Below are 115343 nucleotides of genomic sequence, written 5' to 3' on the forward strand. Positions count from 1 at the left end.
CGACAACTGCGATCTGGTTGCCAACCCCGGTCAGGAGGATGGCGACAGCGACGGCGTGGGCGACGCCTGCGATAACTGCGTGGCGATTGCCAACCCCGGCCAGGAGAACGGCGACGGCGATGCGTTCGGCGACGCCTGCGATAACTGTGACGACATTACCAATCCCGGTCAGGAGGACTGCGACTCCGACGGAATCGGCGACGCCTGCGAGCCGGATTGCGATACCGACGGCATCCCGGACGACTGTGAGGACAACCAGTCCGACTGCGACAGCGACGGGACGCTCGATGAATGTGAGCAGGACTCCGACACCGACGGCATCCCGGATGACTGCGATGACTGTCCGAACGATCCCAACAAACAGACTGCCGGCGCGTGCGGCTGCGGCGTCTCCGACATGGATACTGACAGCGACGGGACACCCGACTGCAACGACCTTTGTCCGGACGATCCCAACAAACAGATTGCCGGCGATTGCGGATGCGGCGTCGCGGATGTCGATGCCGACTCCGACGGAGTCCTGGATTGCGAAGACAACTGTCCGGTGGATTCAAACCCCGGCCAGGAAGACTGCGATACCGACGGCGAGGGCGATGCCTGCGAATCCGACAGCGACTCGGACGGCGTTCCCGATGCCTGCGATATCTGTCAGGGCTTCGACGATGCCCAGGACGCCGACACCGACGGGATTCCGGACGGATGCGAGACCGGGGCCTGCTGCGGCGACTTCCAGAACAGTTGCGCGATCCTGTCCGAGGCGAACTGCCTTAAGTCCAATGGTAACTACCTGGGCGACGGCACGACCTGCGCGCAGGACGGCGACGGCGACGGCATTCCGGATTGTCGGGATTGCTGCCCGAATACACCGCCCGGCGCCATCGTCGACGAGAGCGGCTGCCAAGACCTCAGCGCCGCAGCCGGCGGACCGTACCGGAGACGTTGTCCGGACACGCCCGTGATCGTGACCATCCCGCTGAATGGCAGCCGCACCGGCCAGATCTCGACGTGCGATTGCCCGAACGGCGCCGTGACGGTGGAGTGGACCATCGATTGCCCGGGCATCACGATTCTGAACGCGAACCAGGAAGACGCCGTGCTCCAGATCGATACGAGCATTACGGGATGTCCGCTGGATTGCGACGTGACGTTGACGGCCACACTGGAATGTGCGCCCGAGGGCGAGGCATCGCCCACGGGGGTCGTCGTTCAGCAGGTCTCGGCGACGGCTCAGGTCGCACTCTTTGACGACTGCAATAACAACGACATCGATGACGCCAGCGAGGTCGATTCGGACGGCGACGGCATCATCGACGATTGCGACCAGGAAGAACCCGTGCCGCAACCGCTGCCCGGCGCCTGCTGTTTCCCCGACTCGACATGCGCGAGTGCGGCGGATGCGGCGGCCTGCTCCGCGGCGGGCGGCGTCTTCGCCGGTGCGGGCACCGACTGCTCGACCACAAGCTGCGAGTGCGGCCAGCCGGGCGGCGTCAGCCTGCTCTTCAGTACGCTCTCCTTCGCGCCGGTGTGCGGCGGGGGCTGCCTGATGATGATCCCGGCAACCGTTCTTGGATTCCTGACATTGCGGAGTACGCGGCGAACTCACAAGAAGCGGATGCGACGTGGTCGCAGCGATTCCAAGTCTGGAGGGCTGTAAAGCTGAGAATCGAGGTTGGGGAAGAAGCCTGGGGGCGCATCGCGCCCCAGGCAGGGCGGAGGCGATGGCAGCCTCCCCCCATGGCTCACTGCCTGATTGGCGAGGAGCCGTCCCAACCTGAGTTTCGCTGCGGCCAAGAGCGGTGCCGGGGGAACCGACTTCCAACGACGCTTGACTGTTAACGCACAGGAGGCCCGACTCGGTGGAATCGTCGGGAAACGCGGGCCCTTCGATAGCACCAACGTCCGGGCCGCTTATCGCCCCCGCAATGCCCCTTTTCGGGCACATCTAAGTCCCAATAAGCTGTTTTGATAAATTTGGTTATTTGCCGGTCCTTTTCTGTTTGACAGCCTTTTGGGTTAGGGTACAATTCTCAGGAAGCGTAACGGAGGAGGAAAGCCCATCGACGGGCTTCCGATCCAATTCTCACCTCGCAGGGGACGGGATCCACAAAACTCAGGCGTTTGATCGCAGTCGACGGCTCGACAGGCGGCGACGACCGGCTTATTGTCGCGGTTCTCATTGAGATTCGCACTCGGATGAAAGTTCCGTACGGAGGATTTATGTTTGGCTTCGGTAAAAATTGTCAGCGGACCATTTCCAAGGGCTGTAAGAAGTCATCCAAGGGCAACGGGGTCCTAATCCTCGCCGCCGCCTTGACGTTGGGCTTGTCGTCGTCGGCCAGTGCACAATGCTCAACGACGTGCGGCCCAGGCGACACAGTGGCGGTGTTTGGATTCAGCACCATGAACAGCAATGCCCCGGCCAACGGACTGACGCTGTCGGTGACCGACACGGGCATGACGACGCCCGGGGGCAATGTGCTCGTCGACTTTACATTCCGTGCATTATCCAATACGGATTTGCAAGGGATGTCCGCCGTGTGGTTCGACGACCGCTGCACTCCCACGCCTCCCCTCCTGACCCTCGCTGACATCATTGGCGATAATTCCAACGGCCATGTCGTTACGTTTTCGCCGGGCGCGTCGCCAGGCGATCCACCGAACAGCTCAAACGTCTGTCCGGACTTTGTTACGACGGATTCATTCTCGGCCGACGCCGACAGCGGCAGCGGTTGCGGCGGCGGCGTGTGCAGAGTTGACCCCGGCGAGTTTCTGACGGTTCGTTTTTCGTTGCAGACCGGCAAGACATATTGCGACGTGATTAACTGCATGCAACAGGCCCGGGAACTCCCCGCAGCCCGCCCAGGATGCGTTGATGCCCAGTCGATTGCAGGGTTGCGCGTAGCCGTGAACCTCGATTTCCCGGGACAGGGCTCTTCGGCGATGAACGGGCCGTGTGCCTTTATCGGCGGTGACTGCGATGAGGATGGAACGCCGGACGAATGCGAGCTGAGCTGCTCCGGGGCAGGCGGTTTCTGCGATATCTTTCCGGATTGCGGCGGGTCAACGGATTGCAATACCAACGATGTTCCGGATGAATGCGAAATGGATGTTTGCGACGACGGAGATCCCTGCACCGCCGACAGTTGCAACAGTGGCGCCTGCGTCCATACACCCATTCCCGGCTGCTGCAACGATTCCACGGACTGCGACGACGGGCTCTTCTGCAACGGCGAGGAGACCTGCGTGGGCGGCGTGTGCGTGGATGGGCCTGACCCTTGTCCGCCCGGCACGACTTGTAACGAGGAGTCTGACACCTGCGACCCGACCGGGGCCTGCTGCGGCGACTTCCAGAACAGTTGCGCCATTCTATCCGAGGTGAACTGCAACGATGCCAATGGTGAATATCTGGGCGACGGCACCACCTGCGATCAGGACGGTGACAGCGACGGCGTCTCCGACTGTATCGATTGCTGCCCAAGTTCACCGCCTGGCGCCATCGTCGACGAGACCGGCTGCCAGGATGTCGGCGCCAACGCCGGCGGACCGTACCGGAGGGCCTGTCCGGATTCGCCCGTGATCGTGGCGGTTCCGCTGAATGGCAGCCGCTCCGGCCAGATCTCGACGTGCGATTGCCCGGAAGGCACCTTGACGGTGGAGTGGACGATTGATTGCCCGGGCATCACGATCCTGAACGCGAACCAGGATAACGCCATGCTCCAGATCGATACGAGCATTACGGGCTGTCCGCTGGATTGCGACGTGACGTTGACGGCCACACTGGAATGTGCGCCCGCGGGCGAGGCAACGCCCACGGGGGTCGTTGTCCAGCAGGCGTCGGCGACGGCTCAGGTCGCGCTTTTTGACGACTGCAATGGCAACGCCATCGATGACGCCAGCGAGGTCGATTCGGACGGCGACGGCATCATCGACGATTGCGAAGAAGAGCCGGTGCCGCAGCCGACGCCACCCGGCGCCTGCTGCTTCCCGGATGCGACATGCGCGAGTGCGGCGGATGCGACGGCCTGCTCCGCGGCGGGCGGCGTCTTCGCCGGTGCGGGCACCGACTGCTCGACCACGAGCTGCGAGTGCGGCCAGCCCGGCGGCGTCAGCCTGCTCTTCACCACGCTTTCCTACGCACCCGTGTGCGGCGGGGGTTGTCTGATGATGATTCCGGTAACGTACATTGGATTTTTGACGCTACGCGGCCGGCGGCGGCATCGACATAAGTCAAGGCCCCGCTGTCGCTAACCGAATACTCTCGCTGGAGGATACTTTTATGGACCAGACTCTGGAACCGATCACCCAATTGTTCTTGAACATCTTTCCGCAGCCGTTCTTCTTGACGATGTTGGATGTCATCGCCGTGGTGTTTGAAGCCATTTTCGGCTTTTTCGGATTGAATGTCGGCTTTGTAGCGGTTTAGTTCGCGGCCGATAAGGAGTTCAAAATGCGTAATCGCTCGACTGTTCGCCGTCGAATGGGTCGCTGGATCAGCACCGTCGTCTGTGTTGTGATGATCGCGCCCTTGACGGGGTGCGCCTTCACCATCCCCGGCATCGTGGGATTCACGGCGGTGAGTTCGGTCTTTGGCGCCTTTCTCGGACTCATGCCGCTCCGATCGCAGGTCGGTACGGTGATCCGCGACGGCTTTGTCAGCATCTTCTAGGACGGCTCTTGCTCGCACACTGGCAGGGCATGGATGGTCCGTCTACGCGCCCCCTTTATAAAGTGGGGGCCGGGATCGTCTCGCACATCATTTCGCTACGAAACAACTCTCCGGGTTCGCAAGGCATCATCGTTTCCACAAGAGTCGTTTGACCGCCGTATGTGCTTGCGCTAGAATAGTTTGAGAAGCGATACGGAGGAAGTCAGTCCAATTCCGGAGCGGTCGATCCCATTTTCAACTCGCCGAGAATGGAACTTTTACAAACAGTCGCTCACCTGCGTTGACCACGCCGATCGCCGCAACTACAGACCTCAAGTGTCGTTTCTCCTTGCGCTTTTTCGAACTCGGTGAGCCCATTGGTAGCGGGAGGTCCTATGTTCGGTTTCGGCAAAATCATGAGTGGTTGTCACAGCAGATGTAAAGCCGCGTCACGAGCCAGGGCGATCCTGATCCTCGTCCCCGCGCTGTTGCTGGGCCACAACGGGTCGGCGAAGGCCGAAATTTTTCCGTTTCGAACGGTGCAGGGAAACCCTCCGATCATCCTGCCGGGCGTGACGGTCAACGTCCACCAGGGCGCTGGTGACACCGTCGAGTTTACCTTCGTCAACATCTGCAGTTCGAGCACCACCGCCCAGATCAAGGAGATCGCCTTTGCCGATCCTTGCACGCCCGGCGTTATCGTGCTCAACAGCGCCGCAATCGGGCCCGAGAATACTCCCGGCTGTACTCAGACGCAGACTCACAATGCCTGTCCGCCGACGAGCAATCCCCCTTGCGTCAACTATACGGTTGGCGGAAACCTTTCCCTGAATTTCGAGTGTCCGTTTGGGCCGAACATCGTGGTCCAGCCGGCAAATAACGATGGATCCATCGATAAAGGTGAATCCCTGACCGTCATATTCACCTTGAACCTCCAAGTCGGTGAAACGGCGGCTCAAGCGTTCGACCGGCTTCTGGCCTGTATGACGGGAGCGAGTTTTGATCCTTGCGTCCCCGGTTTGCGCGTGGGGTTCAAGTTTCAGGGTGGCGATCAAGGCGGCGGCGGGGCAAATGCCATCAATATTCCCTTTGCGTTTCCGCCCGAGGATTGCAACGAAAACGGCATTCCAGACGTCTGCGACATCAGTTGCAACGGTTTCAACGGCTTTTGCCAGGTTTTTAACCCGCTCTGCGGGCAATTTCCCGGCGGCTTCGGCGTACCGACACCGACCAATGTTCTCGCCACGCCGGCGCAACTTTGCCCGGGCGGCACCTCTTCGCTTTCCGCTGAAACCGTCGCGGGCAACACGCTCGAATGGTTCGTCGGATCCTGCGGCGGACAGATTGACCCCTTCGCCACTGGCTCCCCGGTGAGCACCGACGTGTTAACCCAGACCACGACGTTTTTCGTTCGCGCCAAATCGTCCACTGACTGTTTCAGCAGTTGCGCGCAGGTCACCGTCACCGTCGACGATACGACTCCGCCGGATGTCACGTGCCCGGCAGGTACAAGTGCGTCGGCCGATGCCACTTGCATGGCCGCGGTCCCCAACTACGTTCCCGACGTAACTGCCGGCGACAATTGTTCCCTCGCCGGAAACCTGGTGATTACGCAGAGCCCGACGGCCGGCACGCTGGTAGGCCTCGGCGCGACTCTGGTTACCGTGACCGTCACGGACGAGGCCGACAACTCGTCGATGTGCCAGGTCTCATTCACCGTCAACGACACGACCACGCCTGTTATCACGTCGTGCGGTCCGAACCAAAGCGCGTCGGCCAATGCGTCGTGCATGGCGCCGGTTCCGGACTTTATCGCCGGCGTGGTCGCTTCCGACAATTGCGCGACGATTGATCGCTCCCTGGGAACCATCTCACAGAACCCGGCGGCCGGAACCCTGGTCGGAATCGGGCCGCACACGATCACCGTCACGGTGAGCGACAATGCGACGCCGCCCAATACGGCCACGTGCACCGCGACGTTTACGGTCAATGACACGACCGGACCAACGATCACGACCTGTCCCACTGCGGTGACGGTGTTTGCAGATGCGAATTGCAATGCCCTCGTGCCGGATCTGACGCCGATGGTCGTGGCGACCGACAACTGTACGCTGGCAGGCGACCTCATCGTTGACCAGACCCCGGTGGCCGGTTCACCGCTGATGGGACTGGGATTGACGCCGATTCATATCACGGTCACCGACCCGGGCAGCGCCCTTATCGCGGAATGCGATACTAGCGTGACGGTCGTGGACAATATGCCCCCGGCGATCGACACGTGCGCCGGCCCGCAGAACATTCCGGCCAACCAGCCGTTGTGCACGGCCTTGATCCCCGACTTGAGAAACGGCGTCGCGGCGACGGACAACTGCGATTTCACGGTCTCGCAAGTTCCGGCCCCCGGAACATCCGTCGCCCTGGGACCCCATGACGTCACGCTGACGGTCACCGACCCCGCGAACCAGACGGACAGCTGCCTCACGACGGTCACGGTTGTCGACGTGACTCCACCGGCGATTGGGCAGTGCGCGCCTTCGCAAATGGCGGTGGCCGACTCGAGTTGTGAAGCGACGGTGCCGGACTTCACAGGCGGCGTGAGCGCCACCGACGATTGTTCGGCGGTCCCGAATTTGACAGTCACGCAGGTTCCTGTCGCCGGGACGGTCGTCGGCGTCGGTATGCATACCGTTACTATCACCGTCAGCGACGAGGCGATGCCTCCGAATACCAACATGTGTACGACGACGTTCACGGTCAACGACACGACGGCGCCCAACTTCGTTCAGTGTGCGGACGATCAAATGGCCACTGCGGACGGGGACTGTCAGGCGGCCGTGCCCGACTTTACTGGCGGCAACCTGGTCGTTGGCGATAACTGCAGCAGCACGGGTGAGGGCACGCTGACGATCACCCAGAGTCCATTGGCAGGTTCGCTGGTCGGTACGGGCGTTACCGTCGTGACGATTACGGCCGAGGACGATGCCGGCAACACGGAGACTTGCACGGCGACGTTTACCGTCAACGACACGACGCCGCCGGTTATCATATGCCCTGCATCGATCGACCAACCCTCTGATCCGGAAATGTGCGGCGCGAGCATTAACTATCCGCCGCCCGGAGTCAGCGACAACTGCGCCAATCGCGGCGATTGCGGCCCCGTGATGGTGAATTGCGAACTTCCTCCGGGATCGTTCTTCCCCGTGGGCACGACGACGGTCACCTGTACGGCAACCGACTGCACGGGCAACACGGCGTCTTGTAGCTTTACCATCACTGTCAATGACACCGATTCGGATAGTGACGGCGTCCCCAACTGTATGGACGATTGTCCCGCCACGCCGCCCGATCAACGGCCGATCGACTCGGCCGGTTGCTCCTGTCTCCAGGCACAGCAACAACTAGACCCCCTGGATGTCGACGACGACGGAGTTCCCGATGCCTGCGACAACTGTGTGGACGTATTTAATCCCGGCCAGGAAGACTGCGACAGCGACGGCATGGGCGACGCCTGCGAGCCCGACGGCGACTCGGACGGTATCCCGGATGATTGTGACGTGGGCGCGTGCTGTGGCGACTTCGCAAGTAGTTGCGCCATTCTATCCGAAGCGAACTGCATCAATTCCAATGGCACCTATCTGGGGGACGGCACGATCTGCGCGCAAGACAGTGACAGCGACGGCGTCTCCGATTGTCTCGACTGCTGCCCGGATACACCGCCCGGCGGGAACATCGACGCGTCCGGCTGTCAGGGGATCGACGCCAATGCCGGCGGACCCTATCAGAGGCAGTGTCCGGACCCGCCCGGCATCGTGAGCGTGCCGCTGCTGGGCATCCCGTCCGGTCAGATTTCGACGTGCACGTGCGCGGAGGGCGTTGTGTCGTCCCTGTGGACGACGAATTGCCCGGGAGCGACGATTCTGAATCCGACGCAGGCCAATGCCACGCTCCAGGTCGATACGCGAGTATCGGGCTGCCCGCTAGCCTGCGAGGTGACATTGACCGTTACGCTGGGCTGTTTGGACGAAGGACCCACCGGGGCCGCTGTACTCACGGCGTCGGCGACGGCCCAAGTCTCCCTTTTTGACGACTGCAATAATAACGGCATCCCGGACACCGACGAAGTTGATTCAGACGGCGACGGCTTGATCGACGATTGCGATCCGGACGGACCGGCCGGGCAGGCGATCGGTGCCTGTTGTTTTATGGACTCCACTTGCCAGCCTGTGCAGGGAGCGACTCCAGATGCGGCAGCAGCCCTCTGCACGTCCTTGGGAGGCAATTTCGCGGGTGATGGCACTGACTGCCTAACGACGAGCTGCCAGTGCGGGCAGCCGGGCGAAATCAGCCTGTTGTTCACTACGCTGTCCTTCGCGCCGGTGTGCGGCGGGGGTTGTCTGATGATGATCCCGCTTACCGTCCTTGGATTCCTGAAACTTCGCAGCCAGCGGAAGGCGAGGTCCAGTTGAAATTGACTGCGTACCTCGCTTGAAGTCCCTGGAGCCGATCAGGCCATCCCCCGAATCGTGGAATTCGTGGCGGTAAGTGCGGACTCCCTGACCTTTTGCGGACTCATGCGCTCCGGTCGCAGGTCGGCTCGTTGATCCGCGACACCATTGTCCGCATTTTCCAAGATCGACTCCGCGCGCTTATGGGAACCCTCGGCAATTGCTGAGCCGTGCGCCTTTTTCGAGACGCTGCGATCGTCGCGCACCGCGCCAATTGCTTCACATTGGAGCCTCCGAGGCTACGCCGGTCGTTACGATTCGATTGACTGTCTGTATATACTTGCGTTAAAATGATTTGAGAGCGTGACGGGGGATGTCTGCCCGAATCGGGGAAAGATTCGTTTTTCACCTCGCGGAGGACAGGTTTTTTGATTAATGCTGGTGAATCGTGCTGGTTGTGCGAGACGCCAAAAGTTCGGACTCACTGTATCAACCGCCATTCCGCTTTTCGAAATCGAGTGTGGCATCAAAAGAGGGGAGTCGTATGTTCGGCCTCGGAAACGTCACAGGGCCCACTCGTCCCCCCACTAGCGAACGCGAACGGCTTTCCGACCATTCAGGAATTCCGGGAATGGCGTCATGAAACCGGCCGCGAGGACTCGAAAGCTCGTGTCGTCGGCCGTGCTCGCGGCGGCGCTGGTCGTACACCTTGCCTGTGACACTATTCCGACGGAACCCGAGCTGCTCTCGTGCGGGCCTGCTCAGGTCGACGCTATTCCTCGTCCCCCCGCTGGCCTCCGTACCGGGGAAGCTACGACCGAACGCTCCATCCTCGTGGACTATCGCGACAGGCTGCGTTTTCGCGACTGGACGGGCACCAATTGGGGGCCGCTCCAGGCCATGCCTGGCATCCCGTCGGAGGCACGATGGGTCGTGACACGCAACTGCCCGACTGTGAGTTGCGGACAGATTGCCTGCGGGGTCATCGATCAGGACAGAGACGCCTTTGTGCTTTTATTCAACGGCTCGACGTGGGGCGAGCCCCTGCCGATTGCGCAAAACGTCACATCGAACGAAACCATCCGCGCGCTGGATATGGCCTATCTCAGTTCGAGTAGATTGTTGGTCGTCTACGGGACGCGCAACCGGGGTCAGCTTGGCTATCGCCTGGGTACTGGCAGCGGCAGTGTTACGACTGAGCAGATTCTGGACATTCCCGGGGCAGGCAACCTCGGCTTCGTCGCGTTGTATGTAAGCCCTCGGAGCGATCAAGCGATTCTGCTGGTCCTTGACAGCAACAAAGATCTCTTCCTCGTCCCCTGGACAGGAATCGGTTGGGGGACCGTTACGACCCTGACCACCAACGCGGCCGCTGACAACACCGAGTGTTTTGCGGCGGCCTTCGAGGGAGAGACGGGACGCGCACTCGTCGTCTACGGCGAAGACGGAGCGTCGTCCGCGTCATCAGTCATAGTGGAATGCGGCAGCGCTTCGTCCGCCGTTTCTGTCCCGTTGGCCCCTGCCAGCGACAACAATCTGGCCTGGTGTCGCCTGGCCGCGGACCCGTTCAGCAACACCATCCTGTTCGCAGCAACCAAGCGGAGTGGTGTGCTGATGGCCAACGAATGGAACGGATCCGTGTGGGGCGCATCGCAGGAATTTGCGACCACTCCCTTCTCGGACCGCCGCACGTTTGACATTGCGTTCCAAGTGGGGGCCCCGCAAGCGGTGATCGCCTATGGCATCGACGGCACCAACACCTGGGCCCTCCGGACGTGGAACTTCCAAGGGTGGTCGGAACAGTTCAACGCCGGACGCAACGTCGGTTCCAGGCCCGGCCTGATCTCGCTTGTTCCGGGGCAGAGCGTCGGGGAGATATTCACGTTTGTTTCGAATGAGGAAGGCGTCCTCGGTCACAGCCTCTGGACGGGCAACAACTTCATCCATGGCATCAGAGTGAACGGCGCCTTGCCGGACGACGGTCGTACGCAGGCGTTTATGGCCACCGGCCGCGCGCCGATAGCGGTGACTGAACCGCCTGACGTACTTGTGACGATACCTGGCGGCGCGCTCAACCTCGCCGAGGGCGGCGACGCGGTGGCCATCAGCCTGGCGCTCAACCCGGCGCCGTCCGCAGATGTTCACGTTTCCGTGTTTCCCGGCGCTCAGTTGGATATCGGCAGCGGTCCGGGCGTGTCCAGACAATTGACGTTCCCGGCGTGCAGCGCCAATGTGCCGCAAGTCTTCTCGGTCATCGCCTTCGATGACGAAATGGCCGAGGGCACGCACATGAGCCAGCTAAGTTACACGCTGAACAGCATCGATCAGAACTACAACGCATTCGACGTCCCGCCAACGCCGGCCACCATCGCCGACAATGACGTGGCCGCCATCATTTTTTCGGCGCTGACAGGGACCCAGGTTCGCGAGGGCACCGGCGACGCGGTCTCCTACACGTGCAAGCTGGGGTCGCAGCCGATGGCCAACGTACTCGTCACGATCACGCCACCGACCGGCTTGAATGTGGGACCGGGCTTGGGAACGGGCCCGGGAGTGCCCATTGTTCTGACATTTACGCCATCTAACTTCAAGACGCCGCAAACCATCACGGTGCGATCGATCGACGACCAGGTCGCCAACGGGACGCGCGTGCTGCAAGTGACGCACACGTCCTCCAGCAGCGACGCGGCCTACAACGCCCAGCCGATCGCCAACGTGAGCGTGACCGTGCTGGACGACGACGTCGCGGGCGTACAAATCAATCCGCCGGGCGGCGGGCTCAACGTATCGGAGGGCAGTGCGGTCCCGGACACCTACAGCCTGGTGCTCACATCGGAGCCGGTGGCGGACGTGGTCATCACCGTACAGCCTGATGGGCAGCTCAACCTCGGGGCCGGGCCGGGCATCGGCGTTCCCCTGACCTTCACGCCGGCCAATTGGAACGCGCCGCAGGTGGTCTCCGTGCTGGCCAACGACGACCCGGTAGCGGAAGGCAATCACTCCGGCGGCATCACCCACAACGTGGCCAGCGCCGACCCCGCATACGCTGCCCTCTCCGTGCCAAACGTGGCGGTGCAGATCACCGACAATGAAGTGGCTGGCGTTACTGTGACCCAATCGGGGGGCACGACGCAGGTCTCCGAGGGCGGCGCGACCGACACCTTCACGGTCGTGCTGAACTCTCAGCCCAGCGCCACCGTGACGATCAACGTGACGCCCGACAACCAAGTCGATCTCGGCAGCGGCGCGGGCATTGCCATTCCGCTGCTGTTCACGGCAGCCAATTGGAACCTCAATCAAACGATGACCGTGGCTGCCGTGGACGACGCCGTCGCCGAGGGAGTCCACGTCGGGACGATTGCGCTTACCTCGGCCAGCGCGGATCCGGCATACAGTGGATTGCCGATCCCGGGCTTCAATGTACAGATTTTTGATAATGACAGTGCCGCCGTGCTCATCGTTGAATCGGAGAATTCGACGGCGGTGACTGAGGGCGGGGCCACCGACAGCTTGACGGTCCGACTGGCGTCCCAGCCGACCGCCGACGTGACGATCACTCTCTCGCCCGATCCCCAGTTGGATGTCGGAAGCGGCGGGGGCCTGCCTTTGAATCTGCTGTTCACGTCGGTGAACTGGCAGACGCCACAGCCGGTGAACGTGGTGGCGGTGGATGACGCCGTCGCCGAAGGTCCGCACATCGGGGCGATTGGCATCACCACCGGCAGCGCCGACCTGCTTTACAACGGCCTGGTCGTCCCCGATGTGGTCGTGCAGATCACCGACAACGACGCGGCCGGTGTCCGCGTGACCGAGACGGACGGAACCACGCAGGTGACCGAGGCCGGCATCGGCGACAGCTTCGATGTGCAGTTGAATTCCCAGCCCACGAGTGACGTGACCATCACAGTGACGCCCGACGGCCAGCTCGATCTCGGTGCAGGCGCCGGTATGGCTGTTCTGCTGATGTTTACGACGGCCACGTGGGACACACCGCAGACCGTTGCGGTGGCAGCCATGGACGACTTTATCGCCGAGGGGACCCATTCGGGCTCGATTACGTTCAATGTCGCGAGCCTGGATGGGGCCTACCACGGGACGGCCGTCCCCGATGTCAGCGTGCAGATCACCGACAACGACCTCGCCGGCGTCCTTGTGACCCAGTCCGGCGGCTCGACGAGTGTCGTCGAGGGGGGATCGGCGGACAGCTTCACCTTCGCGCTCAGCTCCCAGCCCGGCGCCGATGTCACGATTACGGTAACGCCGGGTATCCAGCTCACCCTGGGAGCCGGACCGGGCGTGGCCATTGCCCGGACATTCACCCCGCTCAACTGGCAGACGCCGCAGCAGGTCAATGTGTTGGCGGCGCAGGACGACATCGCGGAGGGCACGGATACGGCCCAGATCGCCTTTTCGGTGGCCAGCGTGGACACGGCCTACGACGGGCTCGCTGTGCCGGATATATCCGTTCAGATCACCGACAATATCACGGCCGCCGTGTTCATCATCGAATCGGGTGGAATGACGCTGGCCGTCGAGGGCGGCCCGTCGGACGATTTCCTCGTGCTGCTGGGCTCGCAGCCGGTGGCGGATGTGACCATCACGGTGACGCCGGACGCCCAGCTCGATCTGGGCAGCGGCGCGGGCCTGCCCATCAATATTGTGTTTACATCGCTCACTTGGGACATCCAGCGGCAGGTCAGTGTGTCGGCGGTGGATGACGCGGCGGCCGAAGGCCAGCACAGCGGAAGCATTTCATTCGCCACGGCGAGCGCGGACCCGAACTACGACCTCGTTGTAATTCCCGATGTGGTCGCGCAGATCTTCGACAATGACGTGGCCGGTGTGTCGTTGGTGGAGTCCGACAATGTCACAGAAGTCGCCGAGGGCGGAGCGACCGACAGCTTCACGATCGGACTCAGCTCTCAGCCCGTCGCTGACGTGACGATCAACGTGTCCCCCGACAGCCAGCTCGATCTCGGCAGCGGTCCCGGTGTGGCCGTCACGCTGACGTTCACGACGGCCAACTGGGACCTCGCGCAGGCGGTGACGGCGCTCGCCGTTGATGATGCGATCGCGGAGGGTCCGCATACCGGCGCCGTCGCTATTCAAGTTGCGAGCGCGGATGGAGCTTACGATGAACTGGTCGTGCCCGGTGTATCCGTCCAAATCCTCGACAACGACTCGACCGGCGTCGTGATTTCCGAATCAGGCAACGACACCAGTGTTAACGAGACCGGTCCCACGTCGGACGATTTCTCGGTGCAACTCTCGTCGGAGCCGACTGCCGATGTCAACGTCACTTTGGCGACGACGGCGCGGCTCGACCTGGGCGCCGGACCCGGGCTGCCGTTGATACTGACCTTTACGTCCGCCAACTGGAATATTCCGCAGACCGTCAATGTCACCGCGGTCGACGACGTGTTCGCCGACGGTTCGGGCATCATCGATATCGCCTTCGCCGTGGGAAGTTTCGACACAAGCTACGCGGGGATGCTTGTGCCTCCGGTCCATGTGAACCTCATCGACAACGATGCTGCCGGGTTGACGAATTCGACCGGCGGCCAGGCGCTGCAGGTTTCGGAAGAAGGCCCGACGAGCGAAAACTTCAGCGTCGTGCTGGATTCTGAGCCGCACGCCGATGTCGTCGTGCAGGTGAACCACAGCGACCAAATGGATCTGGGCGCCGGGCCGGGCGTCGCTGTCTCGCTGACGTTCACGCCGGCCGCATGGAATGTGCCGCAGTTGGTGACAGTGACCGCCGTGGACGATTTCGTTGCAGAGGGCCCGCATGCCGCAAATATCAATTTCACGCTCGTGAGCGCCGATCCCGTCTATGACGGCCTGGCCGCCGCATTCGTGGCGGTCGCGATTGCGGACAATGACCAGGCGGGCCTCACTTTTCCGGATGGCACGGGCTGGCTGCACGTCGCCGAGGGTGGCGGGAGCGCGGCTTATTCGATCGTGTTGACGTCCCAACCCCGCGCCACGGTTACGGTAGCCATACAGCCGGATGCGCAGCTCAACTTGGGCACCGGGCAGGCTGTCGCGGTCGGATTGACTTTCACGGCGGGAAACTGGAACGTGCCGCAGCAAATCGACGTGATGGCGGTGGACGATGCCGATGCCGAGGGTCTTCACAGCGGCCTCATTCAGTGCCAGACAGCCAGCGCCGATCCGAACTACGACAGTCCGGCCATTCCGGACGTCATCGTGGTCATTGACGACAACGATGCGGGTGATGTGGAAGGCGGAGGAGGAGATGGCAGCGACGAATGCCCGATTCCTCCGGAGGGCGCTGGCGAGATTCCCCCGGACGACCATGGCGTGTGCTGGCTTTCCAGTTTCCTCTTCTTTGCGCCCGTATGCGGTACGGGGTGCATGGTCCCGCTCATCATGACCTTTGCATGTTTGGTTACGGCCCGGGCTCGCAAGAGAATTCAACGGACTTGCCGCCAGGGGTGACCGCCTCGCTTGGAGGGTCATGCCATGGCCAAGCCCCCCTGAAAACGATCACGCAGGTTCTTCTGAATCTCTTCCCGCCGCCGGCGTTCTAGTTCATGCTGGGGGGCCTGGCAGGTATATTGAGGCCCCTTTTCGGCTTTTTGGGCTTGAATGTCGGCTTCGTCGCGGTTTAATACGCGGACAAGAAGGGAGATTCGTTATATGGTTAATCGCTCGTTGGTCCGCCGCCGCGTTGGGCGCTGGATCTCCACCGTCGTCTGCGTCGTCCTGATTGCCCCGCTAACGGGATGCAGTATCACTATCCCGGGGCTGGTGGGATTCACGGGCGTCAGTTCGGTCTTTACGGCCTTTTTCGCACTCATGCCGCTCCGATCGCAGGTCGGCACGGTGATCCGCGACGGCTTTGTGGGCGTCTTCTAGGATCTCGCCAACAAATCGACAAGGTGGGGAGGTATCGGTCTGCCCTCACATTTTTGAACGGGTCAAGTTGCTCGTTCGCATCAACGTCACACCACCGAGCGTAACGCCCGGCCGGCCGATAAATACGGCGTGCAACCGCCATAACCCCGATAAACCAATCTAAACCCGCTTCCGCGCTGGCTTTTCGGCGATGAGGGGCGATGCCCTATCTTGACTCTCCCTCTCGGCGTGAATAACGTTTATTGATTCGACTCGCACGAAGGGGGAACTCCAACTGCATTCGTCCCAGGGGGGACACCCGTCTGCCGGGGTGGTTATGCTCCGTTCGAAAAGGACGGGCGAGCCATTGGGCGAACAGGGGGAAGCTATGCGATTCGTCCGACCACATAACAGTTTTTGTCTCTGGGCGGCGCTGACGGCGGCCGTATCTTCGCCCGCCGTCGCCGCGGATTTATTGGTGAGCGCCTCTCACCCTACCCTGCCGCTTTCCGCTTCAATCAGTTTTCACGCCACCGGGAACGACCTGGTCATCACGCTGACCAACTCCGCGCAGACCGACGTGATGCTGCCCCTGGAGATTTTGACGGCGGTTTATTACGACGTAAGCGGGCCGGCCCTCGGCCTCGGTCGAACCAGCGCCGTAATAGGACCGGAATCGAGCCTGCTCTTTCCACCCGCGACGCCCTTTGACCCGGCACCGAAGGGAGTGGGCGGCGAGTGGGAGTACAACGAAGGTGTCACGAATGCGCCGTTTGGACAGGCCTATGCGATTCGCTCGGCCGGTCTCGGCATCCTCTTTACCGGCGTCGGAGGCCGCTTTCCGGGCGCCAATCTTCAAGGACCGTCAAACGTCAACGGCGTGCAATACGGAATCACCTCGGCGCTGGACAATTCGGCGACGGGCAACTCACCGGTCACGGGCGGCGCCGGCGCGTTGATCAAGAACCAGGTCATCTTCACGTTGTCCGGGCTGCCCGCGGGCTTCGATCCCCTGGCGATGATCTCCAGCGTTCAGTTTCAGTACGGCACGACCCGTTGCGATGTGGAGGGAACCGTCGATCGCTGTGTACCGGACGTACCCGAGCCCTCCACTCTCATACTCATCGCCCTGGGTGTTTTGGCACATTTCGGCTGCAATTGGGGCCGACGCGTCGGCAGATAAGCACGCGGCGTACTTGTTAACCCTAAAGCCGCCTGCTCGTATGACCACGGCGCTGCGATTTCAGGGCGCGCCGCATACACGACCAATAACGTCCTCAATCCGTCCCTTCCAAACCGAGCAATTCGAGCCCCTGCGTGGTATCATGGTACGTGAGGGAGATCACGAGCGGCTTTCGCTCCGTAAGTGCGGGGGATCCTTGGCGGCATCGAACTCCAACCGGGTGATGGGGATGTTTCGCAGGCGTTTGGCGACGACAGTTGCCATCCTCTTGGCGTCGGCCGCCTTTCGCGCCGAACCCGCCAGGGCGGTGGTGGTTCACCAGGCGTCGGGGATGTCGGTCTCCGGCGTGCCCGTGAGCTGCGAAGCGCACCTGATGATCGTCGGCGACGTATTGACCGTCGTGTTCTACAACACCTCGCCGGTGCACACTCAAAACCCCAGCGATCTTTGCACGAGCTATTACTTCGACATCTACAACGGGGTCAATGTGCGACCCGTCCTGGTCTATCAAAGTGCGACCGGCGACGTCTGGCGGGCCCATCGATTTACGACGGATACGCTGGAGGCGATGGACGCCGACCTGAAGGCGACAGAGCCCTTTGATCGGACCTGGCAATTCAAGGACATGGACCCTGCCTTCACGCCTTTTCTGGGGTTTGGCGTGGGGACCGTCGGAAACAGCGACCTGAAGCCCAACAACTTTAACGGCAACATCGTGGACGGCATGGACTACGCACTCTATTCCGGCGACGTGACGACTGCCAACATGGACGGCCGGCTACTGGTTAAGGACCACATCACCTTCACCTTCACCGGCGTGATGGGCTTCACAGAGAACGACATCCGCCCCAATTTCGCGATCGGCCTGGGCACCGGTCCGGATAGTTTCCTGGTCCCTGAACCTGCCACCCTCGCCCCGCTCCTGGCGTTCGGCCTCTTCGCGCTGCCCCGCCAACGACGACATCGTCTCCGGTGATTTTGATTCTCCTACGACGACCTAAACGAGAGTTGCCGACGCGCCGATGTCCGCGACGATGACGCGTCCGGTGTACGCCTTCGCGCCAGGGGAATCGAACCCGATCTTTCGGGCTACGAAAGTGACGGTGTGATGCGCGCGAACCGTCGGGGTGGCGGGAGTTCCGGTGTCGCAGTCCAGGCCGGACGGGACATCGACCGCGACGATCGTGGCGCGGGGGGCATTGTTGATGGCTTCGATGGCGAGATTAGTCGGCGGACGCACGGAGCCGGAGAAACCTGTTCCCAGAATGGCGTCGACGATGACGTCGGATTGATGCAGGGCGGGGCTGGCCGCATGGACCTGCTCGGGAGAATCAAACGGATAGGAGCGGAGTTTCATCTTTTCGACAATCCCGTAGTTTACGGCGGCATCGCCCTTAAGTCGGGCGGGATCGCAGGCGAGAAAGAGGACGATTTCAAGACCGGCGTTGGCCAGGTGGCGGGCGATGACGAAGCCGTCGCCGCCGTTGTTGCCGCCGCCGCAGACAATCCCGATCGGACCGGCAGGGCGGAGCGTTCGCATGATGAACTCCGCGGTTCCGCGACCGGCGTTCTCCATCAGGACGATGCCCGGTATGCCGAATTCCTCGATGGCCCGGCGATCGATCTCACGGACTTGGGCTCGCGTCAAAGAAACTGAGTCGCCCGGTTTCATGGGTGCGCGGCCCCCCCGGCTGGTTGACTTGCCGCGCGCCGCCGCAGGCGCTCCACGGCCTGCCGCACGGCGTCCGGGACCTCGCGGCCTTGTTCGCCGCTGAGGCGCAGGGCTTCTTCACACTCGCGCAGCGATTCGGCGTACCGCCCCAGGGTCTCTAGGGCCGCCGCCCGCTTCCAGCGATAGTACGGATCGTCGGGCGCCGCATCGACCGCTCGATGAAACATCCGCTCAGCCAATGCGGCGTTCCGGGCGAATTGATAAGCGGCGTCGCCGAATTCGCCGTAGGCCTTCTCGACCGCGTATCCGAGGGCGGCGGCGTCCTTCGCGGCGGAGAGCGCGCCGTTCTCGTCGCCGAGGCAAATCCTCGCCTCGCCCAGCGCGACCAGACCCGCCGCCTGATTCGGGCCCAGCCCTTGGTCCAGCGCCCTTTCGATCAGCGGCAGGGCCTTGTCAAACTGCCGTTGCCGCACATACGCGCGGCCCAACACATGCAGATTCGCGGAGTTTTCCGGATCGTATGCGCGCGCCCTTTCGGCGTGATCCAGCGCCGTGGCGTAGTCCGCCTCCTCCAGCGCGAGGAGCGCGAGATTGGCGTGCGCCTTGGCCAACTTCGGATCGGCCAGGGCGACGTGTGTCCACAGCGTCTTAGAATCCTGCCACACGCCCTGTTGCGCGCGCGTCAGTATCCAAAGCGGCAAAGCCATCAACACGAGGGGGAGCACGAACGCGGCCGGTCGCGTGAAATGGCGCCCTGCCAGAAACAGCCCGTAGGCCATCGGCAGCAGGAGAAAGAACATCGGCAGGTAAAGAAAGCGATCCGCAACACAGGAGCCCATGAAGCGAATCGCTCCCATCGTCGGCGCGAGCATCAGACCGAACGCGGTCAATCCGGTGAATAACGGCGACGAGTATCGCCACGATGCGATCCACACGATGACCACCGCCGCCGTCGCCATGACGGAAAGCAGAATCGCCGGATTGGAAAGGGACAGATCGTCCGGCACGCCGCGGTAGGGCGACAAATGGAGGGGCCACAACAAATTACCCAAGTAGAGTACGGTGTTGTAACTCAGCAACCCGATCCAGCGGCCGACGGCGTTCGCGGCCGACAAGTTCGGCAGGCCGACCCCTGCGCCTGCCGCGGCCTGCGACGCCCACGCGATATAGCCCATGATCAGCAGCACCGGGACAAAGGGCCATTTTTCGCGCAGCGCGGCCAGTGGACGGCGCCCCAGCGGCCAAAGATCGATGAGCGGCAGCACCAGCGGCAGGAGCACCGTCGTGGGCTTGGCCAATGTCGCCAGGAAATACAGAACAACCGACGTCGCCAACCATCCTCGCCCGCGATGCCGAACGCATTCCACGTAAGCCACCAATGCGGCGATGGCGAGAAACGTCGCCAGCAGGGTTTTTCGCTGCGACACCCAGGCGACCGATTCGACGTGCGCCGGATGCAGTGCGAAATACAGCGCGACCAGGAACGGCAAAAACAGTCCGCCCAGAAACGTACGAATCCATACCAGCACCAGCACGCTCGTCGCCGCATGCAGCAGCACGTTGGTCAAATGGAAGATAAAGGGATGGACCGACCGGGACGTCGTTCCCGAGAGCTTGGCATCCACCATGAGCGAGACCATCGTGAGCGGCTGGTAGTAGCCATCGACAGTCGAAGGGTGCAGCACCTCCGCGAAAACGCGATAGACGCCCGCGAGGCTGGGCTGCCGAACGAGTTCGTTGTCGACGACATATTGAAAGTCGTCCAGATGAACGAACTCCGCGTTGAATGACGGCCGATAGGCCAGGACGACGATCAAGACCAATAGCACCGCCGCCGAGATGACCTCGCGGCCGGCGATGGAGCCGGCGCGATCGTCGAATTCGGTCGGGCGTGTGCGGCGGTGAAGCGAATCGTCATCCATTCGTTTGTATCGGAAGGGCGCTCGTCAGGAGCCGCGCGTGTTCCGTGCGGCGGGCATTTCCACTTCGCCCGGCGGCAGTTCGCCGGGGTCCGCCGTCGAATCGAACAGGTTCTCGAAGCCGGGCTCATCGCGGAACCGCAGCAGTTCCTCGCTGACCGCGGCCCGGGCGGCCATGCGCGGGTCCTTGGCGATGGCCGCCTCCAGATGCCGCCGGGCCCGGTCCGGCGCATCGTTGGCCGCCCACGCCATTGCGAGGGATAAGTGCGTCACCGAATCGTTATTCAGGCGCAGCGCTTCCTGAAGCTCGCGCCGCGCGGACGAGGCCCTCCGTACCTTGAGATAGGCGTTTCCCAGCCCCAGGCGGATTCCCGCCGAATTCGGCTGCGCATCGCGGGCGCGTTCCAGGTATTCAATCGCCTTGTCGTACTGACCACTCCGCGCCAGCGCGACGCCCAGGTTTTGCAGGCACTCGATCCACTGCGGATTGGACTCCAGCGCCTTGCGGAGCGGAATAATCGCCTCTGCCGCCCGGCCGCCGGTTTGCAGCAGGAGGGCGGTACCCAGGTAAAATTGTGTCGAAGGATTATTCGGCGCGATCGCGACCGCCTTTTTCGCGTACGCCACCGCCTCGTCCAGCTCGTTGTCCTCTACGAGCGATTCAATGAGTCCGATGTAGCCGGGGGCCCATTGCGGGTGTTTCTTCACAATCTCGTAATGCAACTCTCGCCCGTCTTGCCACTGAAACGTCTGGGAATAGGTGGTGACGGCCAGGATCCCCAAAAGCGCCGTCAATCCCAGCGCCGCGCATCGGGGGATTGGGGCTCGAAGTCCGGCGCGCGGCCCGGCCAGGCACACGGCGGCCACCAGGAGACCCGGAATCAGAACGGGATAAAGGTGATGATCTCCCAGGCGCTGCTCCGAGAACGGCGCGTCGAGGAAAGCGGGGCAGACGAACAAGAGCCCGCCTACAACTGCAACAAAAAGTCCGCGGCTGCGAAAAAACGCCCAGATTGGAAGCACGATCAACAGCGACGACATCGCCAGGTCGCGCCAAATGACAACATGCGACGTCGAGCCCCATGCATCAAACGGGTTCATCGGAAGCAGGCCGACCGGCCAGATCATCCGCTGAATAAAAGACGCCATCGTCGTGCAGAACAGCTCCATCGGCGGCGGGATATCGGCAGCCGCCGTCGGCGTCTTCGAGAAGATCGCGAATTGAATCCCGGCGGTTATCGCCAGGATCAGGAAAAACGGCAATCCGGTCAGCAGGGGCCTGCGCGGGCGCCGTCCGGGCAGCCAAAGGTCCAGAACCAGGAGAAACACCGGGAGCCCCAGGAACGTGGGCTTGGACAAAACGGCGGCCATGCACACCGCGCTCGTATAAACGAGCCATGCGACCCTACCCGTCGTGCGATACCGAACGTACGCCAGAATCGCCAGGAGCGAAAAGAACGTCGCCAGGACCGTCATGCGCTGCGCCAGCCACGCGACGGATTCAACCTGCAGTGGATGCAGGGCGAAGATCAACGCGAGCAGCGCCGGCCAGACCCATGTTGCGGCCTGCTGCCGGTCATCGACGCCCCTTCCTTCCCCCCTCCATAGCAAGGTCAGTCGCCGCAGTAATGTGAACAAAAGCGCCGCGTTGATTACGTGCAGAAGAAGGTTGGTGAGGTGCGATTGAAAAACGCCGGCCACGGGGTCCCGCGCCAATCGCGCATCGCTTGCAAACGAAAGGGCGGTCAGCGGGCGATAGTATCCTCCCGTCCCCTCCGGTCTCTCAAACCGTGCAAACACCCGCCCGGCCGCGCGCCACGACCGTGAGTCGGCGCGGCCTGCCCGCAGCGCGTCCGCATCGCCCGGCGTGACCAGTCCGGCGGTCAGGACCGGGCTGAACGCCAGTGCGGTGAAGAGGGCGAGGCCGAGCGAGGCGCACGCGGCGGCCATTTCGGGAGACACGCGGCTGCCGCGCGCCCGGCCCGGCACCGGATCGCTCTGTGTATTGAAAAAACCCATGGCAGTATCGCGGATGGAGGCTCGCGTCGGCGGCCTCAACAGCGCCGACGGATGCGTACCGTTGAATTGTAGGGCCGTGGCGCGGGCCGTACAATTCGACAAATGAGAATCCTACTTTCCAACGATGACGGAATCTTCGCGCCGGGTTTGATGGCGATGTACCGCGCGCTCGCCGAGGATGCCGACGTCGACGTCGTCGCGCCCGAGGCGGTCCAGTCCGGCGGGTCACACTCCATTACGATACGCCGCCCGGTCATGTGGCGGCGCGTCCACGTCGCGGAAGTCTTCCACGGCACCAGCGTCGATGGCACGCCGGCCGACTGCGTGAAACTGGCAGTCGGCGCGCTGCTCCCCCAGCGGCCCGACCTCGTCGTCTCCGGCATCAACGCCGGTCTCAATACCGGCATCCACGCGATTTATTCAGGAACCGTCGCCGCCGCGGTCGAAGGCGCGATCCAGGGCCTGCCCGCGATCGCCGTTTCCCTCAAGCTCTACCGCGACATGGACTTCGCCGCCGCGGCCAAGATCGCCAAGAGCGTGATCGACCAGATCGTCGCCAAAGGACTTTCTCCCGGTCAGGTGTGCAACATCAATATCCCCGAACTCAAGCCCGACTGGCCGCGCGGCATCCACGTCGTGCCGCAATCGATCCAGATCCCCGAGGATCGTATCGAGAAACGCACCGACCCCAACGGCGGAGAATACTATTGGCTCGCCGGGGATTTCGGTGAGACCGACGATCGGATGGAGACGGATCTGCACGCGGTGCGGGAAGGCTACGTAAGCATCACGCCGATTCAGTTCAATTTGACGGACATCCCTCTGCTTGCGCAGATGCAGAGTTGGACGTTTTCAGATGCGTGGTAGATGGGCGGCTTCACGCAGAGGAAGACCGCCGAATGCGGGGACGAACTATGGATTGCAGGTGGTAACGCTCGCGACCTGATTGCCGTACACGTCGAGATCGTATCCACCGCAAGCACCATTTTGCCAACGCACTTCGATTAAGATGTTCCCGGTATCTTCGTGCCCCCAGTCATCGGCCCATGCAATCTCGACCCTGTCGAGCACGCCGGTACCGTTCGTGGAACTCCCGGCAAATGACCCGCCACATGAGATGCAATAAATATAGAGGTCGTAGTTATTATTCGGGCCCGATTGAAGGTCAACCCAGGCGCTTATATACACAGGAGTATCACTATCTTCGCGTATCTGTACGCGATACCAACTTTCCGTCCCCGGACTAGAAACTCCGGTGCTCTGGGCGCCGGTGTCGCCGCTGAGCGAGCCAAGGTCGGTGAAACTATTGCAAAGCGGATTAGTATTCCGATTGATGCACGGATTCGGTGCACAGGTGGTTCCCGTTCCCCCAAAACAACCACCTTGCGCAACGCAATCGGCCTCCATTTGGATCGCGCACGTCCCGTTGCCGAAACAGCAGCGGGCCCCGCAGGGATTGGGGCTGCACGTTCCGCCGAGCGTCCACGTTCCTGCGCACCCCGCCTGCGTCGTTCCCGTGCACGTGCCGTCCCCAGCGCAACAGGAACCGCAGGGCGGGCAATTGCCGGTAAGGAGGCAATCGACGAACGGGGCGATGTCGAGCCCATCCGCCACACCGTCGCAGTTCATGTCGCCCGGCGAGAGCTGGGCCTGCACAGACCCAACCAACGCGATTGCTACGGCCCATCCCAGGATGACGCAGCGCGGTACCATGTTGGCCCCTACTGAAAAGATATCTGTTTCCCGGCCCTGCGAACGATCCCATCATAACACTAATCGTCCCCTCGATGCAATCGTCGCGATCCTATGGCACGGGCGCTCAGGGGATGACGCCTCGCAATCCCTTCATCCCCGAAATCTCCTGTGTATCGAGCATGATCGGACGTATCGCGACGATCCGCCACGTGCCCCCTTCACGAAGCCAGTCGATCCGCCAACTTCCCCAGTGCATCTCGCCGACGCCGCCCTCGACGCTGACCGTTGCCCGCGCGGCGACGATCATCTCCGCGGGCTCGTCCTGCACGGTCACATCTCGCCGGTGAAAGCGGGTGTCATAAATCTTCAACCGACTGAGGGTCCGCTCGATGAAGGCGACAATGTCCTGCTTGACCATTGCCTCACTGGAATAATCATCGCTGATCGCCGCGTCGATACGGGCCGAATCGTTCGCCTCAATGGCCGCAACGAACTCCTCCAATGCCTTTTCGATTTCCTCGCGGTCCGTCACAACCAGGTACTGAATCGCGAAAAGCGCTGCCAGCAAAACGGCCGCCGCCGGAAGAATGTGTTTGCCGAAGGTCTCCATGTAGCGCCGTCGGGCGTAGAGCGCAGCGGCCAGGACGATCAGGGTCAAAACCCCGAGACGAATCGGACTTTCGAGAAAGAGATTCTGGAAAAAGTCCATGCGTTACGCGGATGCCGCCTGACAATCCCACGCCGCCCCGGCCGCGATGAGCGCCTCGGGCCGTTCACGGCGGAGGACGGGCGGGTAAAGACGCTCCTCGCCATACCAGCGATCAAGCATCGCCTGCCAATCTGCCGGCGTTTTGACGGCGAGGAAGGTCATCTTCACGTCGCGGGCGCAGGGGTGCAGTTCGCTATACCGGACGCCGAACTTTCGCAGCAGCGGCCCGGCCATCGCCTCGCCGTGCAGTTCCGCCATCAGTGAATAATGGCGCTCTAATGCCGTTCTCTGGTCGCCGATGGATGGCGCGGGCGGAAGCGGCTCACCGGCCAGTAGCGCCCGCACCTCCCGAAAGATGAACGGGTTCCCGATCGCCCCACGCGCGATCGAGCATCCGTCGACGCCAGTTTCTCCGAGCATCCGCACACAATCCTCGGCACTGAAAAGATCACCGCTGCCAAGGATCGTCCGATCTCCGGCATATCGTTTGACTGCCGCGAGAAAATCCCAATTGCTCGGCCCGACATAGCGCTGCTGCACCGTCCGCCCATGAACCGTCACGGCGGCCACACCCAATTCAGACGCCGCATCGAGAACCGAGTAAAAGTTTCGCTCGCTCTCCGCCGAGTCGTCCATCCCGCGGCGCATCTTGAGGGTGACCGGCACGTGGCCGCCGACCGCATCGATCACCGCGCGGATAATTTCCCGCGCCTGCTCCGGTACGGAGAGCAGAAAGCCCCCGCGACATCGCCCCAGCACCTTTCGCACCGGACAGCCGAAGTTGATGTCGACGACGTCGTAACCCGTCTCGACCATCATCCCCGCCGCCTCGGCGAATTGCGCGGGCTCGCTGCCCATGAGCTGCCCGCCGACTGGGTGATCGCCCGGCGGAATGGCCAGCATCCGCTTCATTCGCTTTCCCCCGACGGACACGAGCTTGTCGAGCACGACCTCGTTGATCGTGTAGGGACAGCCGTACTCGCGAGCGAGCAGGCGCATGGCGGCGTCGCTATAGCCGGACAGCGCGGCTTGGACGAACGGTGCGTCGAGTTGGATGGGGCCGATTTGGAGCATGGTCAGGTTTCGAGACCGGTCAAACCCGATTCAGGGGAGCACTTCGAAGGTTTGCCGTCCCGGCAAACGGTAGATATCAAAGTCTTTGTCCAACGTAAAGACCCGCCTCAATTTCATCTGTTCGGCAATCACGACCAGGGTGGCGTCCGCCAGGTCCATGGGCACGTTGCGATATCGCTTCATCAACTCCGCGGCGCGTTCCAGCGAATCTCCCTCAACGGGCGCCAACTGAAGGTCGCCTCGATGAACGATCTGCCACAATCTCCGTTGGGCGTCCCAGCCCGACCGATCTCCCAGGAGGTACATGGCTTCGGTGAACGCGGCCCAGGTCGTGATCATCGGTGCGCTCAATCCCGCCAGCGCCGATACGCACCGAACATGATCGCGATCCCGGCGATCAATAATCGCAACGAGCGGCCCGGCATCCACCAGGATCATCGGCGTCGCGCTCGCTTCCGTCGAATGACCTTCGTAAACGCGCGCCCGCTCTTCCTGGAATCCCCGCCGGCTTTAACCGACCCGACCACGTCGCTTAATCGTCTCTCCAACGATTGGCCGAGAAGATCGCTGCACCGGCGATGGACGGCATCGCGGATAATCTCTGAGGCGGACTGACCGGTCAGGGACGTGGCCTTTTCAAGTTTGACTTCCAGCTCGGGATCGAGCCGTACGCTATGCATCATGGACGATTCCTCGCTGTATTACATCTTAGCCATGGATGTATGACAACTCAAGCTCCCCCAAGGAGCTACCAGAACCCCCTTTGGGCCCACGGGCAGGCGGTCGTCTCCTGCTGCCCTTCCTCCGTAGGATGATCGCCTTCGTGCCGCCCAGGGCCCATCGTGTCACAAAATAAACTTGCTCAGATCCTCATCCATGATGATCTCGGCCAAGGCCTTGTTAACGTACCCGGCGTCGATCGTCACCTCGCTCCCGGAAACCTCCGGCGCCTTGAACGACAGGTCCTCCATCACCTTCTCCATGATCGTGTTCAATCGCCGCGCCCCGATGTTCTCTGTCTTCTGATTCACCTGGCTCGCCAGGCCCGCCATCGTCTCGACGGCGTCCGGCGTAAAGCGTATCTGCACGCCCTCCGTCCCCAGCAGCGCGACTTGCTGCTTGGTCAGGGCATTCTCCGGCTCCGTCAGGATGCGGACGAAATCCGCCTTCGTCAGGTCGTCCAACTCCACGCGGATCGGCAGCCGTCCCTGCAACTCCGGCATCAGATCGCTCGGCTTGGCCGAGTGAAACGCCCCGGCGGCCACGAACAAAATATGATCCGTCCTCACCACGCCGTGCCGCGTGTTGACGGTCGAACCTTCGATGATCGGCAGCAGGTCCCGCTGCACGCCTTGGCGGCTGACCTCGGGCCCGTGCCCGCCGCGACCGCCACAGAGCTTGTCCATCTCGTCGATGAAGATGATCCCCGTGTTCTCCGTCCGGCGGATGGACATCTCCACGACCTTCTCCCGGTCAATCAACTTGTCGCACTCCTGCTCGAAGATCACGTTTCGCGCCTCGCGGATCGTCACCTTGCGGTCCTTCTGCCGGTTGGGGACCAGCCGCTCCATCAAGTCCTGAATCTCCGGTCCCAACTGATCCGGTCCCAGCGTCGTCGCGAACATCCCCATTGGTGGTACCTTGTGCTCGATCCGCAGCTCGATCATGCGGTCTTCCAGCTCGCCCGCCCGCAATCGCGCGCGGAGCTTCTCCCGCGTTCGCTGCCGCCGGGCCTCCGCGTCGGTCTCAGTTTCCTCCGATGGCCCGCTCGCCGTCGCAGGGAGAAGTTCGTCGAGCAGACGCTCCTCCACCTGTTCCTGCGCCTTCTCGCGGACGACTTCCGTCTGCTCCTTTTCCACCATCTGGATGGCCAGCTCCAACAGATCTCGGATCATCGAGTCCACGTCGCGGCCGACGTAGCCCACCTCGGTAAACTTCGTCGCCTCCACCTTGAGAAACGGCGCGTTGACCAGGTGCGCCATCCGCCGGGCGATCTCCGTCTTGCCCACGCCGGTCGGTCCCATCATGAGGATGTTTTTGGGCCCGACCTCCTCGCGCATGGCGTCGGGCAGTTGCAGCCGCCGCCAGCGATTGCGGATGGCAATTGCCACGGACCGCTTGGCCGCCGTCTGCCCGATGATGTACTTATCGAGCGCGGCGACAATCTCGCGTGGGGTCAGTTCAGCCATGAGTTCCCTACCGATTCAAGTCCCCGGACTGGTGCCCGGAAGATTGGACATGATAGCCGACACCGGGCCTGTGTGGCACCGGTTCTTAGCCGGTGCTATCCCCCGCCAGAAGGGTCGCAACTCTGCCACCTAATCGGAGTTTCAACTGGAAGAACGATGATCGAAGGTGCTTTACGACTTCGGCTTTCCGTCGCACTGCGCCCGTTCGATATCGTAGATCTTCTCGACGCGGGTCTGGTGCCGGCCGCCCTCAAACGGCGTCTTGAGCCACACCTCAACGATGCGGCGCATGAGCGCGTTGCCCACCAGGTCGGCGGGCAGGCAGAGGATGTTCGCGTCGTTGTGTCGGCGGGCCATCTCGGCGGTCAGTTCGTCATGGCACAGCGCCGCGCGGATGCCGTGCAGCTTGTTCGCGGTGATGGACATGCCGATCCCGGTCCCGCAGAAGAGCACGCCCCGCTCACATTCGCCGGATTGCACCGCCCGAGCCGCCGCGCCCGCCGGGTCGGGGTAGTCCGTGGGCTTGGTGGAATCGGTGCCGTAATCCGTGATCTCCACGCCCAGTTCCTGGAGCACGACCTTGATGTGGGCCTTGGCGTTGAATCCGCGATGATCGGCTCCCAATGCGATCTTCATAGCGCCACCTCTTCCAGCCGCTTGCGCAGGGCGGCCTCGATCTTTTCCGCCGCACGCTCGTAATCGTCAATCGTGCCGCCGATGGGGTCGGCGATGTCCTCTTCGGGGTCCAGGGCGACGGCCTTGGCGACATCCGCCGGGGCGATGGAGCGCACGACTTCCACGTGATGCGCCCCCATCGTGTAAATGTAGTCGGCCGGGTGAATTAAGTCCATCGCCAGCCCCCGCGCCCGGTGACCCGAAATGTCGATTCCGCGGCGGCGGCACACCTCGATCGCCTCCCGCGCCGCCGGGCCACCGCCCAGGGCCATCGTCCCCGCCGACTGCACCTGGATGCCGCGCTCGGGGAGGTCGGAATCCTGGCAGCCCAGCCGTTCCGCGACCATTTGCCTGAAGATGCCTTCCGCCATCGGCGACCGGCAGGTGTTCCCCGTGCACACGAAGAGGAAGTTGAGCGTGGCAAAGCGGCGAATCGTCCGCGCGTCCCAGACGCCTTCGCGCAGAAGCCGGTAGCCCGACCCATCGACCGCCACGATCGTGGAGCCCTTCTTGTACCGGCTCTGGCCCGCGTCCAGCAGCAAGTCGATGTCGTCCCCCAGCGCGCTGCGAACCGCGTCGGCGTCGTGCGGCGGGTCCTGACCGGCGCGATTGGCGCTCGACGCGATGATCGGGGCATCAATCGCCGTGAGCAGCGCCACCGCGATCGGATGGTCGGGGAATCGCAAGCCCACGGTGCCGTCCGCATAGACCGCCTCACGGCCCGGCGCGCTGAGAGTCGGGTGTACCGGGGCTTTTGACGGATCATCAACAGGCAGAACGAGCGTCAGCGGCCCCGGCCAGCCCTTGCGGATAAATCGCTGCGCTAGCGGCGACAACTGCGGCACGAACTTGGCGCTGTCTTCGCGCCGGCCGATGTGCACCGTGAACGGTTGCTGTGCTGCGCGGCCCTTCACCTCGCGCAGCCGCTCGACGCTCTTGGCGTTCGCCGCGTTGGCCGCCAGCCCATAGACCGTCTCCGTGGGGAAGGCGACGAGCGCGCCCGCGGCGAGGGCCTCGGCGGCGCGCTGGATGTCCGTCTTGCTGTCGGCGGCGGATCGGACCGCGATGTGTTCGAGGGCCATAATGCGGAGGGTGCTCCCGATGAATACTCGTTGCCCGGCATTGTAGCGTCAATTGATCGATGGAGAGCATCCGCCCGCGGCTGCTCTCCCTCGGTTGAGCCGAGCCCGGCGTCTACAGCGGGTGGCACGGTCTCGCAGCAGCGAGGCCGTGACTGCATTCGGCTATAATTCCGCTAGTGACGCCCATCTATCTCGACAACAACTCGACCACGCGCGTCGCGGACGAAGTCGCGGCGGCGATGACGCCCTATTGGCAGGAGCAGTACGGCAACGCCTCGAGCCTGCACCGCATGGGCCAGGCCGCGCGCCACGCGATCGAGACCGCGCGCGGTGAGGTCGCCTCGCTGATCGGCGCGGAGCCCCGGCAGATCGTCTTCACCAGCGGCGGGACTGAGGCCGACAACCTCGCGATCCTGGGGACGCTCGCCGCCTACCCGACGAAGCGCCACGTCGTCACGACCGCCGTCGAGCACGTCGCGGTGCACAGCTTGTGCGAACGGCTGGCCAACGAGGGCCATCGCGTCACCTTCGTCGGCGTCGACACCGCCGGTCACCTCGACCTGTCGGCCCTCGCCGCCGCCCTCGACGACGACACCGCCATCGTCAGCGTCATGCACGCCAACAACGAAACCGGCGTGATCTTTCCGGTCGAGGAGGTCGCCAAACTCACCGCCTCCAGGGGCATTCCCCTGCACGTCGACGCCGTGCAAACGACCGGCAAGCTGCCGCTAGATGTCGCTGCGCTCGGCGCGCAGCTCGTCAGCCTCTCGGCCCACAAGATCCACGGCCCCAAGGGCGCCGGGGCCCTCTACGTCGCCAAGCGCGTCCGCCTCCGCAACCAGCTCGTCGGCGGTCATCAGGAGCGGGACATCCGCCCCGGCACGGAAAACGTCGCCGCCATCGTCGGCTTCGGCGCGGCCGCGAAGCTCGCCCGCGAACGCCTCGCCTCCGGCGGCATGGACAAGGTGGCCGCCTTGCGCGACCGGCTCGAACGCGGCATTCAGGACAGGGTGGATTTCGCAAAAGTAATCGGCGACCCCGAGCGGCGGACGCCCAACACGACCAACATCGGCTTCGAAGCGTTGGAGGCCGAGGCAATCCTGATCGCCCTGAGCGAAGAGGGCGTCTGCGCCTCCAGCGGCTCGGCCTGCAGCAGCGGCTCCCTCGAACCCTCCCACGTCCTCAAGGCCATGGGCATCGACGAACGCACCGCCCACGGGGCGATCCGCTTCAGCCTGTCGCACGAGACGACGGACGACGAAATCGACCGCGCGCTGGAGATTGTGCCGAAGGTCGTGAACCGATTGGCGTCACTAAGGTAAGTTAAGGGACCTTCCCGCCATGCGTGGCCATATACACATAACCGGCGCCAGCCCAAATAACGATTGAGATATCGACATCGCTTTCGGCGCTGATACGCACGCATTTCCCGTCAGGCGAGTGCAATCGCCAAATGGTCTTTTCGAGGGCTGGAAAAATCCGAGATTCTCGCACCTGCTCGTAACGCAGGTTCTTGTCGATCACTTTGTGCTGCTCTCTCAATACGCGAACTATCTCCTCGGGAGGAATCTGCCCCTGATTAGAGTGCCATACCGAATCTGTGACATACAATTCCCGACACTCGGCTGCTATTGCGTCGAACTCATCGGACGCTCTGCTTTCATTAGGGCTGGTCGTAGCGATCGATGTCCGATCAAGATCGAGTTCCCACAGGTCCTTCTCACGACGAATAAACCAGAGGGGCAACCAAACGAACTCCTCCTGGCGGCACCAGTAGTATTTAGCTGTAACCAGTCCTGCATCATTTACGCGAAGATTGATCCCGTCCATTCCCTGTACCGTTGACTGTTTCGGCTCGTGTTTTACGCGCCAGACGGAGTCGATCTTTTGCCAGGCAACATCATCAGGCAATCTTAGATCCCCGGGAACTGCCTTTCCAATCTCGATACTTGAATACGCGGACCTCAGTCGTTGTGACGCGCAGCCGGTCCAGACAACTGTCGCGCTCACGAGCACAAATGTGTAAAGTGACCTTACCATGGTTCAGCGGATTTTCAGTACCTTAACCGCTCCTGCATGATGCTTGCTACGCTTTTTCGCCCATTTTGCCATCGTCGACATAATGACGCGGAACCTACTGTTTCCATTCGACTGGACACCCGCCCCTCTTTGCCCTATGATGTCCCTTAATTCAACATGGCTGGAAGCCGTTGGATGATCGCCTGGTTCTGATGGCTTGATGAGGACGTGTCTTACGTCCGGGACATTCGACGGCACCTTCCACTTCTCCCCCAGCTCCACAGGAAACGAAATGAAATTCGATGAACTCGGGCTCGCCGAGCCCCTCCTTCGCGCCGTCGGCGCCGAAGGCTACACCACCCCCACCCCCATCCAGATCATGGCCATCCCCCAGGTCCTCACGGGCCGCGACCTGCTCGGCTGCGCCCAGACCGGCACCGGCAAGACGGCGGCCTTTGCCCTGCCGATCCTGCACCGCCTGCACCACACCAACGGCGCGCATGCCCGCGTCCGGCCGATCCGCGCCCTCGTCCTCTCGCCGACGCGCGAGCTGGCCTCGCAGATCGGCGAAAGCTTTGAGGCCTACGGTCGCCACACGCACCTGCGCGGCTTCGTGATCTATGGCGGCGTCGGTCAGAAACGGCAGACCAACGCCCTTCACGCCGGTGTCGACATCCTCGTGGCCACGCCCGGCCGGCTGCTCGACCTGATGAACCAGGGCCACGTCGATCTCCGCGCGGTCGAGGTCTTCGTCCTGGACGAGGCCGATCGCATGTTGGACATGGGCTTCATCCACGACATCCGCAAGATCGTCGCCAAGGTGCCCAAGGCGCGGCAGACGCTCTTCTTCTCCGCCACCATGCCGAGCGACATCCGCAAGCTCGCCGACAGCATTCTCAACAACCCCATCAGCGTGCAGGTCGCCCCGGAATCCGCCGCGGCCGACAACGTCGAGCAGACCGTCTATCACGTGAAGAAGAGCAACAAGCCCGTGCTCCTGGCGCACCTGCTGCGGAGCCAGCGATTCACGCGCTCGCTGGTCTTTACCCGCACGAAGAGCGGGGCCAATCGCGTCGTCCGCGACCTCGACCGGGCCGGGATCACCAGCGAGGCGATCCACGGCAATAAGAGCCAGAGCGCCCGCGAGCGGGCCATCGACAATTTCAAGACGGCCCGAACCCGCGTCCTCGTCGCGACCGACATCGCCGCCCGCGGCCTGGACATCGACGATATCTCGCACGTGGTGAACTACGACCTGCCCAACGTACCGGAGACCTATGTGCACCGCATCGGCCGCACGGCCCGCGCGGGCGCGTCAGGCATCGCCGTTTCGTTCTGCGACCCGGAAGAGCGCTCGCACCTCAAGTCGATTGAGCGGCTGATCCGCCAGACGCTCGCGGTCAGCGATGGTCATCCGGAGTATCCGAAGGTGACAGCTCCGCACCACGTGTCTGACCGACCGCAGCACGCGCCGCGCCATCAGCCGCGCCGACCGCAACCGGTTCACGCCGCATCGCACGGCCAATCCGGATCGCGAAGTGACAACGGATCTGCACCTCGACAAGACCGCGCTACACACGGGAAGCCGGGCGCTCGGCAGGGGCAATCGAATCGCGGCGGCACGGCCCGACAGGGTCGCCACGATCAACCATCGCGCCCCGGCAGTTCGAACGGTCACGGACCCGCACCCAAGCACGGCGCGGCCAAGGGAGTGCGCAGGCGTCGGCGAAACAGACGCGGACGCAGTACGGTCTCCCGCTGGTAAGGTCGTTCGCCCTCCGCGATCGGCTTGAAGGCGGCCTCACCCCATTTTCACTGTCGTTCATCCATTGCGCAGCAATTTCATGATTTCGTCTAAGGTCATTACCCGGGAAGCATTTCTTGGTTCCACGCCCATCTCAACAACTTGATCGGGTTTGAAAAATACAAAACGGCGTTTGCGCCCCTCTGACATTTTGATGGTTAGCTTCGCTTGAAGGTCGGACTCCTTCCAGTGCCCCCGTGCGTGTCTCGGTGCGGAGTCTAATAGAGAGATAATCTTGCCGATTTGGTTCGGGTCCGCCGTTCGTTCTCGCACTATTCCATTTGAATCAGTTAATATGAGCTCGCTGTCATTTGCGGCTCTCGTGGTCGGTTGCGTTGAATCCCGGCATGCCCATATCCCCGTCATGAAAACGACAACCGTCAGGTACATCATGAAACAGGTGCAACAGAATCGGGGTTTATCTAAAAGGCATTTAGTCACGATTCTTTTCCTTCGCGTGTGCCCGCAACGCCTCCGATCCGATAGCGAGCGTGGCGTTTCTGATTTTCGCGCAGGGTAATATTTGATAGGGCGATCTTCTTCACATGGATAGTAAAAGAGATTCTTACGCGAAGAGCCGTTGATTGACGAGATACAGAATCGCCGCGACGGCCAGCGCGACCGCCAGCATGCAAAGCGAGATGCGAAGGTCCGACACAGTTCCCATCCAGCGGGCCAGCCGCTCGGACGGCGTCAGAAATTCAGGGGCATGACCTGCCAAAACGCGGCCTCCCACAGGGCCAGACCACTTCTTAGTACTGCTATCGGCATCGACAAGGCGACGTGGCAAGAGGAAAACCCGTCCGACCCGCTTTTCGGGAATTTCCCGTATCGCTGCTCATCTCCATCCAGCGGGCGACGAGCTTTGTTTGCTTCCCCCAAACGGCGGACGGATAATACCCCGCCATGCCCCCTACCCAACGGAATCAGCGTTTTCGAGCCCTCGTCGCCAATAGCACCGTCCAAATCCCCGGGGCCTTCAACGCCCTCGCCGCCCGGGCCGTTGAGCAGGCCGGTTTTGAGGCCGTCTACCTTTCCGGGGCCGGTCTGGCCAACGCCGTCTTCGGTCTGCCCGACGTCGGCCTGACGACCCTAACCGAAGCCGCCGAACACGCCCGCCGGATCGTCGCCGCCGTGACGATCCCTGTCGTCGCCGATGCCGACACCGGCTTCGGCGACACGATTAACGCCGCCCGGACGGTCGAGCAGATGGAAGCCGCCGGCGTCTCGGCGATCCATTTGGAAGATCAGGTACTGCCCAAGAAGTGCGGCCACCTCGATGGCAAGGAACTCGTCAGCCCCGAGGCGATGACCGAAAAAATCCGCGCGGCCTGCGCGGCGCGGCGCGACAAGGACTTCATGATCATCGCCCGCACCGATGCCCGCGGCGTGACGAGCTTCGACGATGCGGTCGACCGCGCGAAGCGCTACTTGGACGCCGGCGCCGACGCGATCTTCCCCGAGGCGATGCAAAGCGCGGAGGAGCTGGCCAAGTTCGCCGAGCGCGTGAAGGCTCCTCTCATGGCGAACATGACGGAGTTCGGCAAGACGCCGCTGCTTCCGCTCGCGGAGCTTTCGCGGCTGGGCTACCGCATGGTGATCTACCCGCAGACGGCGCTGCGCGTCGCCTTCAAATCGATTACCGACATGCTCGCCGACCTCAAGCGCACCGGCGACCAGACGGCGTGGCTGCCCAAAATGCAAACCCGCCAGGAACTCTACGACCTGCTGGATTACGATGGATTGCAAGCGATCGACCGCGCGGCAACGAAGGGTTCAAGCTGAAATGTTGAGCATGGCGTCAAAATAACTCGGTAACTTAAGCACAAGATGAACAACGGGCACCTGCTTGCGGTTGCCGACTGGTCGCCTAAAATCGAGTGAGGGCCGCCCGTAAAGAGAGACGCAGCATGCCCGAAGAGAAATTCAAACCCGGCCTCGAAGGCATCTATGCCGGTCAGACCACCGTCGCCGAGGTCACGCAGACGGGTCTGCGCTATCGCGGGTACGACATCGCCGATCTGGCGCAAAACACGTGCTTCGAGGAAGTGGCCCACGCCCTGCTGCACGGTGACCTGCCGACGAAGGCGCAGCTTGCCGAGTTTCGTAAGCGCGTCCAGGCCGCGATGAGGCTCCCGGATAGCGTCGCATCCGTTTTGCTCAAGCTGCCCAAGTCCACGCCGCCGATGGATGCCCTTCGCTCGGCCGTGTCGCTTCTGGGGCATATCGACCCTGAGGCGCAGGACAATTCGCCTGCCGCCAATCTTCGCAAGAGCGAACGGCTCCTCGGCCAGCTCGCTGCCGCGCTCGGAATCTGGTGCCAGCACGTCTCCGGCGTCGCCGCCGTTGCCCCTGATGCCGATCGGTCACACGGCGCCAATCTCCTCGCAATGATGACCGGCAACCACGGCAGCGAACTGGCCGGCCGCGTCATGGATGGCACACTCATCCTTTACGCCGAGCACGAGTTCAACGCCTCGACCTTCACAGCCCGGACCATCGCCTCCACGCTCGCCGACATGCACTCCGCCGTGACCGGCGCGATCGGCGCGCTAAAGGGCCCGCTGCACGGCGGCGCCAACGAGGCGGCGATGCGGCAGTTTCTTGAGATTGGCAAACCCGAGAACGTGGAGAAGTGGTTCCGCGATATCGATGTTCACAACAAGGCCCATCCCGACAAGAAAAAGCTCATCATGGGCTTCGGCCATCGCGTCTATAAACACGGCGACCACCGCGCCGGCATCCTCCGCGAATGGTCGCTCCAGCTCTCCAAGGAGACCGGTCAGGGCCACTGGATCGCCATGGCCGACAAGCTCCAGGAGCTGATGCTCAAGGAAAAGAACATCCACCCCAACACCGACTACCCCGCCGCCCACGCCTATTACCAGATGGGTATCCCGATCGACCTCTTCACCCCGATCTTCGTCTGCGCCCGCATCACCGGCTGGTGCGCCCACATCATGGAGCAGCACCAGAACAACCGCATCATCCGCCCGCTCTCCGAATATCTCGGCCCGGCGCTCCGCAAGGTCGTCCCCATCGATAAACGCGGTTAATCGTTGCTATGTGGCACCGGCTATCAGCCGGTGTAATCACCGATGATCCCTCAATTCAACGAATCAGGTTTTCTCCCGCCGGGCATTCATCCCGCCACGCTGGACGAGATCGAGGAGCGCTTCGGCCGCGGGTCCGAGATTCGCCGTGTGCAAATGGAATCAGTGCGGTGGATGGTGGACTTGGCAATTCGCGCCGGCGTCCAACGTATCGTGTTGAATGGCAGCTTTGTCACGGATATAATGGAACCGAACGACGTCGACTGTGTTCTGTTGGCGGCAAAGGGCCGACCAAAGGATCGAGCGGCCGACCGAGAGCTTCGCAAGCGAGGACTTCCGTTCCTTGAAGTTCTTATGGCGCGGCCAAGGGAATTCAACAGATTCGTCGATATTTACTTTGCCACGGATCGATTCGGCGCTACGAAGGGGATGGTCGAGGTGATCTATGGAACTCAAGAGTGAGCGAGAACTAGTAAACACTCGTAAAAAGCTCTGCATGTTAGAGGAGGACTACGAGCGAGTACGCCGCGATGAAACGGAGGATGAGTACTTGCGAGAAGTCACGATGACTTCCTTGAAACGCCTGATCAACCAACTTAAAGAAGAAATCGCCCGCTACGAGGCCCATCATCTTGTGCGCCGCTAGGCATTCTGCTGCGGCACGGGCCTGATAACTTAGAATCATTTTCGTACACATTTACGACCGCCATCCGTACAATCCCCGCCCATGCGGCTCAAGCTCCACCACTGGATCCTCCTATCGATGGTCCTCGCCGCGCTCGCCGGCCTCATCGCCAACGAATTCTGCACCCCCCAGCCGGACGGGTCGCCCAATGCGAAGCTGGCCTGGTTCGTGTACGCCATCGCCGAGCCGGCCGGCCAGATTTTTCTCCGCCTCATCTTCATGATCGCCCTGCCGCTTGTTTTCGCGGCGTTGGCCCTCGGCGTCGCCGCGATGGGGGACGTCCGCAAGCTCGGACGCATCGGACTCCGCACGCTCGCCTTCACCGTGCTGCTCTCGTCGATCTCCGTCGTCCTCGGCGTAACGCTCGCCAAAACCATTCGCCCCGGCATGGGCCTGGACGATGAAAAACGGTCGACGCTCCTGGCCCGCTATTCCAGCCAAACCGAAAAAACCCTCGCCAACGCCAAAGCCGCCAAGAGCGTCCGTGACACCATCCTCGACATCATCCCGCGCAATCCGCTTCAGGAAATGGTCGGCGCCCTCGACGGCAGCTCCCCCGGCGGCGGCATGCTCGCCGTCATGTTCTTCTCTCTGATCGTCGGCATCGCCATCACCCTCGTCGGCGAAAAGGCCGCGCCCCTCGTCGCGCTCCTGGAAAGCGTCTTTGACGTCGTCATGGCCGTCATCGGCATGGCCATGCGCCTCGCCCCCATCGGCGTCGCCGGTCTCGTCTTTTCCCTCACCGCCCTCCTGGGCTTTGACATCCTCAAGACCCTCGGCTGGTACGTCGTCGCCGTCATGGGCGGCCTGACCTTCCACATGGTCGTCGTTTATTCGCTCGTGGTTTTCCTCTTGGCCGGCATGCGCCCGTGGCGGTTTTTTGCACGGATCAGCGAGGCCATGATGACCGCCTTTGCCACGAGTTCGTCCAACGCGACGCTGCCGACCGCCCTGCGCGTCACCGAGCAGCAACTCGGCGTCCGACCGGATATTACCCGCTTCGTCCTCACCGTCGGCTCGACCGCCAACCAGAACGGCACCGCCCTTTACGAGGGCATCACCGTCCTCTTCCTCGCCCAGGTATTCGGCGTCGATCTGACGCTCCAACAGCAGGTCACAGTCGTCCTCATGTCCGTCCTTGCGGGTATCGGTACGGCAGGCATCCCCGGCGGCTCACTCCCACTCATCGTCCTCGTCCTGCAATCCGTCGGCGTCCCCGGCGAAGGCATCGGCATCATCCTCGGCATCGACCGGCTGCTCGACATGTCTCGGACCGTCGTCAACGTCACCGGCGACATCGCCATCGCCGCCTGCGTTCACAAGTCGGAGGGAGGGAACTGGCGGATCGCGAATCGAGACGACCTCACCGCCAAAACGGCCTCCTAAACACGCCTCTACCCCCCGCCCGGCGGCGAAAAAATGCCTATTTTGGCGGCTTGGTCGATTGCGAGTAACGCCAGTTTGCTCGTTGACACGATATTAAGGGGTGGGCATGATCCTTGCGGTTTTGGCGCGGATTCTGCCCCCCTCGAACGATCAGTAATCCGCTTGCAATACAGGAGCACGCATTATGCGAAAGTACGGGTCTAGTCGATACGCCATCTTCGCTTGTTCGCTCGGCCTCATGGCGATGGTCGCTTCCGGATGCGACGCCGCACTCGGTCTGCAGGACTGGCAGCGCGATCTTTTGCCGGGCCTGCCCCTCATCCTTCCCCTTCCGCTTCCCGGCGGCGCCGGCCCGGCCGGTCCCCCTGGCGCTCCGGGCGCACCGGGCGTCGACGGTCCGAACATCATCATCGCCCGCGCCGTGATTAACGGCGACGGGACGCTGCAGGATTCAGAAGATATCACCGCCGTCCGCACCGCGCCGGGCGTGTATGAACTCACCATCGACACCACGGGCGATACGCTGCCGGGCGGAACGACGGAAGATGATTTTGAGATTTTCCTCACCCTGAAGGAAGGTACCGATCAAACCGATCTCACCCCCTTCTATTCTCCCATCAGCTTGGTGGGAACGACTTTGCGGGTCGACGTGCGTATCTCCTTCGGCGATGGGTTTCAGGACAGCGCGTTCAGCGTGACGGTCATCCTCCCGGCGGGTTGATGGACTCAATGCAGCGGAAAAGAACCCGCTTTCGTGCTGGAGAACGTGACATGCCAACATATGGGTATTGCAATATGCGAGATCGGCTTGGAATTCTGACATCGACACTCGCCCTTGCGGCGATGACCGGTTGCGGGACAACGGACTGGCAACGAGACCTGTTGTCGGCCCTCCCGGGTACCCCGGTCATCGTTCCCATTACGCTCCCCGGTGGACCCGGCCCGGCCGGTCCCGCGGGGCCCGCGGGTGCCCCCGGCGCGCCGGGCCCGGCCATCATTATCGCCCGGGCTGTGGTCAATGCCGACGGGACACTGGAAAACTCGGATGACATTACGGCCGTTCGCACGGCGGCGGGTAATTACCAACTCACCATCGATCTGACGGGCGACACCCTGCCCGCGGGGACGACGGAAGACGATTTTGAGGTCTTTCTGACATTGAAGGAAGGGACGGATCTAAGCGACTTTTCGCCCCTCTACATACCGATCAGCCTGGCGGGAACGACCCTGAGAGTTGACGTGATTATCGCTGCGGGGCAGACCGGTGCGGACAACGCCTTCAGCGTGATGGTCCTGCTCCCGGCAGGATGATTCTCGCAATCGAACCTTCGTGCCAGCTGCTCTAACGTAATGGACTTCAATCCGCCGGCGTACCGGACGAGGGGAGCGGCATTACCCTTGTCAGCAGTGGCGATAGTACCATAGCCGCTTGTGTCTGGCGTTCCGAATGCGCGCAATTCAAACCCACGAGCAGATAACAATCTGAAAACGCGAGGTGTACCCTAAGAAGTCGTTCGGGTAGAATGTCGGCGATCCGTTGGAGTCTTATGACGACAATACCCAACGAGCCCTATCAGAAGCCCGCCGGTTCAGGCAACTCTGCACACGGCATCTGCTGGTGTAGCCTCTCGGCAATTCTTAGTTTGGCAACGCCGACCTTCGCCCAATCCTGTGCGAATTGGGTTGATCACACCCCTCCTCCGGGCGGTCGCCTGAGTCCGGCGATGGCCTATGACAGCATCCGCGGAAAAACGCTGATGTTTGGGGGATATGCTACCGCTACCCGATTTCCATTAACCACGCTCGAATGGGATGGAGTCGAGTGGGCCGTCGTCTCAAGTCACGGACCGAGTCCGCAGGCGTACAACCCGATGGTATTTGATAGCGCTCGCGGAGTGGCGGTCCTTCTGCAGAGCGACGGTGGCGATCCATCGCTCGGACTGACCTGGGAATGGGATGGAAATGCCTGGGAGCTACGGTGCAGTTCTGGACCACCCGGATTGAGCGGCGCGAGTATGGCATACGACGAGACCCGTGGCGTTGCGGTTCTCTTCGGAGGAATCACCTACTCCGAAGGTGGTGTGTGGCACGGCGAAACTTGGGAGTGGAACGGATATGATTGGTTCCTTCGTTCGTCGGCCGGTCCTTCTCCTCGCATCTATACAGCGATGGCCTACGATTCCAGCCGGAAAGTGACGGTCCTGTATGGCGGCGGCGGCTTTTTCGATGGCGCTGCCGAGACGTGGGAATGGGATGGGATGTCTTGGTCGCTACGATCGACATTGGGCCCTGGACCAAGAAGTAGCCATGCGATGGCGTATGATCGTAAGCGCGGCGTGACAGTTCTCTTCGGCGGAATCCTCAACAACTTTAGTGACGGACAGACCTGGGAGTGGGACGGGACTTCTTGGGTGTTGGCATCGACCAGCGGACCCTCCGCGCGCCGGGGTCATGCGATGGCATACGACAACAATCGTACTGTGACAGTCCTTTCGGGGGGCGATGACAATGGTGAAACCTGGGAATGGGATGGAGCAACTTGGACGTTCCTCGCCAGTAGTTCTCCGTCGCCTCGCTGGGGCCACGCAATGGCCTACGACAGTGATCGAAAACTGAGCGTCCTGCTCGGCGGAGTTCTCAGTCGTGGGCAGACCAGCGAAACGTGGGAATGGAATGGTGCTGCCTGGAGCCTGCGCTCGATTGCGGGACCGCCACTGCGTTACACGCATGTCATGACTTACGATAGCGCGCGGGGCTTCACGGTGCTATTTGGCGGCTATGGTTCTAACAGCATCTTGCTCAGAGATACCTGGGAATACGATGGTATCTCCTGGATGCAACGACCGACGGGAAACGTGCCCGAGGGTGTATCCGCTATGATATTCGATTCCGCGCGCAAGGTCTGCGTGCTGTATGGGACAGCGGGTTCGGATCCTGTTGGTCAGACGTGGCAATGGGATGGGGCTGCATGGACTCTTGTGACGACGTCAGGGCCATCCGCACGCCGTTACTGCGTAATGGCTTACGACGAGGCGCGGGCCATCACCGTCTTATACGGCGGACAGTCTAATTCCAATCACTACACCGAAACGTGGGAGTGGAACGGCCAAACCTGGGCGTTCCGTTCGACCGACGGGCCCCCTTTATTCACGGGCTACCAGATGACGTATGATTCGGCTGCGCACAAGTGCATCCTTTTCGGCTCGTTCTGGGATGGGCATTATCATGGCCAGACTTGGGAGTGGAATGGCAAATCATGGTCCCTGAGCCCGGCATGTGGCCCACCCCCTCTGCGATTTCACGCGTTGGCCTATGACCGCTCACGGGAGCAAACGGTTCTCTTTGGTGGTCTCAATGATTCTTATGAGGAGACGGAACAAACGTGGGAACTTCAGGCGAATCAGCAGCCTCCCATTCTGCGCCAGCCGATAAGCCGGGCTGCTCCGGTGGGCGGCTACACAACTTTCAATGTGGAAGGAGGATGCGACCCAACGTCGACGTATCAATGGCGAAAAGATGGCGTGCCGATCATGGACGGCGGGGAATTCTCGGGCGCAAGCACCTCGCAACTCACTATTTACCCTATTTCTCTCATGGATAGCGGACCCTACAGCGTTGTGATCACGAGTGCGTGCGGTACCAGCATCAGCGCTGACGCCGAGCTGTCACTCGTATGTTGTGCGCCAACCGGCGATTTGACCTTCGATGGAATGACCGATGGCAGAGATATTCAGTCGTATGTGAACATTTTCTTGAACGGCTTTCCGGCCGCCGCCGAACTCTGCCGAGCGGATTTCAACGGCAACGGCGTATTTGACGGCGCCGATCTACCACTTTTCATCCAGTCACTCCTTGCTTCATAGATTCCTCATCCTGCGAACCGCTCTCTTGCGGTCTAACGGTAGTTCTCCTCCAGAAGTCGCTCGATTTCTATCCGCAATTCAGCGGCATTTGATCGAACCTGATCGGCCCGTCGGCGAAGTTCCGAGTGGCGGGCCCCTTCGCGAATCCCCGGCAAATTGATCATCACATTCAGCCGCGCCGATTCCACCGCCGCGTGAGCACACAGTCCCGCCACGCCCGCGTCGGACAGGCAGTTTTTCTTCGACTTCTCCAACCCCGCCGCCGCCAGCCGCATGACCTCGACGCATCGCTCCATGATCTCCAGCGGCTTTTCCGTCGCCGCGATGACTGCCGCCGCCTTGCGCGCCTGATGCGCCGGATCGTCCGGCAGTTTCCACGTCGCCGCCAGCTCGTTGAACGCCGCGATGTCCTCATCCATCAGCCCTAGCAGCCGCGCTCGCAGCGTGTCGGCCGGAACGATTGAATCGTGCAACGGCCCCGGCGCGCCGTCCTTCTTGTCGTTGAGCCGCCCGACCATTCCGGCCAGCGCCGCCGCCACCGCCCCCACCAGCGCGCTCGCGCTCCCCCCGCCCGGCGTCGCCGCCCGCGAAGACAAATCGCTCAGAAACGCTTCGATTGACCGGCTCGCTTGTGACTCAGCGTTTTTCATTCCGAATTCCGAATTCCGAATTCCCTACGCCGTCTGCTTGCGAATGATCATATCGAAATTCCGCACCATCGAGCGGTGCAGGATCACCCCAATGAACCCGTAGATCGCCGCCGAGCAGATACAGGCCACGATGGCGACAATCCGGCAGGACCTGAGATCAGACGCCGAAACCGTTGAACCCGGATCCGTCAGAGCCCCCAAGGGATCGACGACAACGTACATCGCCGTGTACGGAGTCAGCGGCATGATCGCCGCCGAGAGCTGCGGATTGTCCGTGCTGTGGATCGTCGTCGCGCAGCTCCCCGTGATGAAGAACACCAGCAGGACGACGGCCATGCTCGAAAATACCGCCCCCATCGTTCGCTTGCTCTTGATCGACGATTGCAGGCCGATCATGCAGGCGAACGCCGTAAACGCGATGAACAGCACGGGCAAGCCCAGCAGCGCCTCCCAGTTCACCGTCCGCCGCGTCGGATCGCCCATCCGCCCGCTGACCAGATCGTAGAAGATGAAAAGAAACACCGTGGCATAAGGGACCAGCAGCATCGGTCCGGCCGCTGAGACGAGCCCGCGAATCTTCCCGCTGATGATGTGCCCGCTGGTCAGCGGCGTCGCCAGCAGCAGCTCCATCGTGTTCGCCTCTTTTTCGCGCGTCATGCTGGTGGCGGCCGAGGCCGTCGAAATAAAGAGCGTGATTGCCAGTTCCACGAACACGACCATGAACAGCAGATACCGATCGTCCGCGATCGTCATCATCCCCTTGCCGTGAACGATGAGCAGAATGATCGCGAGCGTCAGGCCGAGTCCGAGCACCGAATAGCGAAGGATGAATCCGCCGCCCGCCGACGCGCTGGTGACCGACTCGCGCCAGGCAATGGGATTGTGCCAGACGTGTCGCGGGGCCCGGGCCTCCGCGCCGGCACTCCGCGTCAGGTGAAGCCGATCGCCGATTCGCGACCAAATCGTAACTTCCCCTTCGCGGGCGCCGCGTCGCACGAACGACAGGCTCGCCAGGACGAGCAAGGCCGAGCCGCCAAAAGTCAACACGAGATAACTGTATTGCGGGTACGCCAGCAGATGGCGCACGATAAACCCATGGTCGGGCACGTTGCCGATCGGCGGCGCCGGCGTCGTCCCCAGGACTACCGAAAGCGACAGAAAAGGATGAAACGCCGCCAGCCAGCTCATGCGCGCGTCGGACCCCGGCGCCGGTTGCGATTCCGCCGGAATGAATGCCGAAAGCGTGCTCATCGCATAAACGACAATGAGGTACAACGCGATGGCCAGATAGAAATAGAAGATCGTCCGGCCCGTCCCGATCTTGATCACACTGATGGCGATGGCCAGTGAACCCGTAATCGCCGCCGTCCCCGCCGCCAGGGCGATGGACAGCGCGATCTCGTCGCCCGTTACGCCGCCGTACACCATCATGATGCAAAACAGCGGAATGCCCGCGATGAGCAGCATGAACACAAAGAACAGCCGCGACAGCAGCGAGCCGAGAACGATCTGCCCGTTCGTCAGCGGCGTGCTCAGCAGAATGTTGTAGGTCTGCGAATCTTTCTCCTGCGTAATGGCGCTGGCGGTGAAGATGGGGGCGAGGATGCAGACCATCGCCAGTTGCACCACGGAGACGACCTGAAACACCTGCGTCGCGTTCTTGGCCAGGTCGGCCAGCGAAGTGACGCCGGACTGCTTCACGAGCACGCCGATCACCACGACCGCCGCGAGGATGGACAAATACCCGATGCGAATCCAGAGGTGCCGCACGCGCCGTCCACCGGCGTAAACCACGCGCACGAGGATCGGGTTCGCCGGCGCCAGCCGCCAGAACCACAGGCCGAGATCCTTGAAAACCGTCGACATTAGATCGGTAGTTGTTTGACGCCCTTCTTCGCCAGCGTCTTGCGCACCGCCTCCCGCGCCGTGGCCCGCTGCGTCGAGTCGGGAAGGTCGTTCAATCGCCGGCGGAATTCGTCGTTGAGGTCTCGCATCGGCTTCATCAATCGCTCAAAGGCCTCTTCAATCGCGACCATCCAGGGCCCCCCGGATACTTCCTCCGCTGTCCCCATGGTCAGCCGGCGAATGATTCGGTTCTCCTTGACGGCGGCCTGCCATTCGGGCGTCTTGATCGCCTTCGCTCGCTCGCGGCACTCCTTGAGGATCGCCGCCGCCGAGGTCTTCTGGGTTTCAGTAAAACCGTAGTAGACCGTCGTATGGTCGAGATACTCCTGCCAGCGCTCGTCCGGGTTCATCTGCCCGCCGAGCCACGCCTCCACTTCCTTACGGGCCTTGCGATGCTCCTCAGACTCGTTGGGATCGCGCGGCTCCGACTCGACCTTGGACGGGTCCTTGTCCGCCGGATCGAAGAATGGATTGGCATAGTCGCCGATCTTGCCCTCTTCCCAGCGCTTCATCCGGTTCTCGAAGATCACGAACCCCGCCGCGAAGATGCCGACGTCGGCCGTGTATTTGAGCCGCTGAGTCACATTCATCTTCATCCCAATCTCGGCCGACGTGTGCGTGATCAGTTCCTTGAACTTCGGCGTGAACCGCTGGGCCAGCTCTGCGAACTTCTTGGCTTCTTCTTTCGGAAAACGGCCGTCGTTCTCGATCATCGTCGCCATCATCAATTCGATCATGTCGCGGTTGAGCACGGCGTTTTCCTGCGCGAACTTCATCAGCCGCCGCTGAATAATTTCCTTCATCTCCTCTGCCTGCCCATCGTCAAGGTCGTAACGCGGCTTCATTTGCGAAATGGACCGCGTGGCGATGGCGGCCGCGATCTCCGGCGTGAACCGAATCCCGATCTCCGTCCCCTTCGTCTCCTCGTCGTTCGACTCGGCGGGCGCAGAATCCTGCCCCCTGCCCCCGGCTGGATCGATTGCGACGACGAATGCCGCAACCGCCAAAAACAGACAAACGCGAAGTCTCATTGCACGATCCCCTTCGTAAACCGCATGAACGCCGTCTCCAGATTCACCTGCTCCTCCCTGATCTCCCGCAGCGGAATCTGCGCATCGAGCAGCGCCCGCGCCAGAAACGAAAAATCCTGCGTCTCGGCCTTGAGTGACACCAATAGCCGACCGTTGTCGCTCTCCACGCCGCCCACCTGCGGCAGCTTCCCTAAGAGCGCCGCCGCATTGTCCTGATGCGTTGCGACCACCACTTCCACGCGCGTGCCGGTCCGCGTCCGCCGCACGATTTCATCAATCGATCCGTGATACAATAGCTCTCCGCGCTCAATGATCCCCACCGTCGTACACAACTCCGCCAGTTCGTGCAGGATGTGCGAGCTGATGATGATCGTCTTGCCCATCCGCCGAAGCTCTTTCAGCAACTCGCGCATTTCGATCCGCGCCCGCGGGTCCAGACCGCTCGCCGGCTCGTCGAGGAACAGCACCTTCGGATCGTGCAAGAGCACCCGCGCGACCGACAGCCGCTGCTTCATGCCGCGCGACAGCGAATCCACCAGCGCGTCGCGCTTATAGACCAGATCCGTCAACTCCAGCACATCCCCCACCACCCGCTTTCGATGGTCCCCGTGGATGTTGTACGCCGCCGCGAAGAACTCGAGGTATTCCTGCACCACCATGTCTTCATAAGCGCCGAAAAAGTCCGGTACATACCCGATCACCGGTCGGATCATTCTCGACTCATACCCCACCGTATACCCGCAGACCCGCGCCTCGCCCCACGTCGGTTGCAGCAGCGTCGCCAGAATGCGGATCGTCGTCGTCTTGCCCGCCCCGTTCGGGCCGATGTAGCCGAAGCACTCGCCCTCCTCGATGTTTAGGTGCAGTCCGCTGAGGGCCACCAGCTTGCCGTAGCGCTTCGTCAGGTTGATCGTCTGGATGATCACGCTATTGCTCGCTCCGCACGGGAATCACGAATCGATAGATTGTATGCGATTTATTCGGCTTGAGCGGCCGCCCGCCGACTTCCAGCGTCGCCGCAGGAGGCTCGTTGGCATGGCCGATCAGGATCGCCGTTTCCTTGCCCAGTCGGTGCGTACACGACAGCGAGCGACCGTGCGAACGCCGAAAGCTCGGGCGATTCTTCTCCTCCTTCGGCATCAGATCGTACAACGACAGCAGGAACATCGCCGGATACTCCTGATCGCCGGTCAGTTTGAGCTGGCTGGTCTGAAAATCGGACATGGCCAGCGGGCGTAACTCCCGCGCGAAGTTCTCAATCTCCCTGTCCAGCATCGGTAGCTGCTTGATCCGCACCAAAGGCGCATCGGCCGGGGCCCGCGAGTCAGTTTCATAGTAAAGTCGCCGCCGCAGCTCCTGCTCATCCAGTTGCGATCCCGGCCCGTCCTTGGGGATGTCGCCCAGCTTGAAACAGCGCGTCAGCGGCGTCGGCCGCTCGCCGGCCACTTCTTCGCTCGTTTCCAGAAGGTAACAATCGTGCAAATCGACGCCGAGGTTGTTGCGAATAAAGCTCCCGTCGCCGAATTCGTAGCGAAAAGCCTCTTTCTCCGTCGTCTTTTTCAAAACCAGCTTCGCTTCCAGCACCCCGCCGAGCGGGCCATGCCACGAGCCCTGCAATTCCTTCAACGTCGCCCGGACCGGCACGCGCCGCAGCGCCGCCCCGGCCCGTTCGCTCTCATACGCCGCGGCGGCGGTGAACTTCGAATCCGCCATCGTCATGTCATACGCGGTCCCCGCGGGCATGGGTCGCAGCGGCCCCGCCTGCTCCGCCGCCATCTCCGGATCGCCCACCGGCAGGCGCAGATCGAGCCGTGTATGGTTGGGCGTCTTGATACCGAAGAGACACGACGCATAACCGTAATCCACCCCCGCCTGCGCATCGACGATCGTCGTCTGCCAGAGCTTTTTTTGCACGCCGCGCAGAAGACCGACCATCCCCGTCCCGACAATGCTTGCCGCGAGGCTGGCCGCCCCAAACGCGCTCCAGCAATGATGCTCCCACGAGCGCCGCTTCAAGTACCAGTAGCTTCCCGTCGTCGCCAGGAACGTGTAGGCGATCGCGAACAAGATCGCGAGAATCAAGAACCGCGTCCCCACCGATTCAAACGCGATCGACGTCCGCAGATACTGAAAGAGATCCGGCGCCGCCAGGAGCATCGGGTTCATCGCCTCCTCGCGCACCGCGGGCAGCGCCAGGAGCCGCCGGGCGACGATCTTTTCGCAGGCGATGTCCACGAACGGATCATCCTCTTTTCGCGGCGACGACGAAGCATCGCCCTGTCCCTCCGGCGCGGCGGCCTTCTTCGGCGGCGGGAGAAGCTGCCGCAGCGACGCCCCGACGAACACCACCACGCCGCGCCCCAGCAGCCGCCGATAGCAGATTTGCGTGTTCGGGCAGTCCGCCGGCATCGGCAGCGCGTCGGGCAGCGGGTTCATCTTGCAGCGCGTGATCGGATGCTTGGAGTACCACAGCGCCAGACGGCTCTCGTAGTCGTTGTTTTCGACGAGGTCCAGAAACTCCTGCGCCTCCTTTGTCTGGCTGACGCCGCGAAGCGTCACCGGCAGCGCCGCCGCCAGCGGCGACTGCGCCAGCGCCTGCCAGTTCTTTCCCGCCGTGATGAGCAGCCGGCCGCCCGCCTTGACCCAGCCGACCAGCGCCTCGATCTGCTGCTGCGAAAGCTCCGACGGGTCCGCGTCGTCCCAGACGATCGCGTCCACCGGCTCCAGTCCCTGCCACATCGACGGCAATTCGCGCGGCGACAGGCCGCGAACCTGCCGCGCGTTGATCCGATCGCGCTCCCCGGCCGCGTCCATGTCCAGCGCCGCCACGTGCGGCAACCGCCGCGGATTTGTCAGGTCGATGATGAGCAGATCGTCCTGCCGCGCCTCGCTGACCGGCGGGGCCGTCAGTTCCGTCACCGTCTCGCCGGCGTCGGTCACCAGATCGACGATGGCGCCCTGCGCATCGTGCAGGCTCACGCGGAGATTTCCCCCGACGGCCTCGTGGGGCACGAAATAGATCTGATACGGCCGCCACTCTTCGTTCGGCGCCAGCGCGACCGGCAGCACCGACGTCACCACGTCGCCGTCCCGGTCAAGTTGATTGAGTCGAAGCTGACCGTCGAACGGCGCCGCCCCGCGAAAGCGCAGCGACACCTCGACAAAGGACCAGTTGCCGCTGCGGACGATCGGGTCCGCCCCGGCGAAAAGCCCCGCGCGGTCAATCCGTGCGGAGACCTGCCCGAAGGCGGCGGGACTCCCGCTGCAAAGGATCAGCGCCGAAAGGACGCAGGTATGGCATCGAGGATTCACGGGTCGGTTGATGCTCCTCGAAGGATTGTACGGATCATCGCTGGCCCGGGTCGTCCCGGCCCGCCGGGATTACGGCTTTTCATCGCACCGGCAGACCATCTGCCCGCAGCCCGGACACCCCTCCGTGTATTTCCTCATCGCCGCCGCCAGGTCGATCCCCTCGACGTTGGCCAGCGTCACCAGCCACGCCACCACGTCGGCGAACTCGCCCTCTTTTTCCTCCTGCGTGCCCTCGCGAATGGCGGTCGCCAGCTCCCCGACCTCCTCCATCAGCCAGAGAAACGTCCCCGCCGACCCCCGCTTGCGGTCCTTGGCGGAGTACATCGTCTCGATCAGTTCTTGTAACCCTTTGAGGTCCATGCGGTGGCGGCCCTATGTGGCGATCCAGCTTGCCCCATCTACAAAACACTTGGCGGCCACCAATATAGCGGAAGCGTGATAAACGAGCCAACGCCCAGCCCCGGCTTGCCGTTTGGCAGATGCCGCGCCTATCGCCCGCTGGCCCACGATCCCAACCTCAAATAGTCGATTTTGGACTATCCCGCCTCTAATCCTACGCTCTCCCCAGATGTCTCAGTCGAGATTGGGCTCGACGGCAAGATTTCGGGAATCAATAATGGCAGCGTGCCGCGCTATCGCGAGATAATCTCGTATCCTGAAATGCTCAAGCGAGAAGGAATCTCGCTACAGCGTGGAATGAACTTTCGTGTGCGCAGCGGTGCAGCAGGGTATTCGATTTTATTGATGAGCGTTCGCAGAGGAGCGCCCTATCAAGATCAGTGGCATGATAGCGGGCCCCATGCAGGGATGCTGGAGTACGAAGGACACGATGCGCGCCGCTTTCGCGATTCCAACGTCAATCCAAAGTCAGTGGATCAGCCCATGAAACTTCCCAGCGGGCTACTCACCGAAAATGGCAGGTTTTTTCAAGCAGCGATAGATGCGAAGTCCGGTGCCGCCAACCCAGAGATTGTGCAGGTCTATGAAAAAATCGCCCCGGGAATCTGGTGCGACCGTGGTCGGTACCTTCTCGTCGACGCCGAAATCAAGAGCATTCCCGTTGAACGCCAAGAAACGCAAACGAGAAAGGTGTTTCGATTCTACCTTCGGCCGACGGCGACCCCCGATGCGAAGACTCGGGAGGATCAGCGCGAGCTGTCGATTTCGCGACAAATTCCAACCCACGTTAAGGTCGCTGTATGGAAGAGAGACCAGGGCCGATGTGTGACGTGCGGGGCGACCGACCATCTACATTTTGACCACGACGTGCCCTTCAGCAGAGGCGGATCGAGCATCACCGCGGAAAATGTCAAGCTACTTTGTGCCAGGCATAACCTTGAGAAATCCGACAAGATTATTTCATTAGGCCCATTGCTTGGGCCGCTCGTCGCCACGGCGGTTGCCTCGATGTTGCGCGGCGCTTGAAGTGTCGGGTCATCAGCCGCCTTGACGCAAAGAATTTCAGGTTAACAGATCACGGGTATTTCATACTACGAAGAAAGAAACGAAAACCAATTGGAGTCGCCATGTATCCACTGACGGCTGCCGAACACCTCGATCATCTCATCGATGAATACCGGACGCTGGCCGGCGAACTTAAGGATCGAGGTTACGCGCTCGCGCTGCAGCGAAAACTCGTCAAAGATGCGGAATGGACCGAACGCGGTTCGGAAGCAGTTGTTTTTCTTGCTCGGTATTACGGCAGCTTTGTCCTATCTAACGCGCTGGCGCTCGCCGAGGTGCTTGAAATCGAAGATGGTGAATGCGGTATCTGAGGCCGTTATCACCATATCGCGTAAGTCGTATCGGCGGATTTTCGCCCCGGCGGGGCGGCGGACTGTAGCCACGGGTGAAGGTCGCCATTGCGACCGAAACCCGTGGACAACGGATCCGTTAGAGTTAATCCGCCCCAATGGGGCGGAGGAATCTTTCGAAGCGTCGAAGGAGGCATCATGCCCGGCACCTACTCGCAAATCCTGTTACACACGGTCGTCTCTACGAAGCACCGCAAGCCTTGGATCTCGCCTGATTTGCAAGAACGCCTTTACGCATACATGGGCGGCATTATCCGAGCCGAAAAGGGAGTGTTGTATCAAATCGGCGGCATTGAGGACCACGTTCATCTTTACTTTCGCTGGCGGCCCGATGGCAGCGTATCCGACTTGATGCGCACGCTCAAAGCGCGATCATCAAAATGGGTGCATGACAGTTTTGCCAGCCTCGCCGGATTCAGTTGGCAGGAAGGATACTCGGTCTTCTCGGTCAGCAAGTCTCAAGAGCAGGCCGTCAAGACGTACATCTCCGGGCAAGTAGAGCATCACCGGCGCGAAGATTATCCATCCGAACTCTTCCGGCTCCTCCGCGCGCACGAAGTCGACTTTGACGAACGTTTCGTCCTCGACTGAGCAAGCTGCGTAACAAGAAGAGCCCTCCGCCCCTTCGGGGCGGGTCCATAGAAAATAACATTCGTTTCCACGGGTTGCGGTCCGCAACGACCTCCACCCGTGGCTACATCCCTGCCCCCAATTGGGGGCTGACGACCGCGTGATCCTCGTTACCCCCGCCCCCCCGGTCGCGATCCTCTACACGCCCCGAAGTCGGGCTACTCCCGCCCCTCGGAGACCGGCCCTTCCCCGCGCAGCGCCCGTATCTTCCCCGCCATCTCCTCGGCCTTCTTGGAGTCCCCCAGCCCCTCAAACGCCCGCCGCAGCCCCTCGAAACCCTCCACCTCGTCCGGCTTCAGCCCCGTCAGCACCTCGAACTCCCGCCGCGCCCCGGCGTAGTCCTTAAGGCCCATCAGCAATTCGCCCAGCCGCGCATGGGCGATCGCGTCATACGGATCCACCTCAATCGCCCGCCGATACCACCGCGCCGCCGCCTCGGACTGCCCCTCCTCCGCGTAAATCGCCGCGATCTGCCGGAAGACCGGCGCCTCGCCCTCCGACAGCCGCCCGAGCTGCTCCAGTTGCTTCAGCGCGTCGCCGCGCCGCTCCTGCACGAAATACAGACCGGCCAGATAGCGATAGCCGTCCGGATCGTCCGGGTAGCGCCGCTGATAATCGGTGAAGACTTCAATGGCCTTTTGGTAATCGCCCAGCGCCTGTTTCACGATCCCCATATACAGCGTCGCCGGCGGGTGCTTCGGATCCAGCTTGAGCAGCCGCCGAAGGTACGGCTCGGCCCGGTGCGCGCACTCCCGCCGGTCATCCTTATCCTTGGCGCCAAGAAGCTGGCGGATCGGCTGGGACGCAAGCACCTCCAGCGCCCGCATCTCGTCCTTGTTCAACTCCAGCGCCCGCGACGCCGTCTGGCGCGCCGCCTCGCCTTCGCCCTCCCGCAATTGCGCCATCGCCAGACGCGCGAGCAGCGCCGGATCGTCCGGATTCTCGTCCACCAGCGCCTGAACGTCCTTCGTTTCCTCCTGCGGTGTATGGTGCAGCTTCCACTCCGCCGCCTGCTTCTTCGCCCAGTTGCGAAAATCGCTGTTGAATTGCTCCGTGCTGATCCCCAGGACATCCTTGAACGCCGTCGGCTGATCCTTCCCCTCGCGAAACGCCGTGAGCAGCTTCGGCACGACGCCGTACCCGAACCGCTCGATCGCGAACTGCATCATCCATTCGCTCTGCGCGTAAGCCAGGCTCCGATCGCCCGGTCGCTTCGGACGCATGAACCCCCAGTCGATCGATTCCAGCGTAAACAGCCGGTCTTCCTGCACGGCATCATTCAACATCTGTTTCGCGCGCCACGACTGCGCCAGCGGCTCCTCGTGGACCGCCAGACCCTCCGTCATCCAGTGCGGGATGCGGTTCTCCGTCGCCGCGAGCGTGACCGTGTGTGTGAACTCGTGTCGCAGGACGGTCGCCCAGTTGAACGGCCCGAACGGCGGCCCCCCGCGCGGCGCCTGCATCGCGATCACCCGCCCGCAACAGGCCCCGACGGTCGCAATGAACGGTCGCCCAGTAATCCGCACCGAGAAGCCCAAGTGGTCGGGAAAGACTTCGATGATGGTCCGCTTCTCCGGCGTCATCCCGAAATTTTCGCAGATCTCGGGATGAAATGCCTCCAGCGTCTCCGCCAGATACGGTGCAAACGCGGCATCGTGCGCCGCGTCATATTTGATGATGAAATTCTTCGTCTCCAGCCGCGCGAAATGATCAAGATTGTCCAACAGGCCCAACACGTTGTGCGTGTGCGTGTCGAAACTGTCCAGGGCGAACGATTCCTCCAGCGCCTGCCGGGCCAGGTGCTCCTCGCCCGTCTCCATGTAAAGCTGACCCAGCGCCGTCCGCGGCTCGACCCAGTACGGCGCGAACTCAATGGCCTTCTTGAAGTGTTCCTCCGCCCCGGTGAACTGCCGCCCCGCCGAGAGCCACGTCCCGAGCGTGAAGTGCAGGATGGCCGATTTCGGGCAGATCTTTTCCACTCTCTCCACGGCCTGCCGCGAACCGGTCTTGTCCCCGGCGCGAAGCCGCGCCGCCGCCAGGAGCGAGAGCGCCTCGATCGAGTTCGGGTTCGTCTGGAGCGCCTCCTCCGCAACGGCCGCCGCCTCCTGGTAACGCCGCTCGGTCATCCGCGTCGCCCCGAGCAGCAGCCGCGCAGAGACGCTCGCCGGATTTGCCGCCAGCGCCGCCGCCGCATGCTTTTCCGCCGCGTCGAATTCCCAATCCTCCAGCGCCACCCACCCCAGGCCGACGCTCGCCTCCGCCGCCTTCGGATTCTGCGCGAGCACCCCCTCGAAATCCGTCCGCGCCTCCCGCAGGTTGTGCTTCGTGAGCAGCAATTCCCCCGCCGCCAGCCGCGCCGGCCAGTACGCCGCATCCACGAACTCGAACGCCTCCTGATACACCTCCGTCAAAACGTGCTGCGTCCGCTGAACCATGTCCTTGTGCTTCGTCAGTGTCGAGTAGCGCAAAAATCCCTGGCCGAGGTACGTCAGTTCCTCTGCGCTCGTTGGCAACTCCGGCCCCGTCATGATCTTCTCGAATGGCAGATAAGTAGAGATCGCTCCCACAAACTCGCCGTGCGTTTCGTACAGCTGGCCGAGCTGAAATCTCGCCCGCAAATGGCGATCATTCTGAATGAGCGATTGCCGATTGTGCCAGATTGCCTCGTTACGCTTCCCGACGGCCGCATACAGTGCCGCCAGCGCCGCGTGCCAATCCGCCGACGCCTCGCCTTTCTCCCGCACGCTCTGCAGCCTCTCTATCCCTTTCAGGTAATCCCCGACTTGAAAATCCACGTCGCTCCGGGCGATCGCCGCCGACAGCGCCAGGGCCGGTCTGGCGGCCAGCTCTTCGTAAATGCGCACTGCTTCCGCATAGTCCCCGGCCAACGCCCGCTCGCGGGCGGCGCGCAGCGTAACGGCAGGTTTCGTCGTCGGACCGCCCTCCACGGATACGACGATCGAACCCAATAGAGCAAGGAGAATCAACAGACGAGATGGCGCGCTCACGACCCAAGTATACGACCTCCTCTTAAAGACGGTCAAACAAAGGATCCCCGCAGGGGCGGCTCGATCACTCCCCGAACGCGGCGTGCGCCTCCCGACCGTATTCGTGGAGCAGGGCGTAGTGCAGGATCGCCGTGGCGCCGTTGATCCCCAGCGCCGCGAACGCCGCCACCAGATGTGCCGTCGGACCGACGACGATGCCGATGCCCGCGCCGAGTCCGACCGTCAGTAGTATCGATCCAATGCCCGCCAGGCTCAGCCGCAAAGCGCGGGACTTGTACGCCAACATTCGCTCGTGAAACTCCGCCGTAACGTCCCCGGCGAGCGCCGACTGGCGGACAACCTTCTCCTGCACAACGAAGTACATGAAGACCACCACCTGCACGAAGCACCCAAAGAAAGCCGCGAGCAGCCCCAGCAGAAAGTGTCGCGCAAACCCCTCCGCCCCCTCCACCGCCAGGCCCATGACCGCGGTTAGACTCATCAGGAGAAGATTGCAGGCCGTTAGTAATACAAAGCTGGCTTTCATGAATCGTCAGAACGCTAACGTCGATACCGAGCGCCGGACAGTTCCCTTCGAACAAGCTTGCCGTCGGGCCGATCCTCAACGGCGAGCAGACTCCCTCAAACCAGCGCTTGCCTCCGCAAGGAGGGGCCTTTATAGTACAGGGCTCGGCCGGAGCGAGTGGCGATTTACAGGGGCGGAGCCTTCAGCGAGGATCAGTCGTGAGCAATAACGGCAGCAACGGAGCGGTTCGCAAGGGACATCATTACTTCACCTCCGAGTCGGTCAGCATGGGCCACCCCGACAAGGTCGCCGACCAGATCTCGGACACCGTGCTCGATGCCCTCATTGCCAAGGACCCCAACGCCCGCGTCGCCTGCGAGACGCTCGTGACCACCGGTCTCGTCGTCGTCGCCGGCGAAGTCACCGTTCATAACGAAGCCGCCAAGCTCGCCCTCAACAACATAGAAGAAGACGTCCGCAAGACGATCGCCGACATCGGCTATACCGATCCCGCCTGCCAGTTCGATCACAAGAGCTGCGCCGTCATCCGCACCATCCACAGCCAGTCCGCCGACATCTCCCAGGGTGTCACTGCTTCCAAAAAGAAAAAGCAGGGGGCCGGCGATCAGGGCCTCATGTTCGGCTTCGCCTGCCGCGAGACCAAGGCCCTTATGCCCCTGCCGATCCACCTGTCGCACCGGCTCGTCGAGAAGCTTGCCGAAGTGCGGCGGAAGGGCGTCATCCCCTGGCTCCGTCCCGACAGCAAGAGCCAGGTCACCATCGAATACGAGGGCAGCAAACCGATCCGGCTCGATACCATCGTCATCTCCACCCAGCACGAAGAGCGCCCCGAACTGCTCGACCGCCACGGCAATGTCAACGAAAAGTTCAAGCGCACCATCATCGAAAAAGTCATCAAACCGGTTTGTCTGAAGGAATGCCCCCGGCTCTGGACCAACCGCATCAAGTTCCACATCAACCCCACCGGTCGCTTCGTCATCGGCGGCCCGCACGGCGACACCGGTCTGACCGGCCGCAAGATCATCGTCGATAGCTACGGCGGCCGCGGGGCGCATGGGGGCGGCGCCTTCTCCGGCAAGGACCCGTCCAAGGTCGATCGCTCGGCGACCTACATGGCCCGCCACATCGCCAAGAACGTCGTCGCGGCCGGTCTCGCGGACATCTGCGAAGTCCAGCTCGCCTACGCCATCGGCGTCCCGGAGCCGCTTAGCGTCCTCATCGACACCGAAGGCACCGCCAAGATCCCTGAAAGCAAGATCGAAAAGCTCGTCCGCGACCAGTTCGACCTCACCCCCGGCGGCATCGTCCAATATCTCAAGCTGAAGCGGCCCATTTACCGCGAAACCGCCGCCCACGGCCACTTCGGCCGCTCCGGCGCCGGCTTCACCTGGGAACGGACCAACGCCGCCTCCGCCCTCCGCAAGGCCGCCAGTCGCTGGCTCTAATCGTAAGGGTACATTATCTGCTCCCTTTAACCGCCGCCTCCTGAATCGTACAATGGGTGCTCCTGAACCGCGGTCACTTGCCAACGCGGCCAGCAATGTGGGGTGCCTCATGTCCTTGGTTCGCTCGCGGCCGGCCGCGTGGCTCGCCTTGATCGGATTGTCCTTTAGCGCCGCCAACGGTTGCGCGCCTTTTTTCTCCTGGCTCCCCGGTTTTCAAGACCCCGAACAGGCTGGCTGGATCGTCCGCTGGAATCGCCTCGCCATCGACGCCAGCGGTCTCGACCACACGCCCGTCGCAGCCGGTGAAAGCCGCACCTTCGGCCATCACCTCGGCCCCACGAAATCCAGCCGCGCCATGGCCATCGTCCACATCGCCATGTTTGAAGCCGTTAACGCCATCCGCGGCGGCTTTCAAAGTTATGTCGGGGCCACGCCGGCCCCGGATGCGTCGCTGAAGGCCGCCATCGCCCAGGCCGCGCACGACACGCTTACGGCCCTCTATCCCTCGCACAATCCGACCTTCGACAACGCCCTCGCCGAAGACCTTGCCACGATCCCGGATGATGCCTCCAAACAAGCCGGCATCGCCGTCGGTCAGCAAGCCGCCGCCCTCATACTCGCCATGCGCACGGGCGACCGCTCGGAGGTCGACGACCCCTATGTCTTCAGTGATCAACCCGGCAAGTGGCGCGTCGATCCGATCAACCCCACACAGCAACCCCTCGGCGACGAATGGGCCAAGGTAGCCCCCTTCGCTCTTACCCGCGCCGACCAATTTCGCAGCCCTCCACCCCCGGCCATCGACTCCCCCGAATACGCCGAAGCCTATAACGAGGCTAAGGAATTCGGCGGCGATGCCATCGTGACCGCCACCAGCCGGACCGCCGAGCAAACGCAGATCGGCCTCTACTGGGCCTACGACGGGACCCCCAGCCTCTGCGCCCCGCCCCGCCTCTACAACCAGATCGCCGTCCAGCTCGCTACCGAGCGCGGTCTCGGCGTCGTCGACCTGGCCCGCCTCCTGGCGCTCGCCAACGTCGCCATGGCCGACGCCGGCATCGGTGTCTGGGAATCCAAGTACTACTACAACTACTGGCGTCCGGTCACGGCCATTCGCGAAGCCGACCTCGGCTCCGGCCCCACCGGTCTCGGCGACAACAACCCCGAGACTTTCGGCGATCCCGCCTATGTCCCACTCTGCGCCCCGGCCAGCAATCTCACCGCAAAGAACTTTACCCCGCCCTTCCCGGCCTACCCGTCCGGTCACGCCGGCTTCGGCGGCGCGCTCTTTGAGACGCTGCGAGATTTCTTCGGCACGGACGACATCGCCTTCACCTTCGTCTCCGATGAATTCAATGGCGAAACGGTCGACAACGAGGGAAATGTCCGACCGCTCGTGCCGCGCTCGTTTAATTCGCTTTCGCAGGCCGAAGAGGAAAACGGCCAAAGCCGCATCTACCTGGGCATTCACTGGCGGTTCGACAAGACCGAAGGCATCGCCCTCGGCAACCGCGTCGCCGATTTCGTCTCCGCAAATCTCTTCCAGCCCGTGCCTTGAAAACAGTGGGGCGTGATTACAGTGGGGCGGGCGTCTCTGCCCGCCCAAGCTCACTCAATCAATATCCCCGCATACCCCACCGCATCGCGCGCCTCATCGCGATGGCCCTTCCGTGTGAGCACCTCATGGCTCGTCGTGTGCTCCAAAAGCGTCGCCCGCCGCGCGCCCATCGCCTTGCACGCCGCCAGCGTCGCCGCCACGGCCCCCGATCCGCATGCATTCAAATTTGATCCCGCCTCGCGCACGGCATCCTCTTCCCGCATCGCCAGGATCAAGTCGATCATCCGCCGATCATTGACCTCCTTCGCCCACCTCAATCCCTCCGGTCCGACCCCGTGCGGCACAAATCCATAATTCGGCCCGTAGTGCGTCAAATCTGTCGACGCCAGAAACACCGCATCGACGCCAAAGTTCTTGCACGCCCGCCCGACCGCCGCGCCCAGCGCCGCCGCCCGATCCGTCGCCGGCACCATGATCGGCACGATTAGCGAGTCCGGTAGCAGGTGCTGAAGGAACGGCACCTCCACCTCAATGCTGTGCTCGCGCTCGTGAGCATGCGCATCCGGTTCCAGCAGATTCGTCTGTCCGCACAGCCGCTCGACCAGCCGCCCGTCCACATGCGCCAGCCCCAGCGGCGTCTCCCACGCCCCCGACGGAAACACCGTCGCCCGCGGACCGTGCGTCACATGAATCGCCCCGAACACCACGACCACCGCCGGTCGGTGCCGCTTGGCGATCTCTTCAATGACATGCGCCGCCACCGCCCCGCTGCATATCCATCCCGCATGGGGCACGGCCCCGCCGAGGGGCTTTTCGATCCTCTCGATCGCGGTCACGGGTGTCTGCTCGGCCCTTCGCAGACACTCCCCCAGATCGGCCCGGCACCGATCCGGCTCTCGCGGGTAAAACATCCCGGCAACGGCTGGCTCGCGGATCATCATGTCGAAGACCTCGCCATGGTGGGCAGCGTGATTATAGGCGATGCCGGCTTTGCGAATCGTTGGGAACCGCCGCGACCCCCGTCGCGTCCAACCAGGTATGAGTGCCAAGCCATCGGCATTGGGGGTACTATCAGGTTTGATCAACGCATGATGACAGGAGTACGAACCATGAAAACGCGAATCTGGGCAACATTGACCGCGATTGTGTGCGCAAACTCGAACCCCGCCGTCCTCTTTGCTGCCGACGACGACGGTCCCGCCGTCACCGTCTATTCCTCCGCCGATCCCGCCGGTTTCGACCCGCAGCAATTCATCGCCCAGCAGAAAATGGGCGGCAACCCCAACTTCGCCTGGCAGGTCCCCGGCTTCGGCGTCGTCAAGGAACTCCGCAAGCTCAAGCTCAACCCCGGCAAGAACGACCTTCGCTTCACCGACGTCGCCCAGTTCATCGACCCCACGACCGTCAGCTTTGTCGACCTGACCCATCCCGAGGGCACCGCCGTTCTCGAACAGAACTTCGAGTTCGACCTCGTCAGCCCCGAAAAGATCATGGAAAAGTATCTCGACCGCGAGATCTCTGTCATCCTCACCCGCGGCGACAACGCCGAGACCGTCACCGGCAAGCTGCTCTCCGCCGTGCAGGGCCAACTCGTCCTTTCCACGCCCGAAGGCGTTCGCATCGTCGCCAGCCACGGTCAGCAGGTAAAACTCGGCGAACTCCCCGGCGGTCTCATCACCAAGCCGACCCTCGTCTGGAAGGTGCAGGCGGAAAAGGGCGGCGAGCACGAAATCCGCACGACCTACCAGACCAGCGGCATCACCTGGCGCAGCGACTACAACATGATCCTCAACGAATCCGACACCAAGGCCGACGTCGGCGCGTGGGTCACCATGATGAACCTCTCCGGCGCCGCCTACAAAAACGCCCGCCTTAAGCTCATCGCCGGCGACGTGCAGCGGATTCAGCCGCGTCCGGACGGATACCTCGCAAGGGCCAAGGGCCGCGCGATGGAAATGGCCATGGCCGCCGAAGCCCCCGGCTTCGAGGAAAAGGCCTTCTTCGAGTACCACCTCTACACCCTCCCGCGCCGCACCGACATCCTCGCCAACACCACCCAGCAGATCACCCTCTTCCCCACCGCCCGCGACGTCACGGTCGAGAAGGTGATGGTCTACTACGGTCTGCCCGAGGCGGCGCACTGGTTCTTCACCGGCTCCCCCGGCGTCGACCGCAACCTCGGCAACCAGTCCAACCCGAAGGTGGACGTCTACGTCCGCTTCAAGAACAACAAGGAAAGCCACATGGGCATGCCGCTGCCCAAGGGCAAGGTCCGCGTCTACAAGAAAGATGATGCCGACGGCACCCTCGAATTCGTCGGCGAAGACCTGATCGACCACACCCCCAAGGACGAAAAGGTCCTCATCAAGCTCGGTCAGGCCTTCGACGTCGTCGGCGAGCGCACCCAGACGAACTTCACGATGGACACCAACCGCAAGACCATGACGGACAGCTACAAGATCACCGTCCGCAACCACAAGAAGGACGCGCAGAAAGTCATCATCCGCGAAAACCTCTTCCGCTGGACGACCTGGGAGATCACGGAGAAGAGCCAGGACTTCGAAAAAATCGACGCTCGCACGATCCACTTCGAAGTGACGGTCCCGCCCGACGGCGAGAAGACCGTGACCTACACGGTTCGCTATACGTGGTGATTGCTCCCTCTCCCTCTAAGGGAGAGGGCCGGGGTGAGGGTCCGACTACCACGTGTCGCCGCCACCCTCGAATGTCGCTCGTGCGAGAATCCGTTCTCGCAGATCGTTCCGGCAGAAACTAGGCTTGGTGCTTGCGATGCAAGTTTTGAGCAAAAGTCTTGTTGGCACTTGCTCGCGATGGGCCGGCCTCTTGATCTGCGTCGGAATCTCGGCATTGTGGCTATTTAGCCTGTTCCAATGGCGTTATCAGGTGTTTTATACCAAGGCCAAAGGTGAGAAAATTATCTCGTGTTGGTCCTTGGGCAACGGATTGCTCGTCCTCTCCAGGATTCCGGACTTCAAAGCCTGCGGACATGAGTTCGATGTCCTTCCGAGATGTGCCGCAAGTATGGTCAATTATGGACTGATCAAGCCTCGATGCTTTGGTTGGTCAAGGACGGACCTCGGACCTCTGGGTCATCTGCTCGTCCCCCTCTGGCTTCCCCTCATGATCGCTTCTGTTCCAACCATTTTTCTTTGGGCCAAACGACCACGCAAACGCCCTGGCTTCTGCGGACGATGCGGATACAACCTCACGGGAAACGTCAGCGGCCGCTGTCCGGAGTGCGGAACGTTGCGACCCCAATAAACACCCTCGCTCGTGCAAGAATCCTCTCTCGCACGCACCCTCCGCCGAATTCCCATCCGGCGCTTCTCTTCGCATCCCGTTTGACCGTGAACCGAAGGAACGCCCCCCGTCATTGAAGCAAAATGATCACGACCGGAATCGCCGTCCCCGCCACAATCGCCCATACCACACCGCGCCGGTTCTTCTGCATCGACCACGCCATCACCAGCCCCAACGTCGTCGTCGCCAGCAGCCCGGCGCACATGACCGTGAAGACGATACGCAGCGGCGTGCGCGACGCGGCCTTCTCGCGATCCGGCGAAGGCAGACGCTGGTGCGTATGCACCGACCCGGCCGCCGCCAGCCACGCCGGCGGTCGATACGTCCCGCTCTTCTTGCCCTCGTGCAGCTCAAACGTCTGGAGCAATCCGCTGACGATGAAAAACACCAGCAGCGGCGCAAACGCACAGCCAAGATAAAGGTGCAACAGGCGGATCGATTTCATGGACGACTCCAAAGTACAGTTGGGGCGGTCTTCGACAGCGGTAACATGCGATCGTGGTCGACTTACAGTTTATCCCCTGACTCGATGCTCACATCGGTTTGCTTCTTCGCGGATCAATTTAGAAGCGTATTGGAGCCACGGGCTTACTTTTTCGGGAATTGTTCCTGCTTCGGCAAAAAGTTCCGGATTAGCGGTAACTTCTCGAGTACCGCGATCGCTATTCGCTCGAACGCAGTGCCCTTGATCTCGCCACTGATAACGGCGATGAAACTGAAAGCCAGTACGACCATCAATACCGCGACGGTGGCGACTAGTCCGAACGCCCATACGCTGCCGATGTATCGCCACGCGACCGTCAGCGCCGCAAGGAGTATCACAATAGCAACCACGGCCACGATGCTAAGCGTGACAAAACTCGGCTTGGCGGGAGAGGCAGGAGGTGCAATGGATTTTCTAGGCTTGTGCCTCGGCTCAGACATTTTGGTGCTCCCAAATAGCTCTCTTTGTTGACGCCGCTCCACTTGTTCCTCCGGCGTCTCAATTCCGTCCAGCAACTCCCGCACGGTGTACTTCCTGCTCGCTCCGTCGGGTTTCCACGAATACCCCGACCCTTCTTCCCGCTCCAGTTGGCACAGGTACTCGTACTTGATCGGCTCGGCCTTGGGGTCATCCGTCAGCGGAACCATTGCCCGCGCTACAAGGTTTTGGTGGATCTGGTCGAAACAGTTACGGACCGTTTTCAGTGCCAGCCGCCGGTTCCCAACGGCTTTTGAAGAAGTCGGCTGAACATGGATGAACACCTTACCGGCCTTCGTGTCGCCGCGTACCAACACACGGCACCCTTCGTCCTCCAACACAACGCCACTGCGCCAGCACGCCCCACCCCTCGCGTGCTTCGAATGGCTCAACACGATGAAGCGCGGAATCACTCCTGCGGGGAGTACGTCATAGTGGTATTCGAACGCCAGTGTTCCAGCCGCTCCCCACGGCAGATTCGGCTCGTCCTTCAGCAGTAGTTCGGGAATCAGCACTCCGGGCTCGCCGTTGATGGGGTGGTCAAAGCACAACTGAAACTTCTTCATCATGCCGATGATGAAGTCGCGTCCGGTCGTGTGGTACCCGTCGGCGTCACGCAGATATTTTTTGACGTCGCAGAGCCTGAGCACGCCGTGCGACTGAAACAATTCGTTCTCGTTTAGTAGCCGGTACACGCCGCGCGTGACCCACTGAGGATCCAGAATATGAGTATCGTTAAGGTGAAAGCGGTCGTCCTCATCGTTGTAGTTCAAGACGGTGCCTAGGTCGTGCAACAGCCGCAGCAGGAGCGATCTCTGCAATGGTTCTTTGATCCCGTGGCGGTCCGCTATCGCGCAGTAGTCCTCCTGGTCGACGTAATTCCTCTTTGCTGCGGCGTCAGCAAGTTCTTGCTTCACTTCTGCCCATCCCGGCGGCAGCTTGTTGAACACGTGCTCCATTTCCCACACGTGCTTCTGGATCAGTACTTGCAGTTCCTGGATCCCGCGTTGAGTTAGGCACGAAGTCTTAACGAACGACTTGATGTTCGGGTAGTCTAGTCGCAGGCGGGTCTCATTGAGGTTCAAGTCATTGGGAGGATCGCACTTGTTAGTCACGACGATGACAGGCGAGTCGTCGCCAAAGGCTCGGATGATCCCCAGCCAATAGTGAATGTTCCCTTCGTTTTCTCCTTTGCGTGCATCGAGGACGACGAGATAGATGCTGCGCTTAGTGAGGAAAAACTGGTGAGTGGCGTGCATGATCTCCTGCCCGCCGAAATCCCAAATGTTTAGCGTGATTTGCTCACTGTGGTGCGGGCTCGCCATAGACCACGGTTCGCGCCCAATCCCTTCGGTCTTCTCTTCCGTTTCGCTGAATTGATCGCGTATGAGGCGGTTGACAAGCGAAGTCTTGCCGACTCCCCCCTGGCCAACGAGGAGGAGTTTGCACTCGTTGAGACGCCGGGCGGTATCCGCTCGGTCGTTATCTGCTTGGTCTACTTGCTGGAGCCTGGAGTAATACGCAAGGATTTCTGCTGGCTTAGCGGGGCTTTTCCCGTGGCGATTGTATGGAATGCACTCGTCCCATGTAGGGCCGAGCACTTCGGGCGGAAGCCCGAGTGCGCGATTGCCATGCAGAAAAAGCGCCGTAAGTGCCTTCGACTCTCCTAGTTCCTTCGGCACCTGGGCGAGTTGGTTGTTTTGGAGCCACAGCTCTTTGAGTGCCCTCAGCTTACCCAGTTCCTTCGGGACCTCGGTGAGTTGGTTGCCGAATAGGAACAGTCGCGAGAGTGCCTTCAACTCTCCCAATTCCTTTGGCACTTCTGTGAGCTTGTTTGTATTGAGAAACAGTTCCGTGAGCGCCTTCAACTCCCCCAGTTCCTTGGGCACCGCGGTAAGTTCGTTGTTTTGGAGGAACAGTTGCGTGAGTGACTTCAGCCCTCCCAGTTCCTTGGGCACGGCGATGAGTTGGTTGTTTTGGAGGCGCAGTTCCGTGAGCGCCTTCAACTCTCCCAGTTCCTTCGGCACCGCGGCGAGTTCGTTGTTTTGGAGGAACAGTTCCTTGAGTGCTTTCAACTCCCCCAGTTCCTTCGGCACCGAGGTGAGTTGGTTGTTGTGGAGGCGCAGCTCCGTGAGTGATTTCAACTGCCCCAGCTCCTTCGGCACCGTGGTGAGTTGGTTGTTGTGGAGGCGCAGCTCCTTGAGTTCTTTCAACTCCCCCAGTTCTTTCGGCACCTCGGCGAGTTGGTTGCCCTGGAGCCACAGCCGCTCGAGCGCCTCTAGCTCCACCAGTTCCATCGGCACCATCGTGAGTCCAAGTTTTTGCAATTCTAGGTCCGTCGTTCGCGTTGTCCGAGCCTCCTCGATCCGCCGCAACGCCTCCGCGTGCCCCTGCTCCGGAGTTAGTATTGTGATTGTTTTCCGGCCCTTTGACATTTCAGCATAATACCGAGGGCGCAAATCCGCGAATAGGTCCAAGCTCACACAGGGCATTTTTTTCATGCCTCCGTGGGCGAACGTTCCTTTTTTCAATTGTCCGACCACATATCCGCATTCGCCACCGATCCTAGAGGGAGCGCCGAGCAAGGGTGTGGGTTAGAGGCGGGGCGAAATCCGCCGCGTTCCTGATGCGAACGGCTTACGACCAAATGCGAACGGCTTTGGCCCCCGGACATTCCCCGCGCAAACGCCGTCGCATCGCAAACGATGGTTGGCAAGGAGCTTGTTCTGGGAATTTCAGTCTTTTTCAGGTTGTGCGGCCCTGTTCAGCCGAAACGACAAGCTGCCGGTGATAAGATGGGTAACTTCAACAGAAGAAACGTGTCATGACCGGCATCGGCTTACATCTGCCGCGAACGGTGTCATCGGTGGATCGATCTTCAGACTTCCTGCTCCGAAGTTTTCCGTTTTCTTCCGTTATTCTCCGGGAAAAAATCTGCGTCAGGAGTTTCCCCGCTTGCCCGGTCGAGTCGCCGTGGCGACCTGGGGGGTGCCATCTGTGGAAAACGAATCTGCTATTCAACGCGCCACTTCCAATCGTCCCAGCAGCGCCCGCGCCTCCGCGTGCCCGGGCTGGGCTTCAAGGAACCGCCTGACATGATCGGCCGCCTTCGCCCGCTCCCCGCGCCGCTCGTACAAAACCGCCAGGTGATAATGCGCCCACGACAGATCGGCCTCGATCGCCAGCGACCGCTCAAAATAGCCGATCGCCTCCTCGATTCGGCCCGCCTCCTCGGCCAGCGCCCCGAGATCGTACGCCGCCTGCGCCGAATTCGGCTTCAAATCCAAAGCACGGCGAAAGCTCGCCGCCGCCTCTTCCTTCCGATTCATCGCGCGCTGGACCGTGCCGAGGCTGTAATGCGCGAACCAGAAATCCGGCCGCTGCGCGATCGCCGCGTGATAGCGCGAAAGGGCCTCGTCCGTCCGCCCAAGCCGGAAGAGCACGGCTCCCAGATTGGTCAGGATCACCGGCTGATTCGGCGACAGCGCGTCGGCCTTCTCGAAGTGTTCGAGCGCCTCGGCATACCGCCCCTGTCGTTCCCATACGACGCCCAGATTGACGTGTGCGCCCCAGGCCCGCGGGTTCTTGCGGATGGTATCCGCCCAGAGCGTCGGCTCGTCGAAGAAGACCAGCGCGTGTTGAAACGTCAGCGCCGCCAGGATGACCAGCACGCCGCCGCCCGCCAGTTTCGCAAATCGCGCCGAGCCAAAGTGCAGCCCGGACGCAGCGCTGGCGGCCAGTACGATCGGCCCGATGCTCGCCAGGTACTGAAAATGGTCGGCCACAAACGAAAAACGCATGGGATAGACGTCGATGAACCCCAGCGCGGGCAGGAGCGTGACGACAAAAAAGGCCAGCGCGAGCAGCGGCCCCTTTCCGATGCGATGACGCAGGACCCACGCCGCTCCGCCGAGGGCAACCACTCCGGCCGGCGCGATGAAATGCCAATTCGGCGCGCCGGGAATCAGCCAGCGCGGATACATGAACATCAACTCGGCCGGCCAGGCCAGCTTGCCGAGGTAGAACCACACCGCCCGCCCGGCCACCAGAAAACGATCGGCCAGCGAAAGGTCCCAATCGATGTACTTGGTCCCGACGTGGTGCCGTTCCATCCAGATCGTGACGAGCCCCGCGGCCGCGCCCAGCGCAAACAACGGCAGCGTCGCAGCGAGGTCGCGCCTCCCGATTCGACCGCGCTTCCACCAGATCAGCAGGATCAAGACCACCGGCAACGTCGCGGTCACGGACTTGCTCAAAAGGGCCCCGCAAAAAAGAACAATGGCCAGCGCATACCAGCGGGCGCGCCCCGTCCCGCCGCCGGCGTCCGTCAGCGCAAAGCGAAGATAACAGCCGAGCGCCGCCAGGTAGAAAACGCCCGAAAGGACATTCTTCCGCTCCGTAATCCACGCAACGGATTCGACATGCACGGGGTGCAGCGCAAAGATCGCGGCCGCCCACCCGGCAAGCGGCACCTTGAGCCGGAGGAGAATCCGCCACAGCAGCCACGCGGCAAATCCGTGAAGGACGACATTGACGACGTGATAGCCCGTGGCGTTGAGGCCCCAGAAACGATACTCCAGCCAAAAGCTGGTAAAGACCAGGGGGTAGTATTGAGCCGAGGAGGCGGGCTCCGTCCAGATTCGCTTCAGACCGTGAAGGCTGCGCAGATTCTCATTCGCCGTAAGGTAGTCGTCGTCGTCCCAGACATATCCGGCCCATGTCGTCGGTAGATAGGCGGCGAACAGCAGGACGCCGACGAAGAGCAGGGCCCGGCCGGAATTAGTTCGTATCGGAGAGCTGGGCAAGCTTGGGGGGCGATTGTTCGACAAGGTATTTCCTAAAGTGCCGCACGATCCGCTCGTAGAGCCGCATCGTGACTTCCGGCTCCGGCACCATGTGCGTGAAACCCGGCAGCACGAGCAGTTCATACGGCCGCCCCGCACGAAACAGCGCCTCCGCCATCTTCAGCGTATGCATGAAATACACGTTGTCGTCCGTCGTTCCGTGAATGAGCAGCAGCGGCCGCTGCAATTGATCGGCGTAGGTCAGCGCGTTGCACGTGCGATAGCCGTCCGCGTTCTCACTCGGAAGGCCCATATAGCGTTCCGTGTAATGCGTGTCGTAGTCCGCCCAGTCGATGACCGGCGCCCCGGCCGCGGCGGCGTGAAAAACATCGGGCCGGCGCAGCACCGCCATCGTCGAGAAATACCCGCCGAAGGACCATCCATAAATCCCCACGCGCGACAGATCCATCTCGCTGTAAGTCTTCCCCAGAGCTGCCAGCGCCGCCGCCTGGTCCTCGACCGGCGCGTCAATCAGATTCCACGCCGTCGCCCGCTCCCACGCCCGCCCTCGTCGCGGCGTCCCGCGCCCATCGATGGCCACCACGATGAACCCCTGGTCCGCGATCCACTGCTGGCGCAAATACGCCCGGCTCCCGGCTGTCACGACGTTTGCATGGGGCCCGCCATAAACATAGACGATCACCGGATATTTGCGCGAACGATCGAATCTCTGCGGTCGAACGATCGCCGCGTAATACCGTCGGCCGTTCGCGCCGGCCGTGGTCCATTCCACCCGCGGCGCGAACGGAGGCGTCTCGGCGACCGAAGGCAGTTCTCCGCGAACCAGAGAATCCCGCCCGCGCACCAGTTGCCGCACGTTCCCATCCGGCGTCGAAACGCTGTTCACCCAAATGCTCCCGTCCCTGGCGAAATTGCCGGTATGGCTGCCCGGCTCCTGGGTCAATGCCGCCACCTCGCCGGTATCGACGGACATTCGGTAGAGGTGCGATTGCGTTGGATTCCCGCTGGCTTGCACGATGAACTCGCGCCGTGCCGTATCGACCGCGGCCACGCCCTGAAGCGGAGCATCGGCCACTTTGAAATTCCGCAGACGCTCCCCGGCTCGATTGCGCAACTCCACTTCCCAATCGCCGGAGCGCTCCGTCGTCCAGAGAAACTCCTGCCCCTTTGCCAGCCAGCGGGGCATGTCGGAATCGATGTTCAGCCACGCCGCATCCGTTTCGCGGACCAACTCGCTCAGCGTGCCCGTCAGGTGATCGACCAGATACAGAACGCCCTCGCGCTGATCCCGCGTCTGCACGTAGATCGTCAGCGGCGCATCCTTGCCCCACCGCACCGTGGCCATGTACGGATAGCGCTCGCGGTCCCAGTCGATCCACCGCGTTTCCCCGCCGGTCACGGAGATGATCCCCAACCTTACCTTGGCGTTCGTTCGACCTGCCCGCGGATACCGCCAGGACTGTGGCGCGGCATCCGGATTGCGGGCGTCGGCAATGTGCAGCGTCTCCACCTCGCGCTGATCGGACTCTTCATACGCCAGCCATTGCGAATCCCCGCTCCACCAATAGCCCGAATGCCGATCCATCTCTTCCTGGGCCACAAACTCGGCCAGGCCGTGCGACAGGTCCTGCGTCCCGCCCGTCGTCAGGGCTCGCTCTTGTTGGGTAGTCAGGTCGATGACGTAAAGGTCATAGCCCCGGATACAGGCGACAAAACGACCATCGGGCGAGAACCGGGCGTCCATCGCCGGCCCCGCCGGATTCTCCGGCAGCGCGGTCCACTGCCCGTCCGCGCGACTGCCCACATAAAGCCGCCCGCTCAGGCCCGTCAGGATCCGCTCGCCATCCTCCGACAGTTGATACCACGTCAGCCCCTTGCCGATGACGCGCTGCCGCTCGCGCCGCGCCTTTTCCTCGACGCTCAGCTTCTCCTGCGAACCCTGAAGCAGATCCTCGGCCCGAAGCAGCCCCCGCACCTCGCCGTTTGCCGTATTGAACTCGTACAGGTTCCGCGTGATATCGCGAGGACCGCTCCTCAGGAAGAGGACGGCGTCCCCCTTTGGAGTCACCTCGATCGCGGTCGGCTGGCCCGCCGAAAACCCCCACGTCTCGGCATAATCTTGAAGAAACGATGGATCAATGGGGGGCAGCGTTCGAACCGGGGACTGGCAACCCAGGCTGACCAGACAGGCCGAAACCATCCATAGGGACCATGCCCCGTTCGAATGACGCAACAACGGTTCGCTCCTTCGGCCCCGAAGCCACGATAGGGAATCCGTGAACGGGTGGCAAGCCGGTCTGACGGGGGGCGCCGACGCGGGTTCAACGACCCAGGGGCGTGAGGTGCACGGTGTCGGCGAAGAGGTCCAAGTCCGCTGTTTTCGCATTAGCGGCATTGCCGAGGTCGCCCAGCACTCCAGTCGCGCTGGTCACGGACAGCCCGGTCCCGACGGAGTCCGCCACGTTGCTAACGCAGGAGAGAGACCCAAACACCCATCCCGCCGCCAAGGCGGCGGTCAGCCGTTTGATCGATCGAAGATGACGGCGAGTCATATCGATGCGACTCCAGAATAGAGGGTACAGAATTCTTCCACTCGTATGCCCGAATCCCTTCGGACCCTTTGACTGCGCCAGCCAAGGTCATACTTGAGACCCCGGTAGCTGTCAATCATAATCTCTAACGTCATTATTTACAGTATGTTACATCATATCAATGTCTCTTGTGGACGGTCCATGATCCGCCATTCCAAGATCTGCTATCGAAGTTATCGGTCGAATTCAGTGCGGCCAAATCAGATGATTGCATGGCCCCACGGACGGCGGCTAGACTGGGAAGAGGACGACAACATAGTTTGCATCGCCAAGGTGATCAATGAGTGGCAAAGACGATTCGCCGGGAAAAGGACCAGACCGGTTCGATCGACACTACGACCGCCAACGGGAGGCCAAAAAGCGCTATGAAGCCGGCCTACCCGGAGAGGATGATCCCCCGCTGCCCCCACCCGTGGAACCTATTAAGAAATCCAAGGCCGAGCCGGGTCGAAACGAACCCTGCCCCTGCGGCAGTGGCAAAAAGTACAAGCAGTGCTGTCTAAAAAAAACCTAGTTCGCAAGGCAGGTGACTCTCCTGCCCCTGTTTCATGGTTCAGGCGTTTTGACTTTTTGACTTATTGACGTTTCATTCCGCCGATGCCCGTCCGTTGGCTGGACCTCCTCTATCTCCCGCTCGCCGTCGCCTACCTTCCCTTCCTGCTGTACCAGATGATCGTTCTGAAGAAGAACCGGTTCGGCTGGGGGGAGCGCTTCGGTGCGGTCGCGACTCGCCCGGGCGATCGGCCCTGTGTCTGGATACACGCCGTTTCCTTGGGTGAAGTAAACGCGACTCGCTCCCTCGTCGACGAAATCGCCACGCGGATGCCGGGCCACGACATCGTCATCTCCGCCACGACGGATACCGGATATGCCGCCGCAAAACGGCAATATCCTGATCGCCTCGTCTTTCGCTATCCACTGGACCTGACGCCCGTCGTACGCCGCGTGTTCCGTCGAATCCGTCCCTCCGCCATCCTCCTCATGGAACTGGAAGTCTGGCCGAACTTCCTCGCCATCGCCCGCCAACGGGGAATCGCCGTCTGTATCGCCAACGGGCGCGTCACCGAGGAAAAGTCCATGCGCCGCTTCCGGCGCCCGGTGCTACGATCGCTCGCACGGCGCATGTTTTCTCAGCTCTCTTTTGTCGCGTCCCAGGATGAGACCTACGCCGCCCGGTTCGTGGAATTGGGCGTGCCGCCCGAACGGGTCCATGTGACCGGCTCATTGAAATACGACACCGCCGTCATTGCCGATGACATCCCCGGCGCCGATTCCCTGGCGGCGGCGATGGGAATCGACCGCGCCCAGCCGCTCATCGTCGCCGGCTCGACGGGACCGGGCGAAGAAGAAATCCTTCTCGATACGTTTCGTTCGCTGCGCGCAATGCGGCCGGACGTCCAACTCGCGATCATCCCCCGCAAGCCCGAGCGTTTCGACGAAGTCGCGCGACTGGTCGAATCCAATGGCTTCCCTTGCATCCGCCGAAGTCAGCGACCGGACGCGGGTGTTGCTTCCAATCCGCAATCCCCCGCGGTCTTCCTTGGCGATACCATGGGCGAACTCCGCAAGTTTTACAGTCTCGCCAGCGTCGTCTTCGTCGGGCGCACGCTCGTTCCGCTCGGCGGCAGCGACCTGATGGAGGTCGCCGCGCTGGAGAGGCCGATGTGCTTCGGTCCGCACGTCGAGAACTTCGCCGACGTCGCGGAAAAACTGCTCGCCGCCGGCGGGGCGGTCCGTATTCCATCCGCGGCCGAGCTTCCATCCGCTCTGCACGAACTGTTGGCGGATCGCCCGCGGGCGGTCGAAGTCGGCCGACAAGCGCGCGCGATCGTGCAGCAAAACCTCGGGGCGACGGGCAGAACAGTCGATCTGCTGCTCGGACTCGGCAGGTAATAATTCGACTTTCATCCAGAATTAACCCGCGGCTTAAGGCGCCTCTCCTAGCATCCTTCGAGAAAAAATCGGTCCGTGCCATGCCTCGCTGCATGCGGTCCAACTACGAAAGGATGCCCGTCATGTGGAAACGCAAATTGGTGATGATCCTGATGGCCCTGACGTTGACCACTGTCACGATGGGGCTGGACGTCGATTGCGAAGTCGAAGAGGATGACTGCGACTTCTTCTGCTTCGACTAAAGGGAATCCCGTTTTCCGTTCTACAGGTGGCGGGGATGCTCCCTGCTACCGATTCGACTCGATGTGCGCAATGAGCTTGTAGGCAAGCTTTGCAGCGAGGAATTCCGTCTGCGCGCTGCCCGACAAGGGCAGCACCTCGACGATGTCCGCCGCGACGATCCGCCGATCCAGCGCCACCGCCTTCAGCAGGTCATTGACCTGATACCAGTCCATGCCGCCCGGTTCCGGCGTGCCCGTCCCCGGCGCGTAGGCCGGATCGAGCCCGTCGATGTCGATCGAGACATACACCTCGTCGGACAGGGCGGCGACCGCGCGCTCGATCCAGTCCACGTCTTCGTGCGTCTGCTGCGCGGAGATCGGCCGGATACCGCGCCGCTTCATGTATTGGTGCTCCTCCGCGCTGTAGTTGCGAATCCCGACGGGCACGACCGGCACGCGCAGGTCCCACACACGGCGCATGGCGGAGGCATGACTGTACGGCGTGCCTTCGTAGCTGTCGCGCAGGTCGGCGTGCGCGTCGATCTGCAGGACGCTGAGTTTCTTGTGCCGGCCCTTGACCGCGCGGACCAGGCCGCTGGTGATCGAATGCTCGCCGCCCAATCCCAGGAGGAATTTGCCGTCGCGGACCACCTTTCGGGCAGCCGCATAGACGGCCTCGTGCATCTCCCGCGGGCCCGCCATCTCCGGCGCGACGGGCTCCAACGTCGCAATCCCCGCGCCGGCAAAATCGCGCTCATAGGCCTCGTCGAACAACTCGACCTGCTGGCTGGCCGTAATGATCGCGCGGGGGCCGTTGCGCGTGCCCACCTGAAAGCTGACGGTCCCGTCGTAGGGGATCGGCAGGACCGCGTAGCGCGCCCGGCGGTAGTCGCTCTGGCGGGCCGGCAGGCCGAGAAAATTGTCGGGGATCGTCGCCACGTCAAGCACCTTACCATCGACCGCCGCAAATCCGGTCGGCGCCTCGATTTCAAGGCGTCCGGCCATGATCGTCGGGGGCCGGCGGCGAGGCAAGGGGCCGCCGAATCGGGAGGTTGACGCTGGGGGCGAACCTTTGTCAGATACACGCCTTGCGTGACCCGGACGGAGGGCACGGGACGGTCGCGGATGGGTACGGTCACTAGAGGAACCACACCATGACTCATGTTGTCACAGAGCGGTGCGTGAAGTGCCGGTATACGGACTGTGCGACGGTCTGCCCGGTTGAGTGTTTTTGGGAGACGACGGATCCGCCGATGCTGGTGATCGATCCGGACACGTGCATCGACTGCGGCCTGTGCATCCCCGAGTGCCCGGTGCATGCGATCTACACGGAAGATGAAGTGCCCGGGCCTTACAAGGAATGGACCGCGAAGAACAAGGAACTGTTCAGCAAGGGGACCAACATCACGGAGAAGAAGGACGCGCTGCCGGGGGCGCTCACGCTTGAGCAGATTCAACAAAAGGAGAAAGACCAGGGATGGGACATTCCCGAACCGGGGGGCACGTAGCGGAGGCCATGCCGTTGGAGTTTGGCACTAACCACGAGCCTTGCTGCGGGTCAGGATTCCCGGGGCGGTCATGCGAATGACGGGAATGAACCGGCGGGCTTCAATCGCCAGCATCGTACTTTTTTCATTTTGGGTCGGCGGTTGCGCGGAGAAAACCAGCGGGCCGGTCATTTTCTACCTCGACGGCGCCGGCTGGTATGGCAGCGCCGGTTCCGTCGAAGCGGGGCTGCGCAAGGCCGGGTACACCGGCGAGTTTCAGAGGTTTTCGTGGAGTTCATTTCTCGGTCCGGCCACTGATCATCTCCTCGCGGCGAACAGCAAACTGATCGCGCAGCGGCTGGCGGACCGCATCGAAAAAGCGCGTTCGGCCCATCCTGAGGCTCCCATCAATGTCATGGGACTGTCGGCGGGGTCCTCGCTCATCCTCCTGGCCTTGCAGCAGCTCAAGGAAGGCGTGCAGGTGGACAACGTCGTCTTGTTTTCACCGAGCGTGTCGTCCGAACACAACCTGACGAAGGCGATGCGGCACGTCAGGCGAAACCTGTACGCGACGACGAGCCCGCATGACGGGATCCTCGGCGCGCTGCCGGTAAACGCGGAGGGCAAGGGCGGGCCGCCGGCCGGGAGATCGGGTTTTCGTTTCCCGCGCGGCGCGAGTCGGGCTTCGACCGAGGCCTATCAGCGCGTGATCAACCTGCCCTGGCAGCCGTCTTATCTGGGCTATGGGTGGAGCGGCAGCCATGTGTCGGTCACGGATAGCGAATTCGTCGCGGGGGTCATCGCACCGCGAATACTGACGACCGAGCCCTATCCGCTCGATCGTTCGATTGCGGCGCGGTACGCGATGAGGACTCAAAGATGAAGAAGCGCGCGAAACCGTTTTCCGTTTTCGCCGCGCTGGCCCTCGTCCTGGTCTCGGAAGGTTGCGGCGGGACACGATTCTACCGAGCGGGCCGTGAGGCAGAAAAAAAAGGAGACTGGGCGACCGCCTACAAGGAATATTGCCGGGCGGCGGAGCGCTATCGTTCTAACGGGATCGTGGCCGACGGATTGGCGCGCGTGCGGCCGGCCGCGGCGGCTCAGGCGGAACGGGCGGGATTGGCGGCGATGGATGCAGGCCGCTTTGACGATGCCTGGCGATTGTTCATGCGCGCCCTGGACATCCAGCCCGATCACGCCAACGCCGCTCAGCTTATTCGACAAATAGAATGCGATCATCCCGGGCAGATCGCCCTGGCCAAGAACGAATGGCTCGCGCGCGGTCCCGCGGCCCTGTCCTCCCCGCCACAACAGGTACTCGCCATGGCACCCGCGTCTCCGCCTTCCCCTCGTGAGCGTGCCGCTCCATCGGCGACGCCGACGCGCGATACTATGCTTGCGGACAGCGCCCCATCGGCCGATGACGAACCGACGAAAACTGAAACAACCGCAGCGCCGGTCCGGCCACGACCCATTGACTCCGAACCCATTGCACCGGCGGAAACACAGGTTTTCCTCTCGGTCCACACCCTGAGCCTCAAAGACCGCCGCTATGCCCGCTTGGCGCTCGCCGCCGACGGTATCGGCGTCAGGCTGAAGGACACCGACGGCGACGGGGAGGTCGATCTGGACCTATTCGATGGCAGAAAGAGGATTCAAAAAGTCCGCGATTTGGAATTGGGTCGTTCCCAGACCTTTCGCGGTAAGTCCGGCACGCTCTACCGCCTGACGCTGATCAGCGTCACCCACAAGTCACACACCGTCCGGCTCGGCGTCAAGCGCGCCTAGCGCGGCCACGTTTCAATTCCTGAACCGATCATGCTTTACGACGCCACGCGTCCGCTGAGCCCGTCCACGCGATCCGTGCGGAGGACGAAATTTCCGGACCTTACCAGGAGTGGGCGGCCAAAAGCACGGTAGTGTTCAGCAAGGGCACGAATATCACCGAGAAAAAGGATGCGCGATCGGGGGCGCTGACGCTTGAACAGATTCTGCAAAGGGAGAATGACGAGGGCTGGGACCTCCCGAAACCGGTGGGGGAGCTGTCTCGTCGGTCTCGTGCTGATGATCAGCGGAGTCGGGGGCTGCGCGGAGAAAATTCGCGGCCCCGTCGTCTTCTATCTTGACGGCGCCGGCTGGTACGCCAGCGCCGGTTCCGTTGAATCGGGTCTGCGCAAGGCCGGATACAAAGGCTCCTTCCGAACTTTCTCATGGAGCGCCTTTCTCGGCCCGGCCCACGATCATCTCATTACCGCCAAGAGCGGACTCTTAGCCAGACAACTGGCCCGCAGGATCGAAAAGGCCCGGGCCGCGAACCCCGACGCCCCGATTCACGTGATGGGCCTTTCCGCGGGAACGTCCCTGATCCTCCGCGCCCTTGAGGAACTGGAAGACGGCGTCAAGGTCGACAACGTCGTATTGTTCTCATCCAGCGCCTCGTCCGAGCACAATCTGACCAGGGTGATGCGCCATGTACGACGCAATCTCTACGCCACCACCAGCCCTCACGACTCGATACTCAGCACGCTACCCGTCAACGCCGACGGCAAGGGCGGTCCCCCCGCCGGTCGCGTCGGTTTTCGATTTCCGCGCGGATCGACCCGTGAATCCATCTCCGCGTATCAACGCGTCGTCAATCTCCCGTGGCAGCCCACCTATCTGGGATTCGGGTGGAACGGGAGTCACACCTCGGTGACCGGCAGCGAATTTGTCGCCGCCGTCATCGCACCACGAGTGCTGACGTCGGAGCCCTATCCCCTCGATCGGTCCATTGCCGCCATCGATGCCGATGATTCCATGGAGTGCCCATGACGACATCTCGTGGACGATCAACGGTGGCGAGCGCTGTTCTTGTGGCGATCGCCCACATGGTTGGATGTGGAGGCGGCGAGTTCTACGAGCTCGGCCAGAAGGCGGAAAAAAAGGGGGACCTCGCATTCGCCTACAACCAATACGCCCGCGCGGCGGCGCAGGATCGATCCGGCGCTGTCCGCGAGAGCCTCGCACGAACTCGCGCGGCCGCGACCGCCCAGGCGGAACGGGCAGGATTGGATGCACTGGACGAAGACCGCTTCGACGACGCCTGGCGGGCCTTCATGCGTACGCTCGAAATCCAACCCGATCATCCGACCGCCGTGCAGCTCGTTCGACAACTGGAAAACGAACATCCCCGGGAGATTGCCGGCGTCAAGCGAGAATGGCTCACACGTGGGTCGGCAGCCTTGTCCGTCGCGGAAGTGCGGGTGCTCGCCATGGCGCCGCCCCCTTCGCTTACGCCGAGGGTATCGCTCGCCCTACCGCCGAACTCCCTCGACGATACGAATAGTCGGCCCACGAAACCCGCTCGGGAAACAACCTCTTCGCCGGCGATTGCCGTTCGGGAGGCGAGTTCTCCGTCCGTGAAACCCGCGCGGGAAACGACCGCACTCGCCGCATTGCCATTGCGAGAGGCCACTGTTCCGCCCCCGCTCATAGTTAACGAACCGGCCGCTACTCCGAAGATCCCCGTGCAGAAGGCCATCGCTCCGCCCGTTATAACCGCTCCGCCCGCAGAACCTGTGCGAGAAGCGAGCATGCCGCCCGCGACACCCGCGCGAGAAACGAGCGCTCAGCCCGCAACAACTATCCAGGAAGCAACCACTCCGTCCACCATGCCTGTGCGGAATGCGTCCGTTTCGCCCGTGAGTCCCGCACGGGAGACGACCGTCCTGGCCACCAAGCCATTGCGACCCGCCGTCGTTCCTCCCACGATAACTGACAAGGAACCAACTGCTTCCCCGACAGTTTCTGAGAAGAACGCCACCGCGTCGCCGCCGAAACCAGTCAGCGAGCCGATCGTCGCGGCTCCCGCGCCTCCACCGACCACCACGATGTCCAGGCCGCCTGACGGGCTTTGGCCGGCGCTGCGATTGGCCCGGCGATCATCGCCGCCGCGAGAAATGGCAATCCCATCGGTCAAGACTGTAAAATTCGTCGAAGATCCTCCTCGTCGGGTTGCGCCGGTGGTGAAAACGCCGCAGGTCACTGCGGTCGTATCCCGGCAGCCGGACGAGCCTTCGCCGCCGCCCAAACCGGTGAAGAATTCCTCGCCAAGACCCAAGCCCCTCAAAAAGCGCCGGCCTCCGCCTGTCCAGCCGATCGAAGCTGAAGCCCTCGAACCGATTGAGCCGCCCGGCTTCACGTCCATTCACACGTTGAGCCTCAACGACCGCCGTTATTCGCGCATGGCCCTGTCCGTGGACGGCATCGGCGTCCGGGTCAAGGACACGGAGAGCAGCGGAGTGGCCGATCTGGACCTCTTCGACGGCAAGAAGCGGATTCAAAAGATCCGCGACCTGGAGGTCGGTCGCTCGCAGACGTTTCGGGGCAAGTCGGGCGCGCTCTATCGCGTGACGCTGCTGGGCGTCCATCATAAGTCGCGGACGGTGCGGCTGGGCGTGAAGCGGGCGTAGCAGCGTCCCTGGCATCTCGCCCTTTTAGATTTCCTCTTTTCAAATTTCAGTTGGGCCTCATGCGCGCCTTGCGACCAAGGTCTTGGTTCATCGAACGAACCATGGGATAATGGAGTTGTAGTTCTTGAGAGAGGGCGCCTTCGCAATACTGGCAATACTGCCCGGCGTGGCGGCAGGCATGAGAATCTGATGATGACTCAAGCGCTCCTATCCGGATCATTGATCATCTTTGTCGGACTCGGCGGCTGCGATGTGCAGAAGCAGGAGCCAAGCGATCCGACGGTTGGCTATTGCTTTGAATACCATCCGGGCAGGGCGCGCGGCATTCAGATTACTCTCCGCGTCCCCGGTGAATCGGGGGACAGCAGTCGATTTGCTGTCGCTCCAAGCTGGGGAGGCGTCCAAAACTGCGAACGATTTATCCATGACGTCCGCGCCAGGGACGACCAGGGCAACCCCTGTCACATCAGCAGGAACGGTCCGCACGGCTGGAAGGTGGCCCATCGGCCGGGGGCGATTCTGGAATTTGCCTATAAGCTCAGGCCCGCGGAGATCGATCCGCTCGCTGATCGCAAGACCATCTATGAACCCGTTGTTCGCGATGATCTGCTGCACCTGATTGGCGAGACGGGCATGGTGTACCCGGAATGGCTTGAAGATCGCGGGCCGGTGAATATCGAACTCCAATGGGTCGGTTTCAAGGAACATGGCTGGAATACGGCCTCGTCGTTCGACGCCGGGAACGGACGGCTCCATTGCCCGCTGAAAAAGTTCCGCCGCGCCCTGTTTCTCGCGGGAAAGATCCGCGTTCATGATCGCAAGATCCGCGGCGGCCTGCTTCGTGTCGCGATCCAGGGAGACGACTGGCGGTTTGAAGACCGCGAGATGGTCGACGTGATCGAGCGGATCATCACGACCGAGCGGGAGTTCATGCAGGATTTTTCCGATCCGTATTACCTGGTCACGATCGTGGCCTCCGGTCCGCGGGCGTCGCCGAGTTCCTATTCGATGAGCGGGACGTGTCTGACCAATTGTTTTGCCATGTTTCTTTCGCCGGGAATCGCGGTCGATCCCCCATCGCCGCACCGCCAGGAGTTTCTTCGCCTCCTGGCCCACGAGTACTTTCATAACTGGAACGGCGGCAAGATCGGGACGGACGAGGCGGAGGAACTGGTCTATTGGTTCACCGAAGGTTTCACGGATTTCTATGCCTCGCGCGTACTGCGGCGGGCCGGATTGATCGATGATGCGCAATTCATCGAGCGCCTCAACGAGACTCTCCGCAGTTTGTGGCTGAGTCCGGTGGCGACCGCGCCGGGGCAAACGATTCGCGGCGAGTTCTGGTCGCGAGAGGAGGTCCAGAAGCTCCCGTATCAGCGCGGCGAGATTGTTGCGGTGCTTCTTGACGAAGAGATTCGGCGCGCTTCGGGAAACCGCCGGACGCTCGATGATTTTATGCGCGAGCTTTTTTCCCCGTCGACGAGGGCCGAGCCGATGCAGACCGATCGGTTGATCTCCAGGATGGCCGAGTGGACGAGCCCGCAGTTCGCCCAGTCGCTTCGCCAGACCGTTGTGGACGGCGCCCTTCCGGACCCTCCGCGGCAACTGAGCGAGCCGACGGCAGACAAATCGGAAGTCGAGCATTATCCGTATGAGCCGGGATTCGACATTGATGCCTCGATCGATTCCAAAGTCGTCACCGGTGTTCAGCCGGGGACTGCGGCCCATTCCGCCGGTCTTCGCGATGGCCAGCCGATCCTGGCTTGGAGTATTTACCAGGGTGATCCCGATCGTCAATTCGAAATGACGGTCCACGAACAGCGCCAGCCTCGCCCGATCCGGTTCTACCCGCGCGGAAAAGCCATTAAGGTGCCGAGGTACACCCAGCGAATGAAATCGCGAATCGTGGAGAATCCGTACTTCAAGGGAGGGTAGGCGACTCGCCAGAGGCCCCCCAAGGAGGCCCAAAGTGCCGCAAACGAGTGGAGCGGCGGCGGCGAACGGGAAGGAATCGCCTCTGCGACTAAACTCCGGGGCCGAGGGCACGGGGATAGGGATCAAACTTTGAGACGGAAAATAGTGGAAAAAAATGGAACGATCGTGAGGCAGGACGAAGAAGGGAGTGGGGAACAGAGAAAGGCAGGACGACGGGGTGGACGGTGTGCAGAGAAAAAAACAATGTGGCTGAATTAGCCTGACGAAGTTGAACTTCATGTCTTCTCGCTTCATGGGCGCGAACTTTCTCCGGACGGCGGCAGTTGCATTCCATCGCTCGGCAATGCTTCGATACCTAACCAATACCTAATATAGAATGGATTTGGGGAAAGACAAGTCGGGGCGGGCGGAATTTTTTCTGGCGGCATGACGACGTCTCGGCGTGGGGCCCCCGGCCCGATTTTTGGTTGCCTGTCCCTAATTACCTGCCCAATACTCGTGCTCAGTGCTCCCTCTGGGGGTTCTAAAAAATAATTAATTTGTGCGCGGCGGGAGGCGTGTCGGCGGGTTCGGTCGCTCGCGAGCGTAGGGCAATCCCCATCGGGTCAGAGGGTTATAAAAGCCCCCGGTGGTTGTCCGGAATCAGGGAGCGCGGCGGGGGGTCATTAATGGATGTACTTCTGGCTCCTTTACCGCTTTTGCCGCATTAATTCCACTAGAATTTTCGGTAAGTGGTTTTTCACAAATTCGCCCGGGGAGCCTGAGATGAAGTGCCCATCCTGCAAAAGTCCAAGCAGCCCTGTCACCATCCCCTGGCCCATGACCGTGGCGGGCGGCGGGTTCGTCGTCCAATGCAGTAGTTGTCAGGCGATCCTGGGATTCCTGCCCAACCTGGCTTCGCTGGAGACTCGTCTTCGCGCGATCGAGCAGCGCATGCCGGCGGACCTGGTTCCTTCTCCCCTCACGAGCAGCGCGGTCAGCGGCAAAGAGCGGGAAGCGAATTAGTAGTCCGTCTCAATTGTCCGCTCGGGTGGCCCGGTCTCGCAGCAGCGAGGCGTGATGCGCATCCAACACGGCCTGCCCGCTTCGCGGTCAGACCGTGCCACCCGGAACCGTACCTTCAATTGATGAAGCGTCCGCGCGGCGATCGGTCGACGGCGCGGGCGGATACGGTTTTGTCTGTTTTTGGATACCGGAAATTCCTTATCCCGCGCGCTGGGAATGGCGCTGGCATCGGATGCGCAAGCTTTTCATTGACCGGGGGTTCTTCGAATTTATTCCTGTAAACGCTGTGCACTGCGCGGTAAAATGATGCGAACTCGCCAGCGGGTTTGATTTCTTGTCACCGTCTGCGCTGAAGCAGTCGGAGGGAGGGGCCCTCCACCACTATCGGCGCATCAGCAGGGAGGAAAGGGCGCGGTGTTTTTCGCCGCGCGGCGGAGTTCATCGCGGTGCGAGCCGCGCATATCGAACGGGAAGCAGGGCTGATTGATGACAATTCTCGAACCCCACAGCGCAGCGGGGGGGGGGGGGGTAAAACTCTGCGCGCTCAAGGACAACCTGTAGTGGTTTTGCCACGACGGTCTTCCGCGATCATAGTGATCGCGGGCGGGTATGCCTTGCTGGGCGGCGCGATCTCGTTCAGCGGCTGGGCGCTCGACATCCCGCGGCTCACTGATTGGGGCAACGATGGGATTTCGATCCAGCCCAATACGTGCGTCCTGCTGATGCTGGCGGGGGCGGCGGTGGTCTTCTATAGCCAGGGCCGACGACGGATCGTGCAGGCTCTGGGGGCGCTGGTCGCCATCGGCGGGGGCCTCACCCTTCTGCAATATTTCATCGGCGTCGACCTGGGGTTCAATCATCAACTGCTGTTCGGGCGGACGTGGGGCCAGTACACGACACTGACTCCGGGGCGGATGGGGCCGCCAGCCTCCAGTTGCTTTACGCTCATCGGCCTGGCACTTGTCTTCGCCGGCCTCGGCGGACGGCTCCGGCTGATCGCTTCGGGCTGCGGCGTGGCGGTGCTGGCGATCGCGATGCTGTCTCTGATCGGGTATCTCTATGGCGCGGACCGGCTCTACACTCTCCCGTACCTGACGGCGATCGCACTGCAGACCGCATGCATGCTCGCGAGCGTGGGCGTTGCGCTGATCGCGTCGATCCCCGAGCGGGGTCTTGCGGCCGTGCTCGCGCGGCGGGACGCGGGTGGCGTTCTGGCGCGCCGATTGCTCCCAGCCGTCGTCCTGCTCCCCATTGCCCTCGGCTGCGTGCGTCTGGCGGGGCAGACCGCGGGGCTGTACGACACGGCGTTTGGCCTGGCGGCCATGGTTCTGGCGATGATCGGCTGTTTCTTTGGCCTGTTGATTTGGACGTCCGGCGCGCTGAGCCGGACCGACGCGCTGCGCCGCGATCAGGAGGCGACGCTACGGGAGAGTGAAGAGCGCTTCCGGTCGCTGGCCTCGATTATCACCGACGTGCCGTGGGTGACCGACGCGTCGGGGGCGTTCATCGACCGGCAACCGGCGTGGGAAGCGTATTCCGGGCAGTCGTTTGAGGAATACATGGGTTTCGGCTGGGCGGCGGCGCTTCATAAGGAGGATCGGCCGCGCGTGTGGGAAACATGGCGGCGGGCCTGCGAGACCCGCACGCTTTATGAGTCGCATGGCCGGTTGTGGCACGCGGCGTCGGGGGAATATCGATATTTCACGGTCAAGGCGCTTCCGCTATTGGATGAACAGGGGGCGGTTCGTGAGTGGGTGGGAAGCTGCACCGATGTTCACGAGCGCAAGTGCATGGAGATGGAGCGGGAACGGCTGCTCGACAGCGAGCGGGCGGCGCGGACGGAGGTGGAGCGGATGGCGCGGGCCAAGGATGATTTCCTGGCGACGGTCTCGCACGAGCTGCGCTCACCGCTGAATGTAATCTCCGGGTGGGCGCAGTTGCTGCAACAGGGAGACCGCGCAGAGACGACGCTGGCGGAGGCGAGCCGGGCGATTGTGGCGGCGGTGCGGACGCAGGCGCGGATCATCGATGATCTGTTGGACATGAACCGGATCGCGGCGGGCAAGCTGCGGCTGGAGATTGCCGAGGTCGACCTGGCGTCGGTGGCGGCGGCGGCGCTGGACTGCGTTCGCGAGAATGCTCAGGCGAAGAATATTCGCCTGGAATCGAAGGGGTGCGCGGAGGCGGGGCCGATGCGGGGAGACGGCGTGCGGCTCCAGCAGCTTATCACGAACCTTCTTTCCAATGCCGTGAAGTTCACGCCGGAGGGCGGCCAGGTGGAGTTGGCGATGGAGCGGGTCGAGTCGGACGTGGTGATCCGCGTGAGCGACACGGGGCCGGGGATCAAGCGGGAGTTTCTGCCGCGGGTTTTTGATACCTTCGTACAGGCGGACAGTTCGGTGGCCCGGCGGCATGGCGGGCTGGGGTTGGGGCTGGCGATCGTCAAGAGCATCACGGAACTGCATGGCGGCTGCGTATCAGTGGAAAGCGCCGGCGAGGGCAAGGGGGCGACGTTCAAGGTTCGATTGCCTGCATGCGGCGTCGAGGCCCCCACACCGGACGAGCGCCTCTTGCCCGCCATGCGGGATTTGGACCTGACCGGAGTGCGCGTGCTGGTGGCGGACGATGATCCGACGGCCGCGGAACTTCTGCGTCGCTTCCTCGGGACGCCGGGCGCAGACATCAAGCTGGTCGGCTCGGGGGCGGAGGTGCTCGCCGAGGCGCGGCGTTTTGCGCCGGATATCCTGCTCTGCGACATCAGCATGCCGGACATGGATGGATACGAGCTGATCCGGCGGCTGCGCGGAGCGGGGAGCCTGGTCCCGGCCGTCGCGGTGACGGCGTTCGCCCGACCGGAGGATAAGGCTCGCGCTTTGGAGGCGGGTTATGATCTGCACCTTTCCAAGCCGGTGAGCGCGCAGGAACTGATGGCCGTCGTGGATGCGGCACTGCTCAAGGGCCGCAATGCGCCGCACGTCGTACTCGCGGCGAGGGGCGGCTGCCCTACCCAAACGTGAACCGCGCTTGAAACCTGTTCGTACTTCGATATGCTACGGTATGGATGCTGTCGCCGCGGCGATCGCGCGTCGTTACGCAGGGATGTGTTGAACCTATGCAATCTTTAATTCGTCTCGCGCCATCGCGGATGCAGCGTTTTCAGCGTCCGGCCAAGGCCTCCTGGCCCATCCTGGCGGCGGTCATCGCCGTCGCGGTCGGTGTCTGGGGGCTTTATGCATGGAAATATGCCGCGCCGGCGAATTCGGGGGCGGGCCTGGCGGATTCTTCGGCGTCGCCGGCTACCGGCGAGGACGGCGCGCCGCTGACGACGCTGCGCGCCACGCGGGCGACGGACGACCTGGAACCCGAACAGCTTCCCAGCAGCGGGCTTTCACAGTCGGTCGGCGTGAACTCGCCTTCGAATCTGGAGGGCGAGGGGATTGAAATCAAGTTGAAGGGTGAATCAGCGGCTACGCCCGTTCCGATCACACAGCAGCCGGTTGTCTCACCCTCACCCCAGCCCTCTCTCTTGAAGGGAGAGGGGGGCTTGCGGGATGCACGGCTTTTCCTGGCCAAAGGCGATCTCGTCGCGGCTCGGAATGACTTTTCCGCGGCCTTGCAACGGGGACTTCCGCCCGATCAGGAGTCGGAGGCTCGCCACGAATTGGAGCGGATCGCCGGCGCCCTGCTCTTCAGCCGCGCGGCCAACACGACCGACCCGCTGACCGCCGTGCATACGGTAGCGCCCGGGGACTCCATCCACGCGATTGCCCGGCAACACCGGGTCACCGACGAACTGGTCATGAGAATCAACAACATCTCGGAGCCCAACCGGTTGGCCGTGGGTCAGCGGCTGAAGGTGATCAAGGGTCCGTTTCGCGCGGTGATCTCCAAGTCGCGTCATCGGATGGACGTGTATCTGGGCGAGGTGCTGGTGCGCTCGTTTCGCGTGGGACTGGGGACCAACGGCGGTACGCCGACGGGTTCGTGGATCGTGCGCAACAAGCTGGCCAATCCCGACTGGACCGATCCGCGAAACGGGCGGCACTATCTCGCGGACGATCCGGACAATCCGATCGGCGAGCGCTGGATCGGCCTGGAAGGCGTCGCCGGCGAGGCGGTCGGCAAGCAGGGCTTCGGCATTCACGGCACGATCGACCCGGCCAGCATCGGCGAGAATCTCTCCATGGGGTGCGTCCGACTCGCGCCGGACGATGTGAAGTTCGTCTATGACCTCCTGGTCGAGCGGCAGTCGCCGGTCGAGATCCGTTCGTAGGACCATCAGTCCATCCGTTCGGCCACCAGCATGACATTGAGGAGATAGCGCGACGCCGGCGGGGCATTCACGGCGGAGGGCGCCGCTTCGCTTTCCCATGGAGTTCGCCGCGGGCCGCAGCCATAAAAGCTGCCGAACACGCCGTAGCGAAGGGTGATCTTGTATGCGTCCGGGATCATCGCGGATACCTCTTCGTCTCCAAAAACGCCCTGAGCCTTGAGCGCCGACGCGAGATAGGCGGCGAGGTCGAGGGTCATCGTGCCCGGCGCGCTGCGTTCGAGCGGCGTCCGATGCGGCAGCCGAAGGGGGCCGAGAAGGCGTCGCAGTGCGGCCGTGGATTCGTCTTTGGTATCGGCGGTCGCGTCCTGCGAAGCGTCGCCGGGCGAGGGGGGTGGCCCCCAGAGGCCCGCCGTCTCCACGGCCGGCAAATAGGCCGCGGGCCCGCGGATGGGTTGCGCCTGCTCGAGGATCCTCCCTTCACCGATCGTTCGGTCTCCCCAACGAATCTTGAATACGTCATCTTCGACGCGCGTCTCCAGCACAAGCGGATCGAGCGTCAGCGTCACCATCTTCGGCGGGCCCCAGCGACTCGTTGTCGCAGGCGATTCCCCTTCAATTGCCCCTGTCGCCGAAGCGCCGACTCGCCGCTGACTTGTCGAGACGACAGCGACCACCCCATACCGGCCGTCGACGAGCTGGCCGCGGCGAAGATTGATTTGCGCGAGCCGCTCGCTGCGCTCCGCCGGATCGCGCGAGGCCGCCAGCCGCTGTCGATCCTGCGGCGACATGTGGCCGAGCGCATGAAGCCAGCGCAAGACGGCGTTGGCGGTTGGCGGTCCGAGCCGACGCCCGATCTCGTCGAGTTCCACCAGGTGGACACCGGCCTTGACCGCCGCAAAGACGCGCCAGTGCTCGGCGTGGTCCACCGACGCAATTGTCCGCGAGAGCTGGTCGAGTATACGGCCGGCGCTGGACTCGCAGCGTTGGTTGAGCAGGGCGCCGAGCAGGGCCAGGACGGCGTCGCGATGCCCGGCGTCCGCCAGGGGGATCAATTTATCCAGGACCGCCTCGCGCTCGTCGTGTGCGGGGTAGGAGTCCATCAGACAGAGGGCGGCTCGCTCGGCAAAACCCGATTCGATGAGCGCCTGCAGCGCCTCTACACGCACGGCCGGACTCACCGCGTGAGTGGCGATCACCCCCTTCGTCAGCGGATCGTTTGCCGATCGTGCGAGGATGAGCGGAAAGGGCCCGTGGAGGGGGATCGCCCCTTCTCGCGCCGCTTCCACATGGTCGCGGCGGTGCTGAAGCTGCGCAATGAGCAGCCGATAGGCCGCGTCGCGCTGTGCGCCGGAATTCGACACGGCATCCTTGATAAAATCGGAGAAGCGCCGTCCGTACACGGCGTCTCCCAGATCAATTCCGCACAGGGCATCGAGAAACGCGGTCTTCCGGCCGCGCCCGTGCAGCGACCACCACTGCGAAAGGAGGAGGTCGCTGGGTTCATCGCCGGCGGTTCCGAGCCCTCGGGCGACTTCCGCAATCTGCGACGCGGTTTCCGGCCTGGCACTGGCGATCAGGGCCTGAATCATCGGCCTCACGATTGCGCGGTCTTCGATTTCCGCGGCCAGCGACAGCGCCGCGCGTTGTCCCGCAATCGACGCCTCCTCCAAGAAAGTCCAGTCCATCGGCGGGGGGCTTAAGGCGGTGAGGACCTTCATCGCCTCCCATGTAACGGCCCCATCCTCAGAACGAAGCAGCGCCCCCAGTATCGCCACGGCGTGCGAGCGGTCGATGGTCGGAGTGTTCGCGTCGGGGGCGGCTCGTTCGGGCGTTTCCGGCGCGCCGGGATCAACTCCGGCAGTCTGGCGCCACCAAATCCCGCCGTCCTCGATACCCAGTCCGAAGGCGACGAGCTGAACCCAACGTGCTTGCACCTGCGGCTCCGCCTCGGCGAAGCGATCCGACGTCTCTCCGAACAAGGCCCAGGGCGATTGTCCCGCGGGGTAAGTGCAATAATAGCGCCACGCCGCGACGCGCACCCGCTCCTCGTCGCGGATGGCCGCGGCGATCACGGCGCTGTCGACCTCGTCAGACCACGCGGACAACGCTTCCTCGTCGAAATCCAATTTGTCGGACTTCGCGACGAGCCGGTCGCGAAGTCGTGCGAGCCGCTCGATCGCCAGCGCGGCCATCGCACCGGACGGGCCACGAAGCTGTGCCAGGGCGTCCGCGACGACGGAGACCGTCGTCCAGGACGGATCTTTTCCGGAGGGTTGCGGAGGGGCCTGACCGGACCCACTCTCTTGTAATTTTCGCAGAAAATCGAGATCGATCATCTCCTGTACGCCGCTGGGCCATTCAAAGCTCAGTCGCCCGGCGGTTTCCGGTATTTCCAGCAGAATCGCCGCGGCGCCGGTCGACCGCATCGTCCGCGGCTCGTCACGCAGCTTGTCCTGACGAGGCTTTCCCGATTTTTGCGGATCGTCGGGAGGAAAGCGGCGCGGGCCGGTCTTGTTTCTCAGGACGACCAGCCCGGCATTTCCCTCGCCCGGCAGCGAATCCAATTGCTCGAAGACGGGGTCCTGCTCCAGACCGTCCAGGCGGATGCGGCCGTTGACCATCGGAGTGTTTCTCAGTCCGTAGTAGCCGCGGGCGTCTTTCCCCGCCAGCGTGGCCCGGGAAATCGACGGTAGAACCGCGCCCTCGGCCGGGCCGTTGCCGCGAGGGATTTCGTAACGAATCGGCAGGGTGAGGAAGATCTTCCCGTTCTCCGCGCGGACCCGCTCGTTCTCATCGACGATCTCGCTGGAGAAGAGCGGCGTATCCATCGCCGCCGTCAGATCCACCTGGACCCACGACTCCAACGCGACTTTCCATTGACCGGCGAGACGCTTGATCGATTCGTCGCCGGGGTTGATGTTCCACGCCCGACGGAGGTAGAACGCGGCCGTGTCCGCCCGCCCTGCCGCCTTCGCCCAGCGCGCGACCTCCAGCATCCGCCGCGTATTGCCTTTTGGTACGGTGGAAGTCAGCCGCCGCAGGGTGGTGCGGTTACAGAACGTGACGAACTTGGCGGCGGGGCTGTCGGCGGGCTTCACTGCGGTCATTGGCTTGGCGGCGAGCGAGGCATCGAGGGCGATCGCGCGTTCCAGACAGCGCGTCGCCGACGTTTCCATCCCGCTGAAATAGTAGCCTGCCGTCCATTGGGTCAGCACCCTGGCATCATTGCAGGTATCGATCCGGCGCATCTCCTCAACGCCGCGGAGGAGCCGATCAATCTTCGACCGCGGAAGGACCACGTCGCGCGGGCCCTGCGGCGTGCCGGTCGCGATGCGAACCTCGGGCTGCTCTTCCTGGGTGACGTGACCGACGACGATCTTGCCGCTGGTCTGTATCACAAGATCCGCGGCGGCGCGGGATGAAATGCCTGTGGCCATCGCGGCCGAGGCCAGCGCGAAAAGTCGAAGACGTGGATGTCGATTCATGGCGAAGGGATCGAAAAGTGCCGGCGCGCCGGACGGGCCGCCGCGATCTCCTTATTCTATCTGATCGCGGCGCGGCGGGCGACGTAGAATGGCGATCATGAAGCTGCCGCCGCCGCTGCACCGCTGGAATCTGACCCCGCGCCAGGCGATCCGCCTGCAAGGGCGGCTCGCACAGCGCGTGCGGCAGACGCCGCTTCGCGGGCCAGTTCGCTTCGTGGCCGGCGGGGATGGGGCGTTCGTGGACGGCGGCCGCGCGATCGTCGCGGCGTGGGTCGTGTGGGATGTCGTCGATCAATGCGTCGTCGAAGAGAGGTGGGCGCGGAGGCCGGTGCGCTTTCCCTATGTGCCGGGGCTGCTGACGTTTCGGGAGGCGCCCGCGCTGCTCGCCGCAGCGCGAAAGCTCCAGCGCATTCCCGATGTCTTCCTGCTCGACGGTCAGGGCCGGGCGCATCCGCGCCGGATCGGTCTGGCGTCGCACGTCGGCCTGTGTCTGGGCCGACCCACGATCGGCTGCGCCAAGAGCAGACTGTGCGGGGAGGACTGTGCGCCACCCGCGGCGGCAGGCTCTTCGGCGCCCTTGATGCTCGACGGCGAGGAAGTGGGCCGCGTCTTGCGGACACAGACCGGCGTTCGGCCCGTGTATGTCAGCGTCGGTCATCGGGTGACGCTGGCAGACGCCGTCCGCGTGACGCTGCGTTGTTGCACGACGTACCGCGTTCCCGAACCGACGCGACTGGCGGATCAGTTGGTGGGGCGCTTGAAGCGGGAATGGACGGGGCGGGCCGGCGAGCGCGCATAAAAAAGCGAGCCTACCCAGTTTCCACTTTCGTTTCGGTGTTACCCGTTACGGAAAGGATTGGATAGGCTCTGATCGACTATAGGCTCGTCCATTTCGTCGGGAGGTAAATTCGGGATAAATAGCGGGTGACACGCACGGCCGATCGATGATTCGAGTGGGCCTGTCCCTTCCGGTCTTTCCCAGGGCGGATCCGGAATCGCACCTCGAGTTTATACGAAACAACCCCTATTGCGGCCTTTTTTCAATTTGCGCTATACTGGACCCTAAACGTGTTGGGCTAGATCAGTGAAACACGGACGGAGCCATCTCCAGCGGCCCGCTGGTCGCTTTCCGGCGGCCTAATTCGATCTTCCGACGGGACCAAGAGATTGATCCTATGATCGGCAAATCACAGCCGCCTCCCACCTGGGTCTCGACCGGCATCGCCGGCCTCGACGACGTCTTGAGAGGTGGCCTGGTTCCTAATCGAATGTACCTGCTCGAAGGCGTGCCGGGCTCGGGCAAGACGACGATTGCCCTCCAGTTACGCGGAGTCGTGACGGGCGTTCCGATCTACGAGGGATCGGGCGAAAAGTCAGGAGAAAGGAAATCTTCGTGACCGACTCCGAACGGGGGAAACTGGAGAGGCGCGTTCTCGTCCTGACTCTGACGAACAAGGACGCGGCGCTGACGCAATCTCTCCTGGAGCGGGCCGGGCTGTGTGGCGTCTGTTGCTCCTCCCTGGAACAAGTCTGCGCGGAATTGGAGGCGGGCGCCGGGGCCGTACTCCTGGCCGAGGAAGCGATCGCGACCTGCCAAAATGATTGTCTTGCCAAATGGCTGGCCGCCCAGCCGCCGTGGTCGGATTTGCCCGTGCTGATCCTGGCGCATTCCGGAGCGAACTCGGAAGCTGTGATGCGGGCCATGGAACTCCTGGGCAACGTCACCGTCCTGGAGCGGCCCATCCGAGTGGCGGCGCTCGTGAGTTCCGTCCGAACCGCCCTTCGGGCCCGCGGGCGGCAGTACCAGATGCGCAACCAACTGATCGAGCGGGAGCGCAGCATGGAAGGGCTCGCGTTCCTGGCCGCCATAATCGCGGCGTCCGACGACGCGATTATCAGCAAGACCCTTCAGGGGATCATCCTGACCTGGAACGGCGCGGCCAAACGTCTTTTCGGCTATTCCGCGAAGGAGGCCATCGGCAAGTCAATCACGCTGATCATCCCGCCGGAAAAGCAGGAGGAGGAACGGTCGATTTTGGAACGTCTGGGCCGCGGTGAGCGAATCGAACCCTTTGACACGGTGCGCGTGGCCAACGACGGCAGGCGAATCGACATCGCCTTGACGGTGTCGCCGATTTGGAGCGCCGACGGCAAGATCATCGGCGCCTCCAAGATCGCGCGGGACATCACCCAGCGCAAGCGGACGGAGGCAGCGCTGCTGCAGGCGGACCGCCGCAAGGACGAGTTTCTCGCCATCCTCGGCCACGAATTGCGCAACCCGCTCGCGCCCATCCGCAACTCCCTGCACATCCTGCGGATGAACCGCCGGAATGACTCGGCGACGGACCACGTCGGCGAAATGATGGAGCGGCAGGTCAACCACATGGTTCGCCTGGTGGACGACTTGCTGGAAGTGTCCCGGATTACGCGCGGAAAGATCGAGTTGCGAAAGGAACAGATCGAGGTGGCCGCCGTGGTGCGCAGCGCCGTGGAAACGAGCGGGCCGTTGATCGAGGAACTGGGCCACCAGTTGGCGGTGACCATCCCCACCGAACCGCTTTTCTTGGAGGCCGATCCGGTTCGTCTGACCCAGGTGCTGGCGAACCTCCTGAACAACGCCGCGAAATACACGGCCACGGGCGGGCAAATCTGGCTTTCGGTCCGGCGCGAGGCGCAAGAGCTGGTTATTTCCGTCCGGGATACGGGCATGGGCATTTCCCAGGAAATGCTCTCCCGGGTGTTCGACATGTTCACGCAATTCGACCAACTCGACGATCGCGGCAAGGGCGGCCTGGGCATCGGCCTGACGCTGGTCAAAAGCCTGGTTGAATTGCACGGCGGACGCGTGTCGGCCCATAGTGACGGACCCGGCAAGGGCAGCGAATTCATCGTCCGGTTGCCATTGGTGACCGTCCATCGCCCGATCGACGTGCAACGACCGAAGGAGCTGACATCTCCCCCGCTCGCTTCACCCCGGATCCTGGTGGTCGATGACAACCGCGACTCAGCCGACAGCATGGGCATGTTGCTGAAGATGCTCGGCGCCGATGTTCGCGTCGCCTATGACGGACCGGAGGCGATCGAAGCGATCACGACCCACAAGCCCCTCGCGGTACTGCTGGATATCGGCATGCCGGGCATGGACGGCCATGAAGTGGCCCGATGGGTTCGACAACAGCCCGGCGCCCAGGACATGACGCTCATCGCCCTGACGGGATGGGGGCAAATGGAAGATCGCCTCCGCACCCAGACGGCGGGGTTCGATTACCACCTCGTCAAACCGGCGGACGTGACGGCGTTGAAAACGCTCCTGGCCTCTATCGAAAGCCGAATGGGAAATCAGGGTATGGCTCGCCAACCCTAATCGCGCCTTCATTTACAGAGTAGTTTTCGCCGACACACCGATCCCGTTCTACGCCGCCGGATGCCAGCCCGCGTCGACCCAAAGCGACCCGCTGACCGCCGAGTTGCGGAGCATGAAGCAGATCGCGTCGGCGATTTCGTCCGGTCGCAGGAGCCGCCGGAGCTGTGTGTGGGGGAGGATGTGTTCGTGGATCAGGTCCTGACCGAGGGCCTGGACCATGGGTGTGTCGGTGTAGCCGGGGTGGATGATGTTGCAGCGGATGCCGTGGAAGATGAACTCCTTGGCGAGCGTGGCCTGCGCGCCGCCGAGACCGGCCTTCGACGAGGCGTAAGAGACCTGACCGCGATTGCCGGCCGAGGAGACCGAGCCGATGAAGACGATTCCGCCCTGCGTGCCTTCCGACGGCTCCCAGCGGCCCAGGCCGCGGCGGGCACGATCTTCGGCGACGGTCGCGACGGTCTCTGTCGCCCACATGATTGGGGCGATGAGGTTGATGGCGAGGACTTCCTCGAGATCGCGGCGGGGGTAGATCTCGGCCTTGCCGGTGTCCTTGTTGAGCCGCACGGCGAGTCGGTCGCGGGTGATGCCCGCGGCGGGGATGCAGATCTGCACGACGCCGAAGCGTTTGCGCAGGTCGGTGAAGACCTCCTCGCGAAAGGCGTCGCTGGTCACGTCGCCGGCGTAGGGAAAGAGGACCTGGCGACCGGCCTCGTCGTTGATGGTGTGGCTCATGTCCACGATGGCCGAGCTGCGATCGACGACGGCGACGGCCTCGATGCCCTTGTCCAGCATGGCCTCGCAGGTCGCGCGACCGATGCCGCTCGCCGCCCCGGTGATGACCGCGACTTTTCCGTATAGTTCCATAAAACGACTCCCCACGTCCTCCGTGACTTCGTTAGCTACCTATCGGCGGTTTCGCCGAGGTGTTACTCTTTTTCCACGGCCGGCCGGGGCGCCGGCCGTAACGGCGGGCGCACCGGGTGTTTTACGTCCGGCACGGGGGCCGGATGCTACAGCGTCGCTGCGCTCGCCGAGCCATTCGCAGACCTTCGGCCAGAGTTCCTTCTGGGCCTTGCTCCCCACGGACAGGCCGATGTGCCCAGCCGGGAAAGTGATCGCTTTGCGATCCTTTGAGCCGACGCAATCGTTGAACGGCGCGCTCTGACCGCAGGGGACCAAATGATCCCCGCTGGCCATGAGGTTCAGGATCGGGCAGGTGATGTTGGCGAGATTGACTGTCTTGGCCCCGAGGCGGAGCTTGCCCTGCACGAGCAGGTTCTTCTGGAAGCAGTCCTTTACGAACTGCCGGAACGTCTCACCGGCGACGGGGATGTTGTCGTTGACCCACGTCTCCATCGCGAAGAACTCTTCGACGAACTTCTCGTCGGTCATGCGCTCGTAGAAGCCCAGGTATTTTTCAATCAGATTGGAGACGGGCTTAAGGATGGCATAAGAGCCCTGCAGCCAGGCCGGCGGGGCGTTGCCGAAGGTGTCGATGACCTTGTCCACGTCGAAATATTTCGCGTCGGTCCAGACGGAGAGCAGGGCGTCGCGATCGGACCAATCGACGGGGGCGGCCATGAGGATGAAGTTTTTGACCATGTCCTGATGCAGCGCGGTGTACATCGCGCTCAGGGTGCCGCCCATGCAATATCCGAGCAGTGAGACCTGGGGCTCGCCGGTATATTCGCAGACACTCTTCACGACGTTGTGCAGGTAGAGTTCGATGTAGTCCTCGATCGTCAGGTGTTTGTCGGAGTCGGTCGGGACGCCCCAATCGACGAGATAGACGTCGAAGCCGGCCTTGAGGAACTGCTGGACGACGCTCTTGTGCGGGAGGAGGTCGAGGATGTACGGCCGATTGACCAGTGCAAAGACGAGGACGAGCGGGGTGCGGTATTTCTTCTCGACCGGCGACTGGTAGCGCAGGACCTTGAGCTTGTCCTCGCGGTAGATCACGTCGCGCGGCGTCGCGCCGACTTTCACGCGCTGGGCGGTCTCGATTACCTTGGGCATGGCCGCGAGGCGATCGAAGAATTCCTTGGGATCGGGGGTGAACATCTGCGGCATGGATGGCCACAGCGTTGCGAAAGGATTGGGGGGGGCACTGTTCATGAGTTCTTCTCAATTCCAAGGCGGCGGGCTGAGCCCGCCCTACGCCACACACTATCGAGGGCGCGTTCGGCGCTTACCGCGTCCGGCACGGGGGCCGGACGCTACTTTGCGGGCGGCGCGGCCGGACGGGCGCTGCGCCTGGCTCGCCTTGGCGCTACGTCCCGTCCGACGCGTCTCTTCCACCGCTGCGACCTTGTCCTCCAAGGCGGAGAGGCGGGACAGCACGCGCTCTTCAATCGAGCGCAACAGCCCGCCCAGATCGTCCATATCCGCCTTGGCCGGGGACTGCATCCCCCGTTGAAGGTTGGCCAGAAACTGATCGACCTGCTGCTTGAATGCGAGCGAGCGGTCCATCGTCTCTTTCATCATCTTGAGAAACTGCTCGGAGCGCATGAAGTCGTCGCAGTACTTGGCGAGGGCGTCGAAGAAGACGCGCTGCATCTGCTGGACGGCCTCCTTGGACGGCGAGGGGGTCTGCGGCGCGGCGGCCGAGGCCGGGCTCATGCCGACCCGCGAAAAGAAATCGCCCCAGAACTGGCTGAAGGGGTCCGTTGCCGTCTGGCTTCGATCGTTGTCCGACATCGCCTGCTCCCACTTCCCGAGCCGCACGGCCCGGATCACAAAAAAAGGCCACGGGAGCGATCGTAACCGCGCCCGTGGCCTGGAGGATCAACACCGGCATCGTTGGTGTGAAATCATGTGTCGCGGGTGGTCTCGTGGTGCGATTCTAGTTGTCCCGCGTCGCTGTCGCTCGGCAATGCCGGTGTCTTGGCGGGCGCCGCGGACGGCCTGGGGCCGCCCGGAGATGCCCGATTACTTACTTGGCGACCTTCTTCTCGCCGGTCGTCATCGTCTTGTTGAAGAACGCCGACCAGTTCTCGATCGTCTGGGCGCTGGTCTTGGCGGCCGTATCCAGGTTCGTCTTCATCGTGTCAAAGGCGGTCTGCCAGATCTCGCGGGTCCGCTCGACGGCGTCCTTGTTGCCGTGGCCATTGCCGCTCTCGAAGGCGTCAAAGCCCTTGCGGATGAACTCGAGGCCGCTGCGGCAGCCGTCGTCGAACAGCTTCTGCGACTGCTCGGCGTTCTTGCGGATCAGGTTGACCGAATCCGTCGCGACGGTCTCGATCTTACCGCGGCAGTCATCCATCGACTCGTTGCGGCCGAACACGTCGGTCATGGCCTTGAAGGCGTCCTGCTGGAACTTGATGCCCGACTCCATGGCCGACTTGAAAGTGTCGGTGGCCTGGCGGAGATAGTCACAGGTCTCAGTCTTGTTGGCGGCGGTTTGCTGGGTCATGATCGCATCCTCTATAAAAAGAGCCTCAAGTGATTGCTAAACTCACGTCGTCTGATACAGTATATCGGCCAATGGACACGAGAGCAACACTTTTTTGTGCGATTGCACAACTATTTTGATATTGCATAAGTATAATAATATACAATACTTACAGATTGAATGTGGTCCGCTATGACGCAAATGTTCTGATTTTTTGTGCGGTTGCTCCTGATGAACAATGCTCCGAATACCTCCGCGTCCGATCCTCTCCCGCCCCCGCGGGAAATCAAAAAATACCCCAACCGCCGCTTTTACGACGTCACCGACAGCCGCCACGTGACGCTCAACGACTTGTACAAAATCGTCCGGGGGGGCGGTCAGATCGTGGTGACCGACTCGAAGACCGGCGCGGATATTACCAACGTCATCCTCACTCAGATCATGCTGGAGCACGACCCGCCCAAGCTCGACCTCTTTCCGCCCGCGCTTCTGCACCAGGCCATCCAAAGCAACCAGCAGATGATCCGCCGGTTCATCGACGAGTACTTCGCGCAGGCCATGGACGCTTTTGTCGCCTCGCGGCGCAGCTTCGACGATTTCCTGGCCAAGTCCGGTTTCAGCGCGCTGTCGCCCACGGCCCCGCTCGATTGGGTGCGGATGCTGCTGCCCGGCGCAGCGTGGGGGGGAAGCCGACCCGCGGGCCATGCCGAGGCTCCGCCTGCGGCGGACCGCGACTCCCCAGCCGCCCTTTCCGAGCTGACTCGCCAGCTCGCATCGCTCAGCGCCGAAGTGGAGACCTTGCGACAAAAGGCTGGGAGAAGCGCCGCGGCGAAATCGAAGCGAAAACGCCCACGGAAGAAACCCGGACATCGGTAGTACCCAGGGGCCGTTATTTAGGAGTCACGCATGCCGAACACGCTTTTTCACTATACCGCCGCCTTTATGTTTCTCGCCGTCGCGGGCTGTGCGCAACCCGACGGTGGACCGGTCACGATCCCCACTACCTCGGTCAAGAACCTGAAGCAGGATGGCGCGGTCTTTGTCGCCGGCGCGCCCACTCCCGAGGGGCTCGACGAGATGAAGGACCGCGGGGTGACGACGATCATCGACCTTCGGCGGCCGGAGGAAGCGGCCTATGACGAGGAAGCGGCCGCGCGGGCACGGGGTCTGAACTACATCCGGCTCCCCATGCCCTCCGATCAACTCACGCCGCAGCAGGCGGACGCGTTCATCGATGCGCTGCGCCCGCATGAGCACGAAAAAGTCCTGATCCATTGCGCCGGCGGAAGCCGCGCGGCGGCAATGTACGGCCTTTATCTCGGAACGGAAAAGAGCTGTCCGACGGCCGAAGCGCTCCGCCGCGCCAGGCAGGCGGGACTGAAGAACGAAAAGCTCACGGAGGATTTGACGCGCGAAGTCGATCGGCGCCGGACGGCCGGCGAGTGATGCATTCAGCGTCGAGCCATTTACTGACTCGCCCCGGCGCCTTCTTTATTCGCACCGGCCGCCGCTTGAGTGGGCAGGGATTTCTCAATGATGCCCTTCATGTAATCATGAAGCTGCGGCTGGAATCCCGCCGTCGCGTAGAGCACCTTGCCATCGGGTCCGATGACATAAAAGCAGGGAATTCCGGAGACCTTGTACGCGGCAGCCACTGAATCGCCCTTGAGGAGCTGCGTATAGGTCAATGCCTTTTGCCGCACGAACTCCATCGCCGCTTTCTCGCCGGCCGGCGACCGCTCGCGACAGTTGATGCCCAGGATGGCCACGGGCTTATCCTTGAATGCCTCGTGTACTTTCTGCAGTCCGGGCATCGCCATCTTGCACGGGCCGCACCAACTCGACCAAAAATCCATCACTACGACCTTGCCGCGCAGGCTCTTCAAGCTGACCGTCTTGCCGTCGGGCGTCTTGAGTTCCCAGTCCGGCGCCAGACTGCCCGACGGGAGAAATCCCTTGGCGTTTTCGGCAACCTGATTGAAGGCGCCCTGGAAGACCTGGGCTCGATATCCTTCGGGACAGGGGAGCCGGAAGGCGTTGGCATCAGTCTTCGGCGCGGTGTCGATGTTCCGGGCGTTGAAGATGACGCGGCCGGACACGGGGCCGGGGGCCCCGGGCATCATGATTTTCATGGCGTTTTCGATGCGCCGCACGAGGCCGTCCTTCTTCCCCAGAAAGTAGGACACCGAGTTGTTTCCGCTGGAATCCGGGATGAACTTCACGACATCGCACTCCACGCCTTCAATCGTCTGAACGCCTTCGAGCGTCGTGGCCCCGCGGGTCAACTCATTCTGAAATATGTCGCCGAAGTATTTGGCCGGAAAGAGCACATTGACTTCCGAGACCTGGGCATTGGCGAGCTTGCCGCTCAGGCAGGTTCGGGTCTGCTCCTCGATCTTGAACGCGTCGTCGCCGTCGGTGGCAAAGCGAAAGCCCGCGGTCTGGGACTGGCCCGGCATTTGCGTCGCGCCCTGGACAAACAGGCGGTGCGCCTTGCCGGGTTCGCCGCGAACCGCCAGCACTCGACCGCTGACCTGGGGGAACTTCCCTACGAAATCGCCGTCGACTGTGTATTGGGCCTCAAATGAAATCGCGTCCAGCTTCTGGGCGGCGGCGTTCGCCTTGGTCAGAATTTCCTTGGCCTCTGGCGTCGCTTCGGCCCATGCGAGGACGGGAAAAAGGAGGATTAGCGCGACCGGACAACTAAACGTGAAACGGGTCATAGATTACTCCGACTATTCACTATTCAAGACGGCCCCCAACTTTGCCTCTGTCGGCTGGAAACGTCGCCAGGGGCGGTTACTTGCTGCGGGAGAACCTCATATCATAGCAAAGATCGTGCCCGATGTGCGAAATCCTAGCGATTTCAACGGCCGGAAGGTCCCGCATCAGCCGCGGTCCCCGGTGTCGCAACGGGCCCGGGGCGGTTTCCCCGCCGATCAACTTAGGACCGACAAAAACGACGGCCTCGTCGGCCAGACGGGCCTCCACGAACCCCCCGAGGGCCTTACCGCCCCCCTCCACAAGGACGTTGGTCATCCCCATTTCCCGCAGTACGCACAGCAGCCTGGCGAGATCGATCCCCGTCGCATCGACCGGCATGGGGAGCACCTGGCATCCCGCCGACTCCAATCGCCGACGCCGGCCGGCCGACGCCGGTGACTTCGCTCCAACCACCAGCGTCGGTACGCGCCGCGCCGATCGTACAAGGCGCGATGACAGAGGTGTCCGAAATCGTGAATCGAGAACGACGCGCGTGGCGACGCGCTTCGGCCGAACCCATCGCGCGGTCAATTCGGGATCGTCCGCCAAAACCGTATCCACGCCCACCACGATCGCGTCCACGCGCGCCCGGAGGGCGTGCGCCATCCGGCGACTCTCGATCGACGTAATCCACCGGGAATCGCCGCTTCGCGTGGCGATTTTCCCATCGATGGATTGGGCCCACTTGAGGATGACGTACGGTCGGCCCAGCGTTTGACACACGATGAACGGGGCCGCCAACTGCTCGGCCTCCGGCTTCATGAGCCCGACTTCTACCTTAATGCCCGCGCGGCGAAGCCGCGCCAAGCCCTTGCCCGCCACAAGCGGGTTGGGATCACGCACCGCGGCCACGACCCGTCGAACGCCCGCGCGAATAATCGCATCGACGCACGGCGGCGTCTTTCCGAAATGGCAACACGGTTCCAGCGTGACATAGAGCGTGGCCCCACGCGACCGGCGACCTGCCGCAGCCAGCGCCATCCGTTCAGCGTGTGGCCCGCCGAATCGCCGATGGTATCCCTCGCCCACGACGCGACCGTTCTTGACGATCACACACCCAACCATCGGATTGGGCTCGACGTGGCCCTGCCCTCGCCAGGCTAGTGCAATCGCCCGGCCCATGTAACGTGACTCGTTGGTCATGAAGATCTTTGACGGGTACGAACCCGTTTGAAGCGCTCAATGATAAGGGCCAACGGTGGACTTACCTGCGCCATGCCCTGCCGGTGAACAACATACTCGACACCAACGAAATGCCGTTAATTTAAGATAATTTATGTCGGCCAAATAAGGTGAAACCCTATGAGTTTTTTTGCCAAATGGGTGCCGTAGCGCATTCCGTTCGAACCCCCCTTTTTGCTACAATGCTCGCGGGTCGGGTGGCCCTCAAACTCGAACGAGACCTCAAACGAAGGCGCCTCTTCACTTCTCCGGCTGCCTTCGAAGGCCAGCGGACCCGAAAGGAGTGGCGTGATGCGGAGCGTATTGTTTCTTTCTGCGCTTGTACTTTCCGCCGGTCTGACGACGGTCGCGCGGGCCCAGCCACTGACGATTGTCAGCAATGAACCGGGTACATTCATCGACATTTCCGGCACCGGCAACGTTCTTGTGCTGAACGATGACCAAGAGGCCGTCATCAACCCGGGAATTGGCAACGCCGTCTTTCCCGTCGGCTCGGTGGTGGTCGCCAATAATGGCGGCCTCGCGTTTCCAAGCGTCGGCGGTCAAAACGACCTGACACCCACCAATCACCCGATCCCCAGTGTCAACGCATTCAACGGTCGGCAATCCCTCCTGGCCTATTGGGATGACCTCGAGGGAGATGACTTTGCGGCGCTGCCACGAGGCGGAAAAAACGGAAGCGTCTATTGGGAAATAATTAACACCGTGATACTTGTCGTGCAATGGGAAGTCCGGGTGATACTCGGGTCGGGCGCCAACAGGGTCAACGAAACGGTGACGTTCCAGATCCAAATCTTCGGTGGTGCCACAGCGGCTCCCGGGGCCATCTACGCCCAACTCGTATACGCCGACGTCGAGCAACCGACTCCCAATGGCGGCGCCAGTGCCACGATTGGCTACCAGAACGGCGGCGCCGGTTTCAACAACGTCCAGTGGAGCTTCAATACCGCAGGGGCCGTCAACAACGGGAAGGTCCTGACGCTCCGACAAGCCAATTCGATCCCGGCCGTCTCGGATGCCGGCAATGTCGCCCTCATCCTTCTGTTTCTGGCCGCGGGCATCTTCGTTTTCCGGCGCGGGCGTCGATTGTCGTTCGCCGGATAATCCATAAGTCCACGCGATCACCTGGAGAGAGCATGCGCGCCTCGATTGACACGTTGATCGGCCGAATCTTGGTCGTCGCCCTACTCGGCGCCGGTGCGCCGGCAGCCTCCGCCACCAACCTGCTCGTGAACGGTAATTTCTCCGCGGGAAATAGCGGATTTGGCACGGGCTATGTCTATTCACCCGGCGCCGGCAATGGAACGGTGGCCGGGAGCTACACCGTGGATGTGAACACCAATCCCTGGCACCCGGCGTTCACGCCTTTCGGCGATCACACCAGCGGCGCCGGGCAAATGATGGTCGTCAACGGGGCGACCGTCTCGCAAATCGTATGGAGTCAAACGGTCGCGGTATCGTCCGGAACGGACTACTCCATCTGCTTTTGGGCGGCGACGGCGTTCCCGTCGTCTCCCGGCTACCTTCGCCTGCGGATTAATGGCGGCCAAGTCGGTTCGACGCTGGTCCTGCCGTCCCAGGCAGGCGCGTGGGTTCAGTTCTCGGCCGTCTGGAATTCCGGATTGAACACGATGGCGACGATCGTGATTGACGACCTCAATACGGTCGACAGTGGAAACGACTTCGTCCTGGATGACCTCAATTTCTCCGCCGGCGCGGCCTCCTGCCCGAGCTTTCTGACCATCGTCGACAGCATTCCCGGCGCCTTTATCGACATCTCGGCATCGGGGACAGTCCTTAACCTCAATGACGACGACGAGGCGATCATCAACACCACGGTGGGCAATGCGGTTTTTCCGGCAGGCACGGTCGCCGTAGCGAACAACGGCGGATTGGCCTTCCCCAGCGTCGGCGGCCAGGACGACCTCGACCCCAACAACGCACCGATCCCCAGCAACAGCGCCTTCAACGGCCGTCAGTCGGCCCTGGCCTATTGGGACGATCTCAAGGGCGATGACCTTGCCGCGGCCGGCGCCGACGCCCCTCGCGGGGGAAAGAACGGCAGCGTTCGATGGCAGGAGATTTCCAACGTCCTGATCGTTCAATGGACCGATCGGCCCGTGGGCGGCGCGCTGCGCGTCAATGACACGGTGCGGTTTCAGGTGCAAATTTTCGGCGGCGTGAGCGTGGGGCCGGGCGCGCAATATGCGCAGTTCATCTACGACGACATCGACCAGGCCGTCCCCAACGGCGGCGCGAGCGCGACCATCGGCCACCAGGGCGGCGCGAGCGGTTTCTCGGATTATCAGTGGAGTTTCAACACGGCCGGCGCGGTCTCGAACGGCACGGCACTGACGGTCATCACGCCGATGGCAACGACAAACACCAACGCGGTTCCGGCCGTGTCCGATGTCGGCCAGGTCGTACTGGTTCTTTTGTTTCTGACGGCGGGAGTGTTCGTTTTCCGGCGAGGCCGAAAGGCGACGGCGTAAGTGGGTTCGCCGTTTAGAAGCGCGTTTCTCCAATTCAACCCGGGAGAGAGAATGCGGATCATCTTGTCCCGACGCAGAGTTCTTGCGGGGGCAGCGCTGACGTTCGTCGTCTCGTTGAACACCGCCCGCGCCGACGACTGGCAGATGCACTTCTGCGTGGACAATTTTTTCGATGTCTATTATGGAACGGCGACGGCGACGGCGGGGTATCTCGGAGGCGGCAACAACAATTTGACGACCTTCTTTTTCTCGACGACCGGCCGCGCCCCGACCGATTTCCTGTATGTCGCGGCGGTCTCCGACCAGCTTGGCGATCAAGGGTTCCTGGGCGTCTTCTCCAACACGACGCTCGGCCGCACGATCCAGACCGGCGGCGTCGTCTGGAGTGTGTTTCCGGCCGGCGGGTACCCCGCGACCAATCCCTTCTTCCCCAACCCCTGGCCGATCGGGACGCTGCCGACGCAAGCGCAGGTGAACGCTGCGATCGCCTACGCCACGCTGAATGACCTATGGGTCGATCCGGCCGATCCCGACAGTAAAGTGAACGACGGTACCGTCTTTGGCGGAATGCGCGCGAACATCCCCGTCTCGGCGAATTGGATCTGGCATAACTCGGGCCTCGGTCCAGACCCCAACAACCCTCTGCACGGGGGCTTTAACCATGATGAGTTCCTCGTTTTCCGAATCCCCGGCCGGGTCCCTGCGGAGACCCAACGTCTGACCGGCTCGGTGCCAGGTACGTTTCTCGATATTTCCACGTCGGGCACGTTGCTCTCACTCAATGACGATGACGAAGTCGTGATTAACACGACGGTCGGTAATGCCGCTTTCCCGGCCGGAACCGTCGTGGTGGCGAACAACGGCGGCCTGGGCTTTCCGGCGGTACCAGGGGAAAACGATCTGGATTCCGCGAACGCTCCACTACCCGCCACGGGAGCATTCAACGGCCGGCAGTCAGCCATCGCGTTTTGGGACGACTTGAAAGGCGACGACTTCGCGCTGCGCGGCGGCAAGAATGGCGGTGTGTATTGTAAAGAAGTGGGAACCGTGCTCGTCGTTCAATGGCACGATCGACCCGTCGTGAGTAGTTTGCGGGGGAGTGGCACGGTCCGATTTCAGATTCAGATCTACGGTGGTGTGCCCGTGGGCCCGGGTTCCCGATACGCGGAGTTTGTCTATGGCGACGTGAATCAACCGGCAGTGGACGGTGGAGCCGAGGCCACCATTGGTTATCAGGCCGGCATCAGCGGCTTCGCCGACTTCCAGGTGAGCCACAACACGCCCGCAGCCGTCTCCAATGGAAGCACCCAGACGGCAAGGGTCCCCATGGGGGGGGCAGACTGGCTTGGTCGGTTCAAGCTCATGCTTCCATTTTGAGCGTCCAGAACGCACCGCGCGAATGGCGGCTTCGACCATTGTCGTGTCATTTTGCAGATTTGGCGGCATCCAGCCTGGCCTGATACTCCGCCGCGAGACGTGGCCGGCCCGATGCTGTGTAAAGGTTGATGATACGGTGCAGGGCGTCCATTGACTGAGGGTGCGTCCGGCCCCGCGCCGCCTCGATCGTCGCATAGCCGGTTAGAAGCAGAGGTTCTGCTTCGGTGAATTTGCTTTGCAGCGCCAGGCATTCACCCAGAATACTCTGCGCAATGCCGATCTTCGGATGCCCCTCCGGCAATTTCGCCAGATAGATTTCCGCGGCGCGTTCGAGTGGGTCCTGTGCGGCGACGAGATCGCCTTTCAGCAGAAGAATGCTCCCCAGCGTAAGCAGCGACTCGCCGATATCCTGGTTACCAGGGGGCTGAATTCTTTCGCGGATCGCCAGGCCTTCGCGGCAACGCTCTTCGGCCTCCTCCAGTCGTCCTGTTGCCAATAGACACTCCGCAAGGTTGTTCGCGCACGTGGCGACGCGAAGCGGCTCGCTGTCGCTGAGCTTTTCGCGGAAAACCGCCAGCGCCTCGCGAAACAATGCCTCCGCACCCGCATAATCCTGCTTATCAAAACGATGAAGCGCCAGCATGTTCTGGCCGATGGCCACTTTTCGCGGCTTCTCCTCACTGTCGGGTTGTCGCAGCCGAATTTCCAAGCTTTCCTTGAAGGCCTGTTCCGCGCCATCGAGATCGCCTTTGGCCCTCAACAACCCTCCCAGATAGGTGAGGTCAAACGCTATCTGATAGTCGTTGGGATCGGACTTTTTTTTGCGCAGAGTCGCAAGGTCCGCGCGATAGAGCTTTTCTGCCTCCTCAAGCTGGTTCAGTTGCTTTAGTGCATAGCCAAGATTGCGTTGGGTCTCGGCCGTCTCGAGACTCGATTCGCCGAACTGCTCGATTCGTATGGCGAGGGCGATCCGAAGCTGCTCTTCGGCCGCTTTGTATTCATGGATTTTCGAGTAGAGTTCGCCCAACTTGTTGCGGACCTTGGCCTCGGCACGGGGGTTTCCGGAGAGGGCCTTTCCGACCTCATCGACCCGGGCATCGAGCACCTGTTTGAGCACCTCCTTCGGAGTCGTACCCTTTTCGACATCAAAAAGAGCCAACGTCTCACTAAGGAACTCGTAGGCAAGTCTGTTCTCTGTGGCTTGTGCCCGTAATTGCAGGACGGCAGTCGTCCCCATCGTGATAATGATGGTCAGCGCCACGACCGATACCGCCGAGACGGCCCGATGCCGCCGCGTCCAGCGGGCGACTCTCGTGGGCATTCCGATCCGCCGGGCCTGGATCGATTCGTCCGCCAGATAGCGCCGGATGTCGGCCCCGAGTTCGCCCGCCGTGGGATAGCGCCTTGTCGGCGACTTGTCTAGAGCTTTCAGCAATATCGCGTCGATGTCCGCGTCCAGTTGGCGCCGCACCGACGACGGCCGCGCCGGGTCCTGATGGGCGATGCGTTCGAGAATATCGTTGAGCGCCCCGTCGAGCCGGCACGGCAGCGCGCCCGTCAGGAGCTGATAGGTCATCGCCCCGAGCGAATACACGTCGCTCCGCACGCTCATCTGTTCGAACTGTCCGCGCGACTGCTCCGGCGACATGTAGCCCAGCGTGCCCAGAATCTGCCCCGGCTCGGAGATCGTGATCCCCCCCGCGCTCGACGCCGCCGGGTCCATCGCCTTGGCCAGGCCGAAGTCCAGGACGTGCGGCTGCCGGCGCTCATCAATGATGATATTGGAAGGCTTGAGATCGCGGTGCAGGACGCCGCGCTGATGGGCGTAATCGACCACATCGCACACCTCCGCCATCAGGCCGAGCGTCTCGCGCACGGAGCTATAGCCGGGTCGCTCGACCTGGTCGATCCGCGCGCCCTCGACAAACTCCATCACAAAGAAATCGCGGCCCTGGTGAATCCCTGAATCCAGGACCGAGACGATGTTGGGATGCTGCAACCGGGCAGCGAACTCGACCTCGCGCTGGAACCGGGTTCGCTCGCGGGCGGTGATAAACACGCCCCCGCGCATGGCCTTGATCGCCACCGTCCGCTTGGTCGCCCGCTGGACGGCTTCATAGACGACGCCCTGGCCGCCCTTGCCGATCTGCCGGACCACGTCGTAGCCCGGGAACAGATCGCTCGCGGGCGCCGCCGTCGCGCCCAGAACCCCGGCCAGCTTGTCCGCGGTCTTGCGCGCAGCGTCGATCAAGTCGTGCTCTGGACTTTCCGTCGTATGGTCCACAATGGACTCCAGAATTCTGTGACTCAGCCGCCCCGACTGAACGTCAACGAATGACCGTCGAGGGCGGCTGTTGCACCGTGCGAGAAGTCGGGTGCCCCACCTCGTGCAAAAGTACGGGTGGGGGACGGAGGAGAGGTCAACGGGATGATGCCAAATCCCCCATCCCTGCTCCGCTTGGGATGGGGCACCCTTCCGTCTCTACACACAACCTCAATAGCCGAAGCGGAGCGGTTTACTCACGCGGTACTGCTGAAAAATTGCGAACTTTCTCCCATCAGCGTCCGCAGGGCCTTGTGCGCCCGCGCCCGGAGCATGAAAACCGCCCCTGCTCGCCTCCCCAGGGCGGCGGCGACCTCCTCGATGGGCTTGCGCTCCAGGTCGTACATCATGACGACGCGTTGATGGTCCTCCGGGAGCTGCTCGATGGCCCGCTGCAGGAAGCTCTTGGCCTCGACCGTCGCGGCCTGGCGGCTGGGGGTGGTGGAAGTGGCCCCCAGCAGTTCATACAGCGCGGCGATCGACTCCTCGGGGTTGACCGGGACGATGCGTTTGCGATCGCCGCCGCGCTTCTCAGCGTCGAGGGCCTCGATCGCATTGCGGAGATTGTTCCTGGCGATGGTGGTCAGCCAGCTTTCAAAGGAGCCATCGCCCTGCGGGACAAAGCGATTGATGCTTAGGAGTGCATCGATGTAGGTCTCCTGCATCACGTCCTCGGCGGTCAGGACGCTGCAATAGCGCTTGGGGATGCCATAGCCCAACCGCTCGCGGACGTCGGGCCCGTGACGGGTGAACAGCTCGCTCGTCGCTTCGCGATCGCCGGCGACGGCTTTGGTGATAAGCTCGGCTTGTGTTGCGGTCTGGGGCACTTCCTCACGCCCTTCCGGGACCAAGATCCGGCCCCGCCCTTACGCAAATAGGCTAACGAAAACGGCCCCTGCGGGCAAGCCGGACGCCCGTCCATCCCGCGATGGTTACCACCAGGGCCAGCCCGCTGATCACGGCCCCCAGCAAGAAACTTCGTGGTCGATATGCGAAAACAATTCTCGACCGACCCGCAGGTACCACGACGGAGCGGAACAGGTAATTCGCCGGGTAGATCGGCGACGGCGCGCCGTTTACGGTGGCGGCCCAGTCCTTGTCGTACATTTCGTTGAGCACGACGACGCGCGGTCGGGTCGTTTCGACTGACAACTCCACGCGATTGATATCGAACGAGGTAATCTCGACGTGTTCCGATTCGTCGAGCGGCGCAGACGCCGGGAGGTCGACCGCGTTCTCGATCGCCGGACGGCCCAGCGGATCGGCGTCGGGCGAGGGTATGTGATCCAACGCGTCGTCCTCGGTCGCCACAACTTGCGGCGAAGCGGCGATGAACGCCCGGGGGCAGCGACCGCGGATATCGACGAGTACCCAGCCGGGTTGGGTCGGCCTCGACGGAAAGGAGGTGGGGGCAACGGACGAGGGCAGGTGCAGGGCGTCAATCGCCAGAAGATCCAAATACAAATCCGGGATCGCGCGGATCGTGGCCGACGCCTGAGAGTGCGCGGCGTCAAAGCCCTGGGTCGCGTTCAGGAAACGGTTGTAACGGCGGACCGTGTTGCCCATGTAACCGCCGACCGATGAGTAGTCGTATTTCATCGCCGCGTTGGGATACGCGGCCTGGTCGACGACGCGCACGGGATAGGGCGCTTCCGGCAGCGCTTTGAGAAACGCGTCGCTGACATCGGTCCTCGTCTCTTCATAGCGGTCGGTGAAGTGCGGTATGAATGTGAAGAAGTCTGCCAGAAGGAGCACGCCAAGTACGACGGCGCCCCATGAATGACAGCTCGACGCCTTGACGGCCGGCGTCGACCATCGTCGAAGCAAGCGAAGCGCGACCAGACATAAGAGTAGTAGCATGATCGAACGAATGAACTGCTGCGACGCGAAGCGCGCGGTCGAGGCGATCATCGCGGCATCCATCGTCGGCGCGCGGATTTCAGCGCGTTCCACTACCCAGGCGACCAATTTCCCCCAGGGGGACTCGGCCGCTGCTCCATTCCATGCGAAGACAAGCATCGCAAGGCAGACGGTGAGCGCAGCAGTTCCCAAATCAATCGTCCGGCTGAAAGCCTTGTGTTCAGGGCTGGATGGTGTTGCCGCTTCGGCGGGCCGGAGCATGCTGAGCCAGTATTGGAACCCGTGTGCGGCCAGAACCGCTAGGCAAAACACCGTCACGATCGCATGCTTGGCGGGGCTGCGAAAGACGTCGTAGAGAGGGACGTAATCGTAGAGAAGCTGATACAGCGGCGTGTTTCGACCGAGGCCGACGACGAGGAACAGGGCAGCGGGAATGCCCAGCGCCCAGCGCAGTCGCCTCGGCGCGGTCAAGAATCCCGTTACGGCGGCGAGCAGCGGCAGGATCCCAATGTAGAGCCACGACTCCCAGAAAAACGCCCGCCCCCAGAACTGACCGTCGCCGGGAGTGGGCGTGCGGCCGAAGAACTCGGGACAAAGCAGCGTGATGAAGCTCTCGGGCGGCAGGGAAAAGAAAGTGCAAAAGTCATAGGACGCCTTGCTGCGGAACGAGTGGCGGGCGAAGTCGAGCGACGGCAGCAATTGAACCGCGGCGACCGCGACCCCGAGCGCGATGAACATCCCGACCCAGAAGATGTCTTTTGCGCGTACCGGCGCCTCCGCGCCTCGGAAAGCGAGGGCGTGTAGCGCGATGTATAGCAAAAAAAAGAGCGAAAAGATGTAGGTCAGTTGCGGATACCCGGCGAATTGCAGCGTGGCGTATCCAACGGCCAGCCAGATCAGCCAGCCCCACCGCCGGTCACACAGATACCGATGCCAGCAGCACAGCATGAATGGCAGCGCGGGCAGGGCGAGGACGATATTCGCGTGACCGGCGTAGATGCGGCCGATCGGGACGGAGGAAAAGCTCCAAACGATCGCACCCAGGACAGCGGCCGTTGGCCCCAGATCGATTGCCCGGAGATAGGCGTAGAAGGCAAGGCCGCCGAGCAGCAGGCACAGCAGGATCATCGCGTTCATCGCCGCGCCGGTCGGCAGGAATAGGAACAGCGCGGAGAGGGGGTGGAAGACGGATGCCTGGCCCTCGCCGAGAAACGGCACGCCCAGCATCACGTGCGGATTCCACAGCGGGACCTCGCCGCGCAGCCAGCAGCGCGCCGCGAAGTCGTGAAAGAAATAGAACTGCGACGGCCCGTCACAGGTCGCATTGCCCAATATGCTGCCGGAGGGACGGACGAGGATCGGAGCGAAGGGTGTCAAAAGAATGACACCCAGAAGAAACGGCGCGAAGAAGCCGGCCTTCCGCCGCATCCGCGTGACCAGTCCATCGAAGCCCGACATCCGCGCGATTGTAACCGGGCAAGAAAACGCCGGGCCCGGTCCGGACCCGGCGTCGAGCAATCAGCAGGGAGGGCGTCACTTCGCCCGAGTATACTCAATCTCCAGCGCCTTGTAGTCCTCGGCGGCGTGCAGATCGTAGATCGAGAACACGTGCTTGTCGTCGTCGATGATCTTCGTCTGGTACTTCACCGTCCGGCCGCGGATGTCCAGCATCGCCTCGTCCATCTCGCCGTACATCGTGAGTGTCGTGCCCGCCGGGTCCAGCGCCCCGGACATCGTCAGCATATGCGTACCCTGGTTGTCGGCCCACGAGCCGGTGTACATATGGCGGAAGTTGTCGTAGCCCAAAAGGCCCAAGCCCTGGAATTTCTTCTTGGACATGGCGCCGGTCTCGTCCGGCATCATGATCTCTCCCTCAAACTCCTCGCGCAGGAACCGGTTGTCTAGGATCCATTTGATCCGCGACTTGCCCTCGCTGACCACCGGCGGCGCCCCCGGGCCCGCCATCCACATCTTCATCTTCGTATCCCATTCGCCGACAAAGCGGTCAAGCTTCTTGTGCATCGTCCCCGGCGTGGCGGCGTCTTTCCACTTCTTCATCATGGCGGCCATGTCCGGCATGCCCTCCGGCATCCCCGCGGGCTTGTCCTTTTTCTCCTGCGATTGGCTTTGCGCAGCGATCCATGCCAATCCGACGATGGCCACCAGGCCGGCGATCAGTGACTTCCTACTCATGTCCGTTGTCCTTTCGTCCCCCGGTTGGCGAGCAGGCTGCACGCCGGCCGACGCAGCCGGGAGAAGCCCTCGGTCATTTCGATCTCGCAACCGCCGTCACCGAACCAGATGCGGCGGGATGGTTTTGCACTTGTAGCTTCGCTTTTCCAGCGGAAACACCCCCGGGGTAAACCGGCCATCCGCACCGACATTGGCCGCGCATTTGGGGATGAGCCGCTTCACAATTGTGCCCCAGCAGAAGGAAAGCATGAACCGCTGATACCACGCGTGGGTATGAGTCAGGCCGGAGTGGTCCAACGTCAGGCGCGTCCCGCCGTCCTCTGCAGCGAGAACCCAGGAGACGATCGAGGGTGCAGGTCGGGCGTCCCCCGCCTTTTTCGGCCCTGGCATCCATGAATACACCAGTCGCCGCGGCGACTCAACCTCCAGGACCTCGCATTCGTTGATATTGGGGAAACCCGGCAAGGGGTCGACTTGGAAAACGAACTTGTGCCCAACCACGGGCTTGAAATCATTGGGCATCAGCCATTCCGCGAGGGCCCGTGGGTCGGTCAGAGCGCCCCAGACCCTCTCGGGCGCGTAGGGGTAAAATGCAGTCTTGTGAATTGCAGCGAGCATCAGTCGAACTCCATCGTCATGTAGCCGTGTATTGGGGCAACTGGCTCGTTTGCGGCTTTCACCGATCTCGAACCCGCCGTCATCGAACCAGGTGCGGGGGTATGGTCTTGCACTTGTAGCACCGCTTTTCCAGGGGAAACGCGCCCGGGGTAAACCGGCCGGCGGCATCGACGTTGGCCGCGCACTTCGGGATCCACCGCTTCACCATTGTCCCCCAGCCGAAGCGAAGCATGAAGCGTTGCCACCAGGGGTGGGATTGGGTCAGGCCGGTGTGGGAAAAGGTCAACCGCGTACCGGTTCCCTCCGCAGCCAAGGCCCAAGATACGGTCGAAGGCGTCGGACGAACAGAACCCGCCTTTTTCAACACTGGCGTCCACGAATATACAAGCCTCCGGGGAGGCTCGACCTCCAGGACCTCGCACTCCGTGAGTTCGTTACAGCCCGGCATGGGATCGACCTGGAAGACGAACTTGTGGCCGACGACGGGCTTAAAGTCGTTGGGCATGAGCCACTCCGAAAGGGCCCGAGGGTCGGTCAGGGCGACCCACACTCTTTCGGGCGGGTAGGGGTAGAACGCGGTTTTGTGTATAGCGTCGAGCATTAGTCGATCTCCATAGTCATTTGTCTATGTATTGTCGCAATCGGCTCGTTCGCGGTCTTCAGGTGCTCACCCAGGGCATCCAGGCGGTGATCCCAAAAACGGTTGTACGTGGCAATCCAGGAAGTGATTTCCCGTAAATATATAGGTGTTATCCTATATATCCGCTTTCTTCCCAGCTTTCGGACCGCTACCAGGCCAGCCTCGCGCAATACCCGCAAGTGTTCGGAAATCGAGGGTTGGCTGATCTGAAACCCGGCGACCAATTCCAAAACTGCCTTGTCCCCCTCGACCAGCAGATCGAGTATCCTGCGCCGCGTCGGGTCAGCAACTGCATGAAAGACGTCCCCGGTGGCTGTGCTCCTGGCCATGGCCATAAATATACATAGGCTAACGTCTATATGTCAAGGGCATAGCCAAGATTTCTTGTGAATCAACCGCACCGGGCTTAGATTGACCGGATGTCTCCACCTGCCAATCCCGGCAAGACTGGCCACTGGCTTCCCGTCCTAGCCATGGGTGCAGCCCTCGCCTGTACCGTTTTTCTGGTCCACTTCCCTGCTCTCAATGCCAAGGCTCTTCTTTTTGACGACGAGCAATACCTGACAAAAAACATCCTGGTTCAGCAGCCCGGTTGGGCCAGCGCCAGGCGGTTTCTCGCAGAGATCTTCAAACCCTCCACGGTCGGCGGCTACTACCAGCCTCTCACCATGATCTCGCTCATGCTCGATTATCCCTTGGCGTCGGGCCCGACTGACGTTCGGCCCTTTCATCGCACGAGCCTGATCTTCCACGCCCTGAACACGGTGCTGTTGTTTCTGCTCCTACGATGGTTGTTCTCAGGGCCCGCCCAGGACGGTCGGCGACCTGGGCCGGCCATCCTCTGGCCCGCCGCCTTCGTCGCGCTGCTATTCGGCATCCACCCCCTCACTGTCGAGCCGATCCCCTGGGTCGGGGAACGCAAGACGCTCCTCGCGACCCTCTTCGCGCTGATCAGTTTGATCTGGTACGTCCGATGGGTCCGATCGACGCGTTGGACGGCAATGGCCGGATCGCTCGTCGCGTTTGTCTTGGCGCTCTTGTCGAAGCCGACCGTCACACCACTTCCATTGCTTCTGGTCTTGCTGGATATCTGGCCTCTGCGGCGATTCTCTCGCCGCTCGCTCTTCGAGAAGATTCCGTTTCTCGTCATCGCCGCCCTCTCCGCCGTCATCACCTTCGTCTCCCAGGCTCGCTCGGCCGCCGTTCACCTCCCGCAGGACTATGGACCCGGGCGCATCCCGCTCGTTCTGGCCCACAACATCGTCTTTTATCTCTACAAGATCGTCTGGCCCCACGACCTCTCGACGCACTACCCCTATCCCGATCCGCTGACCCTGTCCCATCCGATGATCCTCGCCGGGGCGATCGGGACCGTTCTACTGATGGTTATCCTCGCGGTGTCGCTCCGCTGGACGCGCGCCGCCGCGATCAGTTGGCTGTTCTTTTTCATCGCCATCCTCCCGACCATGCAGATCGTGGGGTTTTCCAACGTCATCGCCTCGGACAAATACGCGTACTTCCCCTCGCTGGGGATCTGTCTCTTTGTCGCCTGGCTTCTGTCGCGAATGTGGAGTATCTCGGATCGATCCACGCGGCTGCGGCGTATCGCCATTACGCTCGTGGTCCTCCTGATCGCCGCCGCCGAAGCCCGCGCCACGCGCGGCTATCTCGAGAAGTGGCGGACGACCGAGTCTTTCTACCGCCACATGATTTCTCTCGCGCCGCAAGCCGCCCCGCTCTACAACGATCTGGCCGCCGACGCCGCGCGCCGCGGTCTGCACGACACGGCGGCGTTGCGCTTTCGTCAGGCCATCCATCTGGATCCGGAAAACGGCTGGTTTCGTTCCAACTACGGCGCCGTCCTCTTTGAGCAGGGCAAGCTCAATGAAGCGGCGGCGGAATACCGCGAGGCGCTGCGTCTGAATCCCGAATTAGCCGACGCGGCCAACAACCTGGGACTGGTGTTAGCGCGACAAGGGAACCTCGATGAAGCCGAGACCTTTTTCCGGCAATCCCTTTCAAAGAAAAATGAAGTGCCCGACACGCACAACAACCTCGCCGCGCTGCTCCTGCTCAAGGGGAAGAACGAGGAGGCCGCCGCATCGGCCGCCGAAGCCGTGCGTCTCAATCCGCACCACGCCGAAGCGCAATTCAACCTCGGCCTGGCCCGCGCCCGCCAGGGCCAACTCGACGAAGCGCTGAGCCGCTTCGATGAGGCCGTTCGCCTTCGACCGGACTACATCGACGCGCTCATCGGCCGTGCGGACGTCTTCACCATGCGCCAGGACTGGGACCGTGCCGAGGAAGCCTATCGCGCCGTCCTGCGGTTGCGACCGGATCACGAGTCGGCCCGGCGTGGTCGGGACCGCGCCCTGGCGCGGCGCGCCGCAACCACGCAATCCTCGCAGTAAAACCGCTGTTTTCGCGTCCCTTCCGCGACCACGCTATACTGGAATTACAACGAAAGGTTCCATCCCAGGTCTTTCCCGGAGGTCGCAATGAGCAGCGCGGATATCGAGCTACGAGGTGTTCGCAAGGTCTATCAGAAGGACCGTATCGATATTCCCGTCCTCGAAGGCCTGAATCTCGACATCCGCGCGGGGGAATTCGTCGTCCTCATGGGCCCCAGCGGCTCGGGAAAATCGACGCTTTTGCACCTCATCGGTGGCCTGGATTCACCGACGGCGGGTTCGGTCCGCGTCGGCGATGCCCGGCTCGAAGCCATGTCGGAACGCGAGCGGACGAGCTGGCGCAGCCGCCACGTCGGCTTCATCTTTCAGATGTACCACCTCGTGCCGGTCCTGACGGCGGCGCAGAACGTCGAGTTGCCGCTCCTGCTTTTCAAGATGTCCTCGGCCGAGCGCCACGAGCGTGTGGAGACGGCGCTCAACGTCGTTGGTCTCGCGGATCGCATGGACCATCGCCCCAACCAGCTCTCGGGCGGTCAGGAGCAGCGCGTGGCCATCGCCCGGGCGATCGTGACCGACCCGGATGTCATCCTCGCGGACGAACCGACGGGCGATCTGGACGCGAAGACGTCGGAGGAGATTCTGAACCTGCTCAACGTGCTCAATACGGACATGGGCAAGACAATCCTGATGGTGACGCACGATCCGCGGGCGGCTTCTCACGGTCAGCGGACCGTGCATCTCGACAAGGGCGTTTTGGAGCGCGAAGAAATCAACTCGGCCCGGCCTCGAATGGCCGCCGCGGCGAGCTAGTGCAATGTCTCAATTGAACTTGCAGGCCCAGGGGTGGCACGGTCTGACCGCGAAGCGGGCAGGCCGTGTTGGGCATGCGCACCACGGCCTCGCTGCTGCGAGACCGTGCCACCCGAATTGTGAATTGAGGCGACAATGACCACGACGTACGTGCTCATGCAGAACCTGCGGCGCAATCCGCTGCGAACCGCGCTCACGGCCGTGGCGTTCGCCCTGCCGATGGCGATCTTCGTCGCGGCGATCTCGTTCGTCGTGGCGATGGCCGAAATCGGCAAGGCGAATGCCAAAGAACTGCGGATGGCCGTCCATCACAAGACGACGGTCATCAACATGCTGCCCGAGGGCACGCGAAAAAAAATCGAGGCGATGGACCCGGACGAGAAGCGACTCGTCGCAATCTGTGGGATGCGCTGGTTTGGCGGAAAAGTGCCCAATACCCAGAACGCGATTCAAAGCCTGGCGGCGGACCCGGACACGTTTCCCCTTGTTTACACCGACGCGGAAATGAGCGAAGCAGATAAGGAAGCATGGAATAAAGACCGCCAGGCGTGCGTCATTGGTTACGGCGTCGCGGAGACCTACGGCTGGTCGCCGGGGAGCCGAATCGTCCTCAAAAGCTCGGTGCCCCCCTATC

88 protein-coding genes and 2 pseudogenes (1 of these 90 running past the window's edge) are annotated in these 115343 nt (G+C 62.3%); 48 read left to right on the plus strand and 42 right to left on the minus strand.

The window, feature by feature from the left end:
- From VJZ71_01370 to VJZ71_01410, 9 genes are all read left to right on the plus strand, one after another.
- The coding region (locus VJZ71_01370) for a thrombospondin type 3 repeat-containing protein (protein HKQ46699.1) at positions 1-1654 on the plus strand (1654 nt) is incomplete at its 5' end.
- A 746-nt stretch (positions 1655-2400) separates the two neighbouring features.
- A complete protein-coding gene (locus VJZ71_01375) occupies positions 2401-4248 on the plus strand; it encodes a hypothetical protein (GenBank protein HKQ46700.1) in 1848 nt (615 codons plus the stop codon).
- Between the two features lie 28 nt (positions 4249-4276).
- The gene (locus VJZ71_01380) at positions 4277-4423 is read left to right on the plus strand and encodes a hypothetical protein (GenBank protein ID HKQ46701.1); all 147 of its coding nucleotides are present in this window, start codon (positions 4277-4279) and stop codon (positions 4421-4423) included.
- Between the two features lie 24 nt (positions 4424-4447).
- Complete coding sequence (locus VJZ71_01385; protein HKQ46702.1) at positions 4448-4666, plus strand: hypothetical protein; 219 nt, start codon at positions 4448-4450, stop codon at positions 4664-4666.
- Between the two features lie 374 nt (positions 4667-5040).
- Entirely contained in the window at positions 5041-9111 is a 4071-nt protein-coding gene (locus VJZ71_01390; protein ID HKQ46703.1) for an HYR domain-containing protein, read from the plus strand.
- A 618-nt stretch (positions 9112-9729) separates the two neighbouring features.
- Entirely contained in the window at positions 9730-15552 is a 5823-nt protein-coding gene (locus VJZ71_01395; protein HKQ46704.1) for a hypothetical protein, read from the plus strand.
- 201 nt (positions 15553-15753) lie between these two features.
- Positions 15754-15972, plus strand: a complete 219-nt coding sequence (locus VJZ71_01400; protein ID HKQ46705.1) for a hypothetical protein — start codon at positions 15754-15756, stop codon at positions 15970-15972.
- Positions 15973-16339: 367 nt separating this feature from the next.
- Positions 16340-17134: an XDD4 family exosortase-dependent surface protein gene (locus VJZ71_01405; GenBank protein ID HKQ46706.1), complete on the plus strand. Its 795-nt coding sequence runs from the start codon at positions 16340-16342 to the stop codon at positions 17132-17134.
- A 229-nt stretch (positions 17135-17363) separates the two neighbouring features.
- Positions 17364-18110, plus strand: coding sequence for an XDD4 family exosortase-dependent surface protein (locus VJZ71_01410; protein HKQ46707.1), 747 nt, complete (start codon positions 17364-17366; stop codon positions 18108-18110).
- A 21-nt stretch (positions 18111-18131) separates the two neighbouring features.
- Here VJZ71_01410 and VJZ71_01415 read toward each other — a convergent pair whose 3' ends face one another.
- Genes VJZ71_01415 through VJZ71_01425 form a run of 3 tightly spaced genes read right to left on the minus strand, consistent with a single transcriptional unit; the run spans position 18132 to position 22846 of the window.
- Positions 18132-18782, minus strand: a complete 651-nt coding sequence (locus VJZ71_01415) for an NAD(P)H-hydrate epimerase (GenBank protein HKQ46708.1) — start codon at positions 18780-18782, stop codon at positions 18132-18134.
- 20 nt (positions 18783-18802) lie between these two features.
- The gene (locus VJZ71_01420; protein ID HKQ46709.1) at positions 18803-20728 is read right to left on the minus strand and encodes a tetratricopeptide repeat protein; all 1926 of its coding nucleotides are present in this window, start codon (positions 20726-20728) and stop codon (positions 18803-18805) included.
- Positions 20729-20752: 24 nt separating this feature from the next.
- Positions 20753-22846: a tetratricopeptide repeat protein gene (locus VJZ71_01425; protein ID HKQ46710.1), complete on the minus strand. Its 2094-nt coding sequence runs from the start codon at positions 22844-22846 to the stop codon at positions 20753-20755.
- On the opposite strand from VJZ71_01425, the gene surE reads away from it, so the two are divergent.
- Positions 22847-23611: a 5'/3'-nucleotidase SurE gene (surE, locus tag VJZ71_01430; protein HKQ46711.1), complete on the plus strand. Its 765-nt coding sequence runs from the start codon at positions 22847-22849 to the stop codon at positions 23609-23611.
- A 45-nt stretch (positions 23612-23656) separates the two neighbouring features.
- On the opposite strand, the gene VJZ71_01435 is transcribed toward surE, so the two are convergent.
- From VJZ71_01435 to VJZ71_01470, 8 genes are all read right to left on the minus strand, one after another.
- Positions 23657-24457: a hypothetical protein gene (locus VJZ71_01435; GenBank protein HKQ46712.1), complete on the minus strand. Its 801-nt coding sequence runs from the start codon at positions 24455-24457 to the stop codon at positions 23657-23659.
- 106 nt (positions 24458-24563) lie between these two features.
- Positions 24564-25148 (minus strand): nuclear transport factor 2 family protein, encoded by a 585-nt coding sequence (locus VJZ71_01440; GenBank protein HKQ46713.1) that lies wholly within the window; start codon positions 25146-25148, stop codon positions 24564-24566.
- Positions 25149-25151: 3 nt separating this feature from the next.
- Entirely contained in the window at positions 25152-26222 is a 1071-nt protein-coding gene (locus tag VJZ71_01445) for a tRNA-dihydrouridine synthase (GenBank protein ID HKQ46714.1), read from the minus strand.
- Between the two features lie 30 nt (positions 26223-26252).
- Positions 26253-26660, minus strand: coding sequence for a PIN domain-containing protein (locus VJZ71_01450; GenBank protein HKQ46715.1), 408 nt, complete (start codon positions 26658-26660; stop codon positions 26253-26255).
- Positions 26657-26905: a hypothetical protein gene (locus VJZ71_01455; GenBank protein HKQ46716.1), complete on the minus strand. Its 249-nt coding sequence runs from the start codon at positions 26903-26905 to the stop codon at positions 26657-26659. Before VJZ71_01455 ends, VJZ71_01450 begins: the two co-directional genes overlap by 4 nt.
- Positions 26906-27067: 162 nt before the next feature.
- Positions 27068-28411: an ATP-dependent protease ATPase subunit HslU gene (gene hslU / locus VJZ71_01460; protein ID HKQ46717.1), complete on the minus strand. Its 1344-nt coding sequence runs from the start codon at positions 28409-28411 to the stop codon at positions 27068-27070.
- A 171-nt stretch (positions 28412-28582) separates the two neighbouring features.
- The gene (gene rpiB / locus VJZ71_01465; protein HKQ46718.1) at positions 28583-29047 is read right to left on the minus strand and encodes a ribose 5-phosphate isomerase B; all 465 of its coding nucleotides are present in this window, start codon (positions 29045-29047) and stop codon (positions 28583-28585) included.
- Positions 29044-30168 (minus strand): L-threonylcarbamoyladenylate synthase, encoded by a 1125-nt coding sequence (locus tag VJZ71_01470; GenBank protein HKQ46719.1) that lies wholly within the window; start codon positions 30166-30168, stop codon positions 29044-29046. Before VJZ71_01470 ends, rpiB begins: the two co-directional genes overlap by 4 nt.
- 176 nt (positions 30169-30344) lie before the next feature.
- On the opposite strand from VJZ71_01470, the gene VJZ71_01475 reads away from it, so the two are divergent.
- A complete protein-coding gene (locus VJZ71_01475; protein HKQ46720.1) occupies positions 30345-31490 on the plus strand; it encodes an aminotransferase class V-fold PLP-dependent enzyme in 1146 nt (381 codons plus the stop codon).
- A 1-nt stretch (position 31491) separates the two neighbouring features.
- Here VJZ71_01475 and VJZ71_01480 read toward each other — a convergent pair whose 3' ends face one another.
- Positions 31492-32079, minus strand: a complete 588-nt coding sequence (locus tag VJZ71_01480) for a hypothetical protein (GenBank protein HKQ46721.1) — start codon at positions 32077-32079, stop codon at positions 31492-31494.
- A gap of 400 nt (positions 32080-32479) precedes the next feature.
- Here VJZ71_01480 and VJZ71_01485 point away from each other — a divergent pair, with 400 nt between their 5' ends.
- Positions 32480-33952, plus strand: coding sequence for a DEAD/DEAH box helicase (locus VJZ71_01485; GenBank protein HKQ46722.1), 1473 nt, complete (start codon positions 32480-32482; stop codon positions 33950-33952).
- Between the two features lie 604 nt (positions 33953-34556).
- Here VJZ71_01485 and VJZ71_01490 read toward each other — a convergent pair.
- The gene (locus VJZ71_01490; GenBank protein HKQ46723.1) at positions 34557-34712 is read right to left on the minus strand and encodes a hypothetical protein; all 156 of its coding nucleotides are present in this window, start codon (positions 34710-34712) and stop codon (positions 34557-34559) included.
- A 185-nt stretch (positions 34713-34897) separates the two neighbouring features.
- Between VJZ71_01490 and prpB the strand changes: the two genes are divergently transcribed.
- The 8 genes from prpB (at position 34898) to VJZ71_01530 (ending at position 42978) form a co-directional block, all read left to right on the plus strand.
- Positions 34898-35776 carry a methylisocitrate lyase gene (gene prpB, locus VJZ71_01495; GenBank protein ID HKQ46724.1) on the plus strand — a complete coding sequence of 293 codons (879 nt, stop codon included), beginning with the start codon at positions 34898-34900 and terminating at the stop codon, positions 35774-35776.
- Positions 35777-35901: 125 nt separating this feature from the next.
- A complete protein-coding gene (locus VJZ71_01500) occupies positions 35902-37047 on the plus strand; it encodes a citrate/2-methylcitrate synthase (protein HKQ46725.1) in 1146 nt (381 codons plus the stop codon).
- A 42-nt stretch (positions 37048-37089) separates the two neighbouring features.
- A complete protein-coding gene (locus tag VJZ71_01505) occupies positions 37090-37506 on the plus strand; it encodes a hypothetical protein (GenBank protein HKQ46726.1) in 417 nt (138 codons plus the stop codon).
- Entirely contained in the window at positions 37490-37690 is a 201-nt protein-coding gene (locus tag VJZ71_01510) for a hypothetical protein (GenBank protein HKQ46727.1), read from the plus strand. The genes VJZ71_01505 and VJZ71_01510 overlap by 17 nt, the downstream gene beginning before the upstream one ends.
- An 81-nt stretch (positions 37691-37771) precedes the next feature.
- On the plus strand, positions 37772-39115 hold the full coding sequence (locus VJZ71_01515; GenBank protein HKQ46728.1) for a dicarboxylate/amino acid:cation symporter: 1344 nt from the start codon (positions 37772-37774) through the stop codon (positions 39113-39115).
- Between the two features lie 184 nt (positions 39116-39299).
- Complete coding sequence (locus tag VJZ71_01520; GenBank protein ID HKQ46729.1) at positions 39300-39836, plus strand: hypothetical protein; 537 nt, start codon at positions 39300-39302, stop codon at positions 39834-39836.
- A 74-nt stretch (positions 39837-39910) separates the two neighbouring features.
- Entirely contained in the window at positions 39911-40426 is a 516-nt protein-coding gene (locus VJZ71_01525; GenBank protein ID HKQ46730.1) for a hypothetical protein, read from the plus strand.
- A 236-nt stretch (positions 40427-40662) separates the two neighbouring features.
- On the plus strand, positions 40663-42978 hold the full coding sequence (locus VJZ71_01530) for a hypothetical protein (protein ID HKQ46731.1): 2316 nt from the start codon (positions 40663-40665) through the stop codon (positions 42976-42978).
- Positions 42979-43010: 32 nt separating this feature from the next.
- On the opposite strand, the gene VJZ71_01535 is transcribed toward VJZ71_01530, so the two are convergent.
- The 6 genes from VJZ71_01535 to VJZ71_01560 all read right to left on the minus strand — a co-directional run bounded on the left by VJZ71_01535 (position 43011) and on the right by VJZ71_01560 (position 50236).
- Positions 43011-43628 carry a cyclodeaminase/cyclohydrolase family protein gene (locus tag VJZ71_01535; protein ID HKQ46732.1) on the minus strand — a complete coding sequence of 206 codons (618 nt, stop codon included), beginning with the start codon at positions 43626-43628 and terminating at the stop codon, positions 43011-43013.
- A 24-nt stretch (positions 43629-43652) separates the two neighbouring features.
- The gene (locus tag VJZ71_01540; protein HKQ46733.1) at positions 43653-45494 is read right to left on the minus strand and encodes an ABC transporter permease subunit; all 1842 of its coding nucleotides are present in this window, start codon (positions 45492-45494) and stop codon (positions 43653-43655) included.
- Positions 45494-46564 (minus strand): hypothetical protein, encoded by a 1071-nt coding sequence (locus VJZ71_01545; protein ID HKQ46734.1) that lies wholly within the window; start codon positions 46562-46564, stop codon positions 45494-45496. Before VJZ71_01545 ends, VJZ71_01540 begins: the two co-directional genes overlap by 1 nt.
- Positions 46561-47490 carry an ABC transporter ATP-binding protein gene (locus VJZ71_01550; protein ID HKQ46735.1) on the minus strand — a complete coding sequence of 310 codons (930 nt, stop codon included), beginning with the start codon at positions 47488-47490 and terminating at the stop codon, positions 46561-46563. Before VJZ71_01550 ends, VJZ71_01545 begins: the two co-directional genes overlap by 4 nt.
- A gap of 1 nt (position 47491) precedes the next feature.
- Positions 47492-49876 carry a hypothetical protein gene (locus VJZ71_01555; protein ID HKQ46736.1) on the minus strand — a complete coding sequence of 795 codons (2385 nt, stop codon included), beginning with the start codon at positions 49874-49876 and terminating at the stop codon, positions 47492-47494.
- A gap of 69 nt (positions 49877-49945) precedes the next feature.
- On the minus strand, positions 49946-50236 hold the full coding sequence (locus VJZ71_01560; GenBank protein HKQ46737.1) for a MazG nucleotide pyrophosphohydrolase domain-containing protein: 291 nt from the start codon (positions 50234-50236) through the stop codon (positions 49946-49948).
- A gap of 171 nt (positions 50237-50407) precedes the next feature.
- Between VJZ71_01560 and VJZ71_01565 the strand changes: the two genes are divergently transcribed.
- The 3 genes from VJZ71_01565 (at position 50408) to tnpA (ending at position 52281) form a co-directional block, all read left to right on the plus strand.
- On the plus strand, positions 50408-51301 hold the full coding sequence (locus VJZ71_01565) for an HNH endonuclease (GenBank protein ID HKQ46738.1): 894 nt from the start codon (positions 50408-50410) through the stop codon (positions 51299-51301).
- A 101-nt stretch (positions 51302-51402) separates the two neighbouring features.
- Complete coding sequence (locus tag VJZ71_01570) at positions 51403-51651, plus strand: hypothetical protein (protein HKQ46739.1); 249 nt, start codon at positions 51403-51405, stop codon at positions 51649-51651.
- A 177-nt stretch (positions 51652-51828) separates the two neighbouring features.
- A complete protein-coding gene (tnpA, locus tag VJZ71_01575; GenBank protein ID HKQ46740.1) occupies positions 51829-52281 on the plus strand; it encodes an IS200/IS605 family transposase in 453 nt (150 codons plus the stop codon).
- A gap of 197 nt (positions 52282-52478) precedes the next feature.
- On the opposite strand, the gene VJZ71_01580 is transcribed toward tnpA, so the two are convergent.
- Positions 52479-55328, minus strand: a complete 2850-nt coding sequence (locus VJZ71_01580) for a tetratricopeptide repeat protein (protein ID HKQ46741.1) — start codon at positions 55326-55328, stop codon at positions 52479-52481.
- 64 nt (positions 55329-55392) lie between these two features.
- Positions 55393-55854: a hypothetical protein gene (locus tag VJZ71_01585; protein ID HKQ46742.1), complete on the minus strand. Its 462-nt coding sequence runs from the start codon at positions 55852-55854 to the stop codon at positions 55393-55395.
- A 197-nt stretch (positions 55855-56051) separates the two neighbouring features.
- Here VJZ71_01585 and metK point away from each other — a divergent pair, with 197 nt between their 5' ends.
- Together metK and VJZ71_01595 are read left to right on the plus strand one after the other, a co-directional pair.
- Entirely contained in the window at positions 56052-57299 is a 1248-nt protein-coding gene (gene metK / locus VJZ71_01590) for a methionine adenosyltransferase (GenBank protein HKQ46743.1), read from the plus strand.
- A gap of 109 nt (positions 57300-57408) precedes the next feature.
- Entirely contained in the window at positions 57409-58857 is a 1449-nt protein-coding gene (locus VJZ71_01595; GenBank protein ID HKQ46744.1) for a phosphatase PAP2 family protein, read from the plus strand.
- A 50-nt stretch (positions 58858-58907) separates the two neighbouring features.
- Here VJZ71_01595 and amrB read toward each other — a convergent pair whose 3' ends face one another.
- Positions 58908-59798, minus strand: a complete 891-nt coding sequence (gene amrB / locus VJZ71_01600; GenBank protein ID HKQ46745.1) for an AmmeMemoRadiSam system protein B — start codon at positions 59796-59798, stop codon at positions 58908-58910.
- A gap of 168 nt (positions 59799-59966) precedes the next feature.
- Here amrB and VJZ71_01605 point away from each other — a divergent pair, with 168 nt between their 5' ends.
- On the plus strand, positions 59967-61511 hold the full coding sequence (locus tag VJZ71_01605; protein HKQ46746.1) for a DUF4139 domain-containing protein: 1545 nt from the start codon (positions 59967-59969) through the stop codon (positions 61509-61511).
- A gap of 737 nt (positions 61512-62248) precedes the next feature.
- On the opposite strand, the gene VJZ71_01610 is transcribed toward VJZ71_01605, so the two are convergent.
- The 5 genes from VJZ71_01610 to VJZ71_01630 all read right to left on the minus strand — a co-directional run bounded on the left by VJZ71_01610 (position 62249) and on the right by VJZ71_01630 (position 70496).
- Positions 62249-62623: a hypothetical protein gene (locus VJZ71_01610; GenBank protein ID HKQ46747.1), complete on the minus strand. Its 375-nt coding sequence runs from the start codon at positions 62621-62623 to the stop codon at positions 62249-62251.
- Between the two features lie 143 nt (positions 62624-62766).
- Positions 62767-65436, minus strand: coding sequence for a COR domain-containing protein (locus VJZ71_01615; GenBank protein HKQ46748.1), 2670 nt, complete (start codon positions 65434-65436; stop codon positions 62767-62769).
- Between the two features lie 720 nt (positions 65437-66156).
- Positions 66157-67944: a tetratricopeptide repeat protein gene (locus tag VJZ71_01620; protein ID HKQ46749.1), complete on the minus strand. Its 1788-nt coding sequence runs from the start codon at positions 67942-67944 to the stop codon at positions 66157-66159.
- Positions 67919-70180: a DPP IV N-terminal domain-containing protein gene (locus VJZ71_01625; GenBank protein ID HKQ46750.1), complete on the minus strand. Its 2262-nt coding sequence runs from the start codon at positions 70178-70180 to the stop codon at positions 67919-67921. The genes VJZ71_01620 and VJZ71_01625 overlap by 26 nt, the downstream gene beginning before the upstream one ends.
- Before the next feature lie 85 nt (positions 70181-70265).
- Entirely contained in the window at positions 70266-70496 is a 231-nt protein-coding gene (locus VJZ71_01630) for a hypothetical protein (GenBank protein HKQ46751.1), read from the minus strand.
- A 466-nt stretch (positions 70497-70962) separates the two neighbouring features.
- Here VJZ71_01630 and VJZ71_01635 point away from each other — a divergent pair.
- Positions 70963-71049: pseudogene (locus VJZ71_01635) on the plus strand (SEC-C metal-binding domain-containing protein).
- Between the two features lie 83 nt (positions 71050-71132).
- Positions 71133-72428 (plus strand): 3-deoxy-D-manno-octulosonic acid transferase, encoded by a 1296-nt coding sequence (locus tag VJZ71_01640; GenBank protein HKQ46752.1) that lies wholly within the window; start codon positions 71133-71135, stop codon positions 72426-72428.
- Positions 72429-72715: 287 nt separating this feature from the next.
- Here VJZ71_01640 and speB read toward each other — a convergent pair whose 3' ends face one another.
- Complete coding sequence (gene speB / locus VJZ71_01645) at positions 72716-73654, minus strand: agmatinase (GenBank protein ID HKQ46753.1); 939 nt, start codon at positions 73652-73654, stop codon at positions 72716-72718.
- A 149-nt stretch (positions 73655-73803) separates the two neighbouring features.
- On the opposite strand from speB, the gene VJZ71_01650 reads away from it, so the two are divergent.
- The 9 genes from VJZ71_01650 (at position 73804) to VJZ71_01690 (ending at position 85800) form a co-directional block, all read left to right on the plus strand.
- On the plus strand, positions 73804-74157 hold the full coding sequence (locus VJZ71_01650) for a 4Fe-4S binding protein (protein HKQ46754.1): 354 nt from the start codon (positions 73804-73806) through the stop codon (positions 74155-74157).
- 70 nt (positions 74158-74227) lie between these two features.
- Complete coding sequence (locus VJZ71_01655; protein HKQ46755.1) at positions 74228-75019, plus strand: hypothetical protein; 792 nt, start codon at positions 74228-74230, stop codon at positions 75017-75019.
- Positions 75016-75924, plus strand: coding sequence for a hypothetical protein (locus tag VJZ71_01660; GenBank protein HKQ46756.1), 909 nt, complete (start codon positions 75016-75018; stop codon positions 75922-75924). The genes VJZ71_01655 and VJZ71_01660 overlap by 4 nt, the downstream gene beginning before the upstream one ends.
- Before the next feature lie 216 nt (positions 75925-76140).
- Positions 76141-76947 carry a hypothetical protein gene (locus tag VJZ71_01665; GenBank protein ID HKQ46757.1) on the plus strand — a complete coding sequence of 269 codons (807 nt, stop codon included), beginning with the start codon at positions 76141-76143 and terminating at the stop codon, positions 76945-76947.
- A complete protein-coding gene (locus VJZ71_01670; GenBank protein ID HKQ46758.1) occupies positions 76944-78587 on the plus strand; it encodes a hypothetical protein in 1644 nt (547 codons plus the stop codon). The genes VJZ71_01665 and VJZ71_01670 overlap by 4 nt, the downstream gene beginning before the upstream one ends.
- Positions 78588-78776: 189 nt before the next feature.
- Positions 78777-80522 carry a hypothetical protein gene (locus VJZ71_01675; GenBank protein ID HKQ46759.1) on the plus strand — a complete coding sequence of 582 codons (1746 nt, stop codon included), beginning with the start codon at positions 78777-78779 and terminating at the stop codon, positions 80520-80522.
- A gap of 765 nt (positions 80523-81287) precedes the next feature.
- Entirely contained in the window at positions 81288-81527 is a 240-nt protein-coding gene (locus VJZ71_01680; protein HKQ46760.1) for a hypothetical protein, read from the plus strand.
- A gap of 566 nt (positions 81528-82093) precedes the next feature.
- Entirely contained in the window at positions 82094-84544 is a 2451-nt protein-coding gene (locus tag VJZ71_01685; protein ID HKQ46761.1) for an ATP-binding protein, read from the plus strand.
- Between the two features lie 95 nt (positions 84545-84639).
- Complete coding sequence (locus VJZ71_01690) at positions 84640-85800, plus strand: L,D-transpeptidase family protein (protein HKQ46762.1); 1161 nt, start codon at positions 84640-84642, stop codon at positions 85798-85800.
- A 5-nt stretch (positions 85801-85805) separates the two neighbouring features.
- On the opposite strand, the gene VJZ71_01695 is transcribed toward VJZ71_01690, so the two are convergent.
- Positions 85806-89285: a hypothetical protein gene (locus VJZ71_01695; GenBank protein ID HKQ46763.1), complete on the minus strand. Its 3480-nt coding sequence runs from the start codon at positions 89283-89285 to the stop codon at positions 85806-85808.
- 88 nt (positions 89286-89373) lie between these two features.
- On the opposite strand from VJZ71_01695, the gene VJZ71_01700 reads away from it, so the two are divergent.
- The 3 genes and pseudogenes from VJZ71_01700 to VJZ71_01710 all read left to right on the plus strand — a co-directional run bounded on the left by VJZ71_01700 (position 89374) and on the right by VJZ71_01710 (position 92649).
- Positions 89374-90084 carry an endonuclease V gene (locus VJZ71_01700; GenBank protein ID HKQ46764.1) on the plus strand — a complete coding sequence of 237 codons (711 nt, stop codon included), beginning with the start codon at positions 89374-89376 and terminating at the stop codon, positions 90082-90084.
- Positions 90085-90460: 376 nt separating this feature from the next.
- A pseudogene (locus VJZ71_01705) lies at positions 90461-90607 on the plus strand (ATPase domain-containing protein).
- Positions 90608-90678: 71 nt separating this feature from the next.
- The gene (locus VJZ71_01710) at positions 90679-92649 is read left to right on the plus strand and encodes an ATP-binding protein (protein HKQ46765.1); all 1971 of its coding nucleotides are present in this window, start codon (positions 90679-90681) and stop codon (positions 92647-92649) included.
- A 48-nt stretch (positions 92650-92697) separates the two neighbouring features.
- Here the strand turns inward: VJZ71_01710 and VJZ71_01715 are convergent, their stop codons facing one another.
- The 4 genes from VJZ71_01715 to VJZ71_01730 all read right to left on the minus strand — a co-directional run bounded on the left by VJZ71_01715 (position 92698) and on the right by VJZ71_01730 (position 96061).
- On the minus strand, positions 92698-93513 hold the full coding sequence (locus VJZ71_01715) for an SDR family NAD(P)-dependent oxidoreductase (protein HKQ46766.1): 816 nt from the start codon (positions 93511-93513) through the stop codon (positions 92698-92700).
- A gap of 39 nt (positions 93514-93552) precedes the next feature.
- Entirely contained in the window at positions 93553-94764 is a 1212-nt protein-coding gene (gene phaC, locus VJZ71_01720) for a class III poly(R)-hydroxyalkanoic acid synthase subunit PhaC (protein ID HKQ46767.1), read from the minus strand.
- A 51-nt stretch (positions 94765-94815) separates the two neighbouring features.
- A complete protein-coding gene (locus tag VJZ71_01725; protein HKQ46768.1) occupies positions 94816-95346 on the minus strand; it encodes a hypothetical protein in 531 nt (176 codons plus the stop codon).
- Positions 95347-95581: 235 nt separating this feature from the next.
- Positions 95582-96061, minus strand: a complete 480-nt coding sequence (locus VJZ71_01730) for a hypothetical protein (GenBank protein ID HKQ46769.1) — start codon at positions 96059-96061, stop codon at positions 95582-95584.
- Positions 96062-96271: 210 nt separating this feature from the next.
- On the opposite strand from VJZ71_01730, the gene VJZ71_01735 reads away from it, so the two are divergent.
- On the plus strand, positions 96272-96916 hold the full coding sequence (locus tag VJZ71_01735) for a polyhydroxyalkanoate synthesis regulator DNA-binding domain-containing protein (protein HKQ46770.1): 645 nt from the start codon (positions 96272-96274) through the stop codon (positions 96914-96916).
- A gap of 30 nt (positions 96917-96946) precedes the next feature.
- On the plus strand, positions 96947-97486 hold the full coding sequence (locus VJZ71_01740) for a sulfur transferase domain-containing protein (GenBank protein ID HKQ46771.1): 540 nt from the start codon (positions 96947-96949) through the stop codon (positions 97484-97486).
- A 20-nt stretch (positions 97487-97506) separates the two neighbouring features.
- Here the strand turns inward: VJZ71_01740 and VJZ71_01745 are convergent, their stop codons facing one another.
- Complete coding sequence (locus VJZ71_01745; GenBank protein HKQ46772.1) at positions 97507-98763, minus strand: TlpA disulfide reductase family protein; 1257 nt, start codon at positions 98761-98763, stop codon at positions 97507-97509.
- A 76-nt stretch (positions 98764-98839) separates the two neighbouring features.
- Complete coding sequence (gene ribD, locus VJZ71_01750) at positions 98840-99946, minus strand: bifunctional diaminohydroxyphosphoribosylaminopyrimidine deaminase/5-amino-6-(5-phosphoribosylamino)uracil reductase RibD (GenBank protein ID HKQ46773.1); 1107 nt, start codon at positions 99944-99946, stop codon at positions 98840-98842.
- 330 nt (positions 99947-100276) lie between these two features.
- Between ribD and VJZ71_01755 the strand changes: the two genes are divergently transcribed.
- From VJZ71_01755 to VJZ71_01765, 3 genes are all read left to right on the plus strand, one after another.
- Positions 100277-101089 (plus strand): hypothetical protein, encoded by an 813-nt coding sequence (locus VJZ71_01755; GenBank protein ID HKQ46774.1) that lies wholly within the window; start codon positions 100277-100279, stop codon positions 101087-101089.
- A gap of 32 nt (positions 101090-101121) precedes the next feature.
- Positions 101122-102477: a hypothetical protein gene (locus VJZ71_01760; protein ID HKQ46775.1), complete on the plus strand. Its 1356-nt coding sequence runs from the start codon at positions 101122-101124 to the stop codon at positions 102475-102477.
- Between the two features lie 63 nt (positions 102478-102540).
- Entirely contained in the window at positions 102541-103854 is a 1314-nt protein-coding gene (locus tag VJZ71_01765; protein ID HKQ46776.1) for a hypothetical protein, read from the plus strand.
- Positions 103855-103900: 46 nt separating this feature from the next.
- Here the strand turns inward: VJZ71_01765 and VJZ71_01770 are convergent, their stop codons facing one another.
- The 7 genes from VJZ71_01770 to VJZ71_01800 all read right to left on the minus strand — a co-directional run bounded on the left by VJZ71_01770 (position 103901) and on the right by VJZ71_01800 (position 111823).
- Positions 103901-106138 carry a serine/threonine-protein kinase gene (locus VJZ71_01770; GenBank protein ID HKQ46777.1) on the minus strand — a complete coding sequence of 746 codons (2238 nt, stop codon included), beginning with the start codon at positions 106136-106138 and terminating at the stop codon, positions 103901-103903.
- A 236-nt stretch (positions 106139-106374) separates the two neighbouring features.
- Positions 106375-107004: a sigma-70 family RNA polymerase sigma factor gene (locus tag VJZ71_01775; GenBank protein HKQ46778.1), complete on the minus strand. Its 630-nt coding sequence runs from the start codon at positions 107002-107004 to the stop codon at positions 106375-106377.
- A gap of 52 nt (positions 107005-107056) precedes the next feature.
- Entirely contained in the window at positions 107057-109495 is a 2439-nt protein-coding gene (locus VJZ71_01780) for a YfhO family protein (GenBank protein HKQ46779.1), read from the minus strand.
- Positions 109496-109570: 75 nt separating this feature from the next.
- On the minus strand, positions 109571-110230 hold the full coding sequence (locus VJZ71_01785; GenBank protein HKQ46780.1) for a DUF1579 domain-containing protein: 660 nt from the start codon (positions 110228-110230) through the stop codon (positions 109571-109573).
- Between the two features lie 96 nt (positions 110231-110326).
- Entirely contained in the window at positions 110327-110848 is a 522-nt protein-coding gene (locus VJZ71_01790) for an SRPBCC domain-containing protein (protein ID HKQ46781.1), read from the minus strand.
- 79 nt (positions 110849-110927) lie between these two features.
- Positions 110928-111449 (minus strand): SRPBCC domain-containing protein, encoded by a 522-nt coding sequence (locus VJZ71_01795; protein HKQ46782.1) that lies wholly within the window; start codon positions 111447-111449, stop codon positions 110928-110930.
- Positions 111449-111823 carry a metalloregulator ArsR/SmtB family transcription factor gene (locus VJZ71_01800; protein ID HKQ46783.1) on the minus strand — a complete coding sequence of 125 codons (375 nt, stop codon included), beginning with the start codon at positions 111821-111823 and terminating at the stop codon, positions 111449-111451. The genes VJZ71_01795 and VJZ71_01800 overlap by 1 nt, the downstream gene beginning before the upstream one ends.
- Before the next feature lie 84 nt (positions 111824-111907).
- On the opposite strand from VJZ71_01800, the gene VJZ71_01805 reads away from it, so the two are divergent.
- From VJZ71_01805 to VJZ71_01815, 3 genes are all read left to right on the plus strand, one after another.
- The gene (locus VJZ71_01805) at positions 111908-113899 is read left to right on the plus strand and encodes a tetratricopeptide repeat protein (protein ID HKQ46784.1); all 1992 of its coding nucleotides are present in this window, start codon (positions 111908-111910) and stop codon (positions 113897-113899) included.
- 87 nt (positions 113900-113986) lie between these two features.
- The gene (locus VJZ71_01810; protein ID HKQ46785.1) at positions 113987-114709 is read left to right on the plus strand and encodes an ABC transporter ATP-binding protein; all 723 of its coding nucleotides are present in this window, start codon (positions 113987-113989) and stop codon (positions 114707-114709) included.
- 135 nt (positions 114710-114844) lie between these two features.
- Positions 114845-115343, plus strand: partial view of an ABC transporter permease gene (locus VJZ71_01815; protein HKQ46786.1) — the 5' end (the start) only. Its footprint extends 674 nt past the window's final position; only the first 499 of its 1173 coding nucleotides appear in the window; its start codon is at positions 114845-114847; its stop codon lies off the right edge, out of view.

The organism is Phycisphaerae bacterium (assembly GCA_035275405.1).
Lineage (GTDB): Bacteria > Planctomycetota > Phycisphaerae > UBA1845 > UTPLA1 > DATEMU01.

Excerpts from the sequence above, each read along its gene's own strand:
- VJZ71_01375 (HKQ46700.1), top strand. The coding sequence starts at position 2,401 with ATGAACAGCAATGCCCCGGCCAACGGACTGACGCTGTCGGTGACCGAC.
- VJZ71_01380 (HKQ46701.1), top strand. The coding sequence starts at position 4,277 with ATGGACCAGACTCTGGAACCGATCACCCAATTGTTCTTGAACATCTTT.
- VJZ71_01385 (HKQ46702.1), top strand. The coding sequence starts at position 4,448 with ATGCGTAATCGCTCGACTGTTCGCCGTCGAATGGGTCGCTGGATCAGC.
- VJZ71_01390 (HKQ46703.1), top strand. The coding sequence starts at position 5,041 with ATGTTCGGTTTCGGCAAAATCATGAGTGGTTGTCACAGCAGATGTAAA.
- VJZ71_01395 (HKQ46704.1), top strand. The coding sequence starts at position 9,730 with ATGAAACCGGCCGCGAGGACTCGAAAGCTCGTGTCGTCGGCCGTGCTC.
- VJZ71_01400 (HKQ46705.1), top strand. The coding sequence starts at position 15,754 with ATGGTTAATCGCTCGTTGGTCCGCCGCCGCGTTGGGCGCTGGATCTCC.
- VJZ71_01405 (HKQ46706.1), top strand. The coding sequence starts at position 16,340 with ATGCGATTCGTCCGACCACATAACAGTTTTTGTCTCTGGGCGGCGCTG.
- VJZ71_01410 (HKQ46707.1), top strand. The coding sequence starts at position 17,364 with ATGTTTCGCAGGCGTTTGGCGACGACAGTTGCCATCCTCTTGGCGTCG.
- VJZ71_01420 (HKQ46709.1), bottom strand. The coding sequence starts at position 20,728 with ATGGATGACGATTCGCTTCACCGCCGCACACGCCCGACCGAATTCGAC.
- surE (HKQ46711.1), top strand. The coding sequence starts at position 22,847 with ATGAGAATCCTACTTTCCAACGATGACGGAATCTTCGCGCCGGGTTTG.
- VJZ71_01435 (HKQ46712.1), bottom strand. The coding sequence starts at position 24,457 with ATGGTACCGCGCTGCGTCATCCTGGGATGGGCCGTAGCAATCGCGTTG.
- VJZ71_01440 (HKQ46713.1), bottom strand. The coding sequence starts at position 25,148 with ATGGACTTTTTCCAGAATCTCTTTCTCGAAAGTCCGATTCGTCTCGGG.
- VJZ71_01445 (HKQ46714.1), bottom strand. The coding sequence starts at position 26,222 with ATGCTCCAAATCGGCCCCATCCAACTCGACGCACCGTTCGTCCAAGCC.
- VJZ71_01450 (HKQ46715.1), bottom strand. The coding sequence starts at position 26,660 with ATGATCCTGGTGGATGCCGGGCCGCTCGTTGCGATTATTGATCGCCGG.
- VJZ71_01455 (HKQ46716.1), bottom strand. The coding sequence starts at position 26,905 with ATGATGCATAGCGTACGGCTCGATCCCGAGCTGGAAGTCAAACTTGAA.
- hslU (HKQ46717.1), bottom strand. The coding sequence starts at position 28,411 with ATGGCTGAACTGACCCCACGCGAGATTGTCGCCGCGCTCGATAAGTAC.
- rpiB (HKQ46718.1), bottom strand. The coding sequence starts at position 29,047 with ATGAAGATCGCATTGGGAGCCGATCATCGCGGATTCAACGCCAAGGCC.
- VJZ71_01470 (HKQ46719.1), bottom strand. The coding sequence starts at position 30,168 with ATGGCCCTCGAACACATCGCGGTCCGATCCGCCGCCGACAGCAAGACG.
- VJZ71_01485 (HKQ46722.1), top strand. The coding sequence starts at position 32,480 with ATGAAATTCGATGAACTCGGGCTCGCCGAGCCCCTCCTTCGCGCCGTC.
- prpB (HKQ46724.1), top strand. The coding sequence starts at position 34,898 with ATGCCCCCTACCCAACGGAATCAGCGTTTTCGAGCCCTCGTCGCCAAT.
- VJZ71_01500 (HKQ46725.1), top strand. The coding sequence starts at position 35,902 with ATGCCCGAAGAGAAATTCAAACCCGGCCTCGAAGGCATCTATGCCGGT.
- VJZ71_01505 (HKQ46726.1), top strand. The coding sequence starts at position 37,090 with ATGATCCCTCAATTCAACGAATCAGGTTTTCTCCCGCCGGGCATTCAT.
- VJZ71_01510 (HKQ46727.1), top strand. The coding sequence starts at position 37,490 with ATGGAACTCAAGAGTGAGCGAGAACTAGTAAACACTCGTAAAAAGCTC.
- VJZ71_01515 (HKQ46728.1), top strand. The coding sequence starts at position 37,772 with ATGCGGCTCAAGCTCCACCACTGGATCCTCCTATCGATGGTCCTCGCC.
- VJZ71_01520 (HKQ46729.1), top strand. The coding sequence starts at position 39,300 with ATGCGAAAGTACGGGTCTAGTCGATACGCCATCTTCGCTTGTTCGCTC.
- VJZ71_01525 (HKQ46730.1), top strand. The coding sequence starts at position 39,911 with ATGCGAGATCGGCTTGGAATTCTGACATCGACACTCGCCCTTGCGGCG.
- VJZ71_01530 (HKQ46731.1), top strand. The coding sequence starts at position 40,663 with ATGACGACAATACCCAACGAGCCCTATCAGAAGCCCGCCGGTTCAGGC.
- VJZ71_01535 (HKQ46732.1), bottom strand. The coding sequence starts at position 43,628 with ATGAAAAACGCTGAGTCACAAGCGAGCCGGTCAATCGAAGCGTTTCTG.
- VJZ71_01540 (HKQ46733.1), bottom strand. The coding sequence starts at position 45,494 with ATGTCGACGGTTTTCAAGGATCTCGGCCTGTGGTTCTGGCGGCTGGCG.
- VJZ71_01545 (HKQ46734.1), bottom strand. The coding sequence starts at position 46,564 with ATGAGACTTCGCGTTTGTCTGTTTTTGGCGGTTGCGGCATTCGTCGTC.
- VJZ71_01560 (HKQ46737.1), bottom strand. The coding sequence starts at position 50,236 with ATGGACCTCAAAGGGTTACAAGAACTGATCGAGACGATGTACTCCGCC.
- VJZ71_01570 (HKQ46739.1), top strand. The coding sequence starts at position 51,403 with ATGTATCCACTGACGGCTGCCGAACACCTCGATCATCTCATCGATGAA.
- tnpA (HKQ46740.1), top strand. The coding sequence starts at position 51,829 with ATGCCCGGCACCTACTCGCAAATCCTGTTACACACGGTCGTCTCTACG.
- VJZ71_01585 (HKQ46742.1), bottom strand. The coding sequence starts at position 55,854 with ATGAAAGCCAGCTTTGTATTACTAACGGCCTGCAATCTTCTCCTGATG.
- VJZ71_01595 (HKQ46744.1), top strand. The coding sequence starts at position 57,409 with ATGTCCTTGGTTCGCTCGCGGCCGGCCGCGTGGCTCGCCTTGATCGGA.
- amrB (HKQ46745.1), bottom strand. The coding sequence starts at position 59,798 with ATGATGATCCGCGAGCCAGCCGTTGCCGGGATGTTTTACCCGCGAGAG.
- VJZ71_01605 (HKQ46746.1), top strand. The coding sequence starts at position 59,967 with ATGAAAACGCGAATCTGGGCAACATTGACCGCGATTGTGTGCGCAAAC.
- VJZ71_01610 (HKQ46747.1), bottom strand. The coding sequence starts at position 62,623 with ATGAAATCGATCCGCCTGTTGCACCTTTATCTTGGCTGTGCGTTTGCG.
- VJZ71_01615 (HKQ46748.1), bottom strand. The coding sequence starts at position 65,436 with ATGGAACTGGTGGAGCTAGAGGCGCTCGAGCGGCTGTGGCTCCAGGGC.
- VJZ71_01630 (HKQ46751.1), bottom strand. The coding sequence starts at position 70,496 with ATGACTCGCCGTCATCTTCGATCGATCAAACGGCTGACCGCCGCCTTG.
- VJZ71_01640 (HKQ46752.1), top strand. The coding sequence starts at position 71,133 with ATGCCCGTCCGTTGGCTGGACCTCCTCTATCTCCCGCTCGCCGTCGCC.
- speB (HKQ46753.1), bottom strand. The coding sequence starts at position 73,654 with ATGGCCGGACGCCTTGAAATCGAGGCGCCGACCGGATTTGCGGCGGTC.
- VJZ71_01650 (HKQ46754.1), top strand. The coding sequence starts at position 73,804 with ATGACTCATGTTGTCACAGAGCGGTGCGTGAAGTGCCGGTATACGGAC.
- VJZ71_01655 (HKQ46755.1), top strand. The coding sequence starts at position 74,228 with ATGCGAATGACGGGAATGAACCGGCGGGCTTCAATCGCCAGCATCGTA.
- VJZ71_01660 (HKQ46756.1), top strand. The coding sequence starts at position 75,016 with ATGAAGAAGCGCGCGAAACCGTTTTCCGTTTTCGCCGCGCTGGCCCTC.
- VJZ71_01665 (HKQ46757.1), top strand. The coding sequence starts at position 76,141 with ATGACGAGGGCTGGGACCTCCCGAAACCGGTGGGGGAGCTGTCTCGTC.
- VJZ71_01670 (HKQ46758.1), top strand. The coding sequence starts at position 76,944 with ATGACGACATCTCGTGGACGATCAACGGTGGCGAGCGCTGTTCTTGTG.
- VJZ71_01675 (HKQ46759.1), top strand. The coding sequence starts at position 78,777 with ATGATGACTCAAGCGCTCCTATCCGGATCATTGATCATCTTTGTCGGA.
- VJZ71_01680 (HKQ46760.1), top strand. The coding sequence starts at position 81,288 with ATGAAGTGCCCATCCTGCAAAAGTCCAAGCAGCCCTGTCACCATCCCC.
- VJZ71_01690 (HKQ46762.1), top strand. The coding sequence starts at position 84,640 with ATGCAATCTTTAATTCGTCTCGCGCCATCGCGGATGCAGCGTTTTCAG.
- VJZ71_01695 (HKQ46763.1), bottom strand. The coding sequence starts at position 89,285 with ATGAATCGACATCCACGTCTTCGACTTTTCGCGCTGGCCTCGGCCGCG.
- VJZ71_01700 (HKQ46764.1), top strand. The coding sequence starts at position 89,374 with ATGGCGATCATGAAGCTGCCGCCGCCGCTGCACCGCTGGAATCTGACC.
- VJZ71_01715 (HKQ46766.1), bottom strand. The coding sequence starts at position 93,513 with ATGGAACTATACGGAAAAGTCGCGGTCATCACCGGGGCGGCGAGCGGC.
- phaC (HKQ46767.1), bottom strand. The coding sequence starts at position 94,764 with ATGAACAGTGCCCCCCCCAATCCTTTCGCAACGCTGTGGCCATCCATG.
- VJZ71_01725 (HKQ46768.1), bottom strand. The coding sequence starts at position 95,346 with ATGTCGGACAACGATCGAAGCCAGACGGCAACGGACCCCTTCAGCCAG.
- VJZ71_01730 (HKQ46769.1), bottom strand. The coding sequence starts at position 96,061 with ATGACCCAGCAAACCGCCGCCAACAAGACTGAGACCTGTGACTATCTC.
- VJZ71_01735 (HKQ46770.1), top strand. The coding sequence starts at position 96,272 with ATGAACAATGCTCCGAATACCTCCGCGTCCGATCCTCTCCCGCCCCCG.
- VJZ71_01740 (HKQ46771.1), top strand. The coding sequence starts at position 96,947 with ATGCCGAACACGCTTTTTCACTATACCGCCGCCTTTATGTTTCTCGCC.
- VJZ71_01745 (HKQ46772.1), bottom strand. The coding sequence starts at position 98,763 with ATGACCCGTTTCACGTTTAGTTGTCCGGTCGCGCTAATCCTCCTTTTT.
- ribD (HKQ46773.1), bottom strand. The coding sequence starts at position 99,946 with ATGACCAACGAGTCACGTTACATGGGCCGGGCGATTGCACTAGCCTGG.
- VJZ71_01755 (HKQ46774.1), top strand. The coding sequence starts at position 100,277 with ATGCGGAGCGTATTGTTTCTTTCTGCGCTTGTACTTTCCGCCGGTCTG.
- VJZ71_01760 (HKQ46775.1), top strand. The coding sequence starts at position 101,122 with ATGCGCGCCTCGATTGACACGTTGATCGGCCGAATCTTGGTCGTCGCC.
- VJZ71_01780 (HKQ46779.1), bottom strand. The coding sequence starts at position 109,495 with ATGTCGGGCTTCGATGGACTGGTCACGCGGATGCGGCGGAAGGCCGGC.
- VJZ71_01785 (HKQ46780.1), bottom strand. The coding sequence starts at position 110,230 with ATGAGTAGGAAGTCACTGATCGCCGGCCTGGTGGCCATCGTCGGATTG.
- VJZ71_01790 (HKQ46781.1), bottom strand. The coding sequence starts at position 110,848 with ATGCTCGCTGCAATTCACAAGACTGCATTTTACCCCTACGCGCCCGAG.
- VJZ71_01795 (HKQ46782.1), bottom strand. The coding sequence starts at position 111,449 with ATGCTCGACGCTATACACAAAACCGCGTTCTACCCCTACCCGCCCGAA.
- VJZ71_01800 (HKQ46783.1), bottom strand. The coding sequence starts at position 111,823 with ATGGCCATGGCCAGGAGCACAGCCACCGGGGACGTCTTTCATGCAGTT.
- VJZ71_01805 (HKQ46784.1), top strand. The coding sequence starts at position 111,908 with ATGTCTCCACCTGCCAATCCCGGCAAGACTGGCCACTGGCTTCCCGTC.
- VJZ71_01810 (HKQ46785.1), top strand. The coding sequence starts at position 113,987 with ATGAGCAGCGCGGATATCGAGCTACGAGGTGTTCGCAAGGTCTATCAG.